At 70.8% G+C, this 114301-nt stretch carries 99 protein-coding genes (2 of these 99 running past the window's edge); 37 read left to right on the top strand and 62 right to left on the bottom strand.

The genetic code is table 11. The features are described from left to right. Positions 1-1615: the 5' portion of a TerD family protein gene (locus STRCI_RS26875; RefSeq protein WP_269661538.1), read on the bottom strand. 74 nt of this gene lie to the left of the window's left edge; the window shows 1615 of its 1689 coding nt (coding positions 1-1615); its start codon is at positions 1613-1615; its stop codon lies beyond the left edge, outside the window. Between the two features lie 131 nt (positions 1616-1746). Next, positions 1747-2343, bottom strand: coding sequence for a M48 metallopeptidase family protein (locus STRCI_RS26870; protein WP_269661537.1), 597 nt, complete (start codon positions 2341-2343; stop codon positions 1747-1749). Between the two features lie 256 nt (positions 2344-2599). Here STRCI_RS26870 and STRCI_RS26865 point away from each other — a divergent pair, with 256 nt between their 5' ends. Then, a complete protein-coding gene (locus STRCI_RS26865; RefSeq protein ID WP_269664654.1) occupies positions 2600-3841 on the top strand; it encodes a TOMM precursor leader peptide-binding protein in 1242 nt (413 codons plus the stop codon). Continuing rightward, positions 3834-5201 (top strand): ABC1 kinase family protein, encoded by a 1368-nt coding sequence (locus tag STRCI_RS26860; RefSeq protein WP_269661536.1) that lies wholly within the window; start codon positions 3834-3836, stop codon positions 5199-5201. The genes STRCI_RS26865 and STRCI_RS26860 overlap by 8 nt, the downstream gene beginning before the upstream one ends. Positions 5202-5225: 24 nt before the next feature. Here STRCI_RS26860 and STRCI_RS26855 read toward each other — a convergent pair whose 3' ends face one another. The 5 genes from STRCI_RS26855 to STRCI_RS26835 form a co-directional block, all read right to left on the bottom strand. Further along, complete coding sequence (locus tag STRCI_RS26855; RefSeq protein ID WP_269661535.1) at positions 5226-5435, bottom strand: hypothetical protein; 210 nt, start codon at positions 5433-5435, stop codon at positions 5226-5228. A gap of 138 nt (positions 5436-5573) precedes the next feature. Then, positions 5574-5897 carry a hypothetical protein gene (locus STRCI_RS26850; RefSeq protein ID WP_269661534.1) on the bottom strand — a complete coding sequence of 108 codons (324 nt, stop codon included), beginning with the start codon at positions 5895-5897 and terminating at the stop codon, positions 5574-5576. After that, positions 5894-6262: a WhiB family transcriptional regulator gene (locus STRCI_RS26845; protein ID WP_005480495.1), complete on the bottom strand. Its 369-nt coding sequence runs from the start codon at positions 6260-6262 to the stop codon at positions 5894-5896. Before STRCI_RS26845 ends, STRCI_RS26850 begins: the two co-directional genes overlap by 4 nt. Positions 6263-6435: 173 nt before the next feature. Beyond that, positions 6436-6765: a hypothetical protein gene (locus STRCI_RS26840; RefSeq protein WP_269661533.1), complete on the bottom strand. Its 330-nt coding sequence runs from the start codon at positions 6763-6765 to the stop codon at positions 6436-6438. Between the two features lie 164 nt (positions 6766-6929). Further along, complete coding sequence (locus STRCI_RS26835; protein WP_269661532.1) at positions 6930-9128, bottom strand: ATP-dependent DNA helicase UvrD2; 2199 nt, start codon at positions 9126-9128, stop codon at positions 6930-6932. 185 nt (positions 9129-9313) lie between these two features. On the opposite strand from STRCI_RS26835, the gene STRCI_RS26830 reads away from it, so the two are divergent. After that, positions 9314-9556 carry a mycoredoxin gene (locus tag STRCI_RS26830; RefSeq protein WP_269661531.1) on the top strand — a complete coding sequence of 81 codons (243 nt, stop codon included), beginning with the start codon at positions 9314-9316 and terminating at the stop codon, positions 9554-9556. A 92-nt stretch (positions 9557-9648) separates the two neighbouring features. Here the strand turns inward: STRCI_RS26830 and nudC are convergent, their stop codons facing one another. The 5 genes from nudC to STRCI_RS26805 all read right to left on the bottom strand — a co-directional run bounded on the left by nudC (position 9649) and on the right by STRCI_RS26805 (position 19762). Then, positions 9649-10593 (bottom strand): NAD(+) diphosphatase, encoded by a 945-nt coding sequence (gene nudC, locus STRCI_RS26825; protein ID WP_269661530.1) that lies wholly within the window; start codon positions 10591-10593, stop codon positions 9649-9651. A gap of 156 nt (positions 10594-10749) precedes the next feature. After that, positions 10750-12162, bottom strand: coding sequence for a dipeptidase (locus tag STRCI_RS26820; protein WP_269661529.1), 1413 nt, complete (start codon positions 12160-12162; stop codon positions 10750-10752). Positions 12163-12214: 52 nt separating this feature from the next. Next, positions 12215-15640, bottom strand: coding sequence for an ATP-dependent DNA helicase (locus STRCI_RS26815; protein WP_269661528.1), 3426 nt, complete (start codon positions 15638-15640; stop codon positions 12215-12217). Between the two features lie 91 nt (positions 15641-15731). Further along, a complete protein-coding gene (locus STRCI_RS26810) occupies positions 15732-19118 on the bottom strand; it encodes an ATP-dependent helicase (RefSeq protein WP_269661527.1) in 3387 nt (1128 codons plus the stop codon). Positions 19119-19375: 257 nt separating this feature from the next. Next, a complete protein-coding gene (locus STRCI_RS26805; RefSeq protein ID WP_015657964.1) occupies positions 19376-19762 on the bottom strand; it encodes an MGMT family protein in 387 nt (128 codons plus the stop codon). A 186-nt stretch (positions 19763-19948) separates the two neighbouring features. On the opposite strand from STRCI_RS26805, the gene STRCI_RS26800 reads away from it, so the two are divergent. The 3 genes from STRCI_RS26800 to STRCI_RS26790 all read left to right on the top strand — a co-directional run bounded on the left by STRCI_RS26800 (position 19949) and on the right by STRCI_RS26790 (position 25997). Then, positions 19949-22675 (top strand): lysylphosphatidylglycerol synthase transmembrane domain-containing protein, encoded by a 2727-nt coding sequence (locus tag STRCI_RS26800; protein WP_269661526.1) that lies wholly within the window; start codon positions 19949-19951, stop codon positions 22673-22675. 86 nt (positions 22676-22761) lie between these two features. Beyond that, the gene (locus tag STRCI_RS26795; RefSeq protein ID WP_269661525.1) at positions 22762-24303 is read left to right on the top strand and encodes an alpha/beta hydrolase; all 1542 of its coding nucleotides are present in this window, start codon (positions 22762-22764) and stop codon (positions 24301-24303) included. Positions 24304-24440: 137 nt separating this feature from the next. After that, complete coding sequence (locus STRCI_RS26790) at positions 24441-25997, top strand: alpha/beta hydrolase (protein WP_269661524.1); 1557 nt, start codon at positions 24441-24443, stop codon at positions 25995-25997. 65 nt (positions 25998-26062) lie between these two features. On the opposite strand, the gene moeZ is transcribed toward STRCI_RS26790, so the two are convergent. The 12 genes from moeZ to STRCI_RS26735 form a co-directional block, all read right to left on the bottom strand. Then, positions 26063-27241, bottom strand: a complete 1179-nt coding sequence (gene moeZ, locus STRCI_RS26785; protein ID WP_269661523.1) for an adenylyltransferase/sulfurtransferase MoeZ — start codon at positions 27239-27241, stop codon at positions 26063-26065. Between the two features lie 63 nt (positions 27242-27304). Further along, positions 27305-28054, bottom strand: coding sequence for a spherulation-specific family 4 protein (locus tag STRCI_RS26780; RefSeq protein WP_269661522.1), 750 nt, complete (start codon positions 28052-28054; stop codon positions 27305-27307). Then, positions 28042-29001: an NAD-dependent epimerase/dehydratase family protein gene (locus STRCI_RS26775; RefSeq protein WP_269661521.1), complete on the bottom strand. Its 960-nt coding sequence runs from the start codon at positions 28999-29001 to the stop codon at positions 28042-28044. Before STRCI_RS26775 ends, STRCI_RS26780 begins: the two co-directional genes overlap by 13 nt. 93 nt (positions 29002-29094) lie before the next feature. Then, the gene (locus STRCI_RS26770) at positions 29095-30366 is read right to left on the bottom strand and encodes a hypothetical protein (RefSeq protein WP_269661520.1); all 1272 of its coding nucleotides are present in this window, start codon (positions 30364-30366) and stop codon (positions 29095-29097) included. After that, complete coding sequence (locus STRCI_RS26765) at positions 30363-32114, bottom strand: DUF3492 domain-containing protein (RefSeq protein ID WP_269661519.1); 1752 nt, start codon at positions 32112-32114, stop codon at positions 30363-30365. Before STRCI_RS26765 ends, STRCI_RS26770 begins: the two co-directional genes overlap by 4 nt. Positions 32115-32304: 190 nt before the next feature. Then, on the bottom strand, positions 32305-33987 hold the full coding sequence (locus STRCI_RS26760; RefSeq protein WP_269661518.1) for a dipeptide ABC transporter ATP-binding protein: 1683 nt from the start codon (positions 33985-33987) through the stop codon (positions 32305-32307). Then, the gene (locus tag STRCI_RS26755; RefSeq protein ID WP_269661517.1) at positions 33984-34970 is read right to left on the bottom strand and encodes an ABC transporter permease; all 987 of its coding nucleotides are present in this window, start codon (positions 34968-34970) and stop codon (positions 33984-33986) included. Before STRCI_RS26755 ends, STRCI_RS26760 begins: the two co-directional genes overlap by 4 nt. Next, positions 34967-35959, bottom strand: a complete 993-nt coding sequence (locus STRCI_RS26750) for an ABC transporter permease (RefSeq protein ID WP_269661516.1) — start codon at positions 35957-35959, stop codon at positions 34967-34969. The genes STRCI_RS26755 and STRCI_RS26750 overlap by 4 nt, the downstream gene beginning before the upstream one ends. A gap of 4 nt (positions 35960-35963) precedes the next feature. Next, a complete protein-coding gene (locus tag STRCI_RS26745; protein ID WP_269661515.1) occupies positions 35964-37676 on the bottom strand; it encodes an ABC transporter substrate-binding protein in 1713 nt (570 codons plus the stop codon). A gap of 171 nt (positions 37677-37847) precedes the next feature. Then, positions 37848-37940: an Ms4533A family Cys-rich leader peptide gene (locus STRCI_RS43390; RefSeq protein ID WP_336298821.1), complete on the bottom strand. Its 93-nt coding sequence runs from the start codon at positions 37938-37940 to the stop codon at positions 37848-37850. 56 nt (positions 37941-37996) lie between these two features. Then, a complete protein-coding gene (locus tag STRCI_RS26740) occupies positions 37997-39610 on the bottom strand; it encodes a DUF3152 domain-containing protein (RefSeq protein ID WP_269661514.1) in 1614 nt (537 codons plus the stop codon). Positions 39611-39617: 7 nt separating this feature from the next. Beyond that, positions 39618-40676, bottom strand: coding sequence for an alpha/beta fold hydrolase (locus STRCI_RS26735; protein WP_269661513.1), 1059 nt, complete (start codon positions 40674-40676; stop codon positions 39618-39620). Between the two features lie 257 nt (positions 40677-40933). On the opposite strand from STRCI_RS26735, the gene STRCI_RS26730 reads away from it, so the two are divergent. The 4 genes from STRCI_RS26730 to STRCI_RS26715 all read left to right on the top strand — a co-directional run bounded on the left by STRCI_RS26730 (position 40934) and on the right by STRCI_RS26715 (position 42871). Further along, positions 40934-41158, top strand: a complete 225-nt coding sequence (locus tag STRCI_RS26730) for a hypothetical protein (protein WP_269661512.1) — start codon at positions 40934-40936, stop codon at positions 41156-41158. Positions 41159-41365: 207 nt separating this feature from the next. Continuing rightward, the gene (locus STRCI_RS26725) at positions 41366-42010 is read left to right on the top strand and encodes a TetR/AcrR family transcriptional regulator (RefSeq protein WP_269661511.1); all 645 of its coding nucleotides are present in this window, start codon (positions 41366-41368) and stop codon (positions 42008-42010) included. 146 nt (positions 42011-42156) lie between these two features. Further along, positions 42157-42384, top strand: a complete 228-nt coding sequence (locus tag STRCI_RS26720) for a DUF3107 domain-containing protein (protein ID WP_269661510.1) — start codon at positions 42157-42159, stop codon at positions 42382-42384. A gap of 217 nt (positions 42385-42601) precedes the next feature. Beyond that, positions 42602-42871: a hypothetical protein gene (locus STRCI_RS26715; RefSeq protein WP_269661509.1), complete on the top strand. Its 270-nt coding sequence runs from the start codon at positions 42602-42604 to the stop codon at positions 42869-42871. A 131-nt stretch (positions 42872-43002) separates the two neighbouring features. Here the strand turns inward: STRCI_RS26715 and STRCI_RS26710 are convergent, their stop codons facing one another. Continuing rightward, positions 43003-43767 (bottom strand): ferritin-like fold-containing protein, encoded by a 765-nt coding sequence (locus STRCI_RS26710; protein WP_269661508.1) that lies wholly within the window; start codon positions 43765-43767, stop codon positions 43003-43005. 309 nt (positions 43768-44076) lie between these two features. On the opposite strand from STRCI_RS26710, the gene STRCI_RS26705 reads away from it, so the two are divergent. Then, positions 44077-46779, top strand: a complete 2703-nt coding sequence (locus STRCI_RS26705; RefSeq protein ID WP_269661506.1) for a DEAD/DEAH box helicase — start codon at positions 44077-44079, stop codon at positions 46777-46779. Between the two features lie 134 nt (positions 46780-46913). Next, positions 46914-47789 (top strand): alpha/beta fold hydrolase, encoded by an 876-nt coding sequence (locus STRCI_RS26700; RefSeq protein ID WP_269661505.1) that lies wholly within the window; start codon positions 46914-46916, stop codon positions 47787-47789. On the opposite strand, the gene STRCI_RS26695 is transcribed toward STRCI_RS26700, so the two are convergent. Further along, a complete protein-coding gene (locus STRCI_RS26695) occupies positions 47786-48679 on the bottom strand; it encodes an NYN domain-containing protein (protein ID WP_269661504.1) in 894 nt (297 codons plus the stop codon). The genes STRCI_RS26700 and STRCI_RS26695 overlap by 4 nt on opposite strands. Positions 48680-48854: 175 nt before the next feature. Here STRCI_RS26695 and STRCI_RS26690 point away from each other — a divergent pair, with 175 nt between their 5' ends. Further along, on the top strand, positions 48855-49007 hold the full coding sequence (locus STRCI_RS26690; RefSeq protein WP_015658004.1) for a hypothetical protein: 153 nt from the start codon (positions 48855-48857) through the stop codon (positions 49005-49007). Between the two features lie 93 nt (positions 49008-49100). Here STRCI_RS26690 and STRCI_RS26685 read toward each other — a convergent pair whose 3' ends face one another. From STRCI_RS26685 to STRCI_RS26675, 3 genes are all read right to left on the bottom strand, one after another. Continuing rightward, the gene (locus STRCI_RS26685; protein ID WP_269661503.1) at positions 49101-49706 is read right to left on the bottom strand and encodes a MarC family protein; all 606 of its coding nucleotides are present in this window, start codon (positions 49704-49706) and stop codon (positions 49101-49103) included. Positions 49707-49758: 52 nt separating this feature from the next. Beyond that, positions 49759-50616: a PHP domain-containing protein gene (locus tag STRCI_RS26680; RefSeq protein WP_269661502.1), complete on the bottom strand. Its 858-nt coding sequence runs from the start codon at positions 50614-50616 to the stop codon at positions 49759-49761. 131 nt (positions 50617-50747) lie between these two features. Next, positions 50748-51389, bottom strand: a complete 642-nt coding sequence (locus STRCI_RS26675; RefSeq protein ID WP_269661501.1) for a DUF6758 family protein — start codon at positions 51387-51389, stop codon at positions 50748-50750. Between the two features lie 176 nt (positions 51390-51565). Here STRCI_RS26675 and STRCI_RS26670 point away from each other — a divergent pair, with 176 nt between their 5' ends. Further along, on the top strand, positions 51566-52789 hold the full coding sequence (locus STRCI_RS26670; protein ID WP_269661500.1) for an MFS transporter: 1224 nt from the start codon (positions 51566-51568) through the stop codon (positions 52787-52789). 56 nt (positions 52790-52845) lie between these two features. Here the strand turns inward: STRCI_RS26670 and STRCI_RS26665 are convergent, their stop codons facing one another. Then, complete coding sequence (locus tag STRCI_RS26665) at positions 52846-53430, bottom strand: suppressor of fused domain protein (RefSeq protein WP_269661499.1); 585 nt, start codon at positions 53428-53430, stop codon at positions 52846-52848. A 465-nt stretch (positions 53431-53895) separates the two neighbouring features. Here STRCI_RS26665 and STRCI_RS26660 point away from each other — a divergent pair, with 465 nt between their 5' ends. Together STRCI_RS26660 and STRCI_RS26655 are read left to right on the top strand one after the other, a co-directional pair. After that, positions 53896-55023: a magnesium and cobalt transport protein CorA gene (locus STRCI_RS26660; protein ID WP_269661498.1), complete on the top strand. Its 1128-nt coding sequence runs from the start codon at positions 53896-53898 to the stop codon at positions 55021-55023. Between the two features lie 33 nt (positions 55024-55056). Next, a complete protein-coding gene (locus STRCI_RS26655; protein ID WP_269661497.1) occupies positions 55057-55569 on the top strand; it encodes a hypothetical protein in 513 nt (170 codons plus the stop codon). 6 nt (positions 55570-55575) lie between these two features. On the opposite strand, the gene STRCI_RS26650 is transcribed toward STRCI_RS26655, so the two are convergent. Continuing rightward, positions 55576-56307, bottom strand: coding sequence for a hypothetical protein (locus STRCI_RS26650; protein ID WP_269661496.1), 732 nt, complete (start codon positions 56305-56307; stop codon positions 55576-55578). A gap of 178 nt (positions 56308-56485) precedes the next feature. Between STRCI_RS26650 and STRCI_RS26645 the strand changes: the two genes are divergently transcribed. The 3 genes from STRCI_RS26645 to STRCI_RS26635 are packed head-to-tail and all read left to right on the top strand — an operon-like array spanning position 56486 to position 59544. Next, the gene (locus STRCI_RS26645) at positions 56486-57790 is read left to right on the top strand and encodes a magnesium transporter MgtE N-terminal domain-containing protein (protein WP_269661495.1); all 1305 of its coding nucleotides are present in this window, start codon (positions 56486-56488) and stop codon (positions 57788-57790) included. Continuing rightward, positions 57783-58367, top strand: a complete 585-nt coding sequence (locus STRCI_RS26640) for a DUF1003 domain-containing protein (protein ID WP_269661494.1) — start codon at positions 57783-57785, stop codon at positions 58365-58367. The genes STRCI_RS26645 and STRCI_RS26640 overlap by 8 nt, the downstream gene beginning before the upstream one ends. Before the next feature lie 43 nt (positions 58368-58410). Beyond that, complete coding sequence (locus tag STRCI_RS26635; protein ID WP_269661493.1) at positions 58411-59544, top strand: Mrp/NBP35 family ATP-binding protein; 1134 nt, start codon at positions 58411-58413, stop codon at positions 59542-59544. Between the two features lie 45 nt (positions 59545-59589). Here STRCI_RS26635 and STRCI_RS26630 read toward each other — a convergent pair whose 3' ends face one another. The 5 genes from STRCI_RS26630 to sigE all read right to left on the bottom strand — a co-directional run bounded on the left by STRCI_RS26630 (position 59590) and on the right by sigE (position 64747). Then, positions 59590-60246 (bottom strand): hypothetical protein, encoded by a 657-nt coding sequence (locus STRCI_RS26630; protein WP_269661492.1) that lies wholly within the window; start codon positions 60244-60246, stop codon positions 59590-59592. 255 nt (positions 60247-60501) lie between these two features. Beyond that, positions 60502-60936, bottom strand: a complete 435-nt coding sequence (locus tag STRCI_RS26625; protein WP_269661491.1) for a sec-independent translocase — start codon at positions 60934-60936, stop codon at positions 60502-60504. Positions 60937-61090: 154 nt separating this feature from the next. Further along, positions 61091-62941, bottom strand: a complete 1851-nt coding sequence (locus STRCI_RS26620) for a S1C family serine protease (protein WP_269661490.1) — start codon at positions 62939-62941, stop codon at positions 61091-61093. A gap of 142 nt (positions 62942-63083) precedes the next feature. Continuing rightward, on the bottom strand, positions 63084-64055 hold the full coding sequence (locus tag STRCI_RS26615) for an anti-sigma factor family protein (RefSeq protein ID WP_269661489.1): 972 nt from the start codon (positions 64053-64055) through the stop codon (positions 63084-63086). Further along, positions 64052-64747, bottom strand: a complete 696-nt coding sequence (sigE, locus tag STRCI_RS26610; protein WP_269664653.1) for an RNA polymerase sigma factor SigE — start codon at positions 64745-64747, stop codon at positions 64052-64054. Before sigE ends, STRCI_RS26615 begins: the two co-directional genes overlap by 4 nt. 234 nt (positions 64748-64981) lie before the next feature. Between sigE and STRCI_RS26605 the strand changes: the two genes are divergently transcribed. After that, a complete protein-coding gene (locus tag STRCI_RS26605; RefSeq protein WP_269664652.1) occupies positions 64982-65680 on the top strand; it encodes an O-methyltransferase in 699 nt (232 codons plus the stop codon). Positions 65681-65802: 122 nt separating this feature from the next. On the opposite strand, the gene STRCI_RS26600 is transcribed toward STRCI_RS26605, so the two are convergent. Continuing rightward, positions 65803-65970 (bottom strand): DUF3117 domain-containing protein, encoded by a 168-nt coding sequence (locus STRCI_RS26600; RefSeq protein ID WP_003966491.1) that lies wholly within the window; start codon positions 65968-65970, stop codon positions 65803-65805. 354 nt (positions 65971-66324) lie between these two features. Between STRCI_RS26600 and chcB the strand changes: the two genes are divergently transcribed. Continuing rightward, positions 66325-67116, top strand: a complete 792-nt coding sequence (chcB, locus tag STRCI_RS26595) for a 2-cyclohexenylcarbonyl CoA isomerase (RefSeq protein WP_269664651.1) — start codon at positions 66325-66327, stop codon at positions 67114-67116. Positions 67117-67158: 42 nt separating this feature from the next. On the opposite strand, the gene STRCI_RS26590 is transcribed toward chcB, so the two are convergent. Both STRCI_RS26590 and STRCI_RS26585 read right to left on the bottom strand, forming a co-directional pair. Further along, positions 67159-67740 carry a DNA-3-methyladenine glycosylase I gene (locus STRCI_RS26590; protein ID WP_269661488.1) on the bottom strand — a complete coding sequence of 194 codons (582 nt, stop codon included), beginning with the start codon at positions 67738-67740 and terminating at the stop codon, positions 67159-67161. Further along, a complete protein-coding gene (locus STRCI_RS26585; protein ID WP_269664650.1) occupies positions 67737-68081 on the bottom strand; it encodes a DivIVA domain-containing protein in 345 nt (114 codons plus the stop codon). Before STRCI_RS26585 ends, STRCI_RS26590 begins: the two co-directional genes overlap by 4 nt. A 133-nt stretch (positions 68082-68214) precedes the next feature. Here STRCI_RS26585 and folP point away from each other — a divergent pair, with 133 nt between their 5' ends. Continuing rightward, complete coding sequence (folP, locus tag STRCI_RS26580; RefSeq protein ID WP_269661487.1) at positions 68215-69075, top strand: dihydropteroate synthase; 861 nt, start codon at positions 68215-68217, stop codon at positions 69073-69075. A gap of 86 nt (positions 69076-69161) precedes the next feature. Here folP and STRCI_RS26575 read toward each other — a convergent pair whose 3' ends face one another. Continuing rightward, complete coding sequence (locus STRCI_RS26575) at positions 69162-69920, bottom strand: LOG family protein (protein ID WP_269661486.1); 759 nt, start codon at positions 69918-69920, stop codon at positions 69162-69164. A gap of 106 nt (positions 69921-70026) precedes the next feature. Next, positions 70027-71106, bottom strand: a complete 1080-nt coding sequence (dapE, locus tag STRCI_RS26570; RefSeq protein ID WP_269661485.1) for a succinyl-diaminopimelate desuccinylase — start codon at positions 71104-71106, stop codon at positions 70027-70029. 83 nt (positions 71107-71189) lie between these two features. Between dapE and STRCI_RS26565 the strand changes: the two genes are divergently transcribed. Further along, positions 71190-72134: a VldE C-terminal domain-containing protein gene (locus STRCI_RS26565; RefSeq protein WP_269661484.1), complete on the top strand. Its 945-nt coding sequence runs from the start codon at positions 71190-71192 to the stop codon at positions 72132-72134. A gap of 313 nt (positions 72135-72447) precedes the next feature. After that, the gene (locus STRCI_RS26560; protein WP_269661483.1) at positions 72448-72903 is read left to right on the top strand and encodes an ATP-binding protein; all 456 of its coding nucleotides are present in this window, start codon (positions 72448-72450) and stop codon (positions 72901-72903) included. 74 nt (positions 72904-72977) lie between these two features. On the opposite strand, the gene STRCI_RS26555 is transcribed toward STRCI_RS26560, so the two are convergent. Beyond that, on the bottom strand, positions 72978-74096 hold the full coding sequence (locus tag STRCI_RS26555; protein WP_269664649.1) for a bifunctional succinyldiaminopimelate transaminase/glutamate-prephenate aminotransferase: 1119 nt from the start codon (positions 74094-74096) through the stop codon (positions 72978-72980). A gap of 116 nt (positions 74097-74212) precedes the next feature. After that, the gene (gene fdxA / locus STRCI_RS26550; RefSeq protein WP_003998156.1) at positions 74213-74533 is read right to left on the bottom strand and encodes a ferredoxin; all 321 of its coding nucleotides are present in this window, start codon (positions 74531-74533) and stop codon (positions 74213-74215) included. A gap of 140 nt (positions 74534-74673) precedes the next feature. Between fdxA and STRCI_RS26545 the strand changes: the two genes are divergently transcribed. Together STRCI_RS26545 and STRCI_RS26540 are read left to right on the top strand one after the other, a co-directional pair. After that, entirely contained in the window at positions 74674-75696 is a 1023-nt protein-coding gene (locus STRCI_RS26545; protein ID WP_269661482.1) for a GNAT family N-acetyltransferase, read from the top strand. Positions 75697-75726: 30 nt separating this feature from the next. Continuing rightward, a complete protein-coding gene (locus tag STRCI_RS26540) occupies positions 75727-76578 on the top strand; it encodes a transglutaminase-like domain-containing protein (RefSeq protein ID WP_269661481.1) in 852 nt (283 codons plus the stop codon). Between the two features lie 51 nt (positions 76579-76629). Here the strand turns inward: STRCI_RS26540 and STRCI_RS26535 are convergent, their stop codons facing one another. The 5 genes from STRCI_RS26535 to STRCI_RS26515 form a co-directional block, all read right to left on the bottom strand. Beyond that, positions 76630-78786, bottom strand: a complete 2157-nt coding sequence (locus STRCI_RS26535; RefSeq protein ID WP_269661480.1) for a hypothetical protein — start codon at positions 78784-78786, stop codon at positions 76630-76632. Positions 78787-78946: 160 nt separating this feature from the next. Next, positions 78947-79360, bottom strand: coding sequence for a DUF6113 family protein (locus STRCI_RS26530; protein WP_269661479.1), 414 nt, complete (start codon positions 79358-79360; stop codon positions 78947-78949). Then, entirely contained in the window at positions 79360-80232 is an 873-nt protein-coding gene (gene mshB / locus STRCI_RS26525) for an N-acetyl-1-D-myo-inositol-2-amino-2-deoxy-alpha-D-glucopyranoside deacetylase (RefSeq protein ID WP_269661478.1), read from the bottom strand. The genes STRCI_RS26530 and mshB overlap by 1 nt, the downstream gene beginning before the upstream one ends. 32 nt (positions 80233-80264) lie before the next feature. After that, positions 80265-80480: a hypothetical protein gene (locus STRCI_RS26520; protein ID WP_269661477.1), complete on the bottom strand. Its 216-nt coding sequence runs from the start codon at positions 80478-80480 to the stop codon at positions 80265-80267. Between the two features lie 118 nt (positions 80481-80598). Further along, positions 80599-80793 (bottom strand): hypothetical protein, encoded by a 195-nt coding sequence (locus STRCI_RS26515; RefSeq protein ID WP_015658037.1) that lies wholly within the window; start codon positions 80791-80793, stop codon positions 80599-80601. Between the two features lie 195 nt (positions 80794-80988). On the opposite strand from STRCI_RS26515, the gene STRCI_RS26510 reads away from it, so the two are divergent. Next, positions 80989-83103 carry a S9 family peptidase gene (locus STRCI_RS26510; protein ID WP_269661476.1) on the top strand — a complete coding sequence of 705 codons (2115 nt, stop codon included), beginning with the start codon at positions 80989-80991 and terminating at the stop codon, positions 83101-83103. A 122-nt stretch (positions 83104-83225) separates the two neighbouring features. Here the strand turns inward: STRCI_RS26510 and STRCI_RS26505 are convergent, their stop codons facing one another. From STRCI_RS26505 to STRCI_RS26485, 5 genes are read right to left on the bottom strand one after another with little or no spacing between them, the layout of a single operon-like run. Continuing rightward, positions 83226-84263 (bottom strand): ABC transporter ATP-binding protein, encoded by a 1038-nt coding sequence (locus STRCI_RS26505; RefSeq protein WP_269661475.1) that lies wholly within the window; start codon positions 84261-84263, stop codon positions 83226-83228. Next, positions 84256-85230, bottom strand: coding sequence for an ABC transporter ATP-binding protein (locus STRCI_RS26500; RefSeq protein WP_269661474.1), 975 nt, complete (start codon positions 85228-85230; stop codon positions 84256-84258). Before STRCI_RS26500 ends, STRCI_RS26505 begins: the two co-directional genes overlap by 8 nt. A 3-nt stretch (positions 85231-85233) precedes the next feature. Next, positions 85234-86211: an ABC transporter permease gene (locus tag STRCI_RS26495; protein ID WP_269661473.1), complete on the bottom strand. Its 978-nt coding sequence runs from the start codon at positions 86209-86211 to the stop codon at positions 85234-85236. After that, a complete protein-coding gene (locus STRCI_RS26490) occupies positions 86204-87127 on the bottom strand; it encodes an ABC transporter permease (RefSeq protein WP_269661472.1) in 924 nt (307 codons plus the stop codon). The genes STRCI_RS26495 and STRCI_RS26490 overlap by 8 nt, the downstream gene beginning before the upstream one ends. Positions 87128-87133: 6 nt before the next feature. Then, a complete protein-coding gene (locus tag STRCI_RS26485; protein ID WP_269661471.1) occupies positions 87134-88762 on the bottom strand; it encodes a peptide ABC transporter substrate-binding protein in 1629 nt (542 codons plus the stop codon). A 474-nt stretch (positions 88763-89236) separates the two neighbouring features. Here STRCI_RS26485 and STRCI_RS26480 point away from each other — a divergent pair, with 474 nt between their 5' ends. From STRCI_RS26480 to STRCI_RS26460, 5 genes are all read left to right on the top strand, one after another. Continuing rightward, positions 89237-90265, top strand: coding sequence for an ABC transporter permease (locus STRCI_RS26480; protein ID WP_269661470.1), 1029 nt, complete (start codon positions 89237-89239; stop codon positions 90263-90265). An 85-nt stretch (positions 90266-90350) separates the two neighbouring features. Next, the gene (locus STRCI_RS26475) at positions 90351-92114 is read left to right on the top strand and encodes an ABC transporter substrate-binding protein (RefSeq protein WP_269661469.1); all 1764 of its coding nucleotides are present in this window, start codon (positions 90351-90353) and stop codon (positions 92112-92114) included. Positions 92115-92240: 126 nt separating this feature from the next. After that, on the top strand, positions 92241-93221 hold the full coding sequence (locus tag STRCI_RS26470) for an ABC transporter permease (RefSeq protein WP_269661468.1): 981 nt from the start codon (positions 92241-92243) through the stop codon (positions 93219-93221). A gap of 50 nt (positions 93222-93271) precedes the next feature. After that, positions 93272-94309 (top strand): ABC transporter ATP-binding protein, encoded by a 1038-nt coding sequence (locus STRCI_RS26465; RefSeq protein ID WP_269661467.1) that lies wholly within the window; start codon positions 93272-93274, stop codon positions 94307-94309. Positions 94310-94335: 26 nt separating this feature from the next. Then, complete coding sequence (locus tag STRCI_RS26460; RefSeq protein ID WP_269661466.1) at positions 94336-95391, top strand: ABC transporter ATP-binding protein; 1056 nt, start codon at positions 94336-94338, stop codon at positions 95389-95391. A gap of 135 nt (positions 95392-95526) precedes the next feature. On the opposite strand, the gene STRCI_RS26455 is transcribed toward STRCI_RS26460, so the two are convergent. From STRCI_RS26455 to STRCI_RS26425, 7 genes are all read right to left on the bottom strand, one after another. Continuing rightward, positions 95527-96645, bottom strand: coding sequence for an ABC transporter ATP-binding protein (locus tag STRCI_RS26455; protein ID WP_269661465.1), 1119 nt, complete (start codon positions 96643-96645; stop codon positions 95527-95529). Between the two features lie 17 nt (positions 96646-96662). Beyond that, positions 96663-97724 carry an ABC transporter ATP-binding protein gene (locus STRCI_RS26450; RefSeq protein WP_269661464.1) on the bottom strand — a complete coding sequence of 354 codons (1062 nt, stop codon included), beginning with the start codon at positions 97722-97724 and terminating at the stop codon, positions 96663-96665. Between the two features lie 22 nt (positions 97725-97746). Continuing rightward, positions 97747-98727 (bottom strand): ABC transporter permease, encoded by a 981-nt coding sequence (locus STRCI_RS26445; protein ID WP_269661463.1) that lies wholly within the window; start codon positions 98725-98727, stop codon positions 97747-97749. A gap of 90 nt (positions 98728-98817) precedes the next feature. Continuing rightward, positions 98818-100626 carry an ABC transporter substrate-binding protein gene (locus STRCI_RS26440; protein WP_269661462.1) on the bottom strand — a complete coding sequence of 603 codons (1809 nt, stop codon included), beginning with the start codon at positions 100624-100626 and terminating at the stop codon, positions 98818-98820. 108 nt (positions 100627-100734) lie between these two features. Continuing rightward, positions 100735-101769: an ABC transporter permease gene (locus tag STRCI_RS26435; RefSeq protein ID WP_269661461.1), complete on the bottom strand. Its 1035-nt coding sequence runs from the start codon at positions 101767-101769 to the stop codon at positions 100735-100737. A 663-nt stretch (positions 101770-102432) separates the two neighbouring features. Then, complete coding sequence (typA, locus tag STRCI_RS26430; protein WP_269661460.1) at positions 102433-104340, bottom strand: translational GTPase TypA; 1908 nt, start codon at positions 104338-104340, stop codon at positions 102433-102435. Between the two features lie 160 nt (positions 104341-104500). Then, entirely contained in the window at positions 104501-106525 is a 2025-nt protein-coding gene (locus tag STRCI_RS26425) for an ABC transporter family substrate-binding protein (RefSeq protein ID WP_269664648.1), read from the bottom strand. 449 nt (positions 106526-106974) lie between these two features. On the opposite strand from STRCI_RS26425, the gene STRCI_RS26420 reads away from it, so the two are divergent. Genes STRCI_RS26420 through STRCI_RS26405 form a run of 4 tightly spaced genes read left to right on the top strand, consistent with a single transcriptional unit; the run spans position 106975 to position 110842 of the window. Further along, a complete protein-coding gene (locus STRCI_RS26420; protein WP_269661459.1) occupies positions 106975-107265 on the top strand; it encodes a hypothetical protein in 291 nt (96 codons plus the stop codon). 24 nt (positions 107266-107289) lie between these two features. Further along, on the top strand, positions 107290-108123 hold the full coding sequence (locus tag STRCI_RS26415; protein WP_015658058.1) for a hypothetical protein: 834 nt from the start codon (positions 107290-107292) through the stop codon (positions 108121-108123). After that, positions 108123-110051: a fumarate reductase/succinate dehydrogenase flavoprotein subunit gene (locus STRCI_RS26410; RefSeq protein ID WP_269661458.1), complete on the top strand. Its 1929-nt coding sequence runs from the start codon at positions 108123-108125 to the stop codon at positions 110049-110051. The genes STRCI_RS26415 and STRCI_RS26410 overlap by 1 nt, the downstream gene beginning before the upstream one ends. After that, entirely contained in the window at positions 110048-110842 is a 795-nt protein-coding gene (locus STRCI_RS26405; protein ID WP_269661457.1) for a succinate dehydrogenase/fumarate reductase iron-sulfur subunit, read from the top strand. The genes STRCI_RS26410 and STRCI_RS26405 overlap by 4 nt, the downstream gene beginning before the upstream one ends. Here STRCI_RS26405 and STRCI_RS26400 read toward each other — a convergent pair. Together STRCI_RS26400 and STRCI_RS26395 are read right to left on the bottom strand one after the other, a co-directional pair. Continuing rightward, complete coding sequence (locus STRCI_RS26400) at positions 110834-111757, bottom strand: class I SAM-dependent methyltransferase (protein ID WP_269661456.1); 924 nt, start codon at positions 111755-111757, stop codon at positions 110834-110836. The genes STRCI_RS26405 and STRCI_RS26400 overlap by 9 nt on opposite strands. A gap of 90 nt (positions 111758-111847) precedes the next feature. Continuing rightward, entirely contained in the window at positions 111848-112948 is a 1101-nt protein-coding gene (locus tag STRCI_RS26395; RefSeq protein ID WP_269661455.1) for a glycoside hydrolase family 18 protein, read from the bottom strand. Positions 112949-113010: 62 nt separating this feature from the next. Here STRCI_RS26395 and STRCI_RS26390 point away from each other — a divergent pair, with 62 nt between their 5' ends. Then, on the top strand, positions 113011-114301 hold the 5' portion of the coding sequence (locus STRCI_RS26390) for a hypothetical protein (protein WP_418953475.1). Its footprint extends 131 nt past the window's final position; 1291 of the gene's 1422 nt are visible here — the first part of the coding sequence; it begins with the start codon at positions 113011-113013; the stop codon falls past the right edge of the window.

Here is a 114301-nt window from a genome sequence, read left to right as displayed (position 1 = left end):
TGTCGCCCGGGTAGGCGTTGCGGCGCATCCGCACCTGGCTGGAGACGACCACCTGGGCGGCGGACGACCAGGCGATCACGGCGTTGGCGTCGGCGAACGTCGTGGGCGTGACCGGGAGGACCACGGGCGTGCCGTGCGTCTTCACGACGATCGTGCCGGTGCCGGTGAACTGCATCGTGAACAGCGCGCCACCGGGGATGCCGTGTCCCTCGATGCGACGGACCTCGTACTGGAGGCCTTCGTCGAAGGCGAGGACGTTCTCGGCGGAGACGCAGATGCCGTCGCCCTGGAGCTCGATGGGGTGCACCATCGTGTTGTTCTCGGCGAGGAACACCTGGCCCTGGCCGGTGCAGCGCATCAGCTGCATCTCCTGGCCGGTGGCGTTGCCGACGACCCGGCCGGCGAAGCCGGCGCCCTTGTAGCTGAAATCGACCTTGCCCTGGTAGAGCACCATGCTGCCCTGGCGGGCCAGCACCGGCTGGCCGCCGATGCCGAGGTCGACGCGGACCATCTTCTTGTTCTGCTGCGTCCAGCGCTGCCCGGTGGGCGTCTCGCGGAACTGCTCCAGCGCGGCGGCCACACCCGGGCCCTGGGCAGCGCCCTGCGGCGCGCCGTACGGGGCGGCGGGCTGCCCCGGGACCTGGCCGTACGCCGGCTGCTGGCCGTAACCGGGGGGCGGGGTCGGCTGCCCGTAGCCCGGAGGCGGGGTGGGGGCGTGCGGTGCCTGCGGCTGGCCGTAGCCCGGGGGCAGCGGCGCGCCGGGGGCCGCCGGGGGCTGGCCGTACGGCTGCTGCGGCTGGGGCGGCTGCCCGTAGGGCGCGGGCGCGGGGGCCGGCGGGGGAACCTGGGTTCCGGCCGGCGGCGTCATGGGCGCGATGATGGTCGGCTGCGCGTGCACCGACGGCGCGGGTGCCGGGGGCGGCGCGAAGCCCTGGGGGGCGGGCGCCGGAGCCGGGGCGGGCGCGGGGGCGGCCGGAGCGGGCGCCGGGGCGCCGAACGCGGGCGGCGCGGCGGCCTGGGGCGGGGGCGCGAAACCGGGTGCAGCGCCGGTCTGCGGCTGCTGCGGAGCCGCGGCGGGCGCCTCCTCCTCCATGACCTCGCCGCCGAAGTTCTTCAGCAGCGCGTCGAGTCCGCCGTCGAAGCCCTGTCCGACCGCGGCGAACCGCCAGACGTCCTTCAGGTAGAAGTCGCCCAGCATGACGGCACGCTCGGTGGTGAACTCCGAGCCGTTGAACGCGTACCGCGCGACTTCCTCGCCGCCGGCCACGATACGGATGTATCCGGGGCCGACCTGCGACATCTGCCCGGCGCCGTCGATCGTCGCGGTGAACGACAGCTTCTGGATCTGCTGCGGGATCCGGTCCAGCGTGACCCGGAAGGACTCCGTGTCACCGGCCTGGGTGCCCAGGAGCTGGATGGACTCCTCGGGGGACTTCGGCTGGTTGAAGAAGACGAAGTAACGGTCGTCCGAGAGCCGTTCGTCGGCGTCGAGACCGAAGCAGCTGATGTCGAAGGTCAGTCCGGGGCCGGCGATCTGCACACCTACGTACAGATCCGTACCCGCGGTGAGGTCACTGATCTTGGCCTTGTGGCCGCGTTGGAATTCCCTGGCCATGCGTAACGACCGTCCCCCATCCCGAATTGAGTGCGTCGCGCCAGGCTAACGGCAAACTCGGACACCGGACGATGTCGGTACAGAGCCGGTACAGAACCGGCGCCCCGCGGTACCTGATGGTCGGGGAGCGGTCACTCTCCGCGTGCGCCGGGCAGGTGCGGCAACCGGTCGGCGGCCACCACTCCTTCGAGGTAGCCCCGGGCCCGCTCGGTGCGCGGATACGCCTCCAGCAGCCGCCAGAAGCCCGGTCCGTGGCCGGGCACGAGCAGATGCGCCAGCTCGTGCAGCAGCACGTAGTCGACGACGTACTCCGGCATGCCCTGGAGCCGGTGGGACAGGCGGATGCTGCTCTCGGAGGGGGTGCAGGAGCCCCAGCGGGTGTTCTGGTTGGTGACCCAGCGGACCGAGCTGGGCCGGGCGCGGCCGTCGAAGTACTGGGCCGAGAGGCGTTCCGCGCGCTCCGCCAGCTCGGTGTCGCCGAGCACCCGCTTGCTCTCCTGGGCGGCCAGCTTGTCCAGCATGACGCTCACCCAGCGTTGCTCCTCCGCCTCGGACATCCGGGCGGGGATGAGCACGACGGTGCGGTCGCCCTCGCGGTACGCGGAGACCGTCCTGCGGCGACGGGAGCTTCTGCGCACCTCGATCGCGCTCGCCCCCGAACCGTTCGGAGGCGGGCTCGTCGTACTGCGGTGTGGCATTCCGGCGCGGTGCAGTGGGTCGACGGACACGCCCCGACGTTACCCGCTGCACATGGGGGAAGTCCCGACTCCGGTACGGTTCGGCGCCCAGACCCCACCATGCGTTTGATTTGTACGACGAATTGCCGGACCTGTGGACAACTGTCGGCGGCGGACCGGGCGTCCGGGCATGCTGGATCTCGCCGGGGCAGCCGCGACCGGCTCCCGCGAGGGAGTGATCGGCGGTTCCGGCATACAGGGACGAACCATGACTTACGGGGGTTCTGTCATGCATCCGCAGCATCCGATGGTTCCGATGGTGAAACCCGCGCTCCGGCGCGGCTGGCGCGACCTCAACACCGTGCAGTTCGGGATGACTCCCGCGCAGGCGATGACGCTCGGCCCGATGGACACGGCGACGGGCAGCTTCCTGGATCTGCTCAACGGCACCCGGGGACTGGAGCTGCTGCGCGCGGAGGGACGCCGGATGGGGCTGCCGGACGGCCATGTCGACGGGCTGGTGACCCGGCTGAGCCGGGCGGGACTGCTCGACGACGCCCGCGGGGGCGGCCCGCGCGGTGCCGAACTGCGCGGCAGAAAGGAAGTCCTGGACCGGCTCCGCCCGGACCTCGCCGCGCTCTCCCTGACCGCGTCCGAACCGGGCGAGGCCATGGACCGGCTGGCCGCCCGGCGCTCCCTGCGCGTGCAGGTGCGCGGCGCGGGCCGGGTGGGCGCAGTGCTGGCCTCACTGCTGGCGGGGGCGGGCGTCGGCGAGGTCGAGGTGCGGGACGGCGGCCGGGTCGAACCGTGGGACGTGGCCCCGGGCGGACTGCCCGCCGAGGCGGTCGGCGAGCGCCGGGACGAGGCCGCCCGCCGGGCCGTACGCAGGGCGGCCCCGGCCCGTCCGCCGCGCCGTGGCCCCCAGGCACCGCCCGAGGACGCCGACCCCGGTCACTCCCTGGTGATCCTCGCCCCACGGGACGATGTCTCGGTGCATGCTCCCGTCCCCTCGGCCGTCGACGACCTCATCGCCTCCGGCACTCCGCACCTCTATGCCGGGGTCGTCGAGGGAACCGGTGTCGTGGGCCCGCTCGTCCTGCCGGGCGAGACGAGTTGCGCCGGCTGTCTCCAGGAGGGCCGTGCCGACCGGGACCCGGTCTACCCCCGGCTGCTCGCCCAGTGGCGTTCGGGCGGAGGGAAGACGCGTGCCGTACCGGCCTGCGATCTGGCGCTGGCGACGACGGTCGCGGGACTGGCGGCGGCACACGCGCTGGCGTTCCTCGGTGGCCGGACACCGTCCAGCGTCGGCGCCCGCTGGGAGGTCTCGCTGCCCGGTCTGACCTGGCACGCGCGCCCGGTGTGGGCGCATCCCGCATGCCCGTGCGGGGCCGCGCAGAAGGGCGCGGAGAAGGGTGCGGAGAAAGGTAAGGAAGGACACACCTCCAAGGACGGGGCGGCGCACGAGACAATGGCTGAGCAACGGCCGTCGAGAACGTCACACCGTCAGGTGGACGCTCGGCCCGTTGGGACCAGGAGGGCGCATGTCTGATCTTCCCCGGAAGGCGGTCACCCGGACCGCCAAGCTCGCCGCGCTCCCGCTCGGCTTCGCCGGACGGGCGACCTGGGGACTGGGCAAGCGAATCGTGGGCGAGTCAGCGGAACTCGTCGGCAGAGAGCTGCAGCAGCGCACCGCCGAGCAGATGTTCAAGGTGCTCGGTGAGCTCAAGGGCGGCGCGATGAAGTTCGGGCAGGCCCTGTCCGTCTTCGAGTCCGCGCTGCCCGAGGAGGTGGCCGGCCCCTACCGGGCCGCGCTGACCAAGCTCCAGGAGGCGGCGCCGCCGATGCCGACCCGCACGGTGCACGCGGTGCTCGCCGAGCGGCTCGGCGAGGACTGGCGCGAGCTGTTCGTGGAGTTCGACGACAAGCCCGCCGCCGCGGCCTCGATCGGCCAGGTCCACCGGGCGGTGTGGCAGGACGGCCGCGCGGTCGCGGTGAAGGTCCAGTACCCGGGCGCCGGTGAGGCCCTGCTCTCCGACCTCACCCAACTGAGCCGCTTCGCCCGGCTGCTGGGCCCGCTGGTCCCCGGCATGGACATCAAGCCGCTGATCACCGAGCTCAAGGACCGGGTCTCGGAGGAGCTGGACTACGCCCTCGAAGCCCAGGCCCAGCAGGTGCACGCGGAGGAGTTCGCGGACGACCCGGACGTCGTGGTGCCCGGTGTGGTCCATCAGTGCGACCAGGTCCTGGTCACCGAGTGGATCGACGGCATCCCGCTGTCGGAGATCATCAACGACGGGACCGAGGAGCAGCGCGACCGCGCCGGCCAGCTGCTGGCCCGCTTCCTCTTCTCCGGCCCGGCCCGCACCGGACTGCTCCACGCCGATCCGCACCCGGGCAACTTCCGTCTGCTGCCCGGCGGCCCGCACGACGAGGAGGAGTGGAAGCTGGGCGTCCTGGACTTCGGCACGGTCGACCGGCTCCCGGGCGGACTGCCCACTCCGATCGGCGAGTCACTGCGCATGACCCTCGACGGCGACGCGGAGTCGGTCTACGAACTGCTGTGCCGGGAGGGCTTCGTCAAGGAGTCCATAGAGCTGGACCCGGACGCCGTGCTGGACTACCTGCTGCCGATCATCGAACCGGCCCAGCTCGACGAGTTCACCTTCACCCGGGGCTGGATGCGCAGCCAGGCGGCCCGCGTCGCCGACCCTCGTTCCCCCGCCTACCAGCTCGGCAAGCAGCTCAATCTGCCGCCCGCCTATCTGCTGATACACCGGGTGACGCTGAGCACCATCGGTGTCCTGTGCCAGCTGGGGGCGACGGTCCGGCTGCGCGAGGAGCTGGAGGAGTGGCTGCCCGGCTTCGTGCTGGAGGAGGAGACCGAGGAGGAGTCGGTCGCGGAGGCGTGAGCCCGACTGGGGTGGACTCCCGGCCTACCACCAGGCCGAGTCCAGCCGTCCCTCGATCGCTCTGAGGTTCTTCCGGGAGCAGGCGTCGCAGAAGTAGCGGCGCTCGCCGTTCTCCACGGAACAGGTCCAGGTGGGCTCCGGGCCCTCCGAGGTGGCGCCGCAGCCGGCGCACACCAGGGGCTGCCGTTCCGGGACGGAGCCGGCGTTGTCACTGCCTCCGGGAAGACTCGTCACCCCGTGACGATAACTCCGCCGTCGTGGCCCTCGCGCGCGCAACGCACGGCGGGGGCCGGTCCGTTCGAACGGACCGGCCCCCGCGGTGGGAGCTGATTTCCTCCCGGATCGGGAGGCCGGTGCCACTGGCCGGGTCGATTACTGCATGACCGCCATGGCGATCGCGCGGCGGGCGCGCAGCGAGGCGCGCTCGGCGCGGCGCTGCATACGCCGCGCGGTCACCAGGCGCAGCGCCCGGCGTTCCCGCTCGGCCTCATGCAGGCGCTCGTGCATATGCGCACGGGCCAGGGCTTCTGGGATGAGTTGCATTTCGCGGGTCCTGTTCTGGCGCGAGTCGATCACGCCGGTGGTGGTGAAGTCTTCAGGCGTCGTGCCTGCGAGCTCGTGGGTGGACGGCTTCATCGGGGCCTGCTTCTTGGGGTCGTGCGTGACGGGGCGGTCGATCGTTCCTGCGGTGTTCATGCCGTGACCGGGTTCTTGCGCGGGCGACCACGCGGCCGCTTCCGGGCGACGACGACACCCTGGACGAACAGCTCGCCACCCCAGACGCCCCAGGGCTCACGCCGCTCCTTGGCGCCGGCGAGGCAGGCCTCCATCAGCGGGCAGGTGCGGCAGAGGGACTTGGCGTACTCGACGTCCGCGGGCGACTCGGCGAAGAAGACCTCCGGGTCGTAGGAGCGGCAGGGAACGGGTACGCCGAGGTTCTCGATGGCGTCGTCGAGCGCGGTGAGCGCCGTGAGCGGGGTCAAGGTGGAGTCCTCCGTGAGGCCGGGCGGGGGGATCGTTTCGGAAGGCGGTACGGACGGGGCGTGCGCTTCGAGTTGCACGGTTCGTCTTCCTCGTCTGGTCGTTCCGGTCGGGTTGGACCGGGTGGCGGCTGGTACCGGGTTCTTTTCTTGTCCCGAGGCCCCTTCGCTCCGTCGTCCCCGTTCGGGGAAAACAGAAGGGCCGCGGATCCCGGATGGGGTTCCGCGGCCCTGAAGGCGCCGGCCTGAATGAATCAGGCTGGATCACTCCAGGGTTCTGGCCCACGGAAGGCCCACATCTGGTGGTGCTGCGTCGTCTGCTTCCGGAATCCGGCACCGGTCGCCGTAAAGGCATAGGCCTTGGCCTGTGCCACTACTGCCGCTTCCAGTGCCTTGGTCGGTCGCTCATCGCGCTCACTGACGGGAAGACCCGCCAGAGACACGGAGGACGCCGGACGGGCGGCACGGATGCCGGACAGACCGGTGCCCTGGTTCGAGGCGCCGAGCATGCACAGGGAGGCGATGACCGAGGGATCGGTCATTTTCACGGTGCTGACAATCGAGCTGGTGTTGATGCTGATCACTGGACTCGCCTCCTCTCGGCGTCTAGGGGGACTGGGGTGAACCAGTCCGACGGGTATGCAAGTACAACACGGAATCGGGGCCTCAGGAAGGCCCGCGTTTCCGTGCTTAAGAACCTATGGGGATCGCTGGGGCATGCGCAAACTATTTTTTCGACGAGTTCGTATCAGTCCCCGTCTTCCTCTCCCCCGGGCTGCCGACCTGCGCAGATGGCCAGGACATCGGCTCCGTAGCGGTTGAGCTTGCGTACGCCGACGCCGGGGATCCGCGCGAGATCGCCCTCCTCGTCGGGGCTCGACTCGGCGATCGCCATCAATGTCTTGTCGGTGAAGACGCAGAAGGCGGGCTGCCCGCTGCGCTGCGCCTGTTCCGCACGCCACTCCCGGAGCCGCTCGTACAGTCCCTCGTCCATGTCGGAGGGACAGTCGTCGCAGCGCATCAGCTTCATCTCGCCGGCGTCGGTGAGGGTGCGGCCGCAGACCCGGCAGCGGGCGACGGTGCGCTGGGTGCGGCGCGGGGCGGCGGCGCCCGGTCTGCTGGTCCAGCCGCGCTCGACACCTCCGGAGCGGCCCGCGACGGTGCGCCCGGCGGTGGCGGCGGAGCCGGGGCGCAGCCCGTCGAGGAAGCGGCTCGGGCGGCGGTTGGCGCGGCCGCCGGGTGAGCGGGAGAGGGACCAGGAGACATGGAGGTGCTCCCGGGCGCGGGTGACGCCGACATAGAGGAGTCGGCGTTCCTCCTCGACCTGCTCGTCGGTCTTTGCGTAGGTGATCGGCATCATGCCCTCGGCGACCCCGACGAGGAAGACGACGTCCCACTCCAGGCCCTTGGCCGAGTGCAGGGAGGCGAGAGTGACGCCCTGGACGGTCGGGGCGTGCTGGGCGTTGGCCCGCTCGTCGAGTTCGGTGACGAGGTCACCGAGAGTGGCGCCGGGTCGGGCGGCGGCGAAGTCATGGGCGAGGTTGACCAGGGCGGCCAGTGACTCCCAGCGCTCTCTGACCGCGCCGGAGCCAGCGGGGGGCTCGGACGTCCAGCCCTCGCCGGAGAGCACGGCGCGGACCTGGGAGGGCAGGTCGACGGCGTCGTCGAGGAGGGAGTCGTTGCCGCCGAAGCGGGCCGCTCCGCGCAGGGCGATCCCGGCCTTGCGCACTTCGGGGCGGTCGAAGAAGCGCTCCGCTCCGCGCAGCTGGTAGGGGATCCCGGCGTCGGCGAGGGCCTGCTCGTAGGTCTCGGACTGGGAGTTGGTGCGGAACAGGATGGCGATCTCGCCGGCCGGGATCCCGGAGTCGAGCAGCTCGCGGATGCGCCGGGCGGCGCCCTCGGCCTCGGCGGGCTCGTCGGTGTACTCGGTGTAGCCGGGCTCGGGGCCCGTCTCGCGCTGGGAGATCAGTTCCAGGCGGTGGTCGGCGGCGCGGCCGCGGGCCTGGGCGAGCAGGCCGTTGGCGAGGTGGACGACCTGAGGAGTGGAGCGGTAGTCGCGGACCAGCTTGACGACGGTGGCGCCGGGGTGGCGGGTGCGGAAGTCCAGCAGATGGTCGGGAGTTGCTCCCGTGAACGAGTAGATCGTCTGGCTGGCGTCGCCGACCACGCACAGGTTGTCGCGGTCGCCGAGCCACAGCTCCAGCAGGCGCTGCTGGAGGGGGCTGACGTCCTGGTACTCGTCGACCACGAAGTGCTGGTACTGGGAGCGGACCTGTTCGGCGATGTCATGGCGGTCCTGGAGGATCGCCACGGTCAGCAGCAGCACGTCCTCGAAGTCGATGACGCCGCGCTCCCGCTTGAGGTCCTCGTACGCGGAGTAGAGCTGGGCGATCTCGGCCGGGTCGCGGGGGGCCTCGCGGCCGGCCTTGGCGGCGGCGAGCGTGTAGTCGGCGGGGACGGTCTGAGTGACCTTGGCCCATTCGATCTCGCCGGTGGTGTCGCGCAGCTCACCCCGGTCCAGACGGATACGGCAGGCGGCGGCCGCGTCCGCGACGAGCTGGATCTTGCGGTCCACGAGCCGGGGCATGGAGCCACCGACGGCTTTCGGCCAGAAGTACTGGAGCTGGCGCAGGGCCGCCGAGTGGAAGGTCCGGGCCTGGACCCCGGCGGCACCGAGCTGGCGCAGCCGGCCCCGCATCTCTCCGGCGGCCCGGTTGGTGAAGGTGACGGCCAGCACGCTGGAGGGCTGGAGGATCCCGGCGCGTACTCCGTAGGCGATGCGGTGGGTGATCGCCCGGGTCTTGCCCGTACCGGCTCCGGCCAGCACGCACACCGGGCCGTGCAGGGCGGTGGCCACCTCGCGCTGCTCGGGGTCGAGCCCGTCGAGCACCGCGTCGGCCGAGTCCGGTACCTGCGGGAAGAGCGGGGAGTGCGTTGCTGCTGTCACACCGCCATGCTGCCAGGTCGCCGGAGACGGGTGAGCCGGTTGTCCACAGGCAGGGCCTCGCAGTCGTACTAATGCGGCAGGCGTCACGTCTGAGGGGATACCCCGGGCGGGAATGGCGGGCCGGGTCGCGTACGTTCCCTCATCGGACGACCCGGTCCCCGAGCCATCGAAGGAGCGCGCGAGACATGCAGGGCACTGTGACGATGTACAGCACCACCTGGTGCGGCTACTGCCAGCGGCTGAAGAAGCAGCTGGAGCGCGAGGGCATCGCGTACACCGAGATCAACATCGAGCAGGACCCGGATTCCGCGGCGTTCGTCGAGAAGGCCAATGGCGGAAACCAGACGGTCCCGACCGTGCTCTTCGCGGACGGCTCGACGCTGACCAACCCCTCGCTGGCTCAGGTCAAGCAGAAGATCACGGTCTGACCGGCAGGGTCCGACCGGCGCACTGTCCGGCGCGTTCGGAAGGCGGTTCCCCAGATGTGGGGAACCGCCTTCCGCCGTTTCAGGCGCGTGTGTCAGATGAAGTGCCGGGTCGGCAGCGGCTTGCCGTACCAGAGCTCGATCAGACGGGCCGCGATCGAGATGCCGTAGGGCGGGAGCACCTCGCCGGATTCGAAGGCGGCGCCCAGTTCGTCGCGGGAGAACCAGCGCGCCTCGTGGATCTCGTCGCCGTCGACGTCGACCTCGGTGGAGGTGGCGCGGGCCATGAAGCCCAGCATCAGGCTGGACGGGAAGGGCCACGGCTGGCTGGCGACGTACTCGACCCGGCCGACGGTGATGCCGGCCTCCTCGAAGACCTCTCGGCGAACCGTCTGCTCGATGGACTCGCCGGGCTCGACGAAGCCGGCGAGCGTGGAGAAGCGGCCCTCGGGCCAGTGGACCTGGCGGCCCAGCAGGATGCGGTCGTCCTCGTCGGTGACCGCCATGATCACGGCCGGGTCGGTGCGCGGGTAGTGCTCGCCGCCGCAGGCCTGGCAGCGGCGGATGTGACCGGCCGCCGCGATGACGGTGCGCTCGCCGCAGCGGGAGCAGAAGCGGTGGGTGCGCTGCCAGTTCTCCAGGCCGACCGCGTGCACCATCAGGCCGACGTCGCGCGGGGACAGCAGCAGGCCCGCCTCGCGCAGTCCGGCCGGGCGCGCGGACTGGTCGATGCGGCCGGGCAGGGCGTCCTTCTGGAGCGCAAAGTAGCTGACGCCGTCCTCGTCGATACCGAGGAAGTAGCGGTGCGCCTCGGTGAGCGGGGCCTCGAAGGAGGGGGTCATGACGAGTTCGGTGCGGCCGTCCGCCGCCTCGTCGATCAGGACCTGGCCGCCGGAGACCACGAAGCAGCGGGTCGTGGGGTGGCTCCATGCCGCCGCCAGCCAGGCCTCGTCGAGGCGGTGGTGGGCGGCGCGGTCGATGCCGCTCGGGGCGGTGAGCGAGATGGGGCGTTCGGCGGTGTGGTCGGTCCAGGTGGTCACGGGTGCTTCCAACTCCCCCGGTGGAACGGTTGGTTTCGGCGGGCGGTTCAGCGGGACGTAGGACGGGAGGGGACCGGGTCCGGCGCGGTGGGACGGTGCGGGGCGGCCCTACCAGTGTGCCCCGCGCGTGGTACCGCTCCGGACCGAACGGCGTGCTCAGGGCGCATGGCGCCAGTTCTCGGCGAGGTCGCCCCAGAGGTACGCGGTGGTCTCGACGCCCTTGAGCAGAAGGTCCAGCTCGACCTTCTCGTTCGGTGCGTGCCACCCGTCGGAGGGGACCGAGATGCCCAGGAAGAGCACGGGGGCGCCGAGGACCTCCTGGAGGACTGCGGCCGGCCCGGAACCGCCCTCACGGGTGTAGCCGACGGGCTTCTCGAAGGCGCGGCCCATGGCGCGGGCCACGGACTGCAGGGCGGGGTGGTCCAGCGGCGTCAGGCACGGGCGCGTGGCCGAGCCGAAGACGACCTCGCAGCGGATTCCGGCGGGCACCTGCTCGGCGGCCCAGGCGCGGACGACCTTCTCGATGTGCTCGGGTTCCTGGCCCGCGACCATACGGAAGGAGAGCTTCATCATGGCGTCGGCCGGGATGATCGTCTTACTGCCGGGGCCCTGGTAGCCGCCGCCGATGCCGTTGACCTCGGCGGTGGGGCGGGCCCAGATGCGCTCCAGGGTGGTGTGCCCGGCCTCGCCGTGGGTGGCGTAGGACTTGGCGGTGCGCAGCCAGCGCTGCTCGTCGAAGGGCAGCTCGGCGAAGAGCTGCCGCTCGCTGTCGGTGAGCTCGACGATGCCGTCGTAGAAGCCGGGGATCGCTACGCGCCCGTGGTCGTCGTGCAGGGCGGCGACCAGGCGGGCGGCCGCGGTGGCCGGGTTGGGCACGGCGCCACCGAAGGAGCCGGAGTGGATGTCCTGGTCGGGGCCGTGCAGCCGGATCTCGCACTCGGTGAGGCCACGCATGCCCGTGCACACGGTGGGGGTGTCCTCGGACCACATGCCGGTGTCGGAGACGATCACCGCGTCGGCGTCGAGCCGGTCCACGCGCTCCTCGACGAGGGCCTGGAAGTGCGGCGAACCGGACTCCTCCTCACCCTCGATGAGCAGCTTCAGGTTGACGGCCGGGGCGGTGCGGCCGGTCGCGGCGAGGTGGGCGCGGACGCCGAGTGTGTGGAAGAACACCTGGCCCTTGTCGTCGGCCGCCCCCCGCGCGTAGAGGCGGTGTCCGCGGACGACGGGGTCGAAGGGGTCGCTGTCCCAGCCGTCCTCGCGGGCGGCGGGCTGTACGTCGTGATGGCCGTAGACCAGGACCGTGGGTGCCTCGGGGTCGCCGGAGGGCCACTCGGCGAAGACGGCCGGGGCGCCCCGCGTCGGCCAGACCTCGACGGTCGGGAAGCCGGTCTCGGTGAGTTTGGCGGCGAGCCAGTCGGCGCTGCGCCGTACGTCGGGCGCGTGGTCGGGCTGGGCCGACACGGAGGGGATGCGCAGCCATGCGGCGAGGTCGTCGAGGAAGACAGCGCGGTGCCGCTCGATGTACGTACGGACGTCGCTGACGACGCTGTCAACGGGATGACTCATGGTCACGAGCCTATCGGCCCGCACCGACATCCTTGTTGGGCGGTTCGTCACACTACGGTTCCCCGGTCAGCAGCCGTTCCAGTGCCGCGCGGTCCGGGAGGTCCTCCGGACGGACGATCTCGCCGCCGCGCACGTACAGGAACGCGGCGCTGACGGACTCCAGCGGCACCCCCTGCTGCTCGGCCCAGGCGACCCGGTAGACGGCCAGCTGGAGCGGGTCGGCGCTGCGGGTGCGGTGGGTCTTCCAGTCGACGATCTCGTACGTCGCCCGCTCGCCGTCGCCCTCTTTGTAGACGGCATCGATGCGGCCGCGGACGACGCGGCCCGCGAGGGCGAGCTGGAACGGGGCCTCGACGCGGTAGGGCGTGCGGTGGGCGTACTCGGTGCGCTCGAAGGCCTCCTTGAGCACCTCCAGGTCCTGTTCGTCGGCGATCTCGGCCTCGCTGCCGGGCAGTTCGTCCGGTTCCAGCATGGGCAGGGTCAGTGGCTCGAACCGGGCCTCGACCCAGGCGTGGAAACGGGTGCCGCGTCGGGCCGCGGGCTGCGGCGGGCGGGGCATGGGGCGGGCCAGCTCCTGGGCCAGGCCGTCGGGGTCGGCGGCCAGGCGCAGCACCTGGGAAGCGGTCAGGGAGGCGGGCAGGGGTACCTCGGTGACGCTGTCCCGCGCGCGGAGCAGCTCGCCGGTGAGGGCGTCGAGGTCGCGGTCCCAGGAGGCGATGGTGCGGGCCTCCTCCGGCGTGAGACTCGCGCGGTCGGGGGCCTGCGCCTGGTGCGGGACGGTGGGGCGTTCCGCGGTCCAGGAGTCCCAGTCGTCGTCGAGGGGCTCGTCGTCAAAGGGGCCGTCGTCGAAAGGGTCGTCCTCGACGGGGCCTTCTTCGAGAGGTTCCTCTTCAGGGATGCCGTAGACGCCCTCGTCGTCCGGGGGCGGTGGCCACTCCGGGTCGTGCGTGGCCGCCGGGTCGGCGTCCGCGGGGGAGCCGAGATTCTCCAGGTACGTCAGGACCGTCTCGGCGGCCGCCCTGCGCCGGGCCAGTGCCGCGTCGTCCAGAGGGAGCGGCCAGACCTGGTCGGCGTCGGTGGCGTGGAGCGCCGGGTTCTCCTCGTCCTCGGCGGGCTCGTCCGCCCAGGCCTCGATCTCGCCGTACCCGGCGGCGCAGTGGTCGTACAGGGCCTGGAGGAAGTCGGAGGGGCCGCGGGGCTTCTTCTGGCTGGGGCCCCACCAGTGGCCGGAGCCGAGGAGCAGGGAGCGGGGGCGGGTGAAGGTGACGTAGCCGAGGCGCAGTTCCTCGGTGTGCTGGTGCTCCTTCATGGCCTCGTGGAAGGCCTTCAGGCCGCGCGAGTCCCAGGCCGCGACGTCGGGCAGGGTGTCGGCGTCGCCGCGCAGGGCGTGCGGCAGCACCTTGCCCTGGGAGGTCCACTTCTCGCGGCCCTGGCCGCTCGGGAAGGTCCCGGTGACCAGGCCGGGGACGGCGACGACGTCCCATTCGAGGCCCTTGGACTTGTGCGCGGTGAGCACCTTGACGGTGTTCTCGCCGCCCGGGAGGGCGTTGTCGAGGCCCTTCTCGTACTGGGCGGCGGTGCGCAGGAAGCCGAGGAAGGCCAGCAGGCTCGCCTCGCCGTCACCGGCGGCGAAGGAGGCGGCGATGTCCAGGAAGTTCGACAGGGTCTCGCGGCGGCGGGCGGCCAGGGCGTGCGGGGACGCCGACAGCTCGACCTCCAGGCCGGTGACGGCGAGGACGCGGTGCAGGACGTCCATCAGCGGGTCGGACAGCGAGCGGCGCAGGTCGCGCAGTTCGGTGGCCAGGCGGGCGAAGCGCACGCGCGCGTCCGGCGAGAACGGCAGCCCGTCGTCGTCCCCCGGCCCGTCGAAGGGCGTCTCCAGGAACGTGTCCAGGGCGTCCGCGAGCGATATCACCTCCGCGGGGTCGACCCCCTCGACGGCCTCGGCGAGCCGGCGGTCCGGGTCGTCGTCGCCGTCCACGCGCGCGTGGGACACCAGACGGCGGGCCCGGCGCCCCAGGAGGGCGAGGTCGCGCGGGCCGATGCGCCAGCGCGGGCCGGTCAGCAGCCGGACCAGGGAGGCGTTGGCGCCGGGGTCCTGGAGGACCTCGCAGACGGCGACCAGGTCGGCGATCTCGGGCAGATGCAGCAGCCCGGACAGGCCGACCACCTCGACGGGGACGTCCCGGGCCACCAGCGCGCCCTGGATCTCGGCGAAGTCGGTGGCCGTACGGCACAGGACGGCGATCTCTCCGGGGGCCTTGCCGGTGTTCACCAGGTGGGCGATGGAGTCGGCGATCCAGGCCATCTCCTCGGAGTGGGTGGGCAGCAGGGCGCAGCGCACCAGGCCGTCGCGTTCGGCGCCGGGGGCCGGGCGGAGGGCCTCCACGCCCGCGTGCATGGCGCGCAGCGGCCCGGCGAGGCCGTTGGCGAGGTCGAGGAGGCGGCCGCCGCTGCGCCGGTTCTCACTGAGGGCCTGGCGGGTGGCGGAACGGCCGTCCGCGCGGGCGAAGTGTTCGGGGAAGTCGTCCAGGTTGGCGACGGAGGCGCCGCGCCAGCCGTAGATGGCCTGGCAGGGGTCGCCCACGGCGGTGACCGGATGTCCGGTGCCGCCGCCGAACAGGCCCGCCAGCAGGACGCGCTGGGCGACGGAGGTGTCCTGGTACTCGTCGAGGAGGACCACGCGGAACTCGTCGCGCAGGACGCGGCCCACCTCGGGGATTCCGGCGAGCTGTGCGGACAGGGCGATCTGGTCGCCGAAGTCGAGCAGATCGCGTTCGCGCTTGGCGGACCGGTAACGGCCCACCAGCTCGGCCAGTTCGCGGCGCGCGGCGAGGGTCTCGGGGACCTTGCGCAGATCGGCGTTGGTGAGCTTGACGCCGTGCAGGGTGAGCAGCAGCTCGGCGTCGTGGGCGCGCAGCGCCGCGGGGCGTACGAGGTGCTCGGCGAGTTCGGCATCGAGGGCGAGCAGGTCGCTGACCAGGTCGGCGAAGGAACGGGTGAGCGCCGGGTAGGGGCCCGGAGCCTCGCGCAGCACGCGCGCGGCGAGCTGGTAGCGCGTGGCGTCGGCGAGCAGGCGGGAGGTCGGTTCGAGGCCGATGCGCAGGCCGTGGTCGGTCAGCAGACGGCCCGCGAAGGCGTGGTAGGTGGAGATCACCGGCTCGCCTGGCGGGTTGTCGGGGTCGATGACGTCCGGGTCGGTAACGCCCGCCTTGATCAGTGCCTTGCGGACGCGCTCGGCGAGTTCACCGGCGGCCTTGTTGGTGAAGGTCAGGCCGAGGACCTGTTCGGGGGCGACCTGCCCGGTGCCGACCAGCCACACCACGCGCGCGGCCATCACCGTGGTCTTGCCCGACCCGGCTCCGGCCACGATCACCTGCGGGGCGGGCGGCGCGGTGATGCACTCCGTCTGCTCCGGGGTGAACGGGATGCCGAGGAGCTCCTTGAGCTGATCGGGATCGGTGATACGTGGCGGCACCTCAGAGAGGCTAGCGGCGGCCACTGACAACGGATGCCGAATCGGCCGTCGTGAAGGGAGAAGGGCAGGTCAGCACGTGTGGTGCTGTCCGTCACTCGACCACGTGCCGCCCCTCCGGGCGCGCGCTGCACGACGCCCGGAACGCGCAGTGCGCGCAGTGCTGGCCGGCCGTGGGCGAGAACCGTTCGTCGAGGACCTTTCCGGCGGCGTTGGCCAGCAGCTCGCCGACCCATTCGCCCTCCAGCGGCTCCTGGGCCTGCACCTTGGGCAGGCTCTCGCCGCCGTCCCGCTTGGCCGCGCCCTGCCGCAGCTGGACGAGTTCGGCGCCGCCCGGCTCGGGACGCTCCCCGTCGAAGGCCTCGTCCACGACGCCCTCACGGACGGCGAGCTGATAGACCGCGAGCTGCGGATGCCGGGCCACCTCGGCCGAGCTGGGGGCCTGCTTGCCGGTCTTGAAGTCGACGACATAGGCGCGGCCCTCGCCGTCGGCCTCGACGCGGTCCATCTGGCCACGGATACGGACCTCGTAGTCGCCCGCTTCGAGGGTGACGTCGAAGTCGTGCTCACTGGCGACCGGCGTACGGCCCGCGCGGTCCGTGACATGCCACTGGAGGAAGCGTTCGAGCGCCACGCGCGCGTGCTCCTTCTCCTGTGCGGACTTCCACGGCGCGTCGAAGGCGAGCGCGTTCCACACGGAGTCCAGGCGCTCCATGAGGACGGCGAGATCGGCCGGGGTGTGCCCGGAGGCGACCTCGTCGGCGAGGACGTGCACGACGTTGCCGAAGCCTTGGGCGACGGTCGCGGGCGCGTCGGCCTTCACCTCGCGGCCCAGGAACCATTGCAGGGCGCAGGTGTCGGCGAGCTGGGCGAGGGCGCTGCCGGAGAGCACGACGGGCTGGTCGCGGTCGCGCAGCGGCACCTTGCTCTCGGTCGGCTCGAACATGCCCCACCAGCGGTAGGGGTGGGCCGAGGGGACCAGCGGGCGGCTGTCCTCGTCGGTGAGCGCGGCGAGCCTGGCCAGGCGGCGGGCGGCGGCCTCCCTGAGCCCGTCGGACACGCGCGGGTCGACGGTCGTGGCGCGCAGCTCGGCGACGAGTGCCGCGACGGACAGGGGGCGCCGGGGGCGTCCCGTGACGTCCTTGGGTTCGACGCCGAGCTCGGTCAGGAAGCGGGAGGGCTGGTCACCGTCGTCCGCGGGAGCCTTCACCGCGGTGACGACGAGGCGCTCACGCGCGCGCGTGGCGGCCACGTAGAACAGGCGGCGCTCCTCGGCGAGCAGCGCGCCCGGGGTCAGCGGTTCGGCGAGTCCGTCGCGGCCGATCCGGTCGGCCTCCAGCAGGGAGCCACGGCGGCGCAGGTCCGGCCACAGTCCCTCCTGGGCGCCCGCGACGACGACCAGGCGCCATTCGAGGCCCTTGGAGCGGTGCGCGGTCATCAGGCGTACGGCGTCGGGGCGCAGGGCGCGGCGGGTGAGGGTGTCGGCGGCGATGTCCTCGGCCTCGATCTCCGCCAGGAAGTTGAGGGCGCCGCGGCCGCCGGTGCGCTCCTCGGAGCGGGCCGCGGTCGCGAACAGCGCGCATACGGCGTCCAGGTCACGGTCGGCGTTGCGCCCGGCCGCGCCGCCGCGCCGGGCGGCCCGCTCCAGGCGCCCGGGCCACGGGGTGCCCTCCCACAGATCCCAGAGCGCCTCCTCGGCCGTACCGCCGTCCGCGAGGCGTTCACGGGCCTTGCGCAGCAGCGCGCCGAGCCGCTGCGCGCCCCGCGCGTACACCGGATCGTGCGCGACCAGCCGCTCCGGCTCGGCCAGCGCCCGCGCGAGCAGCTCGTCCGACGGCGGGGGCAGGGCGACTCCGGCGGCCCGCTCCTCGTCCCGCAGAGCACGGCCGAGGCGGCGCAGATCGGCGGCGTCCATACCCGCCAGGGGGGAGGCGAGGAGGGTCAGGGCGGTCTCGGTGTCGAGCCAGCAGGGGGTCGTGTCGGGGGCATCATCGTCGGCTTCGACTTCGGCTTCGGTGGCGGCCTCATCCGGCTCCGCTTCATCCGCCGTCGCATCCGCAGCCGCGCCCCCGTCACCGCTCCCCCGCGCCTCCGCCTCCGCCACCGCGCGCAGGGCCGTCAGCAGGGGCGCCACCGCCGGTTCGTGGCGCAGGGCCAGGTCGTCGCCGTCGATGTCCAGGGGGACGCCGGCGGCCGTGAGGGCGCGGCGGACCGTCGGGATCGTGCGGGAGCCCGCGCGGACCAGGACGGCCATCTCGCGCCAGGGCACGCCGTCCTCCAGGTGCGCCCTGCGCAGGATGTCGGCGATGTTGTCGAGTTCCGTGCCGGGCGTCGGGTACGTGTACACCTCGACGCGGCCCCCGTCCCGGACGGGCGCGAGTTCGCGGTGGGCGCGGACCTTGTCGGCCGGGAGGCGGGTCAGCGGCATCCGCTGGGTGAGCAGCCGGGTCGCCGCGAGCAGTGTGCCGCCGGAGCGGCGGGAGGTGCGCAGCACCGCCACGGGGGCCGGACGGCCGTCCCCGCGCGGGAAGGCCCGCGGGAACTCCAGGATGCCGTTCACGTCGGCGCCCCGGAAGGCGAAGATCGACTGGTCCGGGTCGCCGAAGGCAACCAGGGTGCGGCCGCCGCCCGCCAGCGCGTGCAGCAGCCGTACCTGGGCGGGGTCGGTGTCCTGGTACTCGTCGACGAACACGGCGTCGTACTGGTCGGCGAGCTGCCTGGCGACCTCGGGGCGGTGGGCGAGGAGCACCGCGCGGTGGACGAGTTCGGCGTAGTCGAGCACGCCCTGGAGGTCGAGGACATCGAGGTACTCGGCGAGGAAGGCGGCCGCGGCCCGCCAGTCGGGGCGGCCGATCCGGCGGGCGAAGGCGTCCAGGGCGCCGGGTGCGAGGCCCAGTTCGCGGCTGCGGGCGAGGACCGCGCGGACCTCGTCGGCGAAGCCCCGGGTGGTCAGGCAGGCGCGCAGTTCGTCGGGCCAGCGCACATGGGCGAGGCCAAGCCGCTCCAGGTCCGGCTGGCCCGCGAGCAGTTCGCGTACGGCCACGTCCTGCTCGGGGCCGGACAGCAGTCGCAGCGGCTCCACGAACAGCTCGCTGTCCTGGTGGGCGCGGACCAGGGCGTAGCAGAAGGAGTGGAACGTGGTCGCCCTCGGGGCCCGCGCGGCGCCGGTGCGCAGCGCCATGCGGTCGCGCAGTTCGACGGCCGCCTTGCGGCTGAACGTCAGCACCAGGATGCGCGCGGGGTCGCCGCCGCGGGCGATCCGCTGCGCCACCGACTCCACCAGCGTGGTGGTCTTTCCGGTGCCCGGACCTGCGAGAACGAGCAGCGGGCCGGCGGTGTGGTCAACCACGGAGCGCTGCGCGGCGTCCAGACGAGGGGGGTCCACCCTGGCCGGCGGGGTACGGACCAGTCGGTAAGCGCCACGACTCCCCTGCCGCACCTGGGGGTGCGGCAGGCGTCCGGTGGAGAAAGAGGAGCTCACGTGGTTCGCCGGTCCTGGTGGGTGTGCTGGTTGGCTGGCCACCGCGCGTGGAGGGCGGTGGCGGCGGGATGAGGGGGACGCGTGCAGCCGACGCTACGCCGACGGATCCGGCGGAAGCAGGGCTTCCGATTCATCCCTCGGGGCGCTCGCGCCACATGCGTCCCTCGACTCACGAACGTACGTCATGCCACGGATGTGCCCTTCTTCCCCCGTACGGATCACAGGTCACACCGCGGCCTGGCGGATGGCGGAAGCTGTCAGGTGTGACCTTCCGCGCGTTCACCGCCGTCCCATCGCGCCCGTTTCATGTCGAGGCGCGGCAGGTGTCCCTCGGTGGTCCGGCCGGCCTCCTTCAGCGGGGTGCCCTCGTCGCGGTAGTGGCCGAGGGCCCGCAGTTCGTGCCCCGGGAGCAGCGCCCCGTCCGAGCGGACGACACGCCACCACGGCACCGCGCCGCCGTACAGGGCCATCACCCGGCCGACCTGTCTCGGGCCGCCCTCCTGAAGCCACTCGGCGACATCCCCGTAGGTCATGACGCGCCCGGGCGGAATCAGTTCGGCGACTTCGAGGACCCGCTCGGCGTACTCGGGCAGCGCGTCCGCGTACTCCGGGCGGGCGTCCTCCGGAAGGCTCTCCTCGCTCATCCGCCCCATCCTGCACCACCCCACCGACAATGTGACGGGCCCGCGACGGTGCGTGGCCCTCGCCCCCGGACGGCGCTTCCGGCAGACTGTGCGCCCCCGCATCTGCACCCTGACGCCCCCGCGTGTCGGTGGGGCATGCCACCATCGTGCGGGCGGTGACCGTTGATACGAGATCAAGAAGAGACGATGAAGCAGCAGGGTGTGCACCCCGAGGATGCGGAGAGCACCTCTGAGGCTTCGTCGCGCCCGGACGCCGCCGACGACAGGAAGGGCGCGGCCACGAACGACGCCGACAAGCCCACGGGGTACGACGAGCCGCACACCGACGAGGTGGAGGGCGACGAACCGCTGCTCCCCGCGCGCGTGCACCGTCCCTCCGACCTCATGCGGTTCCTGGTGGGCGTCCTGGCGGTGGCCGTACTGATCGCCATCGCCGCGTTCGCGCACGGCACCACCTCGGGTCTCGAACAGGACATCAACAAGGGCACCGGCCAGGCGCCCGACCTGCTCATCAAGATCGCGGGACTCGCCTCCAGCATCGCCATCCTGCTGGTTCCGGTCGCGTTCGCGATCGAACGGCTGATCAAGCGCGACGGGCTGCGCATCGCCGACGGTGTGCTCGCCGCCGTCCTCGCGCACGGTGTGACACTCGCCACCGACCTCTGGGTCGCCAAGGCCGCCCCCGACTCGATCCAGGAGGCGCTCACACAGCCCTCCCCCGGCGACATCAACGCCCTGACCGACCCGGTGCACGGCTATCTGGCCCCGGTCATCGCGTACATGACGGCGGTCGGCATGTCCCGTCGGCCGCGCTGGCGCGCGGTGCTGTGGATCGTGCTGATGCTCGACGCCTTCTCGATGCTCGTCACCGGGTACACCACACCGTTCTCGATCATCCTCACGGTGCTGATCGGCTGGTCCGTGGCCTACGGCACGCTGTACGCGGTCGGCTCCCCCAACGTCCGCCCCACCGGCCGGACCCTGATGGCGGGCCTGCGGACCGTCGGCTTCCGCCCGGTGAGCGCGGCCCGCGACGAGACCCCGGACCACGGCGACAGCGGAGACCGCGGCCGGCGCTACTTCGTCACCCTGGAGGACGGCCCACCGCTGGACGTCACCGTGGTCGACCGGGAACAGCAGGCGCAGGGCTTCTTCTACCGCGTCTGGCGCAATCTGACGCTGCGCGGCATCGCCACGCGCCGCAGCCTCCAGTCGCTGCGCCAGGCACTGGAGCAGGAGGCGCTGCTCGCCTACGCGGCCATCGCGGCCGGCGCCAACGCCCCCAAGCTGATCGCGACCTCCGAGCTGGGCCCCGACGCGGTGATGCTGGTCTACGAGCACAGCGGCGGCCGCACGCTGGACTCGCTCGCGGACGAGGAGATCACCGACGAGCTGCTGCGCAACACCTGGCATCAGGTACGGGCCTTGCAGTCCCGCCGTATCGCGCACCGCAGGCTCGCGGGTGACGCGATTCTGGTGGATCGTTCCGGCACGGTGATCCTCACCGATCTGCGCGGCGGTGAGATCGCGGCCGGTGAGCTCCTGCTGCGCATGGACATCGCGCAGCTCGTGACGACGCTCGGACTGCGGGTGGGCGCCGAACGCGCCGTTGCCTCGGCGGTCGGCGTCCTCGGCCCCGACGCCGTGGCGGACTGTCTGCCGATGCTCCAGCCCATCGCGCTGACGCGCTCCACGCGCGCGACGCTGCGCCGACTGGCCCGGGAGCGGGCGGAACGCGAGCGCGAGGCGGTCCTGGATGCCTCCCGGCTGGCCAAGCAGGCGCGCGCGGAGGCCGCCGCCGAAGAGGCCGTGCCCGTCCTGGAGAAGGCCGACAAGAAGGCCGTACGCGCCCAGGCCCGCGCCGAGAAGCGGGCCATCGACGAGGCCATCGACGAAGCGCGCGAGGAGGATCTGCTCACCCAGATCCGGCATCAGGTACTGCTGATCAGGCCGCAGGCTCCGGTCGAACCGGCCCGCCTGGAGCGCGTCCGGCCGCGCACGCTGATCAGCTTCATCGCCGGAGCCATCGGCGCGTACTTCCTGCTGACGCAGCTCACCCACATCGAGTTCGGCCCGCTGGTCGCCAACGCCGAATGGGGCTGGGTGGCCGCGGCCGTGCTGTTCTCGGCGGCCAGCTACTTCGCGGCGGCGATGGCGCTGCTCGGCTTCGTGCCGGAGCGGGTGCCGTTCATGCGGACCGTGGCGGCGCAGGTCGCCGGGTCCTTCGTGAAGATCGTCGCGCCCGCCGCGGTCGGCGGCGTGGCCCTCAACACGCGCTTCCTGCAACGCTCGGGCGTGCGCCCCGGGCTCGCGGTGGCGAGTGTGGGCGCGTCGCAGTTGTTCGGGCTCGGCTGCCACATCCTGATGCTGCTGTCCTTCGGCTATCTGACCGGTACCGAGAAGACGCCCTCGCTGTCGCCGTCCCGGACGGTCATCGCGGGTCTGCTGACGGTCGCGGTGCTCGTGCTCGTGGTGACCTCGGTGCCGTTCCTGCGCAAATTCGTCGTCACGCGCGTGCGGTCGCTTTTCGCGGGCGTGGTGCCGCGCATGCTCGATGTGCTCCAGCGGCCCCAGAAGCTGATCACCGGCATCGGCGGCATGCTGCTGCTGACGGCGTGCTTCGTGATGTGCCTGGACGCCTCCATCCGAGCCTTCGGCGACGAGCAGACCTCGATCAGCCTCGCCAGCGTCGCGGTCGTCTTCCTCGCGGGCAACGCGCTCGGCTCCGCCGCCCCGACCCCGGGCGGTGTGGGCGCGGTGGAGGCGACCCTGACGGTCGGTCTGATCGCGGTGGGCCTGCCCAGCGAGGTCGCCGCCCCGTCCGTCCTGCTGTTCCGGCTGCTGACCCTGTGGCTGCCGGTCCTGCCGGGCTGGCTGGCGTTCAACCACCTCACACGCAAGGGCGCGCTCTAGCAGGGCGGCCCCGCACCTCCTACGGCCCGTACCTCTTACGGCCCGCGCCCCGAGCGTCCGGTCGTGCGCGACCGCAGGATGGGATCATGCCGAACCCCTCCCGCCTGCGCGCCGCAGTCCTGACCGCCACCCTGTTGATTTCCCCGCTGCTGACGGGGTGCGGCGAGGACTCCGAGGACGAGGATCTGACGGCCCAGCAGCTGAACTGGGAGGACTGCCCGGCCCCTTCCCAGGCCGAGGGCGGCGGCAGCGCCCCCTCCCCGCTGCCGAACGGCGACGAGTGGCAGTGCGCCACCATGAAGGCGCCCCTGGACTGGTCCGAGCCCAAAGGGGACACGATCGGCCTCGCGCTGATCCGCGCGGAGGCGAGCGGCGACAAGAGCGAGCGCATCGGCTCGCTCCTGTTCAACTTCGGCGGCCCCGGCGGCTCGGGCGTCACCACGCTGCCCGCCTTCGGTGAGGACTACGCGGCCCTGCGCACCCGGTACGACCTGGTCAGCTTCGACCCGCGCGGGGTCGGCCGCAGCGCGCCGGTGAAATGCGAGAACGACCAGCAGCTCGACGCCTTCTTCCAGCAGGACGCGACCCCGGACGACGCCGCCGAGCGCACCGAGCTGCTGGACAGCACCAAGGAGTTCAACGCGGCCTGCGAGAAGAACTCCGAGAAGATGCTGCCGCGTGTGCGCACCACCGACGCGGCCCGCGACATGGATCTGATGCGCCAGGTCCTCGGCGACGACAAGCTCCACTACTTCGGCATCTCCTACGGCACCGAACTCGGCGGTGTGTACGCGCATCTGTTCCCCGAGCGCGTCGGGCGTGCCGTCTTCGACGCGGTCGTCGACCCGACGCAGAACCCCGAGCAGGGCTCGCTCGGCCAGGCCAGGGGATTCCAGCGGGCGCTCGACAACTTCGCCGAGGACTGCACCTCGAAGATCGAGGACTGCCCGATCGGCGACAGCGCGCAGGACGTGAAGGACCGTATCGCCGCACTGCTGGCGGAACTCGACCGCAAGCCGCTGCCGGGCATCTTCCCGCGCGACCTGACCCAGACCGCCGCGACCAACGGCATCGCGCAGGCACTGTACTCGCAGGACTTCTGGGAGTACCTCACCGAGGGCCTCCAGCAGGCGTACGACGGTGACGGCAGGATCCTGATGCTGCTCTCCGACTCGATGAACGGCCGCAGCGAGAACGGCGAGTACAGCAACATCACCGCGGCCAACGTGTCCATCAACTGCGCCGACGACAAGCCGCGTTACACCGCCGAGTTCGTGGAGTCGAGGCTGCCGGAGTTCCGCGCGGCCTCGGAGCTGTTCGGCGACTTCCTGGCCTGGGGCATGGTCAGCTGCACCGACTGGGCCGTGGACGGCGCCGCCGACCACCCCGATGTGAGCGCGCCCGGATCGGCCCCGATCCTCGTCGTGGGCAACACCGGCGACCCGGCCACGCCCTACGAAGGCGCCCGGAGGATGGTGCAGGCGCTGGGCGAGGGCGTGGGTGTCGAGCTGACGTACCGGGGCCAGGGACACGGGGCCTACGACAGCAAGAACAAGTGTGTACAGAACGCGGTGAACGGCTATCTGCTGACCGGGAAAGTGCCCACGGCCGGCACGGTCTGCACCTGACAACCCCGGGAGGGCAAGATAAACCCGCAGGTCAGAAGATTATCCACAGGCTGGGGCAGGTCTCGGGGACTATGCCTACTATGGCCTGACCGCCATCCGCTGCACGGTGCGGACGGCCTGCGAGGGGGGTAGTGCACATGGCGCGTTTCCTACGGTGGGCGGCTGCGACGGCCGCCGCCGGGCTCCTGGTGACCGGGTGCAGCTCGGGGAGCGACGAGGGCGGTGACGGCAAGGCCGGCGAGGAGACCAGCAGAACCCCGTCGGCCTCCTCCGGAACCTCGGGGACCAAGGTGCCGTTGCCTGCCTCCCTGACGTCCCAGAAGCTCGACTGGGGCGAATGCGAGGCCACCGAGGGCTCCGCCCCTCCGGGCGGCGACTGGCAGTGCGCGACGCTCAAGGTGCCGCTGGACTGGACGAAGCCGAAGAGCAGGACCATCGGGATCGCCCTGATCCGCTCCGAGGCTACCGGCGACGACCGCATCGGCTCGTTGCTGTTCAACTTCGGTGGCCCCGGCGGCTCGGGCGTCTCGATGATGCCGTACTACGCCTCCACCGCGTCCGAACTGCACAAGCGCTACGACCTGGTGAGCTTCGACCCGCGCGGGGTCGCCTCCAGCGAGGGCGTGCGCTGCCGCAGCGACCAGGAGATCCAAGCCGCCGAGTCGGTGGACGCCACGCCCGACACCCCGGCCGAGGAGACCGCGTACCTCAAGGACGCCGCCGCCTTCGGCCAGGGCTGCGAGAAGTCGGCCGGCAAGCTGATGGCCCATGTGTCGACCACCGACACCGCCCGCGACATGGACCTGCTGCGCCAGGTCCTCGGCGACGACAAGATGCACTACTTCGGCATCTCCTACGGCACCGAACTGGGCGGTGTGTACGCCCACTTGTTCCCGCAGAACGTGGGGCGGCTGGTCCTCGACGCGGTCGTCGACCCGAGCGCCGACACCGTGGACCACGCCAAGAACCAGGCCAGGGGCTTCCAGCGGGCGCTGAACAACTACCTGAAGTCCACCGGGCAGGATCCTCAGGAGGGCTCACGGAAGATCGCGGACATGCTGGACCGCATCGACGCGAACCCCCTGCCGACGTCCTCCGACCGGAAGCTGACGCAGTCCCTGGCGGTCACCGGCATCGTGCTGCCGCTGTACAGCGAGTCCAGCTGGCCGACCCTGACCAGCGCCCTGGAGGCGGCGGAATCGGGGGACGGCTCGGAGCTGCTGACGCTCGCCGACGGCTACAACGAGCGTGACGCGTCGGGCAGCTACGGCACGACGACCCACTCACAGCGCGTCATATCGTGCTTGGACGCCAAGCAGCGGCCGACCGCCGAGGAGACGAAGAAGCTGCTGCCCGAGTTCGAGAAGATCTCGCCGGTGTTCGGCACGTTCCTGGGCTGGGACACGGCCGGCTGGTGCCACGACTGGCCGGTACCCGGCCAGCACGACACCCCCGAGGTCAGCGCAGCGGGAGCGGCGCCGGTCCTGGTCGTGGGCAACACCGGCGACCCGGCCACGCCGTACGAGGGCGCCCGCAAGATGGCGGACGAGCTGGGCAAGGACGTCGGTGTGGTCCTCACCTGGAAGGGCGAGGGACACGGCGCCTACGGCAGTGGCAGCGGCTGCGTCGACTCCACGATCGACGACTACCTGCTCTCCGGCACGGTCCCGAAGGACGGCAAGGTCTGCTCCTGACGCGAACGGGGGCCCCAGACGCCCAAGGCATCTGGAGCCCCCGCCGCGCCGGCCGGGAGACCGGCTCAGTAGACCGGCTTGCTCGGTTCGATCTGGTGGACCCAGCCGATGACGCCGCCGCCGACGTGGACCGCGTCGGAGAAGCCCGCGGACTTCAGGACCGCGAGCACCTCCGCGCTGCGGACGCCCGTCTTGCAGTGCAGGACGATCTTCTTGTCCTGGGGGAGGCCCTCGAGGGCGGTGCCCATGAGGAACTCGTTCTTCGGAATCAGCTTGGCGCCGGGGATCGAGACGATCTCGTACTCGTTGATCTCACGGACGTCGATGATCTCGATGTTCTCGCCGTCGTCGATCCACTCCTTGAGCTGCTTGGGAGTGATCGTGGAGCCGGCCGCCGCCTCCTGGGCCTCCTCGGAGACGACGCCGCAGAAGGCCTCGTAGTCGATGAGCTCGGTGACGGTGGGGTTCTCGCCGCAGACCGCGCAGTTCGGATCCTTGCGGACCTTGACCTGGCGGTACTGCATCTCCAGGGCGTCGTAGATCATCAGGCGGCCGACCAGCGGCTCGCCGATGCCCGCGAGAAGCTTGATGGCCTCGTTGACCTGGATGGAGCCGATGGACGCGCACAGCACACCCAGCACGCCGCCCTCGGCGCAGGAGGGGACCATGCCCGGCGGCGGGGGCTCCGGGTAGAGGCAGCGGTAGCAGGGACCGTGCTCGGACCAGAAGACCGAGGCCTGGCCGTCGAAGCGGTAGATCGAGCCCCAGACGTACGGCTTGTTCAGCAGCACACAGGCGTCGTTCACCAGGTAGCGCGTGGCGAAGTTGTCGGTGCCGTCGACGATCAGGTCGTACTGGCTGAAGATGTCCATCACGTTGTCGGCTTCGAGCCGCTCCTCGTGAAGGATCACGTTCACGTACGGGTTGATGCCGAGGACGGAGTCGCGCGCGGACTCGGCCTTGGAGCGGCCGATGTCGGCCTGGCTGTGGATGATCTGGCGCTGCAGGTTCGACTCGTCGACCTCGTCGAACTCCACGATGCCGAGGGTGCCGACGCCCGCGGCGGCCAGGTACATCAGCGCCGGCGAGCCCAGGCCGCCGGCGCCCACACAGAGCACCTTGGCGTTCTTGAGCCGCTTCTGCCCGTCCATCCCCACATCGGGAATGATCAGGTGGCGGGAGTACCTGCGGACCTCGTCTACGGTGAGCTCAGGAGCTGGCTCGACCAGGGGTGGCAGCGACACGGGGGCTCCGTTGGTCGGTTCATCACTACGGTTGTTCTCTCCGTAACAGTGCCATGGCCTTTTTCATTCCGAGACACCCGTTCCGATCCGCGAGACGATTTCGTCCCAGTAGCCGGGCATGGTCTCCCAGGGATCGGTGCGGCCGCAGCCGTCCGTGCGGTCGGTGAACCAGATCGTGGCGGCCCCCTGCCAGCGGGCGACGCGCAGCGCTTCCTCCAGATGGCCGAGGGGCACTCCGTGGACGAAGTGGCAGAAACGGTCGGGGGGATAGTCCGCGGTCCACTCCGCCACCTGCGACCAGCGGTAGTCGCTCCACGGGCCGGAGAAGGTGACCAGCTGGTCGGCGTGCTCGGCGTAGCCGGGGTAGGGATGCGTGCCGTGGCCGAGGACGATGTGGGCGTCGTCACGCAGCGCCCGGAGTGTGGTGACCGTGCGCCGGATCTCGGGGAGCGCGGTCCGCTCTGTGGGACAGCGGTCCAGCAGGAAGCCGTCGACCTGGTACCAGTCGAGATAGCGGTGGGCCTCGGAGATCACCTCCCCGAAAGGGCTGGCGCCGTAGGTGGTGTCCAGCCGGCCGAGGACCCGGACACCGGCGGTGCGCAGCCGGGCGGCCGCCTGCAGGCAGTGCGGGTCGGGGCGGCTGCCGGGGCCGTCGGAGACATTGAGCGCGGCCCAGTGCACGGGGGTGCCGGGGCGGGTGAGTTCGGCCCACTCGGCCGGGGCGACGAGGGGGTGGGCGAAGCCGGGCACGCCGAGGCCGGTGCACAGGCCGGTGCCGGTGCTGCCGGGTTTGGTGCTGGTCAGATGCGGCATGCCGCCTCCATCCAGATGTCTGCGAGGGACTCTTCGAGGTTGATCCGGGGCCGCCAGCCGAGCCGGTCGCGCGCGGTGCGCACATCGGCCTGCTGCCAGCTGCCGCAGCCATCCGGGTACGGGTACGCGACGGGGGCCGCGTGGTCGGACTCGGAGCGCGGGTGGCCGATGGACGCGCGCAGCGGGCCGGGCGGGCCGTCGAGTTCGTGGAGGGCGCCGCCGTATCCCGCCACCCGGGCGAGGACCGCGGCGGCGTCGCGCAGCCGGACGGCGCGGCCGGAGCCGATGTTGATGACCCCCTGCGCGGCGGAGAGGGAGGCCGCGTGCACGGCGCGGGCGACGTCGCGCACGTCGACGAAGTCGCGCTGGGCGCCGAGTCCGGCGAGTTTGAGCTCGCCGTCGCCGGACTGCATCGCGCGGCGCATGGCCTCGGCGAGGCGGCCGAGCGGGGAGCCGGCGGGGGTGCCGGGGCCCGCCGGGGAGAAGACCCGCAGCACCACCGCGTCCAGGCCGGAGCCGAGGACGAGTTCGGTGGCGGCGAGCTTGCTCACGCCGTACGGGCCGCCGGGCCGCGGGACGGCGTCCTCGGCCGTGGAGGAGCCGGGCTGACTGGGTCCGTACTCGGCGCCGCAGCCGATCTGCACCAGACGGGCGCCGCAGCCGCTGCGGCGCAGCGCCTCGCAGACGGTGGCGACGGCGACGGTGTTGTGGCGGGTGAGTTCGCGGGCGCCGCCGCGGGTGGCGCCCGCGCAGTTGACGACGACGCCCGGGTGGACCGCGTCGAGGAAGCGGGTGAGGGCGCCGGGGCTGCCGGACGCGAGGTCGAAGCGCACGTCGGCGTCGTCGCCGCGGCCCAGCGCGGTGAGCTGGACGGCGGGGTCGGCGAGCAGACGGTCGGCGACATAGCGGCCGAGGTAGCCGTTGGCTCCGATCAGCAGGACTCTCATCGCGCGGCTCCCGGGGCCGAGAGCTCGGGTCGGGAGGTGATCATGTGGGGTTCTCCTTCGAAAGGACGGTGCGGGACCTGCGCGTGCGGCGCGTCAGCACGGGACGTCCGGCGTGGCGTGGGCCGAGGCTCGGGTCAGGGTGCGGGAGGAGTGGATGAGCAGGGTCAGGGCGCCCGCGCCGCAGACGAGCGTGGGCACGGCGCCCGGGCCCCAGGTGGTGACGAGGAACTCCACAGGCGTGGCCAGGAAGGCGCAGCCGGGGAGCCGGGCGGCGAACGCCGAGGCGAGCGCCAGGGCCTCGGCGGCCGTCGCGACGGTGAGGACCAGGGCGGGCGCGTGGGTGAAGCCGTGGGCGGCGAGAAGGCGGGCGAGCAGGAGCAGGGCGCCCAGGGTGAGGATCTGGGGGTAGGCGGCGGGCTCGTCGAGGGCGATTCCGGACAGGGCCAGCAGTGCGGTGAGGGCGGCGAGGTACAGGGCGAACGTGCCGAGCAGCAGCGGTCGTACGGCGGTGGCGTACTCCTCCAGGCCCCGGCTGGCCGCGAGTCTGCGACGGGCGCGGGCCGCGAAGAGGTGGGCGCACCAGACCGCGGGGGCGCAGGACAGGGAGAGGGCGAGGACGCCGGCGGCGGCCGAGGGCCAGGCGCCGCCCGGGGAACCTGTGGGCGGGGCGTCGGGGCCACCGGTGAGGGCGGCGCTCAGGAGCGCGTCACCCAGGGCCGCGTAGGCGATCAGCCAGCAGGTCCAGGCCGCGGTGGGGCGTTGGACGCGGTCCGCTAGGCGCAGCGGGCCACGGGACAGGGACGCGCGCAGGGCGAGGGCCACGGCCGGCGCGCCCACGACGGCCACGATCAGCCGGGGCTGTCCTTCGGTGAGCCGCAGGCCGGTCACGGTCGCCGCGCACAACACCCCGGGGAGCAGGGCGAGTACGGCCCCGTCGGCCCGCGCCCTGGGGGCGTCCGGGGTCGTGGTGCGTGCCGGGGCGTCGCCGTCGCGGGGCACGCGCGCGTACATCTCCTCCGCGAGCGAGAACACGTCCCGGTGCCGGAAGCGCCCGGCGGTGCGATCGGTGACGCCGTGCGCCTCCAGTCCCGCGGCGATCTCCAGGGGGTCCACGGCCCGCTCGCACAGCTCACGGTGCCGGTGCATCAGCGCCTTCACCGGGTCGACGGTCGTGCGCCGCCCGGCGGTCTGCGGACGCTCGCCGGCGGGCGCGGACCGCGGCTCGCCGGACTCCACTACGACGGACTCCGGTACGGCGGACTCCGGCATGTCCGTCTCATCCCCCGCCCACTCCTTGGACCGCACGTCCCAGCCCCCGGGGCTGCTCGGTCTCCCGGGGCGGTCCAGTTCGCCCAGTCCGCTCATCGCGCGCCCTCCACGGCCACGTGGGGAGTTGCCCGTACCGGCGGTCCCGCCGCCGCCCAGCCGGGGCCCGCCGCCCAGCCGGGGCCGCCGCGGGCCACCAGCCGTGCCGCCGGACCGGTCCAGCGGCCGGGGACATGGGCCTCGGCGGGTACGGCGAACGGCAGCGGCTCGCCCGTCTCGTCCAGAACAACCCGGCGCACCGGGCAGCGCGCGACGATCTCCAGGTAAATGCCGTGAAATGCCGCGACGTTCTGCTCGACGGTGAACAGTTCGAGGGCACGCGCTCGTGCGGCCGCGCCCAGGCGCGCACGGCGCTCGGGGTCGCGCAGCAGTGCCACGCACGCCTCCGCGAGCGCACGCGGATTGCGCGGCGGCACGACGAGCCCGGTGCCGCCGATGACCTCCACCACCGCGCCGACGTCCGTCGACACCGTCGCGCGGGCGCAGAGCATCGCCTCGACCAGGCTGATCGGGAAGCCCTCGACGACGCTGGACAGCACGGTCACGGCACCGGCGGCGTACGCGTCGGCAGCCGTCGGCAGCTCCGGTCCACCGATCTCCTCGAAGGAGACGGGGTTGTCGCCGACGGCGTGCAGACCGACCGCCTCGTCGGGAAAGAGCTGCGCGGCCAGCGCCTTGCAGTGGCCGAGATAGGCCTCGCCCTCGGCACCCGCGGCGGCACCGACGATGCGCAGCCGCGCCTTCGGCTCCTCCTTGCGGATCTCGGCGAAGGCGTGCAGCAGCGACACCAGGTCCTTGGCGGGCTCCACCCGGCCGACCCAGACCAGCGTGTCCGGGTCGGCGGCCTCCGGGGCCTCGCCGACCTCCGAGAAGCGGGCGGCGTCCATGCCGGGATAGACGGTGCGCAGCTTGGCGCGGTCGGCACCGCAGTGCTCCTGCCAGCGGCGGGCGTGCGCGTTGCCGGGGGTGATGACCTCGGCCCGCCGGTAGATCTCGGCGGCCAGCCGGCCGTGGAAGGCGGCGAGCAGCGCCCGTACGGCGGGCGGCGCGTCGGTGGCCGCGAGGTAGTGCGTGCGCAGCCGCACGCCGTACTCCGTCACCAGCAGAGGTACGCCGGAGAAGTGGCGGGCGAGCAGTCCGGGCAGGGCGGCCGGCCCACCGGAGGCGGCGTGGCAGAGGTCGACCGAGCCCAGGCCGTCGTCCTCGTACCAGTCGAGCGAGAGGGGGCGCAGCGCGCGTTCCAGGTGCGCGGCGACAGTGAGGAGCTCGGGTACGCGCACCTCGCGCGCCGTGCGGAGGGCGCGCGGCGCACGACACGCGCCCTCCAGAGCGCGCACGGCGGTCTCGGAGCGCAGCGCGCCGGCCAGGCCGCCCTCGTCACGCGCGAGTTCGGCCAGCCCGTACAGCGCGTTGCCGAAACGGTCCGCCACGTCATCCGACGCGCCTTCGGAACACACGCCCCCGTTGTGCGCACCCCCGCCGCGAGCCTCGTCCGCACCGGCGCACAACACCGCCGCCAACGCGCCGTAGTGCTCGCTGAAGCGCCGGCGCGCACGCCTGCCGTACGCCACCCCGTCTTCCTCCGCGCTCCACAGCGGCGCCGTCCGCACCCGTCGGACCTGCGAGGGCAGCGGGACCCAGCCCTCGTCCTCCTGGCGCTCGCTGCGGCTGAGCGCGTAGACGTCGAACTCGTGCTGCCCGAGCCCGCGCACGAGCCGGTCGCACCAGAGCCTGGCGTCACCGCTCACATACGGATAGCCACCCTCCGTAAGCAGTCCGATGCGCACGAGCGCACCCCCGATCTCCCGTAAGGGGAGCCGCCGTTGACCCGACGGCTCGCAGCGGGACGAACGTATGCGGACAAGGCGGTGGCGCGACGGACGGTTGTCCATCGCGCCACCAAAAGGGGTGAACGGTCGTAACTTTCCCGTGCGGGTCGCGTTTCGTCGCGCTAAGAGATCATGCAGTTACGTTTCGTTAGGTCACGGCCAATTCCCGCCGCTCGACCCGCCGTCGGGCGGCGAGAGCCGGGTCGAGGGCCGGTACGGCGGCCAGCAGCCGACGGGTGTACGCCTCGCGCGGGCGGTCGTACACAGCATCGGCCGGGCCCTCTTCGACGATCCTCCCGTCGCGCATCACCGCGACCCGGTCGCTCACCTGGCGGACGACGGCGAGGTCGTGCGCGACGAAGACGAGCGCGAGTCCGAGTTCGCGCTGCAACTCGCCGAGAAGGGCGACCACCTGGGCCTGTGTGGTGACGTCGAGCGCGGAGACGGGCTCGTCGCAGACGATGACGCGCGGGTCGGCGGCGAGCGCCCGCGCGATGCCCACGCGCTGTCGCTGTCCCCCGCTGAACTCGTGCGGGTAGCGGTCGTAGTGCGCCGCTTCGAGCCCCACGCGCTCCAGCAGTTCCCTCACGCGCCCCCTGATGAGCCCCTCGTCCCGCTCTCCCCGCGCACGGAGCGGGGCCGCGACCGACTCGCCCACGGTGCGCCGGGGATTGAGGGAGGAGACGGGGTCCTGGAAGACCATCTGCACCGCCGGATCGACGCCCACGCGCGCGTGCCCCGCGTGCCGGACCTCGCCCGCCGTGGGCCGGAGCAGCCCGACGAGCATCCGCCCGAGGGTGGTCTTCCCGCTGCCGCTCTCCCCCACGATGCCGAGCGTCTCGCCCCGGCGGACGGTGAGCGACACCCCGTCCACGGCCGTGACCGCCCGCCTCCCCCGCCCGAACACCCGGCTGAGCCCACTCGCCTCCAGCACGACCTCCTCCGAGACCGCCGACTTCTCCGAGACCGCCTCCTCCGAAGCCGCTACGTCCCCCGATGCCGCTACGTCCCCCGATGCCGCTACGTCCTCCGAGACCGCTGAAGACGACGCCCGCGGCGCGTCCACGCGCGGGACGGCACCGAGCAGCTCACGCGTGTACGGCTGGGCCGGCGATCCCAGGACGGCGTCGACCGGCCCGTGCTCGACGACCCGCCCGTGCCGCATCACCAGCACCTCCTCGGCGCTCTCGGCGGCGACTCCGACGTCGTGCGTGACGAGCAGCAGCCCCATGCCGGTCTCCGCGCGCAGGGCGTGCAGCAGGTCGAGGATCTGGGCCTGCACGGTCACGTCCAGCGCGGTGGTCGGCTCGTCGGCGATCAGCAGCCCGGGCTCGCAGGCCAGCGCCATGGCGATCAGGGCGCGCTGGCGCATGCCGCCGCTGAACTCGTGCGGGCGCGCGCGGGAGCGCCGTACCGGGTCCGGGATGCCCACCCGGTCCAGTACCTCCACCGCACGCGCGCGTGCCGCGCGCCGGGACGCGCGGGTGTGCACGCGGTACACCTCGGCGATCTGGTCGCCGATCGCGTAGTACGGGTCCAGGGACGACAGCGGGTCCTGGAAGACCATCGCGGCCCTGGCGCCCCGCAGCCGCCGTATCTCCTCCTCCGACGCCTCCTCCACGTCGACCCCGGCGACCCGCACCGCGCCGCTCACCCGCGCCCCCGTACCCCGGTGCAGCCCCAACAGGGCGGCCGCGGCGGTGGACTTGCCCGAGCCGGACTCCCCGACCAGGGCGAGCGAGCCGCCCCGCGCCAGCCGGAAGGACAGGTCGTCGACGGCTCTCAGGTCGCCGAACTCCACGGAGAGGCCGGTGACTTCGACCAGGCTCATGCCAGCACCACCCTTCGGTCCGCCACCGCGTACAGCACATCCGCCACGGCGTTCGAGACGACGACGAAGAACCCGATGACGAGGACCATGCCGACCACGACGGGCAGGTCGACCACCTGGACCGCATGGACCAGTTCCCGACCGATTCCGGGCAGTCCGAACAGCGTCTCGGTGAGCACCGCGCCGCCCACCGCCGAGCCCACGTTGTTGGCGTTGAGCGCGATGACCGGCGCGAACGCCCCGCGCAGCGCGTGCCGCCCGACCACCGACCGCTCCCCCACGCCATACGCGCGGAAGGTGCGGATGTGGTCCTCGGCCAGTGTCTCCAGCATCGACGCCCTGGTGAGCCGGGCGAACGCGGCGGCCTCGATGAGGGCGAGCGAGAGCCAGGGCAGCAGCAGGTTCCAGGCCCACTGCTCGGGGTCCTCGGTGAGGTTCACGTACTGCGGGAAGGGCAGCAGCCGCAGCTCACCGCAGACGACGATCATCAGGATCAGGCCGATGACGAAGACCGGCGTGGCGGTCCCGGCGAGGGTGACGCCGGTGAGGATCCGCTCGGAGAGCCGGCCGCGCCGCCATGCCGAGAGCACCCCGGTGCCGACCCCGAGGACCAGCCACAGCACCATAGCGCCGAGCACCAGCGAGAGGCTGACCGGGAGCTTGGCCAGGATCAGCCGGGTGACCTGCTGGTCGCTCTGGTACGACAGCCCGAGGCAGGGCGCCGGGCAGTGCTGCACGGCGGTGCCGGTGGAGTAGTCCCGGCCCGCGACGATGCCCTCCAGGAAGTGCCAGTAGCGCGCATACAGCGGGTCGTCGAGGTGCAGTTGGTCCGCGACCTGCTGGACCTGGACGGGCGAGCAGCGCGGACCGCAGGTGATCTGGGCGACGTTGCCGGGGGTGACGTAGAAGACGACGTAGATGATCACCGAGATCGCGAGCAGGGTGACCAGGGCGCCGAGCGTGCGGCGCACGACGAAGTTCATGCCCCGGACTCCCTCTTGAGGCCCGTTCCGACGCGCAGGCGGGAGGCCGCGCGGGGGTCGAGGGCGGTGCGGACGCCGTCGCCGAGGACGGTCAGGGCGAGGACGGTGACGAACAGGGCGCCCGCGGGCAGCAGCAGGTACTGCGGGGCGGCCTGGTACCAGACATCGGCGGAGGTGAGCATCTGTCCCCACGACGGGGTCGGCGGCTTCACCCCGACGCCGAGGAAGGACAGGGCGGCCTCGACGCTGATGTTGGACGGGACGAGGAGCGCGGCGTAGGTGATGACGGGCGCGGCGACTCCGGGCAGCAGTTCGCGGCGGGCGATCCGGAGGGTGCCCCAGCCGCTGAGCCGGGCCGCGGCGACATAGTCGAGCTCCTTGAGGGTGAGTGTGCGGGCGCGCACGATCTTCGCGATGTTGCCCCAGCCGATCAGACCGATGACGAGGGCGACCAGCACGGGCCGCGGGAAGCTCGACGGGACGATCGCCAGCAGCGCCAACGCCATGATCATCAGCGGCATGGCGATGATGATGTCCGTGCACCGGCTCAACAGTTGATCAACCCATTGACCACCGAGCGCGGCCCCGAGCCCCATCGAGACACCGATCAACATCTGGACGACGGTCGCGGCCAGCGCGACCCCCAGCGACACCCGCGCGCCGTACACCAGCCGCGCGAACAGGTCCCGCCCGGTCTGCGGCTCGACGCCCAGCCAGTGCTCGCCGCTGACGCCTCCGAAGGACCCGATCGGCACCCCTCCGCGCGCGGAGTCCACCAGGGCGGGGTGATAGGTGGTCGGGTCCTGGCCCTCCAGGGCCGTGAGCAGGGGTGCCGCGAGCGCGACGAGGATCAGCAGCGCGACCGCGCCTGCCGCGACCAGGGCGGCGCGCTGCGTCCGCAGCCGCCGCCGGAACCGACGTGCCCCCGAGGCGCCCGGGGCGGCGCTGACCGCCCCGGGCGCGTCGACGGCGACAAGTGCCTCACTCATCGCGCTACTTGACCGCGACCTGCGAGATGTCCAGCACACCGGTCCAGTCGCTGATCACGACGTTCTTGATGTCCTCGCCGTAGAGCCGCTTGTAGACCGGGTGGAACAGCGGCACGGTCAGTGCCCGCTCGCCGATCTCCTTGTCCAGGGCACCCCACCTCTGGGCGGCCGCGTCAAGGTCGGTCAACTTGTTGATCGCGTCAATCTCCGCATTGACCGAATCATCATTGAGGAAGCTGGTGTTGAAGTTGGCGCCGTTCTTCACGATCTGCCGGCCGTCGAAGATCGGAGCGAGGAAGGGGCCGCCGGAAGGCCAGTCGGCACCCCAGTGGGCGAGGAAGAACCCGGGCTCGGTCCCGGCGTTGTGGATCTTGTCCGAGTAGTCGTTCTCCTCCAGGCCCTCCAGCTCGACCGTGATACCCGCCTTCTTCAGCGCGTCCTGGATGGCCGTCGCCAACTCCGGGCTGGTCTCGAAGTCCTTGGCGTTGGAGTGGGTCAGCGTGACGGTGAGCCCGTCCGCGTGACCCGCCTCCTTCAGCAGCTCCTCGGCCTTGGCCGGGTCGCCGGAGCCACCGGCCGGGAAGTGGTCGTAGGGCGTGTAGCCGAAGGACTTCTGGCTCGGCAGGAAGGTCGTGGCGGCCTCGGCCAGCGCCGATCCGCCCGCCGCGTTGACGACGGACGAGCGGTCGATCGCGTACGCGATCGCCTGCCGCACCTTGGCGTTGTCGAACGGCTTCACCTTCGGGTTGAACGCGATGTAGTTGGTGTAGCCGAAGTGCCCCGTCCCCACGCGGGACGCGAGCTCCTGGTCACCGGTCACCTTGGCCAGCTCGGCGGGGCCCAGGTTGGTGTCCGTCGTGACGGCCGCCGCGTCCGCCCCCTGGGACGCCGACAGCCGCTGGTTGATCACGGCCGGGTCGAGCCCGGAGCGTACGTCGATCCGGTCCGGGTAGGCCTTGCGCTCGGCGTCGGTCGAGGCGGACCAGTGGGTGTTCCGCTCCAGGATCAGCCGCTCACCGTCGTTCTCGTTCTTCACGACCTTGTACGGCCCCGAGGAGACCGGGTGCTCCTCGTACTTCGTCCCCGTGTCCCTGGCCTCGGGCACCGGCGCGAACTGCGTCTGAGTGGCCAGGTACGGGAACTCGCCCTCGGGCTTGTTCAGCCGGAAGACGATGGTCCGCGCGTCCGGCGTCTCGATCGAGCCCAGACCGCCCTTGTCCTTGTACGGCCCCTCGTAGTCGGCACCGCCGATCAGCCAGTCCCGCAAGTAGGGGGCGCCACCGGAGAGTTCGGCGGCGAAGGACCGCTCGATGCCGTACTTCACATCGGCCGAGGTGATCGGCGTACCGTCCTCGTACTTCAGGCCCTCCTTCAGGGTGTACGTCCACACCGTCGCGTCCTTGTTGGGCCGCCCGGTGTCGGTGGCGAGGTCGGGGACGACCTCGGCGCCCGCCGCGCCGTCCTCCCTGTTACGGGTGGTGAGGGTGCGGAAGACCAGCGACGGGACGTTTCCGCCGCCGGAGGTGTACAGCCGGGCGGGATCGAAGTCCTGCTGTGGATTGGAGTTCAGGACGGTGAGTGTGCCGCCCTGGTGCGGGGTGGAGTCTCCGGCCGACCCCTTGGCATCGTTGTCCTCGGGGCCGCAGGCGGCGGCGCCTGTGGCAAGGACCACCAGGACGGCGGCCACGCGGGCGCTGAGCAGGGACGATGGACGCATCGAAGAACGACCTCTCGCATACAGAGACAGGCTGACGGAATGTGAGACAGAGATGCACAGACGTCTGCCCGGACGCATGAGTCGCCGGAGCCCCGAACCAGCCCGAACGGGGGCCTGGTCAGGGAGGGAACCGAAGGAAGGAACGCGCGACGCACACGCCAGGGGCGGGCGTCAGCGACAGTGAACGTCGGCCACGCAGAGAGCGGTCACGCCGATCAGCGCCAGCTCGATGGCTGCGCGGGCGGACACGCGGTGGGACGACATGCGCAGAAATATGTATGAACTTTCCACGCATGTCAACGTGACGACTGAGCCGCCCGTCAACTCCCGGGATACGCCCAGGGGTTGGGGCGGCAGCTGATCCCGTCATGGTCGAGGAACTTGGTCTGCTGCTGCATGACGGGGGCGAGTTCGCCGTCCTTGTCGCAGGTCACGTGGTGGAAGCCGAGCCGGTGACCGACCTCGTGGTTGATCAGCATCTGCCGGTAGGCGTGAATGCGGTCCCCGAAGGTCTCCGACCCCTGCGCCCACCGATAGGCATTGATCATCACGCGCTCGGTGGCGGCCGAATCGCAGGACACATTGTCCACGGTCGTGTCCAGGCTCGACTTGGCACACCATTCGGCGGTCGTCCCCGGGCTGGCCAGGGTGATCACGAAGTCGGGTTCGCCGGAGTGGATCCGCTCGAAGGTACGGGCCCCGTCATGGGCCCAACTCCGGTCGTCGTTCAGGGTCTTCTGCACGGCCTGCGCGAACAGCTCACCGTCCAGCCCGAGCCCTTGCTCGACATCGACGCGGTAGGTGAACTTCTGCCCCGCGCCGGGCGCCTTGTCGACACCCTTCACGGCGTCGAACTTCCCCGACCCGTCGAGCGTGGCGCTGAGCGCGTACGTCTTGCCCATCTTCTGCTCGTACGTCAGCGGCGCCGCGGCGGGCTCGGAGGGCGTCGGCCGCTCGTCCCCGCGCGACGCGGGGTCCCGGGCGTCCCGCGCCTGGTCGGTGGCCGGCTGAGACCGTACGCCGGAGTCCGCGCCCCGGTCCGTGACCTGGCCGGCGACCACGACCGCGAGCACGGTGGTGACGGCGGCGGCCGCGATACCGGTGAAGGCACGCCCCTTGGGGCTCCTGCCGGACGCGGGTTTGCCGGTGGGCGGCGGGTAGCCGGAGCCGGTGTCGCTGGGCACGCCGACATCGGCGGCGGACCAGTCGGTGACGGTGGAGTAGGGATCGGCGGAGGTGCGGGGCGTGAGGACGTCGACGTCCTGGTCGAAGGCGTCGACATACTCCTGCTTCGGCCCGCCGTGGAACCCCGGAGGCCGCTGCCGCGGTATCGAGACGCCACCCGCGACCCCACCGGCGGCCGCCCCCTGACCGGGCCTCAACTCGCCCCAGCCACCACCCTGTTCACGCTGCTCGGGGTGCCCACCCCGGACCCGTGGAAAGCCGTGCGCGGGAGTGCCATCCGGGAACCGAGGGCTGCCATGCGCGGGAGTGCCATCAGGCAGCCGGGGGAACCCGTGCGCCGGAGTCCCGTCAGGGAGATGCGGAAACCCGTACGCCGGGGTCCCGTCGGGAAGCCGCGGAAACCCATGCGCGGGCGTGCCGTCAGGAAGCCGGGGCACCCCACGCGCGGGAGTGCCGTCGGCGTAGCGCGGCACACCATGAGCCGGCGTTCCATCGGCATACCTGGGCACACCATGAGCCGGCGTGCCGTCAGGAAATCTAGGGACTCCGCGAGTCGGCGCCCCGTCAGAAACCCCCGGACCCCCCGGACCCCCCGGACCCCCCGGACCCCCCGGACCCCCTTGAGGAGCCTGAGGCGCCCGAGGCGCTTGAGGAGCCCGAGAACCCCCCTGCGCCCCCCTGCGCCGCCCGGCCGAGTCCGCGGCTGCCTCGCTCTTCGGCGCAGGCCCTCGCCGACTGTGGCGTCCCACTCGCGCCTCAGCTCCCCGCGGTCTCGGTCATGGCCCCACCGTCATTCGCGGCCCCAGCGTCCTTCAGGACCGCACCGCCGTCGACGGCGCCCGCACGCGGGGCCGTCCCATCATCCCCCTCGGCCAGCAGTTCCCGGAACGCCCGTGCCACCACGTCCGGGTACTCCATCATCGCCACATGCCCCGCCTCCGGCAGGCTCAGCAGGCGGGAGTCACGGAAGGCGTGAACCGCGCGCTGGGCCATGCGGTAGCCGACCAGCTGGTCCCGGCCGCCGTAGACGAGGAGCGTCGGGGCGAGGACGCGCTCGGCCTGGCGCCAGAGCGCGTGCTGCCCGCCGAGCGTGTACGCGTTGACGATACCCCGCGCGGAGCGCGCCATCGCGTCCCAGAAGTACGGCAGTTGAAGCCGCCGCTCCATCTCCTCCACGGCGTTGCGGAACCCCTCCGCGCTCACCCGTGCGGGATCGCCGTAACAGAGACCGAGGACCCCGCGCACCCGCTGCTCCGCCGACCACTCCCTGGTGATCCGGTTGAACAGCGTGACCACGCCGGGCAGCGCGAGCAGCGCCGTCGGCACGGCGGTGCGCTGGACGCGGATCTCCGGAAGCGCGGGGGACACGAGCGTGAGCGTACGGACGAGATCGGGCCGTACGGCGGCGACGCGCGTGGCGACCGCGCCGCCGAGCGAGTTGCCGAAGAGGTGTACGGGACCGCGACCGGAGGCGTCGAGATGGCGGATCACCGCCCGCGCGTGGGCGGTGACCGAGTAGTCGCCGTCATCCGGCGGCGGCGAGTCGCCGAAGCCCGGCAGGTCGACGGCCTCGCCGTCGACGACGCCCTCCAGCTGCCGCATCAGGTCCGACCAGTTCTGCGAGGAGCCGCCGAGACCGTGGACGTACAGGGCGGGCGGCAGCCCCGCGCGGGCCGGTGGCCTGGACCGTACCGTCAGGGTGATCCCCGGCAGCCCGACCGACCTGAGCCGCTCACCCTCCGCGACCCTGACGGTCGCCACCTTCGGCAGTACGTTGGCCGCCGGTGCGGCGGACGGCAGCTCGGTCGAAGACATGCGGCAATGTTACGAGACGATCACGCAGTGGTTCATGTGTTCGCCGTCACAAGAGGTTTGTGTGTCCCGCGCGCGCACCACGCCCCATGAACCCCTTTCGCACCCCTGCACACCCCCGACCACTCCGATGCGCGAGGAGTGACCCTCCGGACGCGGATCGCATAGCGTCGGAATCGGGTGTCTCCTAGGCTCGTACAGAGGGCACCCGCGTGTGGCCCCTGCTTCCCCCAGGGACGTTCGTAGGAAGGGAGCCCACCATGGCCGTAGACCCCAGCGATCCCGAGACGTTCGCCGACGAGGAAAGGCAGGAGGCCGAGGAGTTCGACGTCGAGGCCCCCGCGGCCGACGCCGCCGAGCAGCACGCCGCCCTCTCGCCGGACCGTGACGATCCGCTGACCGGTGCCGACCAGGATCGCGCCAACGTCGCCGACCTGGCGGAACAGGCCCGGGTCGTCTCGCAGGACGAGGACGACTATCGGTGACCTGCGATGCCCAGGGGCATCACCAGCACCGCCGAGCAGGAAGGGAGGCAGCCTTTTGCCCCGGACATCCCGCTCTGAAACCTTCCGCACGGCTTTCGCCACCGTCCGGTCCGTGAAATTCTGCGCTCGCACCGCGCACACCAGGGTTACCGAAAAGTACGATGGCGACGCGGCGCACACCGCATGTGGACGACTTTGGGAGGCGGCGTGACAGCCATCGAGCAGACAGAGGCGGCGCGCCCGCGAGGGACGCGCCTGCCGCGCCGTGCCCGACGGAACCAGCTGCTGGGCGCCGCGCAGGAGGTCTTCGTGGCGCAGGGCTACCACGCGGCCGCGATGGACGACATCGCCGAGCGCGCGGGCGTCAGCAAGCCCGTGCTCTACCAGCACTTCCCGGGCAAGCTGGACCTGTACCTCGCGCTGCTGGACCAGCACTGCGAAGCCCTGATCCAGTCCGTACGGCATGCGCTCGCGTCGACGACCGACAACAAGCAGCGCGTCCGCGCGACCATGGACGCCTACTTCGCCTACGTCGAGGACGACGGCGGCGCCTTCCGGCTGGTCTTCGAGTCGGACCTGACCAACGAGCCCGCCGTGCGCGAGCGCGTGGACAAGGTCACGAACGAATGCGCCGAGGCGATCTGCGACGTCATCGCCGAGGACACCGGCCTCTCCCGCGAGGAGTCGATGCTGCTGGCCTCCGGCCTCGGCGGCCTCGCGCAGGTCGTGGCGCGCTCCTGGCTGCACAGCGACCGCAGCGTGCCGCGCGACCAGGCGGTGCAGCTGCTGACCTCGCTCGCCTGGCGCGGTATCGCGGGCTTCCCGCTGCACGGCATCGACCAGCACCACTGACGGCACCACCGACGACACTTTGTTCCCACGCACTGTTCGCTCCTGGCGTTCTTGCGCGGAGCGTGTACGTCCCCTCACCGGGCTAATGTGTGCTGGGTACGGCGCGGTAGGCCGCGCACTTCACTGACCGTCGGAGGGACATAGCCGTGGAGGTCAAGATCGGCGTGCAGCACGCGCCGCGCGAGATCGTTCTGGAGAGCGGTCAGAGTGCCGAGGACGTCGAGCGGGCGGTGTCCGAGGCCCTGTCCGGCAAGTCGGCACTGCTGAGCCTCGTCGACGAGCACGGCCGCAAGGTCCTCGTCCCGGCCGACCGTCTCGCGTACGTCGAGCTCGGCGAGCCGGCCCCGCGCAAGGTGGGCTTCGGCGCGCTGTAGACAGCAGCTGCACATGGAGGGCCCGGCGGTTTCCGAACCGCCGGGCCCTCCGTCGTTCCTCCGTCATTCCTCCGCCGTCCGTCCATCGCCGCCCCACCCGTTCTCCTTCACGGATGGACCACAGTTCGAACACAGGGGAGGATTGGATTCCGCAGGTCAGGGGTAAGACGGGCTACGACCGTATCGAGCAGGCCGGCCATGTGGGAGGGACCCCAACATGCTCTTGGAAGCGCTGAGCTCCGCGATCCTCGGCCTGGCCCTGGCATGGGCGGCGACCCGCCGCCTCCCGCACCGTCTGCCCACGCCCGCACTGGTCCTGCCGACCGGCGTGGCAGGCGCCCTCTTCGGCGCCTTCATCACCCACACGGCACTGGACCTGGGCAACCTGTTCCTGATCCTCACCGGCGCGGCAGCGGTCTCGGCGGCGTCCCTCTCCCTGCTCCTCCGCCCGTCCGGGGGAAGACTGGGCCGCCGGGCAACGGCGTGAAGAAGCGCTAGGGGCGCAGACAGACAACCGGCGCCCGATCCCACCTGAAGGGGCGCGGGGAACTGCGCGACCAGCCCCCACCGGGCAGCAGCCGGCCGCGCAACAACGGAAACCGCCCCCTGCAAGAGGCGCTACGCGGCCAGCCCCAGCGCGGCCATCCGCTTGGTGTGCGCCTCAGTGATCCGGGAGAACATCCGCCCGACCTCAGCCAGATCGAACCCGTCGGCCACGCCACCCACGAGCATCGTCGAGAGCGCGTCCCGGTCAGCGACCACCCGCTGCGACTGCGACAACGCCTCCCCCATCAGCCGCCGCGCCCACAGCGCGAGCCGCCCGCCCACCCGCGGATCCGCGTCGATCGCCGCGCGCACCTTCTCCACCGCGAACCCGGCATGCCCCGTGTCGTCGAGCACGGCCAGGACCAGCTCCCGCGTGTCCGAGTCGAGCCGCGCCGCGACCTCCCGGTAGAAGTCACTGGCGATCGAGTCACCGACGTACGCCTTGACGAGCCCCTCCAGCCAGTCCGACGGCGCCGTCTGCTTGTGGAACCCGTCCAGCGCGGCGACGAACGGCTCCATCGCCCGCGTCGGCTCCTCACCGATCGACGTCAGCCGGTCACGCAGCTGCTCGAAGTGGTGGAACTCGGCCGACGCCATCTTCGCCAGCTCCGCCTTGTCCGCCAGCGTCGGCGCCAGCTTGGCGTCCTCCGCGAGCCGCTCGAACGCGGCAAGCTCCCCGTACGCCAGCGCGCCCAGCAGGTCGACGACCGCGGCGCGGTACTGCGGATCTGCGGAGGCGGTCGCCCAGTCCTGGGCGGCGACCCCCGTGTGCTCGACGGGTGCGTCCGTGCTGTCCGCGGCCGGGTCAGGCTTGTCAGAGGTGGTCATGAAGCGCACAATAGCCCGCTCGTCGCACGGGGGAAGTCCCTGGTCAATCAGTGTGACAACGACTACGTGACCAAATCGGCCATCGCGTGTGCGCGATTCCGGGGTATGGTGGTAATGCGCCTGCTGAGTACGTCGACGTAATTCGACGGTGTCTCGACGGGCCGCACGTATGAGGATGCCCGGTCGGTGGCCCGATCGGCTCCGACCCGACAGCCCCTCGTCCGTACGGCACTGTGCGTACGGATTCCCGGGGGGACACCCTCAGCGGTACGAGCGCTAGAGCGTCGGCAGTGGTCCCGTGCCTTACGGCCCGACCGTATGGCAGCCGACGTCCCCCGGCACGGTCCGTCACAGACCCCCGCGCTCGCCTCGCACCGCGCACACAGAAGAGGCAGCACCCTGACTACGACTTTCCGAGAGCTCGGGATCCTTCCCGAGACCGCCGAGGCCCTCGAAGCCGTCGGTATCGTGAATCCCTTCCCCATCCAGGAGATGACGCTCCCCGTCGCCCTCTCGGGCACCGACGTCATCGGCCAGGCCAAGACCGGCACCGGCAAGACGCTGGGCTTCGGCCTCCCGCTCCTGGAGCGCGTCACCGTCCCCGCCGATGTCGAGGCCGGGCGCGCCAAGCCCGAGGACCTGACGGACGCCCCGCAGGCGCTCGTCGTCGTCCCCACCCGCGAGCTGTGCACCCAGGTCACCAACGACCTGCTGACCGCCGGCAAGGTGCGGAACGTCCGCGTTCTCGCGATCTACGGCGGCCGCGCCTACGAGCCGCAGGTCGAGGCCCTGAAGAAGGGCGTCGACGTCATCGTCGGCACCCCGGGCCGACTGCTGGACCTCGCGGGCCAGAAGAAGCTCGACCTCAAGCACATCAAGGCGCTCGTCCTCGACGAGGCCGACGAGATGCTCGACCTGGGCTTCCTGCCCGACGTCGAGAAGATCATCAACATGCTTCCGGCCCGCCGCCAGACCATGCTGTTCTCGGCGACCATGCCGGGCGCGGTGATCGGTCTCGCGCGCCGCTACATGTCGCAGCCCACGCACATCCGCGCCACCGCGCCGGACGACGAGGGCGTGACGGTCGCGAACATCTCGCAGCACGTGTACCGCGCGCACAACATGGACAAGCCCGAGATGGTCGCGCGCATACTTCAGGCCGACGGCCGGGGACTGGCCATGGTCTTCTGCCGCACGAAGCGCACCGCGGCCGATCTCGCCGACCAGCTCAAGCAGCGTGGCTTCGCGTCCGGCGCGGTCCACGGCGACCTGGGCCAGGGCGCCCGTGAGCAGGCGCTGCGCGCCTTCCGCAACGGCAAGGTGGACGTCCTCGTCTGCACCGACGTCGCCGCTCGCGGTATCGACGTCGAGGGCGTGACGCACGTCATCAACTACCAGTCGCCCGAGGAGGAGAAGACGTACCTGCACCGCATCGGCCGTACGGGCCGCGCGGGGGCCTCGGGTACGGCGATCACGCTCGTCGACTGGGACGACATCCCGCGCTGGCAGCTGATCAACAAGGCGCTGGAGCTCAACTTCAACGACCCGGTGGAGACGTACTCCACCTCCCCGCACCTCTTCGAGGAGCTCAGCATCCCCGCGGGCACCAAGGGTGTCCTGCCGCGCTCGGAGCGTACGCGCGCCGGGCTCGACGCGGAGGAGCTCGAGGACCTCGGCGAGACCGGTGGTCGCGGTGCGCGTGGCCGGGGTGGTCGTGGTGAGGGCCGGGACGAGTCCCGTTCCGCCGACCGCGAGCGCTCCGCGCGTACGCCGCGCCGCCGTCGCCGTACACGTGGCGGGGCCGTGCTGGACCCGAACGCCGCTCCGGCCGGTACGGACGCCACCGAGGCGACCCCGTCGGCCCCGTCGGCAGAGGAGTCCGCGACCCGCACCCCGCGCCGCCGTCGCCGTACCCGTGGCGGAGCGGCACCGGAGGCGGTGCAGACCGCGTCCACCGCGACCGAGTCGGCGGAAGCCGCGCTCGACACGGCGGAGGGCACGACCGCCATGGCCGAGGGCACGGTTGCCACGGCGGAGGCGGGCACCGAGGCCGCGGACAAGCCGCGCCGCCGCCGGACCCGCAAGTCCGCGGAGCCGACGGTGACTTCGGCGGAGGAGACCGTCGTAGCGGAGCCGGCGCCGGTCGTGGAGTCGCAGGAATCCGTGACCGCGGAGTCCGAGCCGGCCGCCACCAAGCCGCGTCGCCGTACCCGCAAGGCGGCCGAGCCCGTCGCCGAGGCCGTGCTCGACACCGCGGAGGCGACCGAGGCGAAGCCCCGGCGCACCCGCAAGGCCACGACGGAGGCTGCGGCCGAGGTCGCGGTGGACACCGCGGAGGCCGTCGAGGCGAAGCCGAAGACGCGCCGCACCCGCAAGACGGCGGAGGCCGCCCCGGAGCCGGAGACGGTTACGGAGACCAAGCCCCGCCGCACCCGCAAGGTGACGGCGGAGGTCGCGGTGGACACCGCGGAGGCCGTCGAGGCGAAGCCGAAGACGCGCCGCACCCGCAAGACCGCCGAGGTCGCCCCGGAGCCGGAGACGGCCGCCGAGACCAAGCCCCGCCGGACCCGCAAGGCCGTCGAGCCCGCGGACATCCCGGCGCAGGCCGCGGAGGAGCCGGCTGCCCCGCGCCGCCGGACCCGTAAGGCGGCGGAGGTCGCGGTGGACACCGCGGAGGCCGTCGAGGCGAAGCCGAAGACGCGCCGTACCCGCAAGACGGCGGAGGCCGCCCCGGAGCCGGAGACGGTTACGGAGACCAAGCCCCGCCGCACCCGCAAGGCGGCGGAAGCGGCCGTCGACACCGCCGAGGCCAAGCCGACGACGCGCCGCACCCGCAAGACCGCGGTCGCCGCCGAGCCCGCCGAGATCCCGGCCCAGGCCGCGGACGAGCCGACTGCCCCGCGCCGCCGGACCCGCAAGGCTACGACGGCAGCGGTCGAGACCGCGGAGGTCCCCGAGGCGAAGCCCCGGACCCGCCGCACCCGAAAGGCGACGGTAGCCGCAGAGCCCACGGAGAGCTGATCTCCCAACCGAACGGCCCGGCCCCACCCCGAGTGGAGCCGGGCCGTTCGCGTACCCGGCCCCGCCCCGAGCCAAGCCGACGGGCCCGCCCACCCGCCGAACACCCCCACCCCACCCCCCGCTACCCTCGCCCCGTGACCACCCCCACCCCCCTCACCCCGCCCCCGGGCGCCCGCGCCTACCCCCTCCGCACGGCGCGCGGGGACTTCGCTGTCGTCGACTGTCCGGTGCCGGACGGGGTGGAGCGGCGTGGTGTCGTCGTGCTGTTGCCCGGGTTCACCGGGAGCAAGGAGGATTTCACGCTGCTGCATGAGCCGCTCACGGCGCGGGGGTACCGTACGGTCGCCGTGGACGGGCGGGGACAGTACGAGTCGGACGGGCCCGCGGACGACGAGTCGGCTTACGCGCAGGGCGAGTTGGCGCGAGACGTGCTGGCGCAGGCGGCCGCGCTCGACGCCCCCGTCCATCTCGTCGGGCACTCCTTCGGCGGCCAGGTCGCGCGTGCCGCCGCCCTGCTGGACCACTCCTCGTTCCGGTCGCTGACGCTTGTCGCGTCCGGTCCCGCCCGGATCTCCGTGTCCCAGGAGCAGCGCGTCAAGCTGCTGCGGGACGCGCTCGCCGGGATGACGATGCCGGAGGTGTGGGAGGCGATCCTGGCCATGGGTCCGCCGGAGGAAGTCGGCGGCCCGGCTCGCGGTCTCGGCGGCCTGGAGCAGCTGCGCCGCCGCTGGCTCGGCAACAAGCCCGCCCAACTCGCCGCAGCGGGGCGTCAGTTGTGCGCCGAGCCGGACCGGGTCGCCGAACTGGCCGCCGTACCGCTGCCGTTCCATGTCCTGTCGGGCGAGAAGGACGTCACCTGGCCGGTGCCCGTCCTCGACGAGATGGCCCAACGGCTGCGCGCCCGCCGCACCGTCGTCCCGGGCGCCGAGCACTCCCCCAACATCGAACGGCCCCTGCCCACCGCCGAGGCCCTCGCCGACTTCTGGGACGGCCTCGCGAAGCGCGACTAGTACTGCGCCTGAAGGTGCTCCCAGAAGCCGTCGCGCAGCGCCCGCCGCAGGTCCGCCTGTCCGCGCAGGGAGTACTGCAGCAGCCCCTCCGCCTCGACCAGCAGATCCTGGTCGACGGAGCCCGGCAGATAGGGATGTCCGGGGAGCAGCTCCACCAGCGACTCCCGGCCCCGCGCCGCCAGCCACTTCGCGGCGATCTGCGCACCGACGAAGCGGACGTCCTCGCGGGTGGGCCGGGCCGCCGTCGCCTCGTAGGCGGTGGCCGTGCGCCGGGAGACGTACGGCTTGAAGAAGTCGAGGTCGAAGGTGCGCTGGCTGTCGACCTCCCAGAGCAGCGGCTCGGCCTGGTTGCGTCCCTCGGGCGCCTCGATGCCCCACAGGTGGACCCGGGCGCCGTACCCCTGCGCCGCCTCCACCGCGGAGACCAGGTCCTCGTCACCGCCGAGCAGGGCCGCGTCGCTGATGGCGCGGTGCCGGGCGAGTGACTCCAGGTCGGTGCGGATCAGCGAGTCGACGCCCTTCTGCTGGTTGTTGGCGTTGAGGTTGCCGAGCCGCACCTTCACGTCCGGCAGCTCGGCGATGGACTGCTGCTCGGCGGTGTGGATCCGGCGCCGGGCGCCGTCGTACCAGTACACGCGCAGCAGCCTGCTGTCGGCGAAGATCGTCCGGGCGCGGTCGATGAGCGCCTCGATCAGTCCCTCGGCGTCCAGGTCGAAGGCGCGCCGGTCCTCGGTCCCGGCGACGAGCCGGCCGGCGGCCGCGTAGAGATAGCCCGCGTCGACGAAGATCGCATGGGTCGAGGGTGTCTTCGCCACCTCGGCGAGCATGCGCTGGAGCAACTCGTTGGTGCGGTCGATACGGGCGCCGAGCGCCGAGAGGTCGTCGTTCATCGCGTCCATTGTCCCGGCGGTCACGCTGCGAATACAACCGGTCCCGCTCGGTCTTGCTGGCACCGCTTACCGGTCAGTAATTAGCCGTTCGAAAAATTTCCTTAGCGTAGGGAATGTTTGTAACACGCATGCCGTTGACTAGTGCGTACCAAGGAACCAGACGAAGGGAGAAGCGATGCGCTTCGAGATCATGCGACTCGATGAGGTCAACGGCACGACCGTGGACAGCACCGTCGTGGACGCCGCCTCCGTCAACCGGATCGTTCAGCAGGCCGCAGCGATCGGACAGCGGCTGTGGATCCGCCCGGCAGAGGTTTCCGCCTCGTAACCCGGATCCACTCACCAAAGCTTCAGGGCCCCGTACGGAAACGCCGTACGGGGCCCTGCGCGTGCCGGTGGTCAGCGGACGACGGTCATCGGATCAGCTCGACTGGATGACCTGGGTGACGCCGTTGATGATCTGCTGCACGGCGATCGCGGAGAGCATCATGCCGGCGAGCCGGGTCACCAGCACCACACCGCCGTCCTTGATGACTCGGATGATCAGCAGCGAGTACCGCATCACCAGCCACAGCACGACATGGATGGCGAGGATCGCCGCCCACACCGAGACCTGCGTGGCCACGCTGTCGGCCTTCTGCACCGCCAGGATCACGGAGACGATCGCGCCGGGCCCGGCCAGCAGCGGCATGCCCAGCGGTACGAGCGCCACATTGACGTCCTTCGTCTGCTTCGGCTCGTCCGTCTTGCCGGTGAGCAGATCGAGCGCGATGAGCAGGAGCAGCAGACCGCCCGCGATCATCAGCGCGGGGACGGAGACATGCAGGTAGTTCAGGATCTGGTGGCCGAGGAGCCCGAAGACGGCGATCACACCGCCCGCCACACAGACGGCCTGGAAGGCCATCCGCTTCTGCACCTTCGCCGGGCGTCCCGAGGTCAGCGCCAGGAAGATCGGGGTGATCCCAGGGGGATCCATGATGACAAAAAGGGTCAAAAAGAGAGAGCCGAAGACGGCAACGTCGAACATCAGTGAAGAGGCCTTGCGAAGAAGTGAAAGGGGGTCGGCGTGAGGGACTGCCTCAGGCTCCGCCGGTCCCGGGCACCGGGAACGCCCCGGTCGCTCGCCGGGTGATCTCGCCGTAGACCTCTGGGTCGGTCGTGTACTCGCCGAGCACACAGGTCTTGCGGCTGCCGTGGTAGTCGCTGGAGCCGGTCATCAGCAGGCCCAGGTCCGCGCCGAGGCCGCGCAGCCGCGCCCGGGTGTCCGGGTCGTGGTCCATGTGGTCGACCTCGATGCCGTCGAGTCCGGCCGCTGCCAGCTCCGCGATGGCCGACTCGGGCACGGTACGGCCCCGCTTGGCGGCCGCGGGATGGGCGAACACGGTGACTCCGCCCGCGCCCTTGACCAGCCGGATCGCCTCGAAGGGATCCGTCTCGTGCTTCTCCACGAAGGCCCGCCCGCCGTCGGCCAGCCAGTCCTGCGTGAAGGCGTCGCCCACGGTCGGCACGACGCCCAGCTCGACCAGCGCGGAGGCGACATGCGGCCGTCCGACCGAGCCCTCACCGGCGATCCGCGAGACCTGCTCCCAGGTCACCGGCACACCCAGCGCGTTCAGCTTGGCGATCATGCCCTGGGCCCGCGGCACCCGGTCGTCCCGGACCAGCTCCCGCTCGGCGAGCAGCGCCGGCTCCTCGGGATCGAAGAGATAGGCCAGCATGTGCATGCTGATCCCGTCGATACGACAGGACAGCTCGGCCCCGGTCACCAGAGTCAGCCCCGCGGGCAGCGCGGCGATGGCCTCGGCGTACCCACGGGTGGTGTCGTGATCGGTGAGCGCGACCACCTCAAGACCCGCGGCGGCGGCGTTGCGCACCAGTTCGGCGGGGCTGTCCGTACCGTCGGACGCGGTGGAGTGGGTGTGCAGGTCGATACGCACGCGCGAGCTCCAACAGGGCGAGACGGAACAGGGACCAGCCCAGGATAGCTGCTATTCGAACGGGCTCATGTCACACCTGAACCCGGGGTTCACTTCTTACGAACGAGCGGTGAACCGCCCCGACAGGCGCCCTACGGCTCAAGCAACCGAGGTGACAGCGCCCCGCAGGGCACCAGGTCGACCTCCGCCCCCGCGTCCCGCAGATCCGTCAGCACCAGCTCGTCGTACATCAGCAGCCCGGACTGCTCGGGCCACACCACGGCCCACAGCCACAGCCCCAGGGCCTCCCCCGCGAAGACCGCCCGGTCGTCCGGCGCGCTCGTGACATGCCACAGCGGCGTCGGCCGCCCCGCGGCCAGCACCTTCGCCTGCGCGGGTTTCTCCACGTTCATGTACGGCCCCGGATCCGGCCCGTCGATCCCCGCGTACCGCGCACCGAGTCCGACCCCCAGCTCCTCGGCCACCAGGATCAGCTCACCCATGCCGCCGAGCGGCCCGGGGCCGGTGCAGGCCACTGCCGTCGCACGGCCACCGCTGCGGTCGTCCCCCGCGCACGCCACACCCGTGAACAGCCATCCGACCGGCAGCGGCCACGGCATCCACACCGGTACCTGCGTGCGATGCACGACGACGCTGAGGGCCTCGACGCTGGGCGGGATCACGGGCTGGAGTGGATGCACGGTCCCGTGCACATCGCACTGCCAGGAATCGGCGAAGAGTCCGGGAGCCCTGACCCGGCCACCACACTTCGGGCAACTGGGTTCGCCCCTCATAGGGCTCCACGGTCCTACCCCTTCCGCGCCACGTCAAGGACGATCACCCGTCCGGGCGGAACAGGCCGACCGGCCAATTTTAGATGTATCTTGCATTAATTAGCCGAGCTAACTTATTGTATGTAAACACCAACCATCTCCATCGAGATCATCGGGATTTCGGGATCGGAGTCACCATGGACCCCTTCGACGCGGGAGCCGGCGGCCTCCTTCGCCAGCCCAAGGCCGTGTGGGCGACCGCCGGCGCGTCCGTCGTCGCCTTCATGGGCATCGGCCTGGTCGACCCGATCCTGCCGTCGATCGCCCAGGGCCTGGACGCCACGGCCGGCCAGGTCTCCCTGCTCTTCACCTCGTACTTCCTGATCACGGCCGTGGCGATGCTGGTCACCGGCGTCGTCTCCAGCCGGATCGGCGGCCGGCGGACCCTGCTGCTCGGCCTCGCCCTGGTGGTCGTCTTCGCGGGCCTCGCCGGCACCTCGGACTCGGTCGCCGGACTGGTCGGCTTCCGGGCGGGCTGGGGCCTCGGCAACGCCCTCTTCGTCTCCACCGCCCTCGCGGTGATCGTCGGCGCGGCGGCGGGCGGGAGCGCCGCGGCGATCCTGCTGTACGAGTCCGCGCTCGGTCTCGGCATGGCCTGCGGACCGCTGCTGGGCGCCCTGCTCGGCGACGCGAGCTGGCGCTACCCGTTCTTCGGCACGGCGTTCCTGATGGCCGTCGGCTTCCTGTGCATCGCGGCGTTCCTGAAGGAGCAGCCGAAGCCGGCCCGGAAGACCTCGCTGCTCGACCCGCTCAAGGCGCTCGGCCACGGCGGTCTGGCCTCCGCCGCGGCCTCGTCGTTCTTCTACAACTACACGTTCTTCACCGTGCTGGCCTTCACCCCGTTCGTGCTGGACATGACCCCGTACAAGTCCGGGGCGGTGTTCTTCGCCTGGGGTGTGCTGCTCGCCGTGTTCTCGGTGCTCGTGGCACCGCGGCTCCAGCGGCGGTTCGGTTCGCTGAAGGTGCTGGGCGGCTCACTGCTGCTGCTCGCGGCCGACGTACTGGTCCTCGGCTACGGCGACCACACCACAGCCGTCGTCTGCACGATCCTGTCCGGCGCCTTCATCGGCGTGAACAACACCGTCTACACGGAGCTGGCGCTCGGCGTCTCGGACGCCCCGCGGCCCGTGGCGAGCGCCGGCTACAACTTCGTGCGCTGGTTCGCGGCCGCCGCGGCGCCCTACTTCGCGCCGAAGATCGAGGAGTGGACCGACGTCCGCATGCCGTTCGTGGTGGCGGCGGTCACCGCGGTGCTGGGTGCCGTCGTGGTCGTCGTACGGCGGAAGGCGCTCACGCACGAGGCCGAGGAGCTGGAGGAGCGGCACGCGGCCGAGGGCGGGGTCGCCGTCTTTGCCAACTGACGGATGCCAACTGACGCATTCCTACGGCCGGTTGGTGACCTTGCTCACGTCAGTGCTCACGTCAGCGAGACCGAGGCGCGGGACGGATCCCTGAGGTCCGTCCCGCTCGTCAGCCAGCGCTCCTGAAGGGCCTGGGCGCCGTGCACCCGCTTCCAGGCGGCCTCGTTCGGGGTCATGGGCAGCAACGGCAGGAAGTGGACGGGATCCATCGGCTCGTCCAGCTCCAGATCCTCGACCAGCCCGCCCGGCTCGGCGACCAGCACCGAGGTGAACGGGGCGCCGGGCCACAGCGGTTCACCCACGTCGAGCGAGGCACCGGGCGCCACGACCACACCCTCGACCTGCGGGGACGCGGCCAGCACGGCGAGCGCCCGAAGCGCCTTGTCGGTGTCGGCGAGGCCCGTGCGGACGGAGAGGACCAGCTCGGCGCGCGGCCCCTTGACCGGGTCGGCGAGCACCGCGGTGGGGTCGGACATGGGGTGCGCGGACATGCCGAGGGTGGCGTAGCGGACGATGTCGCCCTCGTGGAAACGGAGGACTTCGACGCGGTCCGTGCCGAGGAAGGTGACCGCGGCGCGGGCGTCCGGTTCGCCCAGCGCGGAGCGCAACCGGGCCTCGACCAGAGGAAGAACATCAACCATGCGGCGAGCATAGAACTCGTCAGTACCGGGCAAAGCAGCGCCTTGACACTTCAGTCGGCTGATACTCTTGCGCGGTGGTTCGGGGCAGCACGTTGACACGTCGCAGTCAGGCCCCGACGCCGAGGACACTCCCTTACGAGGGACCGGCCGGAGGAGGTGGGGCTGCAATGGATCGAAGTCGACCGTGCAGTAGCACCCGCTCTTCCCGCCACTGACGTAGCTGCTCTGCTTCTAGCCGGCTGCCACCTCTCGTCTGCCTTTCACCGCGGAAGAGCCTTCGTTTCGTTTTGCCTGATCTGTCAGTCAGCAGCAGTAGCTGAACCAGCAGCGAAGCTCGCCACCGCGACGGTGCGGTGCTCCCCGCTTTGTGGACGTGCCAAACATCCAAGAGCCAGGACGTCCCCATTCCGGGTAGTTCCACCCGCCGCAGCGGCCTTTCGTTGCCTGCTCGCGAAGGAGCCTGCCATGTCGATGATCCGTGACCTCCGTGCCGCGGTCCGTCCGTCCCGTCCCGCGCTGCGCAAGGGCATGCGCATGGACGGCGGCGCGTACGACACCACCCGTGACCCAGCGACGCCCTCCGCCGTCGTCGACTGCGCCGTCTACCGCGACGGCGCGCGCGTCGAGAGCGGACGGCAGCTGAGCCCGCACGAGGCGATGCGTCAGGTGCGGCGCGACGGTGGGTTCGTGTGGATCGGGCTGCACGAGCCGACCGAGGCCGAATTCGCCGGTATCGCCACGGAGTTCGGGCTGCACCCGCTGGCCGTGGAGGACGCGGTGCAGGCGCACCAGCGGCCCAAGCTGGAGCGGTACGACGACTCGCTGTTCACGGTGTTCAAGACGGTGCACTACGTCGAGCACGACGAACTCACCGCCACCAGCGAGGTGGTGGAGACCGGCGAGGTGATGTGCTTCACCGGACGGGACTTCTTCATCACCGTCCGGCACGGCGGACAGGGCTCGTTGCGGGCGCTCAGGCACCGGCTCCAGGACGACCCGGAGCTGCTCGCCAAGGGGCCCTCGGCGGTGCTGCACGCCATCGCCGACCATGTCGTGGACGGCTACATCGCGGTGGCCGACGCGCTCCAGGACGACATCGACGACGTGGAGACGGACGTCTTCTCGCCGGGCCGCAAGGGCACCCCGCGCGGCACCGACGCCGGACGGATCTACCAACTCAAGCGCGAGATCCTGGAGTTCAAGCGCGCGGTGTCGCCGCTGCTGCGGCCGATGCAGCTGCTCAGCGAGCGGCCGATGCGGCTGATCGACCCGGACATCCAGAAGTACTTCCGGGACGTCGCCGACCACCTCGTCCGGGTCCAGGAGCAGGTCGTCGGCTTCGACGAGCTCCTCAACTCCATCCTCCAGGCCAACCTCGCCCAGGCGTCCGTGGCCCAGAACGAGGACATGCGGAAGATCACCTCATGGGCGGCCATCATCGCCGTACCGACGATGGTGTGCGGTGTGTACGGCATGAACTTCGACTACATGCCCGAGACGCACTGGAAGTACGGCTACCCGCTCGTGCTCGGCGTGACCGTCGCCCTCTGCCTGGGCATCCACCGCACGCTCAAGCGCAACGGCTGGCTCTAGGGACTGTCCGGTGGGGCTGGCTAGGCTGGGCTCATGACAAGTGAGCTGCTCGATCAGGCCCTCGTCGAGGAGGCCACGAAGAAGTCCGGGCTGATCTGGGTCCAGGGACCCGGTGTCCCGGCTCGCGCGCTGTGGCATGTGTGGCACGAGGGCGCGGCGTGCGTCGTCGGCGACGGGCCCGGCGAGCAGCCGCTGACCGGGCTCTCCGACGGGGGCGCGGCCGAGGTGACGGTCCGCAGCAAGGACAAGGGGGGCCGGCTGGTCTCCTGGTCGGCGAAGGTCGTGGAGCTGACCTCGGGGTCCGAGCAGTGGGAGGTGACGGTCGCCGAACTGAAGGGCAAGCGGCTGAACGCGCCGGACGGCGAGGCGATGCCGGAGCGCTGGGGCCGGGAGTGCCGGGTGCTGCGCCTGGAGCCGACCGGGGCGACCGCGCAGCTGCCGGACGCCGACCTGTCCGCGGCGCCCCTGCCCTCCCCGGCCACCACGCGCCGCCCGATCCCCGCGGGCCTGCCGAAGCTCCTGCTGAAGGGCCGCAAGCGGAAGTAGCGCGGCCTACGAGGTCGGCAGCTGCTTGCCGTAGTCGACCGTCTCGCCCTTCTTGGGCTCCTCCAGGGTGAAGTTCTTGCCCCAGGCGGAGAAGGTCAGGGTGCCCGCGCCGCCGCCGCGGACCATGCGCAGCGGGTACGGGGTGCCCTCCAGGGAGACGTCGAGCGAGCCGCCCGAGCCCTGGTCGCCGGTGATGCGGACGGTGCGGGTGCCGGACTGCTCGTGGCGGCCGTCGGTCTCGACCTTGCCGTGCAGGGTCAGCAGCCCGTCGAGCAGCACATCCATGTCCGTGAAGCCGATGAACTTCTTGTACGAGGGGTCCGTCCGCGGCACCTTCACGTACTTGCCGTTCAGCTTGGCGGCCGCCGACGCGTCCGCGTCCCCGCCGCTCCAGAAGTCCGCGTCCGCCATCAGGAACAGCTGCTCGTCGACCCGCAGCAGCCGGAAGGTCGCCCCTTCGGCGGTGACCGAGCCCATGCCGCCCTCGTCCTTCAGGCTCATGTCGAGTTTGTAGGTGCGCCCACTGGTCACCACGTTCCCGGAGAGGCGAACCGCGTCGGCGGACTCGGCGGCGGCCAGCGTCTTGCGCTGGATCTGGTCGGCGGACAGCTTGCCGACGCCGTTCGTGCCCGCGTCCGGGTCCTCACTGCTGCACCCCGTCAGACCCGTCACGACCAGGGCGCACAGCGCGCTCAGCAGCGCGGCCCGGAGGGTTCGGCCCTGGGGAATCGCAGTCACAGGTGAGCTGCCTCTCTGACGGGGTCCTGGTCGGCGTACGGCAGCGTACCGGGGTCGGGAACGCGCGGCGGAGCCAGTCCGTCCGGACCGCTCACCAGGGCGTATCGGATCCGGACGGGCTAGCCTGAAGCCCATCCGAGCGGGCATAACGGACACCCCGGTGCGAGGAGGTGCGGTCATGGCAGGGGGCACACCCCGGGTCTTCGTCTCCCATCTGTCCGGCATCGCCGCCTTCGACCCGAACGGCGACCAGGTGGGGCGGGTCCGCGATCTGGTCGCCATGCTGCGCGTCGGACGGCGGCCGCCACGGCTGCTCGGACTGGTCGTCGAACTGTCCACCCGGCGCCGCATCTTCCTGCCCATGACCAGGGTCACCAGCATCGAGTCCGGGCAGGTCATCACCACCGGCGTGCTCAACGTCCGCCGCTTCGAGCAGCGGCCCACCGAGCGGCTGGTCTTCGGCGAGCTGCTGGACCGCCGGGTCATCCTCACCGAGACCGGCGAGGAGGTCACGGTGCTGGATCTGTCGGTGCAGCAGCTGCCCGCCCGGCGGGACTGGGAGGTCGACCGGGTGTTCGTGCGCCGGGGCGGCAAGAGCGGGCCGCTCAGGCGGGCCAAGGGCGAGTCGCTGACCGTGGAGTGGTCCGCCGTCACCGGGTTCTCGCTGGAGGAGAAGGGCCAGGGCGCGGAGAACCTGCTCGCCACCTTCGAGCAACTGCGCCCCGCCGACCTCGCCAACGTGCTGCACCATCTCTCCCCCAAGCGGCGCGCCGAGGTGGCCGCCGCCCTCGACGACGACCGGTTGGCCGACGTGCTGGAAGAGCTGCCCGAGGACGACCAGATCGAGATCCTCGGCAAGCTGAAGGAGGAGCGGGCCGCGGACGTCCTGGAGGCCATGGACCCGGACGACGCGGCCGACCTGCTCTCCGAGCTGCCCGAGCACGACAAGGAACGGCTGCTGAGCCTGATGCAGCCCGACGACGCGGCCGACATGCGGCGGCTGATGGCGTACGAGGAGCACACGGCCGGCGGTCTGATGACGACCGAGCCGATCGTGCTGCGGCCCGACGCGACCGTCGCCGACGCGCTGGCCCGGGTCCGCAACCCCGACCTCTCCCCCGCGCTCGCCGCCCAGGTCTACATCTGCCGCCCGCCCGACGAGACCCCGACCGGCAAGTACCTCGGCACGGTGCATTTCCAGCGACTGCTGCGCGATCCGCCGTACACCCTGGTCAGCGCGCTGCTCGACGACGATCTCCAGGCGCTGGACCCGGACGCGGCGCTGCCGGTGGTGGCCGGGTTCTTCGCCACGTACGACATGGTCGCGGCGCCCGTCGTCGACGAGTCGGGGTCGCTGCTGGGCGCGGTCACCGTGGACGACGTACTGGATCACATGCTGCCCGAGGACTGGCGGGAGACGGAGTTCCACCTCGACGAGGGCGAGGCCGGGAACGAGGCCGAAGAGGCGGGGGCGCATGGCTGAGCGCGAGGGCGGCCGGGAGCGGACCGCGTCGGGGGCGACCGCGGCCACCCGGCCACGGGCCCGGCTGGACCAGCCGCGGCCGCCACGCCGCCGGATCCTGCCCGAGTGGGACCCGGAGGCCTTCGGGCGGCTCTCGGAGCGCATCGCACGCTTCCTCGGCACCGGGCGGTTCATCGTCTGGATGACGGTCATCGTCATCGTCTGGGTGCTGTGGAACGTCTTCGCGCCCGGGGACCTGAAGTTCGACGAGTACCCCTTCATCTTCCTGACCCTGATGCTCTCGCTCCAGGCCTCCTACGCGGCCCCGCTGATCCTGCTCGCGCAGAACCGGCAGGACGACCGGGACCGGGTCAACCTCGAACAGGACCGCAAGCAGAACGAGCGGTCGATCGCGGACACCGAGTACCTGACCCGGGAGATCGCCGCCCTGCGGATCGGCCTGGGCGAGGTGGCCACCCGGGACTGGATCCGCTCCGAACTCCAGGACGTGCTGAAGGACCTGGACGGCCACCGTGGGGACGGCCATGTCGTATTCCCGGCAGAACGGTCCGCCGGACGTGACGCAGAAGACCGCTGAGGGGCATCCCGAAGGCCCCCTCGGTCGCCGTACCATCGTCCTTATGGCTACGGAAGACGCGGTGCGCGAAGCACTGTCGACGGTGAACGACCCCGAGATCAACCGCCCCATCACCGAACTCGGGATGGTCAAGTCGGTGGAGATCGGCGCGGACGGAGCGGTCGCGGTCACCGTGTACCTGACGGTCTCCGGCTGCCCGATGCGGGACACGATCACGCAGCGCGTCACGGAGGCGGTCTCCCGGGTCGAGGGAGTCACCCGCGTCGACGTGACGCTCGACGTCATGAGCGACGAGCAGCGCAAGGAGCTGGCGACCGCGCTGCGCGGCGGCCAGACCGAGCGCGAGGTGCCCTTCGCCAAGCCGGGCTCGCTGACCCGGGTGTACGCGGTCGCCTCCGGCAAGGGCGGCGTCGGCAAGTCCTCGGTGACGGTGAACCTGGCGGCCGCGATGGCGGCGGACGGTCTGAAGGTCGGGGTCGTCGACGCCGACATCTACGGCCACTCCGTGCCGCGCATGCTGGGCGCCGACGGCCGTCCCACCCAGGTCGAGAACATGATCATGCCGCCGTCCGCGAACGGCGTGAAGGTGATCTCCATCGGCATGTTCACGCCGGGCAACGCGCCCGTGGTGTGGCGCGGCCCGATGCTGCACCGCGCGCTCCAGCAGTTCCTGGCGGACGTCTACTGGGGCGACCTGGACGTCCTGCTGCTCGACCTGCCGCCCGGCACCGGTGACATCGCGATCTCCGTCGCCCAGCTGGTCCCGAACGCCGAGATCCTGGTCGTGACGACCCCGCAGCAGGCGGCCGCCGAGGTGGCCGAGCGGGCCGGTTCCATCGCCGTGCAGACCCACCAGAAGATCGTCGGCGTGGTCGAGAACATGTCCGGCATGCCGTGCCCGCACTGCGACGAGATGGTCGACGTCTTCGGCACCGGCGGAGGCCAGACCGTGGCGGACGGCCTGACCCGTACGACCGGCGCGACGGTCCCGGTCCTCGGCGCCATCCCGATCGACGTGCGCCTCCGGGAAGGCGGCGACGAGGGCCGGCCCGTGGTCCTCACCGACCCCGACAGCCCGGCGGGCAGCGCGCTGCGCGCGATCGCGGGGAAGCTCGGGGGCCGGCAGCGGGGCCTTTCGGGACTGTCGCTGGGGATCACCCCGAGGAACAAGTTCTGATCCGACGTACCGCGAAGGGGCGCCTCATCCGCAGGCGCCCCTTTGTCATGCGTACTCGCCGATGTCCTTGATCTCGGCGAAGCCGAGCCCGTACGCGCTCATCCCCCGCCCGTACGCCCCCACATGCACGCCCTGCCGCGTGGTCCCGGCGAGCACCCAGCCGAACTCGGACTCCCGGTAGTGGAAGGGCGTGGGGACGCCGTCCACCGGCAGGGAGAGCGTCGACCACTCGGATCCGGCCAGGTCGTCGGCGAGTGCCCAGGCGGTCTCGGTCTGCTGCTCCAGCCAGTCGTCCCGCAGCGAGTGGTCCATCTGTCCGGGCCAGGTGAAGGACAGCAGGCCCACCCCCGCCAGCCAGGCGGCCGAGGAGACGGACGTCGCCTCCAGCAGCCCCGTGCCGTCGGCGCTCCTGCGGGACGGGCTCGCCGCGACGGTCACCACGACCGCGAACTTCTCCCGGTCCTCCGTCGCCTCATGGCGTACCGACGGCTCGTCACCGTGGCCGATCGAACCGTGCTCGACGGCCCCGTCGGCGGCCGTACCCACCTGCATCAGCCAGCGCGGGCCCGTGAACGCCTCGTCGAGGCCGTACCACGGGAAGGGCGCCAGCAGGTAGCCGTCGACCGTGCGGCGGGCGGAGGGGACCTGTTGTCCACCCTCCGCGGCCGGCGCCTGCGCGACTGCCTGACTCGTCGTCTCCATGTGCCCGGACGCCTCCTCGCTCTCGGCGGACCGGGCGGCCCGCCCCCCTTCGGGCGGCCTCGCTTGTCGGCGACGGTCCGCACAACAACTCGGCAGCATATCCACACTGCTGAGAGCAGCCGGGAAACCGCCCGGCGCGCGAGGCGCCAGGACGTCGTGTTCAGGCCGCGCGGGCGCCTTGGGGAGGTATGAAACGCATCACGTACGCGCGCGTACTGTGCGCGGTTCGCGCAGGTCGTGCCCCGCGCGTACGGCTCAGGTGGCGTCCGCGTCGTAGGGCGGGCGCTCTTCGGGCTTCTTCTTCATGTCGACTCGGTCGCCGGACGACGAGGAGGACGAAGAGGAGGAGCCGGTGGACGAGTCGGCGTCGCGGCCGTGCACCGCGTCCGTGACCTCGGCCATCTCCTTCTTCATGTCGAAGCCGTTGCGGATCTCCTTGAGCCCCAGCTCGTCATTGTCCAGCTGCTTGCGGATGAACGCCTTGGGGTTGAGGTCCTCGAACTCGAAGTCCTTGAACTCCGGGCCGAGTTCCTGCCGGATGTCCTGCTTGGCGCTCTCCGAGAACTCGCGGATCTTACGAACCGTCCGCATCACGTCCTGGATGACCTTCGGGAGCTTGTCCGGACCGAAGACGAGCACGGCAAGGACGATGAGCGTCACCAGCTCTAGCGGTCCTATGTCATTGAACACCTGAAGCTCCTTGCGATCCGGGCCGGGTCCACGGTACCTGCCGTTCCTGTACGACCGGTACTGTCCCGGCGGCTCCGGGTCCGTCCGGACCGAGGGTTTTCCGGGTTGTTTGCCTTGTGGGCACCGGTACGCGCCCACACCTGTGAGGTTTCTGTCAGTCGCCGTCCGAGGAGCCGAGCGTCAGCGCGAGGGTGATCTCCTTGCCGTCCCGCTCCAGGGTCAGCTCCAGCCGGTCGCCGGGGCGGTGCGAGCGGGTCTTGACGATCAGTTCCTCGCCGGAGTGCACGCGCTGCCCGTCGACCTCGGTGATCACATCGCCGGGCTCGATCCCGGCCCGGTCTCCGGGACCACCCGTGGTGACCGGCGGGCCGCCGTCGCTCGCCTTGGTGCCGACCCGCGCGCCGTCGCCCGAGTAGTCCATATCGAGGGTGACGCCGATGACGGGGTGGGTGGCCCGGCCGGTGTTGATCAGCTCCTCGGCCACGCGCTTGCCCTGGTTGATCGGGATGGCGAACCCGAGCCCTATGGACCCCGCCTGCCCGCCGTCCGGCTCGGAGCCGCTGTCGGCGGAGCGGATCGCGGAGTTGATGCCGATGACGCGGGCCTTGGCGTCCAGCAGGGGCCCGCCGGAGTTGCCGGGGTTGATCGGGGCGTCGGTCTGGAGGGCGTCGACGTAGGAGACATCACTGGCGTCGCCGCTCTCGCCGCCGGCCGTGATGGGGCGCTCCTTGGCGCTGATGATGCCGGAGGTGACGGTGCCCGCCAGGTCGAAGGGGGCGCCGATAGCGACGACGGGGTCGCCGACCTGGACGTTGTCGGAGTTGCCGAGGGTCATCGGGCTCAGCCCGCTGACGCCGGTCACCTTCACCACGGCCAGGTCGTAGCCGCTGTCCCGGCCGACGACGGTGGCCTTGGCGGTGTCACCGCTGTGGAAGGTCACGGTGATCTCGCCGTCGGATCCGGCGGGCTGTACGACGTGGTTGTTGGTGAGGATGTGGCCCCGGTCGTCGAGCACGAACCCGGTGCCGGTGCCCGCTTCCTCGGCCCCGGACACATGCAGGGTCACCACGCTCGGCAACGCCCGCGCGGCGATCCCGGCGACACTGTCCGCCGCCCGCCCGGTGGGCTCCGCACCGACCTGCGGCAGCTCTACGTCCCCCACCCCGCCGTTCCGCTCCAGATACGTCCCTACGGCCCCGCCGATGCCCCCGGAGACGAGCGCGACCAACAACGCGCCGATCAGCAGCACCCGCTTGGCCCGCCTGCGCTTCTGCCCCTCGCTGCGCACCGCGGCCCCGTTCTGCTGAAGGGGACCGGTGAGGGGGGCCGGGGCCCAGGGGTCGTAGTTCTGCCAGGGGGCGGGCGCGGCGCCCTGAAGGGAGGACGGGGGCGGGAGGGGGGTGCCGTGCCCTTGGCCGGGCGGGGGGATCGGCATCGGGGACGGTGCGGGGGCCGAGGCGGGTACGGAGGTGCCGTGCGACGGGGTCGGTATCGCTGCTCCGTGCGCCGGGGCCGTCGCCGGTACGGCTGTGCCGTGGGCCGGGGTCGTCGCCGGGTGCTGCACCGGAGGGGCGGGGGCCCAGGGGCCCGGCTCGCCGTAGGGCGGGGTGCTGTAGGGGTCGGGGTCGTGCAGGGGACGGGGGCGTTCGTCGGCGGGCGGGACCGCGGATTCGGCGAGCGGGGCGGACTCCGTGAGCGGGGCCGCTTCCTCGGGCAGGGCGGCTGTCGCGAGCGGAGTGGCTTCGGCGGAGGCGGCGGAGGATTCGGCCGAGGCCGCGGTCCCGCTCCGCGTCGACGGGACCGTCTCCACGGCCGGACCGCTCAGCTCGTAGTCGCCCTCGGCCGAGGTGTCCGCGATGGGCCGCTCCAGCTCGAAGTCACCGTCGGCGTTCGGCACCGGGGCCGGTCCGGGCGACGGCTCGGCCGTCCCGTCCGTCCGGCCCGAAGGCCCCTGGAGCCGAGGACGGCTCCACCATTTCGCCTTCGTGGGCTTCCCCTCGTTCATGCTCTCCCCACAGCCGGCCGCGGCACGGCTCGTCGGCGATGGCCGCGGCTCCTCGAACTCCGCCGCCGCGCCCGGCTGCTCTCCGGGAACACGGCCCACCCTGGATTCAACCAGGTTCGCGGGCCGCCGCGCAGAGGCCGGGTCAGCGGCTGCTGGTGGAAGGGGCGGCGGAGGCGGACGGGGACGCGGTCGCGTCGGGGACGGGTGCGGCGAGCAGGCCCGGGGTGGTGACCTCCGGGTCGGTGTGCCAGGTGGTGAGGGTGAGCGGCGGGGTGGCGCTGAGCGGGCGTATGAGCGGGGACAGGGCGGCAGCGCCCGCGACCACCGGGGTGGCCGATGCCTCGGCCTGCACGGCGCCCGGGGTGGGCGCTCCGGGCAGCAGCGGCGCGGACACCGAGGTCGCGGTGGCCGGGGTGTCACCGAGGGCCCGCTGCCCCTGGCCCTGCACGAGCAGGGGCCCGACGCCACGGCGGCGCTGGTTGTCGGGTGCCGTCGCGGCGCCCGTGCCCTGACTGCGGGCCGGGGTCACATTGCTGCCGGAACCGGAACCGCGGGCGTCCGTCTCGGCCGGGACGCCGGTGGTGACGCCGCCCAGCGCGATGGCCGCGAGGGACACCGCTCCGGCGGCGACGAAGGCGAACCGCAGCCCGCGCGAGGAGGACCGGTCGGCGTCGGGGCGGCCGACGGGGTGCACGCGGAAGCCGCCGGCCGGGGAGCCGGTGAGCGCCGTGGCGTGCGGCCGCGCGGGGACGTAGCCGAACTCGAAGCGCTCGCCCCGCCGTATGCCGAAGGCGCCGGGCGTGGGCTGCTCGGCGAGTCCGCCGAACGCTCCCGCGCCCAGCGGTGAGCCTCCGCCGAGATCATCCCCGGGCAGACCCTGGAGCCGGGCCAGGAAGCTCTCGGAGGGCGGCGGCGGGGCCGCCTCCGCGAAGACGTTCTTCAGCCGGCGCTGGGCGTCGGCCTCCGCCTTGCACTTGGCGCAGGTCGCCAGGTGCGCGAGGACCCGCTCGCGCGAGTCATGACCGAGTTCTCCGTCCACCAGGGCGGAAAGCCGGTCTCCCAGGTGCTGTTCGGCGAGACGGCGCTCGCCCGGTTCGGGTCGGGTCGCACTCACGCGGTCGCGCCCCCTCCCCCCAGTGCGGCCACGCGCGGCACGAAGGACCGGCGCTCGGCCCGGGCTTCCGGGGAACGGTGCGCGAGGGCCTTGCGCAGCTGCGAGCGGCCGCGGTGGATCCGGGACCGGACGGTGCCGAGCTTGACGCCGAGGGTGGCGGCGATCTCCTCGTAGGACAGTCCCTCGATGTCGCACAGGACGACCGCGGCGCGGAACTCGGGCGCGAGGGTGTCGAGGGCCTGCTGGACGTCGGCGTCGAAGTGCGCGTCGTTGAAGACCTGCTGCGGGGACGGCTCGCGGCTGGGCAGGCGCTCGGCCGCGTCCTCGCCGAGGGCGTCGAAGCGGATGCGCTGCTTGCGGCGGACCATGTCCAGGAACAGGTTGGTGGTGATGCGGTGCAGCCAGCCCTCGAAGGTCCCCGGGGTGTAGGTGGACAGCGAGCGGAAGACGCGGACGAAGACCTCCTGGGTGAGATCCTCGGCGTCGTGCTGGTTGCCGGTGAGCCGGTACGCGAGGCGGTAGACGCGGCCGCTGTGCGTGCTGACGATCTCCTCCCACGTGGGCGGAGTCCACGCCTGCCCGTCCGCGTCGGTGGAGAAGGTCGCGGTCTGGGCGTAGTCGTCGGCGTGGTCAGCAGCGGTGTCGTTCACGGATTTCGGCCTGCCCGCCGATCCGAGAAAGCGCCGCAGCACTCCTCCCCGATCCACAGGCGCAGCCGCACCTCCCCTGTCGGCTCTGGTGGTGTCCAGTGGAGCCCCTACCATAGCCACCTCGCCCGTTAGCTCCGGATAAGCGGTTTTACGAGACATTGATCTGGGCTGATACGGCTCATGCAGCTGCGTCAGCATGTGCTCGACCTCTGGCCCGGTGTCGTGATCCAACCGTGTCCCCCCTAGCGTCTCCCACCCCTCTAAACGCCTGGTCCCATCTGCGGGTTCCCGGCCGCAACGGATACAGTCACGCCCAGGCAACCACGGGGACAGGAGAGGGTCATTACCGGCAACCGGCAGACGAGCTGGGCGTTCGCCGACGCCTATGTCGCCGAGGACGACACGCTGCGCTGGGCCCGGGACCGGGCCCGCGAGGCAGGGCTGCGCTCCGTGTCGCCCGGCACGGGCGCGGCGCTGCGGTTGCTCGCCGCCACCGTGGACGCGAAAGCGGTCGCGGAGATCGGCACCGGGACCGGCGTCTCTGGAATCCATCTGCTGCACGGAATGCGTCCGGACGGCGTGCTGACCACCGTCGACCCCGAGCCGGAGCACCAGCAGTTCGCCCGCCAGGCCTTCCGCGCCTCGGGCTTCGCCAGCAACCGGGCGCGGTTCATCCCCGGCCGCGCCCTCGACGTACTGCCCCGGCTCGCGGACGCGGGCTACGACCTCGTCTTCTGCGACGGTGACCGGCTCGAGTTCCTGGACTACCTCGCTGAATCGTTGCGCCTGCTGCGTCCGGGTGGCCTGGTGGCCTTCGAGGGCGTCTTCGCGAACGGCCGTACGGTCGACTCGGGTCCGCAGCCGACCGAGGTGGTGCGGCTGCGGGAGCTGCTGCGCGCGGTGCGCGAGAGCCAGGACCTGGTGCCGTCGCTGCTGCCGGTGGGCGACGGGCTGCTCTGCGCGGTCAAGCGCTGACGGCCAGGCCGACGAAGCGGCCGACGGATCGGCTCACGGCACAGCGGGCCCGGCCGGGAAAACAGCCGCCCCGGCATCTCATACGATGCCGGGGCAGCCGAACGGGTATGGTCGCTTCCGCGTCAGCCGACGACCTTCTTGAGGGCGTCGCCGAGCGCGTCGGCCTCGTCAGGGGTCAGCTCGACGACGAGCCGACCGCCGCCTTCGAGCGGAACGCGCATGACGATGCCCCGCCCCTCCTTGGTCACCTCGAGCGGGCCATCGCCCGTCCGCGGCTTCATGGCCGCCATGCTCGTTCCCCTTCCTGAAACCAGCTCATCGTCAAAGCCGACGGCCCATGGAGGGCATGCGCGGTCCTTCAGGGACACGCGACACCGGCATCGAACACATTGCTTCCCAGCCATTATCCCGCATGGCAGGACCCGATGACCAACATCAGTCGGCATCGCTTGGGCAACGCGCCCGAGCAAAACCACTCAATTCGGCGATGTGACTGCGATACTGCGCGGCCGCACGCATGTCCGCCGAACGGAAACCGGCCCGATTTCTTTGACGCAGGTCACACGTCCGCTCCCGACGATCTCCGCCATGCTGTCCTCAGACAGGAGCCAGACATGAGCCGCGAACACCGGAGGGGATACGCCATGGCCGACACCGTGCTCTACGAGGTGAGCGACGGACTCGCGACGATCACGCTGAACCGCCCCGAGGCGATGAACGCGCTGAACATCGAGACGAAGGTCGCGCTGCGGGAGGCCGTGACGGCGGCGGGGGCCGACTCCGCGGTGCGGGCCGTGCTGCTGACCGCCGCCGGGGACCGGGCGTTCTGTGTGGGCCAGGACCTCAAGGAGCACATCGGGCTGCTGGCCGAGGGGTCCGGTCAGGTGATGAGCACGGTGCGGGAGCACTACAACCCGATCGCGCGGGCGCTGACGGAGATGCCGAAGCCGGTGGTGGCCGGGGTGAACGGCGTCGCCGCGGGGGCGGGCTTCGGGTTCGCCCTCGCCGCGGACTACCGAGTCGTTGCCGACTCGGCTGCCTTCAATACGTCGTTCGCCGGTGTCGCGCTGACCGCGGACTCGGGGATCTCGTGGACGCTGCCTCGGGTGGTCGGGCCAGGGCGCGCCGCTGACCTGCTGCTCTTCCCTCGGAGCATCAAGGCTCAGGAGGCGTACGAGCTGGGGATCGCGAGCCGGGTGGTGCCGGCGTCCTCGCTCCGCGAGGAGGCGGAGAAGGTTGCTCGGGCGTTGGCCGAGGGGCCGACGGTGGCGTATGCGGCGATCAAGGAGTCTTTGGCGTACGGGGCCTCGCATTCCTTCGCCGAATTGCTGGAGAAGGAGGACGAGCTCCAGACCAAGGCCGGGGCTTCGGAGGACCACACCATCGCCGTACAGGCGTTCGTGAACAAGGAGAAGCCGAAGTACTTGGGGCGGTAGGGGGCTTTACTCCGTCGCAGGGCGCGACCAGCCCCGCGCCTCTCAAGGTCGGTTTCTGGCGGCGCAGGTTTCCAAGTGGTCGTTCACCAGGCCGCACGCCTGGATCAGGGCGTATGCCGTCGTGGGCCCTACGAACCTCAAGCCCCGCTTCTTCAGGGCCTTGGACAGGGCCGTTGACTCCGGCGTGACCGCTGGGACGTCTGCGAGGGTCTTGGGGGCCGGGCCCGGTTCCGGGGCGTGGGACCAGATGAGTTCGTCCAGGTCGCCCGGGGTCCAGTCGGCCAGCACCCTCGCATTGGCCAGGGTGGCGTCGATCTTGGCTCTGTTGCGGATGATGCCCTCGTCCGCCAGCAGGCGGTCGCGGTCCTCGTCCGTGAAGGCGGCGACCTTCGCGATCTTGAATTCGGCGAAGGCCGCGCGGAAGCCGGGGCGGCGGCGCAGGATCGTGATCCAGGACAGGCCCGACTGGAAGGCCTCCAGGGAGACGCGTTCGAACAGGGCGTCGTCGCCGTGGACCGGGCGGCCCCACTCCTCGTCGTGGTACGTCACGTAGTCCGGGGTGGACAGGGCCCAGGGGCAGCGCAGGGCGCCGTCGGAGCCGGCCAGGGCCGTGCCGTCGGTCACTGGTCCTCCTGGGCGGGCTTCTCCATGGAGACATGGCCGCCGGACCGGGCCCCGGACAGGGCCGACTCCAGGTCGGCGATACGGGAGTCCCGCTCGGCGAGCTCGGCGCCGAGGCGGCTGAGGGCGTCGTCCACGTCGGACATGCGGTAACCGCGGGCGGCCAGGGGGAAGCGGAGGTTCTCGACGTCGACGCGGCCCACCGGGCGGTCGAGCGGGAGGGGGTCCTGGAGGCGCTCCGGGGCGGCCTCCGGCAGCGGGCCGCCGCCCTCGCCGCCGCCCACCACCGCGAGGGTCACCGCGGCGACCACGACGGCGAGCGCGACGACCAGGAACAAGAACATAACCATCGCTGAGGTCCCCATGGTCGGTGAAGTGTGCGGTCGAGTGTGTCAGGGTCCGATCGTGCCATGCGAGTGTGACAGTTAGGGTCGCAGGCGGCCGAAGATCGGGACGTACGGGAGAGGTTCACAGGGGATGCTCAGGCTGGGCAGACGGGAATTCGACCCGCACGAGCCGGTGATCATGGCGATCGTGAACCGGACCCCGGACTCCTTCTACGACCAGGGGGCGACGTTCCGTGACGAGCCCGCCCTCGCGCGCGTGGAGCAGGCCGTGGCCGAGGGGGCCGCGATCATCGACATCGGCGGCGTGAAGGCCGGGCCCGGGGAAGAGGTGTCCGCGGCGGAGGAAGCGCGGCGGACGGTGGGGTTCGTGGCGGAGGTGCGGCGGCGGTTCCCGGATGTGGTGATCTCCGTGGACACCTGGCGGGCGGAGGTCGGGGAGGCCGTCTGCGAGGCCGGGGCGGATGTGCTGAACGATGCGTGGGGTGGGGTGGATCCTCGCCTCGCCGAGGTGGCGGCTCGGTATCGGGTGGGGCTGGTGTGTACGCACGCGGGGGGTGCGGAGCCTCGTACGCGGCCGCATCGGGTGTCGTACGACGACGTCATGGCGGACATTCTGCGGGTGACCGTGGGCCTGGCCGAGCGGGCGGTGTCCCTCGGGGTGCCCCGGGAGTCGGTGATGATCGATCCCGGGCATGACTTCGGTAAGAACACGCGGCACAGTCTGGAGGCGACGCGGCGGCTGTCGGAGATGGTCGCGACGGGGTGGCCTGTGCTGGTGTCGCTGTCCAACAAGGACTTCGTGGGCGAGACGTTGGACCGGCCGGTGAAGGAGCGGGTGATCGGGACGCTCGCGACGACGGCGGTATCGGCCTGGCTCGGGGCGCAGGTGTACCGGGTCCATGAGGTCGCCGAGACCCGTCAGGTGGTCGACATGGTGGCCTCCATCGCAGGCCACCGTCCGCCGGCTGTCGCCCGGCGGGGCCTGGCATGAACCGGGCGCTGCCCCCTGGAGCCCCGCTCCTCGAACGCCGGAGAGGCCGGCTGTTCGGCCCGTCCGGCGTTTGAGGAGTCGTTGGGTCAGCGGCCCGCTTCCTTGGAGACCAGGGCCACCGCTTCCTCCACCTCGTCCGTCACGTGGAAGAGGAGGAGGTCCTTCGCCGAGGCCTTGCCCTGGGAGATCACCGTGTCGCGGAGCCAGTCGACCAGGCCGCCCCAGTACTCCGTGCCGAAGAGGACGATGGGGAAGCGGGTCACCTTCTGGGTCTGGACCAGCGTCAGGGCCTCGAAGAGTTCGTCGAGGGTGCCGAGGCCGCCCGGGAGGACCACGAAACCCTGGGCGTACTTGACGAACATCATCTTGCGGACGAAGAAGTAGCGGAAGTTCAGGCCGATGTCGACGTAGGGGTTCAGCCCCTGCTCGAAGGGGAGCTCGATGCCGAGGCCGACCGACGTGCCCTTCGCCTCGCACGCGCCCTTGTTGGCCGCCTCCATGGCACCCGGGCCGCCGCCGGTGATCACCGCGAAGCCCGCCTCCACCAGGCCCCGGCCCAGCCGCACGCCCGCGTCGTACTCCGGTGAGTCCGCCGGCGTCCGCGCCGAGCCGAACACACTGATCGCGGGCGGGAGTTCGGCCAGCGTGCCGAAGCCCTCGATGAACTCCGACTGGATGCGCAGGACCCGCCAGGGGTCGGTGTGGACCCAGTCCGAGGGGCCACCCGCGTCCAGGAGGCGCTGGTCGGTCGTACTCGCCGTGACCTGACCTCGCCGTCGGAGGACCGGTCCCAGGCGCTGCTCCTCCGGCGGCTGCTTCTTGCCCGCGGGGTTCCCGGTAGCCATGTGCGCTCCCTCCGTCTTGCGTTCGTTCCACCTCAGCGTAGATCTACGCGGGTTACGGAGGGGGGACATCGGTATGTCCGGTGTCCCCCCACCGCAGCGAGTCGTGCTACGCCGTCAGCCAGGCCCGCAGACGCTCCTCGCCCGCCAGGATCTTCGCCGTCTCCACCCGCTCGTCCCGCTTGTGCGCCAGGTGCGGGTTGCCGGGGCCGTAGTTGACCGCGGGGACGCCGAGGGCGGAGAAGCGGGACACGTCCGTCCAGCCGTACTTCGGCATCGGGGTCCCGCCCACCGCCTCGATGAAGGCCGCGGCCGCCGGGTGGGAGAGGCCGGGCAGCGCCCCGGGGCTGTGGTCGTCGACCACGAACTCCTCGACCCCGCAGTCCGCGAACACCTCGTGGACATGGGCCAGCGCCTCCTCCTCCGTACGGTCGGGGGCGTAGCGGAAGTTGACCGTCACGACGCACTCGTCGGGGATGACGTTGCCCGCCACACCGCCCGAGATGCCCACCGCGTTCAGGCCCTCCCGGTACTCCAGGCCGTCGATCACCGGCCGGCGGGGTTCGTACGAGGCGAGGCGGGCCAGGATCGGGGCGGCCGCGTGGATCGCGTTGGAGCCCATCCAGCCGCGCGCCGAGTGCGCCCGCTCGCCCTTGGTCCTCAGCAGGACCCGCAGGGTGCCCTGGCAGCCGCCCTCGACCTGGCCGTCGGAGGGCTCCAGCAGCACCGCGAAGTCCCCGGCCAGCCACTCGGGGTGTGCCTCGGCCACATGACGCAGACCGTTGAGGTGTGCGGCGACCTCTTCGTTGTCGTAGAAGACGAAGGTCAGGTCGCGGTTGGGGGCGGGGACGGTCGCGGCGATGCGCAGCTGTACCGCGACGCCGGACTTCATGTCGCAGGTGCCGCAGCCCCACAGGACGCCGTCCTCGTCCAGCCGGGAGGGGACGTTCTCCGCGATGGGGACGGTGTCGATGTGGCCGGCGAGGATCACGCGCTCGGCGCGGCCGAGGTCGGTGCGCGCCACGATGTTGTTGCCGTACCGGTCGACGGTGAGGTGCGGCAGGGCCCGCAGGGCGGTCTCGATCGCGTCCGCGAGGGGCTTCTCGGCACCGCTCTCGGAGGGGAAGTCGACGAGCCGCGCGGTCAGCAGCGCGGCGTCCAGCGTGAGGTCAAGCGGCGTGTCGGGCATGGCTCCGACCCTAGCGTCCCGGTCGTCGGATCAGTTTTCGCACCGATCTCGATGGCCGCCTTACTCTCCAGTACCTTGGACGCGTGCCAGAGCTGTCCCCCACTCCCAGACGCCGTGGCCGCCTCTTCCGTTTCGGGGCGGCCTTCGTGGTCCTGCTCGCGGTGGCGGGCTATCTCGTGGTGCAGTACGTCACCGGAGGCGCGGGAGCGCCGGGCTGCAAGGTCGTCTCGGGCGACGACGACGCGGCGGTGTACGAGTTCTCGCCGGAGCAGGCCGTGAACGCGGCGACGATCGCCGCCGTCGGCACCGGGCGGGACCTGCCCGAGCGGGCGGTGACCATAGCCCTGGCGACCGCGCTCCAGGAGTCCGCGCTGCGCAACATCGAGCATGGCGACCGGGACTCGCTGGGCCTGTTCCAGCAGCGGCCCTCGCAGGGCTGGGGCACCGAGAAGGAGATCATGGACCCGACCTACTCGGCGGGGATCTTCTACGACCACCTGGTCAAGGTGGAGGACTACACGAAGCTGCCGCTCACGGTCGCCGCGCAGCGCGTGCAGCGCAGCGGCTACCCGGACGCGTACGCCAAGCACGAGCCGGACGCCACGTTGCTCGCCGATGCCCTGACCGGTCGTTCGGCGGCCACGCTGACCTGCGAGGGGCGTCCGGGCACCACCCCGGTCACGGGGACCGACCCGGTGCGGACCGCGCTCGCGCGGGACTTCGGACGGGACGCCCTGGAGCCCGCCGGCGCCGTGGTCGACGGCGCGGCCACGCCCTCCGCCGCCCCGCGCGCCGGGAGCGACGGGCGCACGCTGACCCTGCCGGTCGCCGAGGGGGCTCAGCGCGGCTGGCAGCTCGCGCACTGGGCCGTGGCCAACGCCTCCGCCCTGCGCCTTGAGCGGGTGTCGTACGCGGGCCGGGAGTGGACGGCCGGGAACACGGACAGCCAGTGGCGTCCGATCGGCACCGAGGGCGCCGCGGGTGCGGAGAAGGGCACGGGGTCCGTCCGTATCGTGACCGCCCACTAGTGCGGGAAGTCATTCGCACGGGTTACCGCGGATGACGGAGGTCCACGCTGCCCCGGACTTTCGATGCGGGGGAGCTCGAATCCCGCGGAACCCTTGAGAACAAAGGGCTGTAAGGATTCGGCAGACTTTCCGTTCTCGGATTCTTTGCCCGTTTTTATCCACAACAGATAATGCGACGCATTACCAACTCTTTACGTTACTCCGCCGCAACCTTCGCGGACTTCGAGCGGTAGTCACTGCGTCCGAGGCCGGAGATCAAGTCCGGTCGGGACAGTTCACCGTCCTCACCACACACCCCCGTCGAAGGAGCATCATGACCCTCCCCCTGACCCGCCGGATCGCCCGTGCCGCGCTGCTCGTCGCTGCGGGAGCGGCCGCCGGGGTCGGTGCGGCCGGCTCCGCCAGCGCGGCCCCGGAACTGCCCGCCACCCCGAACCTCGGCGGTCTGACCGCCCTGGACGGTGCGAGCGTGGGCAACACGGTCGACGGTGCGGCGCAGAACGTCACCGGGCTCGCGGGCGAAACCGGCAGCAAGGCGGTCAAGAAGTCGGTGCCGGCCGCGGGCAAGACCAGTGGCAAGGCGGTCAAGAAGGCCGCGCCCGCCGCGCAGAAGACCGCCGGTGACGCCGCCGGTTCGGCCGGGGACATCCTGGGCGACACCACGTCCACCGCGGCCAAGGGCGGTCTGCCGACCGAGTCCCTGACCAAGGGCGGGCTGCCCGCGGCGGACTCCCTGCCGGTCGGGGGGAGCCTGCCCCTCGGAGGCTGATCACCCGGCTCGCACGCCGAAGGGGCCCAGGATTTCCTTCCTGGGCCCCTTCGGCGTTTCTGCACGTCCCTGGCTCAGGCCAGCCGCCGTACGGCCTCCTGGACGCGTTCGTCGGTCGCCGTGAACGCCACCCGCACGTACCGCTCGCCCGCCTCGCCGTAGAAGTCGCCCGGGGCCACCAGGACGCCCAGGTCGGCCAGGTGGGCCACGGTGTCCCAGCAGGACTCGGACCGGGTGGCCCACAGGTAGAGGCTGGCCTCGCTGTGCTCGATGCGGAAGCCGTGATTCACCAGGGCGGTGCGCAGGGCGTCGCGACGGGCCGCGTAGCGCTCGCGCTGGACACGGACGTGCTCGTCGTCGCCGAGGGCCGCGATCACGGCCGCCTGGGTCGGCGCCGAGGTCATCATGCCGCCGTGCTTGCGGATCTCCAGCAGCGGGGCGAGGACCTCCGGGTCGCCCGCGAGGAAGGCCGCGCGGTAGCCCGCGAGGTTGGAGCGCTTGGAGAGGGAGTGGACGGCCACGATCCCCTCGTAGGAGCCGCCGTTGACGTCCGGGTGCAGCACCGAGACCGGGTCGGCGTCCCAGCCCAGCTCCAGGTAGCACTCGTCCGAGAAGAGCAGGACGCCGTGCGCGCGGGCCCAGGCGACGATCCTCGTCAGCTCCTCCTTGGACAGCACCTTGCCCGTGGGGTTGGACGGGGAGTTGAGCCAGAGGAGCTTCAGGCCCTCGGGGTCCAGCTCGGTCCCCGCGGCGGTAGCCGCAAATGTCTCAGTGTCGTAGACCTCGTACTCGGCGCGGGCCAGGCGGGCGCCGACCTCGTAGGTCGGGTAGGCCAGGCGGGGGTAGGCGACGCGGTCGCCGGGGCCGAGGCCCAGCTGGGTGGGGAGCCAGGCGACGAGTTCCTTGGAGCCGACGATCGGCAGGACGTGCCGGTGGGTCACCCCGCGGGCGCCCAGGCGGCGCTCCACCCAGCCCGTGATCGCGTCACGCAGCTCCGGCGTGCCCCAGACCGTCGGATAGCCCGGCGAGTCGGCCGCCGCGATCAGCGCTTTCTGGATCAGCTCGGGGACCGGGTCGACCGGGGTGCCGACCGAGAGGTCGACGATGCCGCCGGGATGCGCGGCCGCCGTCGCTTTGTACGGCGCCAGCTTGTCCCAGGGAAAGGTGGGGAGACGGTCGGAGACTGCGGACACGGGGATCTCGCTCACTTTCTCGTCCGTACGGCAAACGCCTCGGCCCCGCACGGCGATCGAGGGCGATCAGGCCGTGCGGGACCGAGGCGGCACAGCTGTGCGGGCCGCTTACGTGATTACTCGGCCTGCGGCGGGAGCGCGGCGACGAAGGGGTGGTCGCGCTCGATCAGGCCCAGCTTGCTGGCGCCGCCGGGAGAGCCGAGCTCATCGAAGAACTCGACATTGGCCTTGTAGTAGTCCTTCCACTCCTCCGGCACGTCGTCCTCGTAGAAGATCGCCTCGACCGGGCAGACCGGCTCACAGGCACCACAGTCGACGCATTCGTCCGGGTGGATGTACAAGGACCGGGAGCCCTCGTAGATGCAATCGACCGGGCACTCCTCGATGCACGCCTTGTCCTTGACGTCGACACAAGGCTGCGCGATGACGTAGGTCACGCTGTCGTTCCTCCTCGATAGGGCGCTGGCGGGCCTCCACAGGCTCCGCCGCCTGGCGCGCGGGAGCGCGGCGTCGTCGATGCCCGCCCCTAGTATCTCCGTTCCTGGGCATGATCCGAACAGGAGGGGTGAACTGACCTGTGGAAATCTCTGCGACGGGGCGCCTTGAGGTCCGTATCACCGCTGCTGACGTGGGTAAACGGGTCTCCGTACGACGCCTGAACGATCCCCCGCGCGAGGGTGAGAAGTTCACCGACACGGTGGGTGTTCTCGCATCATGGGACGCCGGTGTGCTGCTGATCACACGGAAGACCGGCGAAACCGTCCGTATCGCGGAATCGTCGCTGGTCGCGGGCAAGGTCGTGCCGAGCGCCCCGGCCCGCCGCAGGGGACCCGCCGCCTCGTACGCGGAACTGGCGCACATCACCACGCGCGCGTGGCGGCCGGTGGAGAGCGAGCGGCTCGGCGAGTGGGAGCTGCGCGCCGCCGCCGGATTCACCCGCCGCGCGAACTCGGTGCTCCCGCTGGGCGAACCCGGGATGCCCCTCGACGAGGCCCTGGCCGCCGTACGGAGCTGGTACGGCGAGCGCGGGCTGCCCGCCTACGTCCAGACCGCGACCGGCGCGGAGGGCACCCAGGAGCTGCTCTGCGCCGAGCTGGAGCGGCGGGGCTGGACACGTGAGGTCTCCGCCGAGCTGTGGATCGGGGCGCTGGCCCCGCTCGCCGACCGCGAGGAGCCCGCCGGTGTGGTGCTGTCCCGGGCGGCGGACGAGGCGTGGCTGGCCCGCTACCAGCGCAAGGGGCTCGGCGAGGTGGCCCTGAAGGTGCTGGGCAGCGGCCCTTCGGTGTGGTTCGCGACGGTTCCCGGGGACGGCGAGGTGCCCGCGGCCATCGGGCGGTGCGTGGTCGACGGCCGCTGGGCCGGCTTCGCCGCCGTCGAGGTCGATCCGGCGCTGCGGCGCCGGGGGCTGGCCTCCGCCGTCATGGCCGCGCTGGCCGCACGCGCCCTGGACGAGGGGGCGTCGGCGGCCTGGCTCCAGGTCGAGACGGACAACGCGGCGGCGCGGGCGCTGTACGCGGGGAACGGTTTCTCCGCGCATCACGCGTACCACCACTACCGCGAGCCCGACAGCGAGCCGGGGAACTCCGGCTCGGACCGGTAACCGATCGCCGTGAGAGGGCACGAGCCTGCTATGCGTCCCCCCTACCCCCCGCCGCCCGAACGTTCGCTCGAACTGCGCCGCCGGTTCGCCGAGGAGGCCCGCTGCGAGCGGCCCGATCTGTCGACGCTCTGTCTGCTGCTGTGCGCCGAGGCGGACGGCACGCTGGACGAGGCGGGCATGGACGCGGCCCAGATGGAGCTGGACCGGCTGGCGGGGCTGCTGCCGTTCCGGCCCGGCGGGCCGCGGGCCTGGGCCGTTGCCCTGCGCGAACTCCTCGGCGACCGGATCGGTTTCCGGGGCGCGCCGGGTGACTACCAGCGGCTGGAGTCCTCGCTGCTGCACGAGGTGCTGCGGCGCGGGCGCGGGCTGCCGATCCTGCTGTCGGTGGTGTGGATGGAGGTGGCCCGCAGGGCGGGGGCGCCGGTGTACGGGGTGGCTCTGCCGGGGCACTTCGTGGTCGGGTTCGGGGAGCCGGGCGAGCAGGTGCTGGCCGATCCGTTCAACGGCGGCCGGGCGCTCACGGGGGCCGACGCCGAGCTGCTGGTGGCGGGCGCCACGGGGGCCGCGCTGGATCCGTCGATGCTGGTGCCGGCGACGCCGCTGGAGGTCGTCTCGCGGATCCTCAACAACATCCGGGCCTGGGCCGCGGCCCGGCCGGAGCGCTCGGACGTGGCGCTGTGGGCGGTCGAGCTGGCGCTGCTGCTGCCCTCGCATCCGGCCAGGCTGCGCTACGAGCGGGCGCAGCTGCTGGTGCAGCGCGGCGACTTCCTGACCGGCGCGGCGGAGCTGGAGGCGTACGCGGAGGTGGTGGAGACGGTCGACGCCCCCGCCGCGGGCCGGGTACGGCAGCAGGCGCGGGCGGCGCGGGCGATGCTGAACTGAGGCGGTGACCGGAGTGCCGGACGGCCGAGGCCGTACGGCACTCCGGGCGGCTCAGTTCGGGGTGGTGTCGATGACCGCGGTGCGGTCGCCGGTGCTCTTGCCGCGCAGCGCCTGACGCAGCGCGGAGACGACGTCCTCGGGGGTGACGGCGGTCTTCTTGCCGGTGCCCCGGGTGATCAGGACGCCGTCGAAGGTGGTGCCGTAGGCCTCCTTGAGCGCGTCGAGGTCGTAGGTGTCGACGAGCTTTCCGTCGACGGCCTTGACGCCGAGGATGTTCGGCAGGGACACGGGGCCGAAGTTGATGCTGTGCGCCGCGTCCGTCTGCACGGTGGCCAGGGCGGACATCGCGGGCTCCGCGAACTCCTTCATCATCCGGTCGACCTCGTCGTCGGAGATCGTCGGCTGCTTGGTGGTGGTCGCCACCGCCACGGCCGGGGCGGTGCCGGTCTCCACCTGGGTGCGGTAGGCCTCCTCGACCGCGCCGGTCGACCCGGCGGCGTCGATGCCCTTGCCGGCCTTGCCGTAGACGGCGACCGCCTTGCCCGACTCGAACTTGATGGTGCCGTCGGTCACCGATCCCGAGCCGCCCGCGGCGTTCTCCAGGGCGGCCGCCAGCTTCTCCTCGTCGACCGGCATGACCGGCTCGACCACACGCTCCTGCCCGAAGAGCGAGCCGACCACGGAGACCGGGTTGTAGTCGCTCTGCGCCGCCTCGCTGGCCGTGGCCGCGGCGTCGAGCTGGAGCCCCGCCTGGTCCGGCTTGAGGGTGACGGTCTTGCCGGCCACCGTCAGCTTCAGTTCCTTGTTGACGCGGTCCCCGAAGGCGTCGTCGAGCTTCTGCACGGCGTCGTCACGGGTGCCGCCGCCGATGTCGACGCCGAGCACGGTGGTGCCCTTGGGCACGTCGGAGTGGTTCAGCAGCAGGCCCGCGCCGTAGACGCCGCCGGCCAGGACGACCGCACCGCCGATGAGCAGGCCCCCCTTGCCGCGGCCCTTCCTTTTCTTCGGCGCGGGGGCCGCGGGCGCGGGCTGGGCGACGGGCTCGGGCAGCCTCGGAGGCGTGTGCGGCAGCGGGCCGTCGGTGTGCGTGCCCGGAGCGAACCGGGCGTTCTGGGCGGCGGGCGGGACGACGGGGATACCGCTGGTGACGGTGTGCCCGGAGACGTTGTCCGCGGGGTTGCCGTAGCCGGGGGTGCCCGGTTCGGGGGCCGGCTTCTGCGGGGTGAGGATCGCGGTGTCGTCGCTCAGGCCGCCGCCGGGGGCGTGCATGCCGGGGGCGCCCATGGCCGGCCCGGGGCCGCCGCTGACCGGGGGCACCACGGGGCCGTCGCCGGTGACGGGGCCGGTGGTGGGGCCCGCGGGGCCGTGCGGTCCGCCGATCGGGCCGGTGCCGCCGGGTCCGCCGGGGCCGTTGAAGCCGCCCGGCACCGCGGGGCCGCCGTTCGGGCCGCCGGGGGCGCCCTGGCCGGCGTAGCCGTGCTGGCCGTTGTCGGAGAAGTACGGCAGCTCGTCGCGGCGCGGTTCGTCGCCGGGGCGGGGGCCGCCGCCGCGCGGGCCCGCGGCCAGCGCCTCGGTCACGTCGAAGGAGCCGGTGCCGCCGCCGTGTCCGGGCGCCACGGGTCCGCCGGTCGCGCCCGGCAGACCGGAGCCGTTGGTGCCGCCGGGACGGGGGCCGCCCTGCGCGTTCATGGCACCGGTGACCCCGCCGGGACGGGGAGCGGAGGGCGTCGCACCGACGGCGGGACGCGGAGCGGAGGGCGCCGCGCCCGAACCTCCGGACGTACCGGCCGCGTTGCTCTGGCCGCCGCCCTGACCGGCCTTGGGGGCCGAGGACTTGCGCGGGGCGAACCACTCGCTCGCCGGCTTGTCCCCGGCAACCGGGGCCGCGGGCTCGGCGGGCGGCTCGGGGGCACGCGCCGCGGGGGCGGCGGGGGCCTCCGGCTCGGTGCCGCGCTCGGAGCTGCCGGAGTCCCCGACGGGCTTGCGCACGACGACCGGCGGAATGGGCCGGGATCCGGGGATGTTGATCCGGATCCGGGTGGTCAGCGTGGTCTCGGTCTTGCGTTCCTCCGGCCGCGCGGCCGAACCGCCCGCATCCGGACCGGCGTCGGGAACCGCGGGGGTCCCGTACGGCGGCGTGCCCGAAGGGTATGCGGCTCCGCCGCGCCCGTTGGGCCCGGAGGACGGACTGTCAGTTTCACGACTCAAGGCAGGTTCTCCCGGTTGGCTCCACCGCCCGATTCGACCTCACTGCTCCGGGCGGCTCGGCGGCGCGCACCACCATACTGGCCACTTCTGGCCCGTATCCCACGACCGCCAGGGAAAATCACACGGGACTCGCACGTGCACGGCGGGGTGAAGTGGTACGTCACTTGCGAAGTCGGACCCCGGCGCCGTCCGGTTGCCGCGTGGGCGCGAGGGTGGCGCACATCACAGCCGCGGCCATACCGCCGAGGAGGAAAACGTAGGAGCCGCCGTCCGAGGCGAAGACGAAGTCTCCCTCCGGGCGGCTGGCGGTGAGCAGGATGACGGCGAGCATCCAGCCGCCTGCGGGCGCCACCGCGCCGGACCGGCCGCGGACGGCGAGGGCGCCGCCGACACAGAGCCCGATCTCGCCCGCGAGCGCGAGCAGCAGCCCGAGCGGGAACCAGGCCGCCTGGATCAGCGCACCCGCGGCGCCGACGACCGCGCCGAGCAGGAACAGGCCGAACAGCGCGATGCCGCGGGCGAGCGAGGGAAGTCTGAGGGGCTGGGCGAGCAGCGGGGTCTGTTCGGTCTTCATCACACTTCCTCGATCCCGGTGTTTCCGGCGATTCCCGCGAACAGGTCGGTCTCGGGCGTCCCGGACCGCTCGCCGCGTACCAACTCGTAGTACTCGGTGGTGAAGACGGGCTGGGCGAGTTCGTTGGAGAGGACGAAGTACTCTCCGGACACCTCGATCTGGGTGGCGTGGGCGGCCATCGCCGCGGTCTTGGCGGCGGTGTGCGCGGTGCCGTCGACGACGGTGGTGATCCGCTCGTCCGCCACCACTCCGGGGACGTCGTCGAGGACGGCCGTCTTGGTGAAGGGCAGCTCCGGCAGGGCGTCCTGGAGGCGGGCGAAAGCCTGCTCGCCAACGGTGCGCGGGACGCGGTTCCAGTAGACCTTGGCGATCGGCAGGCCAGCCTCGGCCGCCAGCTCGGCGGCGCGCATGGCGACGCGGTGGGCCTGGATGTGGTCCGGGTGGCCGTAGCCGCCGTTCTCGTCGTAGGTGACCAGGACCTGGGGGCGGACCTCGCGGATCACCTTCAGGAGGTGTCCGGCGGCCTCGTCGACGTCGGCCTGCCAGAAGCAGTCGGGGTCGTCGTTGTCGGGCAGGCCCATCATCCCGGAGTCGCAGTAGCGGCCGGGCCCGCCGAGCAGACGGAAGTCGTCGACGCCGAGCGCGCGCATGGCCGCGGTCAGCTCCCGCAGGCGGTACTCGCCGAGGGCGGCACCGGACAGGTGCGCGAGGCCGGGCGGGATGACCTCGCCGCGTTCGCCGAGCGTGCAGGTGACCAGGGTCACCCGGGCGCCGTCGGCGGCGTAGGCGGCCATGGTCGCGCCGTTGTTGATCGACTCGTCGTCGGGGTGCGCGTGCACCAGCAGCAGACGCCGGTCGGGCAGGTCCGTCATGGGCCCCACCCTACGAGGACCCCGCCCCACCGTCAGAACTTGCCCATGTGCTCCACCGTGCGGTGCCCCAGCCGCTGTCCGAACCTCGCGCGGAAGTCGTCGGAGAACGGTGGCCGGCCCCAGAAGCCGAAGGCGAGGGCGCCGACCGCGAAACTGTTCTCCGTCTCCTGCCAGGCGGCGATGGCCTCCTGGAAGGGCCGCCGGACCTCGGGGTCGGCCTCGAACTGCTCGGGGTAGTCGATGATCACGGCCCTGGTCGAGCACCCCGGGCAGACGGCATACTCCGTCTCGTCCGCGCCGCGAGGGTCGCCGCCTCCTCGGCGGTGACCTCCACATCGACGATCCGTTCGAAGTGGTCGCCCATGGTCAGAACTTGATGCTGCCGATCATGTCCGCCACGCTCGTGGTCAGGTCGTTGATGGTCGGCGACAGGGTCGACGAGGCCAGGTAGAAGCCGAGCAGCATGCAGACGACCGCGTGGCCGCCCTTCAGGCCCGACTTCTTGATCAGCAAGAAGACGATGATCGCCAGCAGCACCACCGCCGAAATCGAGAGTGCCACGGCGGCTCACCTCCAAAGAACCCAGGGACGTGGGGGTGGGACAGGACAGGACCAACTGACCTACCAGGCAGATAAATCCACACAGTGGAACAGCAGGTTCATACCCACTATGCGCTAACGATCATAACTATCCGTACGTGCGCATCGATCGGCGCACGGCCGCACAAGGGGGCGCATGGCCAATATGGTCGGTCCATGACGACGAGGTCTGACTCCTTCCCCCGACGGCACGCCCGTACCCAGCGGTTCACGCTCGGCGCGCCGCGTGCCTTCACCGTGGCGCCGGACGGTGCGCGAGTCGCGTTCCTGCGCTCCTCCTCCGGCACGGACCGGGCCAACGCGCTGTGGGTGCTCGACCCCGAGGACGGCCGGGAGCGCGTGGCGGCGGACCCGCGCGCCCTCCTCGGCGGTACGACGGAACGCCTCTCCGCGCAGGAGCGCGCGCGGCGGGAACGCAGCCGCGAGGGCGGTGCCGGCATCGTCGGCTACGCCACCGACACCGCCCTGGAGTTGGCGTCTTTCGCCTTGTCAGGGCGGCTCTTCGTGGCGGAGCTACGGGCCGGGACGGCGCGTGAACTCCCCGTCCGGGGACCGGTGATCGACCCGCGCCCCTCCCCCGACGGCCGCCATGTCGCCTACGTCGCCCAGGGCGCCCTGCGGGTCGTCGGCGCCGAGGGTGAGGGTGAACGGACGCTCGCCGAGGAGGAGTCGGAGCAGGTCTCCTACGGTCTGGCCGAGTTCATCGCGGCCGAGGAGATGGGGCGGGCGCGGGGCTTCTGGTGGGGCCCGGAGTCGGACCGGCTGCTCGTGGCGCGGGTGGACGACACGCCGGTGAGCCGGTGGTGGATCTCCGATCCGGCCCATCCGGAGCGCGCGCCGCAGCAAGTGGCGTACCCGGTGGCGGGCAGCGCCAACGCGGAGGTACGGCTGTTCGTGCTCGGCCTCGACGGGGAGCGCACGGAGGTGCTGTGGGACCGGGCGCGCTATCCGTATCTGGCGCATGTGCACTGGTCAGCGGCGGGTGCGCCGCTGCTCCTCGTCCAAGCGCGCGACCAGCGCAGCCAGTTGTTCCTGGCGGTGGACCCGGACTCGGGGTCGACCCGGATGGTGCACGCGGATGAAGATCCAGTTTGGCTGGATCTTTTCCCCGGGGTGCCGTGCTGGTCCCCCTCCGGGAACCTGGTGCGGATCGCCGACGAGGGGGGCGCGCGGGTCCTGGCGGTGGGTGAACGACCGCTGACGGGAGCGCAGTTGCACGTCCGTGCGGTGCTCGACGTCTCGGACGACGACGTGCTGGTCTCGGCGTCCGCGGGGGAGGCGGCGGCCGCGCCGGAGATCGGCGAAGTGCATGTGTACCGGGTCAATGAGCTGGGCTGGGAGCGCGTTTCGCAGGAGCCCGGCGTGCACTCGGCGGTGCGCGCCGGGGGCGTGACCGTTCTGGTGTCCGCCGCACTGGACCGGCCGGGGGCGCGGGTGCGGGTAGTGCGGGACGGGAAGCAGACGGCGACGGTCACCTCGTATGCCGAAGATCCCGGTTTGACCCCGCGCGTGGCACTGGTCGAGGGGGGCGCACGCCGTGTCCCGTGCGCCGTGTTTATGCCGACGGACTACCGCGGTGACACCTCCCTGCCGGTTCTGTTGGACCCCTATGGCGGTCCGCACGGGCCGCGCGTGGTCGCCGCGCACAACGCGCTGCTGACCTCGCAGTGGTTCGCCGACCAGGGGTTCGCGGTGATCGTCGCGGACGGCCGGGGCACGCCGGGGCGCTCGCCCGGGTGGGAGAAGGCGATCCACCACGATCTGACCGTCACGCTCGACGACCAGATCGACGCGCTCCAGGACCTCGCCAAGACCTACCCGCTCGATCTGTCCCGGGTCGCCGTCCGCGGCTGGTCCTTCGGGGGCTGGCTGGCGGGGCTCGCCGTGCTGCGCCGCCCTGATGTCTTCCACGCGGGGATCGCGGGCGCACCGGTCACGGACTGGCGGCTGTACGACACCCACTACACCGAGCGGTACCTGGGCGATCCGGCGGCGCGGCCGGACTCGTACGCGAGGAGTTCGCTCGTCACCGACGACGGTCTGTCCGAACCGGCCGAGCCGCACCGCCCGTTGATGATCGTGCACGGGCTGGCCGACGACAACGTGGTGGTCGCACATGCTCTGCGGCTGTCGTCGGCGCTGCTGTCGGCGGGCCGTCCGCACGAGGTCCTGCCGCTGTCCGGGGTGACCCACATGACCCCGCAGGAACAGGTCGCGGAGAACCTGCTGCTGCTCCAAGTGGACTTCCTGAAGCGTTCGCTGGGGATGTAGGTACGGCAACGGACCGGGGTCACATGGCGGACCCCGGTCCGTTTACGGCACCCGCACGGCCGTACGTTGTCCAGACTGACGCGTCCGTATATCGGAACCGGGTCAGGGGAGTTGCCTGTGTGTTACTCCGGCGCCTCCGTGGGGACGACGTGTTTCTCCTCCGCGAAGTGGCAGGCCGAGTCATGGGCCGTGGGACCCGGGAGCAGGCTGAGGTGCGGTGGGACCGCGAGTGCGGGCACCTCCTCGGCACAGCGGTCCTGGGCCTTCCAGCAGCGGGTGCGGAATCGGCAGCCGGAGGGGATGTTCGTCGGGGACGGGACGTCACCCGCGAGGATGATCCGCTCCCGGTGCTCGCGGGCCTCGGGGTCGGGGACCGGGACCGCGGAGAGCAGCGCCTGGGTGTAGGGGTGCGTGGGGTGGTCGTAGATCTCGGCGTCCTTGCCGATCTCCACGATGCGGCCCAGGTACATCACGCCGACCCGGTCGGAGATGTGCCGGACGATCGACAGGTCGTGGGCGATGAAGATGTAGGAGAGCTCGAAGTCGTTCTGGAGGCGGTCCAGCAGGTTGATGACCTGGGCCTGCACCGAGACGTCCAGCGCCGAGACCGGCTCGTCGGCGACGATCACCTCGGGGCGCAGCGCCAGCCCCCGGGCGATGCCGATGCGCTGGCGCTGGCCGCCGGAGAACTGGTGCGGATAGCGGTTGATGTACTCGGGGTTGAGGCCGACCACGTCCAGCAGGTCCTGGACCCGGCGGCGCCGGTCGCCCTTCGGGGCCACCTCGGGGTGGATGTCATAGGGCTCCCCGATGATGTCGCCCACCGTCATCCGGGGGTTGAGCGAGGTGTAAGGGTCCTGGAAGACCATCTGGATGTTGCGGCGGACCGACCTGAGGGCCTTGCCGGACAGGGTGGTGATGTCCTCGCCCTTGTACCTGATCGAACCGGCCGTCGGCCGCTCCAGGTTGACCAGCATCTTGGCGACCGTCGACTTCCCGCAGCCGGACTCGCCGACGATGCCGAGGGTCTCGCCCTGGTCCAGGTGGAAGTCCACGCCGTCGACGGCCTTGACCGCGCCGACCTGCTTCTTGAAGAGGATGCCCGAGGTCAGCGGGTAGTGCTTGACCAGCCCGCTGACCTGAAGGATCGGCTCAGCCATGCAGGCACTCCCTCCAGAAGTGGCAGGCGCTGCCCCGCTCCTCGGACACGGCGTACAGCGGCGGCTCGTCGGTACGGCACACGTCCTGGGCCATGGGACAGCGCGGGTGGAAGGCGCAGCCCGAGGGGATGTGCATCAGGTTCGGCGGCAGGCCCTTGATGGCGTACAGCTCCTGGCCCTTCTGGTCCAGGCGCGGGATGGAGTCGAGCAGGCCGCGGGTGTAGGGGTGGGCCGGTGCCTTGTAGATGTCGTGCACGGGCGCCGACTCCACGATCCGGCCCGCGTACATCACGGCGATCCGGTCGGCGACGTCCGCGACCACGCCGAGGTCGTGGGTGATGAGGATCAGGCCCATGTTGTACTCGCGCTGGAGTTCCGCGAGCAGATCCATCACCTGGGCCTGGACGGTGACGTCGAGGGCGGTGGTCGGCTCGTCGGCGATGATCAGGGCGGGTTCCAGGGCCAGCGCCATGGCGATCATGATGCGCTGGCGCATACCGCCGGAGAACTGGTGCGGGTACTGCTTGACCCGCTCCTTGGCGGCGGGGATGCGGACCCGGTCCATCAGCTCCACGGCCTTGGCGCGCGCGTCCTTGCGGGACATCCCGCGGTGCACGGTGAACATCTCGCCGAGCTGGTCGCCGACGCTGAGCACCGGGTTCAGGGAGGACAGCGCGTCCTGGAAGATCATCGCCATCTCGGCGCCGCGGGTCTTGCGGCGCTCCTCCTCCTTCAGCTTCAGCAGGTCCTTGCCCTGGAAGAGGACCTCGCCCGAGGTGATCCGGCCCGGCGGCATGTCGAGGATGCCCATGACCGCCTGCGCGGTGACCGACTTGCCGGAGCCGGACTCGCCGAGCACGGCCAGGGTCTCGCCGGCGTCCACGGAGTAGTTGACGCCGTTGACCGCCTTGGCGACGCCGTCCCTGGTCCGGAACTCCACATGCAGATCACGCACTTCGAGGAGCACGTCTCACCTCAGCTTCGGGTCGAGGGCGTCGCGCACCGCGTCGCCGAGCATGATGAAGGCCAGGACGGTGATCGCCAGCGCGCCCGAGGGCCAGAGCAGGGCGTGCGGCGCGTTGCGGATGTAGGGGGAGGCGGACGAGATGTCGATGCCCCAGGAGACGCTGGGCGGCTTCAGGCCGACGCCCAGATAGGACAGGGTCGCCTCCAGCGCGATGTAGGTGCCGAGCGCGATGGTCGCCACGACGATCACCGGGGCGACCGCGTTGGGCGTGATGTGCCGCAGCAGCATGCGGGAGTTGGAGGCGCCGAGGGCGCGGGCGGCCTGCACGTAGTCGTTCTGCTTGACGGTGATGACCGAGCCGCGGGCGATCCGGGAGATCTGCGGCCAGCCCAGCAGCACCATGAACCCGATGACCGGCCAGATGCTGTTGTTGGTGACGACCGACAGCAGCACCAGGCCGCCGAGGACGACGGGGATCGCGAAGAAAATGTCGGTGATCCGGGACAGCACCGAGTCCCAGCCCCCGCCGAAGAACCCGGCGAACCCCCCGAGCACGCTGCCGAGGATCGCGACCCCGAGCGTGGCGCAGACCCCGACGGAGACGGACGTCCGGGCGCCGTAGACCGTACGGGTGTAGACGTCGCAGCCCTGGCCGTTGAAGCCGAACGGGTGGCCCGGCTGGGAGCCCTGCTGAGCCTTGGCCAGGTCGCACTTGAGGGGGCTCATCCAGGTGATGGAGCCGGGCCACAGGGAGATGAAGACCAGGAAGAGGATGACCAGGCCGGCGATGATGAAGACCGGGTTGCGACGCAGGTCGCGCCAGGCGTCGGACCACAGGGAGCGCGGTTTCTCCTGGGGGCCGGTGCCTTCGGGTCCGCCCGGGGTCTTCTCGAGGGACTCCCCCTCCGAGGTGGCCAGGTCCATCGCACCGCCCATCCCGGTCGCGGCGATCGCTCCGTCGTCGTGAGGCTGCTCAGGCATAGCGGATCCTGGGGTCGAGGACGGCGTAGAGGAGATCGACGAGCAGGTTGGCGATCAGGAAGACCAGCACGAGGACGGTCACGAAGCCGACCACCGTCTGGGTGTTCTGCCGCAGGATGCCCTGGTAGAGCTGGTAGCCCACGCCGTGGATGTTGAAGATCCGCTCGGTGACGATGGCGCCGCCCATCAGGGCGCCGATGTCGGTGCCGATGAAGGTGACCACGGGGATCAGCGAGTTGCGCAGCAGATGCCTGGTGATCACCCGGTGCCGGGGCAGGCCCTTGGCGACGGCCGTACGGACGTAGTCGGACCGCTTGTTCTCCGCGATCGAGGTCCGGGTCAGCCGGGTGACATAGGCGAGCGAGACCGAGGCGAGGACCAGGCCGGGGACGATCAGCTCGCCGAAGGTGGCGTCGGTGGAGACCGAGGGTTTGATCCAGCCCCACTCGACGCCGAGCAGGAGCTGGAGGAGGAGGCCGGTGACGAAGGTCGGCACCGAGATCACCACGAGCGTGATCAGCAGCACCCCGGTGTCGACGGGCCTGCCGCGCTTCAGGCCCGTGATCACGCCCAGGGTGATGCCGATGACGATCTCGAAGAGGATCGCCACGATGGTCAGCCGGATGGTCACCGGGAACGCCGAGGCCATCAGCTCGGTGACCTCCTGCCCGTTGAACGCGGTGCCGAAGTCGCCGGTGAAGACGTTCCCCATGTACGTCAGGTATTGCTGCCACACCGGCTTGTCGAGGCCGAACTCCTTCTCCAGCTGGGCGGCCGTCGCCGGGTCGCACTGCCGGTCCCCGCACAGGCCCGCGATGGGGTCGCCCATCACGTTCACCATGAGGAAGATCAGCAGCGTCGCCCCGATGAAGACCGGGATCATCTGGAGCAGGCGCCGGACGACGTACCGTCCCATGGGCGCTCAGCCGACCTTGATCTCGTTGTAGACGGGGACGCTGAACGGGTTGAGCTTGACGTTGGACAGGCGCTCGGAGAATCCGGCGCTGCCGTTCTGGTACCAGAGCGGGATGGCGGCCATGTTGTCCCGGACGACGGCCTCGGCCTGCTTGAAGAGGTCGACGGCCTTGGCGGTGTCGGTCTCGGCGTTGGCCTGGTCGACGAGGTCGTCGAAGTCCTGGTTGGACCACTTGCCGTCGTTGGAGGAGGCGTTGGTGTAGTAGAGCGGCTGGAGGAAGTTCTGGATGAGCGGGTAGTCCATCTGCCAGCCCGCGCGGAACGGGCCGCTCATCTTCAGGTCGGTGATCTGGCTGCGGAAGTCGGCGAAGGTGCCGACCGGGTTGCCGACGCAGGCCTTCTCGTTGTCGAGGGCGTTGTTGATGGAGTTGCAGACGGCGTCCACCCACTCCTTGTGCGAGCCGGTGTCCGCGTTGTACGTGATCTTGACCTGGCCGCCGGGGAGCCCGCCGCCCTCCTCGATCAGCTGCTTGGCCGCGGCGGCGTCGTACTCGCAGGCGTCGCCGCAGAAGCCCTCCTGGAAGCCGCCCTCCTCGCCGAGCACCGGGGAGGTCCAGTCGGTCGCCGGGGTGCGGGTCTTCTGGAAGATGGTCTCGGTGATCTGGTCGCGGTCGATGGCCCGGGACAGTCCGGTGCGGACCTTGTCCATCCCGGCCTTGTCCCAGGCGTCGTCGTAGAAGGGGAACGCGAGCGTCTGGATGATACCGGCCGGGGTGTTCAGATAGCGGTCGCCGAGGTCGGCCTCGACGTTCTTGAGCTGGGCGGCGGGCACGTCGTCGACCAGGTCGAGGTTGCCGGCCAGCAGGTCGGTGTAGGCGGTGTTGTTGTCGGTGTAGACCTTGAGGTCGACGCCGCCGTTCTCCGCCTTGTCGTCGCCGGGGTAGTCGTTCCAGGCGCGCAGGGACATCTGTGAGCCCTTGGCGTAGGAGTCGATGGTGTACGGGCCGTTGCCGACGGGCTTGCTGAGCCAGGCGTCGTGGTCGTCGAAGAACGCCTGCGGCAGCGGGGCGTAGGCGGGGTAGCCGAGGGTCTCGGGGAAGGTCGAGAACTTCTGGTTGAGCTTGACGGTGAAGGTCTTGTCGTCGACGACCTTCAGCCCGGAGAGGGTGTCGGCGGTCTGCTTGCTGCCGTCCTCGGGGTGGGTCTTGTCGTAGCCCTCGATGTAGCCGAAGAAGTACGCGTTCTTCTGGTTGTTCTTCAGGCTGGCGCCGTAGTTCCAGGCGTCCACGAAGGAGCCGGCGGTGACCTGCTCGCCGTTGCTGAACGTCCAGTCCTTGATCTTGATGGTGAAGTTCTGCGAGTCGGTCGTCTCGATGGACTCGGCGAGCATGTCCTGGGCCTCGCCCGTCTCCGGGTCGTACTTCTTGAGGCTGCGGAAGATCATGTCGAGGACCTTGCCGCCCTGCACCTCATTGGTGTTGGCCGGCTCCAGCGGGTTCTGCGGGTCGCCCCAGGAGGAACTCAGCACGGCGCTGGTGTCGCCCCCGCTGTCTCCGTCACCGCCTCCGCAGGCCGTCGCCGCGAGCGCTACCGCCGCCGCGCAAGCGGCCCATTTGGCGTGCGTGGCTCCACGCATGGAGTGCCTCCTCATGACTGCGCTGTGCCTCCAGCGCCGGAGCACTGGACCGTTACCGGCAAATATCAAGGCAAAAGCGGCAATCCGCACTCGCACCCGACCTTTCGGGGGGTCTCGGATACCCATTCGGACCCGTCCGAATGGATCTTCGATGCACCGCGCAATGGATCTTTGGCATCCGATGCCGAACCGTTGGATTAGGACCCGCCGATGTACGCATTTCGGCACTGCACCGTCCGCATAACGAACTCATTGACCGAATAGTCCAGTTAGTCCGAGTCAAGGCACAACTCGATCACATTGGGCTACCCGCGTAGCTACGGAACAGTCAAGACAGAGCAAAGAAGGTAAAGAGGCAACCAAGTCGACCGAGAATTTATTGACCTTGAATGAATTGCGTTGAAAAAGTCCGGCGTAGCCCGTAGGGGAGTGCCCTGCGGAGTCATTCAGACCCTCCCCTGGGCCAGGAGCACCATGACCCCCCCAACTCCATCAGCGGCTGCCCAGCTTGAGGCGACCGACGAGAGCGTCGAGAAGTCGATCACTTCTCCCGCACCCGCGGCCAACGAGAGCAGGTCCCCGGGACAGCTCGCCTGGCGTCGCTTCAAGCGGGACCGTACGGGCGTGATCGCGGCATTTGTCGTGATCGCCTTCTTCGTGATCGCCCTGTGCGCCCCGCTGATCGCCAAGCTGTACGGGAAGGATCCGTACACGACGTACGGCATCAACACGCCCGGCCTGCTGGGAGACAACGGCTTCCCCGTCGGTCCCAACGGCGGTATGAGCGGCGAGTTCTGGTTCGGTATCGACCCCCAGCTCGGCCGCGACGTCTTCACCTTCCTGCTCTACGCGATCCGCAACTCGCTGCTCATCGCCACCGCCATCACGCTCCTGGTGGTGCTCGTCGGTGTGGTGATCGGCGTGACCGCGGGCTACGTGGGCGGCAAGACGGACTGGTTCCTCGGCCGGGTCATCGACATCCTGCTGGCCTTCCCGTCGCAGCTGTTCTTCGTCGCCTTCACCCCCGTGGTGATCGCCCTGTTCGTCGCGGCGGACGAGAACACCCCGGTCTGGCTGACCGTCACCTGTCTGATCGGTCTGCTCACCCTCTTCGGCTGGGCCTCCATCGCGCGACTGCTGCGCGGCCAGGTACTGGCCCTGCGCGAGCGCGAGTTCGTCGAGGCCGCCAAGGTCACCGGCGCCTCTCCGGCACGCATCATCTTCAAGGAGCTGCTGCCGAACCTGTGGACGCCGATCCTCATCCAGGGCACCCTCACCCTCCCGGCGATGGTGACCACGGAGGCCGGTCTCGCCTTCCTCGGCGTGGGCCTTCAGGACCCGACCCCCGACTGGGGCGTCATGATCGGCTACGCCGCCAAGTTCTACCAGGACGACATCACCTTCCTGCTCTTCCCGGGCATGGCCATGGTGATCTTCGTACTGGCGTTCAACCTGCTCGGTGACTCGGTACGCGACGCGCTCGACCCGAAGACCAAGCGCTGACTCCGGCCCTTTTCAGGACCACGGCGAAGGTGCCGGGGTGCCGGATCCTCCCTCTCATCCACTCACTTACCAAGGCAGGATTGCGATGTCCTTCTCGCGCAGAAACTTCCTGATAGCCACCGGTGTGGCCGCCGCTTCGAGCTCCGTGCTGACCGCGTGCAGCAGCGGCGACTCCACCAGCAACTCCGGTGGTGGGAAGGCCGAGGCCGCCAAGGCCAACGCGACCACGGTCAAGATCGGCACCGCGGAGGACTCCAAGGGCCCGGCCCCCGAGGTCTCCGGCGCGAAGAAGGGCGGCAAGGTCTCCCTTCTCAACGACGACGACTTCTCGCACCTCGACCCGCAGCGCATCTACTACGCCTGGAACTCCCTCGCGGCGGTCGTGCTGTCCCGCACCCTGACCGGCTACAAGATCGCGGACGACGGCTCCCAGACCCTCGTCGGCGACCTCGCCACCGACACGGGCAAGATGGAGGACGGCGGCAAGAAGTGGACCTTCACGCTGAAGGACGGCGTGAAGTGGGAGGACGGCTCCGACGTCACCGTCGATGACGTCCGCCACGGCATCGAGCGTGCCTTCGCCGACTTCGTCACCGAGGGCGCCTTCTACGTCCAGACCTGGCTGACCGGCTCCACGGACTACCGCAAGTCGTACTCGGGTCCGTACAAGAACAAGCACCTGAAGTCGATCGAGACCAGCGGCAAGTCGATCACCTTCCACCTCTCCGAGGCCCGTCCGGACTTCAACTACGTCGTCGCGATGCACTCCTACGCGCCGACCCCGGTGAAGAAGGACACCAAGCAGGACTACGACAAGAAGCCGGTCTCCAACGGCCCTTACAAGATCAAGAGCCACACGACCGACAAGTCGATGGTCCTGGTCCGCAACGAGAACTGGGACCCGGCGACGGACCCGATCCGCAACGCCTACCCGGACGAGTTCAACTTCACCTTCGGCATCGAGCAGCTCACCGCCGCCGACCGCCTGCTCGCCGACGCGGGCGATGACCAGTACGCCGTCTCCTGGCGTACCGTGCCGGTCGAGCGGGTCGCCAAGGCGACCAGCGAGGCCAAGGACCGGGTCTTCTCGGGCCTGTCCAACGGCACCAGCGTCTACTGGATCAACACCACCCGCGTGGCGGACCTGCCGGTCCGTGAGGCGATCATCCGCGCCTGGCCGACGGCCGCGATCCGTCAGCTCCAGGGCGGCGCCAACCGCGGTGACTACGCGACCGGCATCATGAGCCCGCTCGTCGCCGGCTACAAGTCGCAGGACGTCTGGGGCAAGCTGAAGAACCCGGCGGGCGACCCGGCCGGGGCGAAGAAGGTCCTGGAGAAGGCCGGCAAGACCGGTTACAAGGTCGTCTACGCCTACCAGAACGACCCGACCAACGCGAAGGTCAAGGTCGTCGTCGAGCAGGCCCTGAAGAAGGCCGGCTTCGAGGTCGTCACCAAGGCGATCGACTCCACCACCTGGTACGACCAGGTCGGCAAGCTCGACAACGGCTTCGACATCTACTGGGGCGGCTGGAGCTCCGACTGGCCGACCGGTTACTCGGTCTTCCAGCCGCTGTTCGAGTCCACCCAGGTCAAGGACCAGGGCCAGAACTACTCCCACCTGAAGGACCCGGCCGTGGACGCCGCCATCAAGGCCGCCACCGCCGAGGTCGACCAGGACAAGGCCAACGAGATGTGGGCCGCCCTGGACAAGCAGGTCACGGAGACCGGCGCCTTCATCCCCGACGTCTACATGAAGCGCATCTACCTGCACGGTTCCAAGCTCGGCAACGTGAAGATGGACCCGAACTTCGACGGCTGCATGCTCTACAAGATGTACGTCAAGGCCTGATCCATCACCTGAGCGGTGGGGGCGGCCCATCGGCCGCCCCCACCCTCGGCTCTCGTCCTCCGGGCCACCGGTCACCCCCGGCCCGGCCCGATCCGCACGACGGCCCTCCCAGGAAAGCCACTCCCCATGCTTCGCTTCCTCACGCGCCGGCTCCTCGGCGCCGTGATCACGCTGTTGATCATCAGCGCGGTCACGTTCATGCTGTTCTACTCGGTGCCGCGCGATCCGGCCCGGATGGCCTGCGGCAAGCTGTGCACGCCGGAGACGCTTGAGCTGATCCGCCACAACATGGGGATCGCCGACCCGCTTCCGCAGCAGTACTGGGACTGGCTGGCCGGAATCTTCGTCGGCCGTGACTACGCGGGCTTCGGCAACTGCGAGGCGCCCTGCCTGGGTTACTCCTTCGTCAACCGCGAGCCGGTGCTCTCCACGGTCCTGGACCGCTTCCCCACGACGTTCTCCCTGGGCATGGGAGCCGCCGTGGTCTTCGTCGTGTTCGGTGTCGGTATGGGCATGCTGGCCGCGCGCCACCAGGGCAAGCCGATCGACAAGATCGCCTCCGGCGCCTCGCTGGTCGCCTCCTCGATGCAGATCTACTTCGTCGGCACCCTGGCCCTGTACTTCTTCGTGTACCAGTGGAACATCCTGGACCAGCCGGGCTACACGCCGTTCACCGAGAACCCGGGCGCCTGGTTCAGCGGGCTGCTGCTCCCCTGGCTGGTGCTCGCGCTGATCTTCACCGCGAACTACACCCGTATGACGCGTTCCCAGATGGTCGAGACGCTCAACGAGGACTACGTCCGCACCGCCCGCGCCAAGGGCCTGTCCCGGCGCACCGTCTTCTTCCGCTTCGCCTGGCGCGGCGCCATGGGCCCGATCGTCACCATCTTCGGCATCGACCTCGGTGTCCTGCTCGGCGGCGCGATGATCACCGAGCAGACCTTCAGCCTCCAGGGCATCGGCATGCTCGCGGTGAAGTCCGTGTTCACCAACGACCTTCCGATGCTGCTCGGTGTCATGGTCCTCACCGCGTCCTTCGTGGTGGTCGCCAACATCTTCGTGGACGCCTGCTACGCCCTCATCGACCCGCGCATCAGGCTCGCCTGACCCGCCGCCCCCACCAGCTACCCCGCATCACCCCTTACTGGAGCGTCCCCGTGACGAGCACCGAACAGCAGCCCTTCCTGTCCATCAAGGACCTGAAGGTGCACTTCTCGACCGAGGACGGCACCGTCAAGGCCGTCGACGGTCTCTCCTTCGACCTCGCACGCGGCAAGACGCTGGGCATCGTGGGTGAGTCCGGGTCCGGCAAGTCGGTCACCAACCTGACCATCCTGGGCCTGCACAACCCGGACGCCACCACCGTCGAGGGCTCGATCCTGCTCGACGGCGAGGAGCTGAACGGGGCGCCGGAGAAGACCCTGGAGAAGCTGCGCGGCAACAAGATGTCGATGATCTTCCAGGACGCGCTGACCTCGCTGTCGCCGTACCACACCATCGGCAGGCAGATCGGCGAGACGTACCGCAAGCACACCGGCTGCACCAAGCAGCAGGCGCGGGCGCGGGCGATCGAGATGCTGACCCGGGTCGGCATCCCGCAGCCCGATGTGCGGGTCGACGACTACCCGCACCAGTTCTCCGGCGGTATGCGCCAGCGCGCGATGATCGCCATGGCCCTGGTCTGCGACCCCGAGCTGCTGATCGCCGACGAGCCGACCACCGCGCTGGACGTGACCGTGCAGGCCCAGATCATGGACCTGCTCAAGGACCTCCAGAAGGAGTTCGGCACCGCGATCATCTTCATCACGCACGACCTGGGCGTGATCGCGGACATCGCCGACGACGTGCTGGTGATGTACGGCGGCCGCTGTGTGGAGCGCGGTACGAAGGAGGAGGTGCTGCGCGACCCGCAGCACCCCTACACCTGGGGCCTGCTGGGCTCGATGCCGAGCCTGGACGGTCCGGTGGACGTACCGCTCAACCCGATCCCGGGTTCGCCGCCCTCGCTGCTGAACCCGCCGTCGGGCTGCCGCTTCCACCCGCGGTGCGCCTTCCCGGAGAAGGTCGAGGGCGGGCTGTGCTCGTCCGAGCGGCCGGCGCTGGAGATCGTCGACGGACGCGGCTCCGCCTGCCACCTGACCGCCGAACAGCGCCGCGAGTTCTTCACCGACCTCGCCGGCAGCCGCTCCAACTGACGTACTCAAGACGGGATTTCACCACCATGAGCAGCACCACTCCCCTCCTGGACGTCTCCGGGCTGACCAAACACTTCCCGATCAAGGGCGGTTTCCCGATCCGCCGGACCGTCGGCCATGTGCAGGCCGTCGACGGCCTGGACTTCCAGGTCAACGAGGGCGAGAGCCTCGGTCTGGTCGGCGAGTCGGGCTGCGGCAAGTCGACGACCGGCCGGCTGATCACCCGCCTGCTGGAGCCGACGGCGGGCACGATCTCCTACCGCGGCAAGGACATCACCCACGCCGGCCGCAAGCAGCTGGCGCCGGTCCGCTCCGAGATCCAGATGATCTTCCAGGACCCGTACGCCTCGCTCAACCCGCGGCACACCGTCGGCAAGATCATCTCGGGTCCGATGGAGATCAACGACATCAACCCGGATGGCGGCCGCGAGAAGCGGGTCCGCGAACTCCTGGAGATCGTCGGCCTCAACCCCGAGCACTACAACCGCTTCCCGCACGAGTTCTCCGGCGGCCAGCGCCAGCGCATCGGCGTCGCCCGCGCACTCGCCCTGGAACCGAAGCTGATCGTCGCCGACGAGCCGGTCTCCGCGCTCGACGTCTCGATCCAGGCCCAGGTCGTGAACCTGCTCCAGAAGGTGCAGCGGGAACTCGGCATCGCGTTCGTCTTCATCGCCCACGACCTCGCGGTGGTACGGCACTTCTCGCAGCGCGTCGCGGTCATGTACCTGGGTAAGATCGTCGAGATCGCCGACCGCGATGATCTCTACGGCAATCCGCGTCACCCCTACACGCGGGCCCTGCTCTCCGCCGTACCGGAGGCGAACGCCGACGACCAGCCCGCCCGTGAGCGCATCCGCCTGACCGGTGACGTGCCCTCCCCGATCAACCCGCCCTCCGGCTGCCGCTTCCGCACCCGCTGCTGGAAGGCGACGGAGAAGTGCTCCACGGAGGCGCCGCCGCTGGTCCAGGTCGAGGGCAACAAGCCCGGCCATCTGACCGCTTGCCACTACCCCGAGACGGAGACCACCGCGGTCACCGTGCCCGCGCCCCGTCTCGCCAAGGACCCTGAGGTGTCGGCCTGACACACCCCTTTTCGTCAGCCGCCGCCGACGGAACGGACTTTCACCGGCCCATTGACCCGAGCCCATGAACGTCCGCTCCCAGGGAACGAGGGCCCGTGCCTTATGGCACGGGCCCTCTTCCTTCGCCGTGAGTCCTCAGTTCTCCTCCAGCGCCTCCTCCAACGCCGCCAGCGCCGGGTCCAGCACGATGTCCTCGTCCCGGGCCTCGATCGAGGGATCCTCCGGGAAGTGGCATGCCGTCAGGTGGCCCTCGTGATTGCCGGAGAGGCGGACCAGTGGCGGCTCCTGCGTCGCGCACTTGTCCTGCGCCTTCCAGCACCGGGTGCGGAAGCGGCAGCCGGAGGGCGGGGAGATCGGGGACGGTACGTCGCCCGCGAGGCGGATGCGCTCCCGCGGGGCCGCCTCCTCCTCGGCCAGGTTCACCTCGGGCACCGCGGAGAGCAGGGCGTGGGTGTAGGGGTGGCGGGGGCGGGTGTAGATGGACTCCCGGTCGCCGACCTCGATCACCTTGCCGAGGTACATGACCGCGACGCGCTGCGAGAAGTGCCGTACGACGGCGAGGTCATGGGCGATGAACAGGAACGCGATGCCGAGTTCCCGCTGCACCTTCTGGAGCAGGTTGACCACCTGCGCCTGGATGGAGACGTCCAGGGCCGACACCGGTTCGTCCGCCACGATGAGTTTCGGTTCCAGGGCCAGCGCGCGGGCCACGCCGATGCGCTGGCGCTGGCCGCCGGAGAACTCGTGCGGGAAGCGGTTGTAGTGCTCGGGGTTGAGGCCGACGATCTCCAGGAGTTCGCGCACGCGTTTCTCGCGGCCGCCCTCCGGGTTGATGCCGTTGATCTCCATCGGACTGGAGATGATCTTGCCGACCGTCTGCCGGGGATTGAGCGAGGAGTAGGGGTCCTGGAAGATCATCTGGATCTCGGACCTGATCGGGGCGAGCTGCTTGCGGCTGGCGTGGGTGATGTCCTTGCCGCGGTAGGAGATCGAGCCGCTGGTCGGTTCCAGCAGGCGGGTGATCAGCCGCCCGGTGGTGGACTTGCCGCAGCCCGACTCCCCCACCAGGCCGAAGCTCTCCCCGACGTTCACGGTCAGGTCGATGCCGTCGACGGCCTGCACATGGCCGACCGTGCGGCGGATCGGGAAACCGCCCTTGACCGGGAAGTGCTTGGTCAGCCCTTCCACCTTCAGCAGTGGCTCCCCGGCCGTCTCGGCCTGCCGGGGTGCGGGGAGGACGAGGTCCTCTGTCATGACGTGTCCTCCTGGCCCTAGCCCAGCCGGGGCTTGATCTCTTCGATGAAGATGGTCCGCTTCTGTTCCGCCGTCAGATGACAGGCGGAGGCCCGGTCGGGAGCCAGCAGCGGGCGTTCGGTGACGCAGCGGCCGCCGCCCACCCGGTCCTGGAAGGTGCAGCGCGGATGGAACCGGCAGCCCGGGGGCGGCTTCAGCAGCGAGGGCGGGGAGCCCGGGATGGGCGCCAGCGGGGCGCCGACGTCCGAGTTGATCCGCGGCATCGAGTTCAGCAGGCCCCAGGTGTACGGGTGTTGGGGCGCCCTGAGCACCTCGGCGGCCGAGCCCCGCTCGATCGCGCCGCCCGCGTACATCACCATGATGTCGTCGGCCATGTCGGCGATGACCCCGAGGTCGTGCGTGATGAAGATGATCGCCGAGCCGAACTCCTGCTGGAGGTCCTTGAGGAGGTCCAGGATCTGCGCCTGGACGGTCACGTCCAGGGCCGTGGTCGGCTCGTCGGCGATCAGCAGGTCCGGGTCGCAGACCAGGGCCATGGCGATCATCGCGCGCTGGCGCATACCGCCGGAGAACTGGTGCGGGTAATCCTTCGCCCGCTCCTTGGGGTTGGGGATGCCGACCTTGCCGAGCATCTCCACCGCCCGCGACCACGCCTCCTTCTTGGAGGCACCCCGGTGCTTCATGTACGGCTCGGCGATCTGCCGGCCCACCGTGTAATAGGGGGAGAGCGCGGTCAGCGGGTCCTGGAAGATCATCGCGACCTTGTTGCCGCGCAGCCGCTCCAGCTCCGACTCCCGGGCGGTGGTCAGCTCCTGCCCCTCCAGCAGGATCTCGCCCTCGACGGTGGTGAACATCGGGTTGTGCAGGCCGAGGACGGTCAGGTTGGTGACGGACTTGCCCGAGCCCGACTCCCCGACGATGCCGAGGGTGCTGCCGCGTTCGAGGTCGAAGGAGAGCCCGTCCACGGCCCGGACGACGCCGTCCTCGGTCCGGAAGCTGACGTGCAGATCCCGCACCGAGAGAAACGCGCCCGCGCCGGCCGGGACGGGCGCCCCGGCCTCCTTGGTCAAAGTGGTCACGAAGTGCTCCTAAGGGGCGCGGCTACGACAGCCGCACGCGCGGGTCGATCACGGCGTAGAAGGCATCGACGATGATGTTGCACATCAGGATCATGGTGGCGGCGAACAACATCACGCCCAGCAGCAGCGGAAGATCGCTGAACTGCACCGACTCCACCGCCAGATGCCCGAGCCCGGGCAGTCCGAAGGTGTACTCGGTGATGATCGCGCCGCCCAGCATCGAGGAGAGGTCGATGCCGAGGATGGTGACGATCGGGATGAGCGAGCCACGCCAGGCGTACCGGAAGAAGACATAGCGTCTGCTCATGCCCTTGGCGCGGGCCGTGCGGACGTGTTCCTCCTGGAGCTGTTCGATCATCGAGGAGCGCGCCATACGGGTGTACTGCGCGGCGAAGATGGTGGACAGCACGACCCACGGGATGATCAGCCCGGTGAACCAGGCGACCGGATCAGCGGTGAGTTCGGTGTAGCGGGGTTCGTCGAAGAGATGGGTCTGGTACACCAGCACGGCCATGGCCAGCGGGCCCAGGAAGTAGATCTGCATGGAACTGAGCACCATGGAGCCCGCGGTGAAGGACTTGTCCACCAGCGTGCCGCGCCGCCAGGCGGCGATCATTCCGGTGCCGAGGCCGACGAAGAGGAACACCACGGTGGCGCCGAGCGCGAGCGAGGCGGTCAGCGGCAGCCGGTCCATCAGGGTGGACCAGACCTGCTCGTTGGTGTGGTACGAGTAGCCGAAACAGGGGGCGGGGCAGGGCCCTTGGTTGAAGTCGTCGCGGCCCATGAAGACGCCCTGCAAGAAGATCCAGAACTGCTCGGGGATCGACTTGTCGATGCCGAGCGTGGCGTGGATGTTCTCCAGTGCCTCGGGTGTACACGTCTTGCCGCACATCAGCAGCGCCGGGTCACGGGGCATACCGAAGAAGAGCAGGAAGGCGACGACGGTCAGCAGGATCAGGATCACGATCGAGCCGAGGATCCGGCGGAAGAGGAAGCGCAGCATCTCAGTGGCAGCTTTCGGACTCGAAGGCCGTGCGGCGCGGTGCGCCCCGTCACGGGACGGGGCGCACCGGGCACCGCGGTCGGGAAGGGGTTACTTCACGAACAGCCGGCGCGGGTCGACGCCGCCGATGACGTCGTCGTAGACCAGGCCACCGATCTTGGAACCGGCGATCTGGGTCTGCTTGTAGTACGCCGTCGGGATGTTGGAGACGACGTCCTTGACGATGTACTCGTTGATGGCGTTCCACGCCTCGGCGGCCTTCACCGGGTCGGTGATGGTGGACGCCTTGTCGATGTCCGCGTTGACCTTCGGGTCGTTGATGTGCGAGTAGTTCGAGGCGCCGTCCTGGATCTGACGGCCGTCGTACAGCGGCGGGATGACGGTCGAGGCGCTCGGCCAGTCGGCACCCCACGCGGTGTGGTAGATGTCGAAGTTGTTGTCGACCTTGCTGACCTGGTCGTAGTACGTCTCGGCCGGGATCTCCTGGCGCTGCACGTCGAAGCCGGCCTTCTCCAGGCCCGCCGCCATGGCGGTGGAGTACTGCTGGCCCTCAGGGGTGTTGATGTAGCCGAAGGTCAGCTTCAGGCCCGACTTGCCGGCCTTCTCCAGCAGTTCCTTGGCCTTCGCCGGGTCACCCGCGGGCTTCTTCTTCTTGCCGAAGGGGTCGAAGCCCGGGTCGTAGCCGGTGACGGTCGGGCTGATCAGACCGCCGGCGACCTCCATCGCGTCGGTGCCGCCGTAGGCGCGCACGAACGGGGTGACGGGCAGGGCGTAGGCGATGGCCTCACGGACCGTCTTGTCCTGCATCTCCTTGTGGGTCAGGTTCACGTTGATCTGGCCCACGTACGGCTGGTAGCCGGAGATCCGGCGGGCGTCCATCGAGGTGTCCTTCAGGACCTTGGACAGGTTGCCCGCGTCGACCTGGTTGCTGAAGCTGACCGCGGTCGCGTTGGTGCCGGAGTCGTCGAGGATGGCCTTGGTGGAGTCCTCGTACTGCTTGTTGAACTGGAAGTTGAACTGGTCGACGTACTGGTGCCGGATCGGGTCCGTCTTCGCGTCCCAGTTGGTGTTCTTGACCAGCGTCATCGACTTGCCGGACTTGAACTCCTGGATCTTGTACGGACCGGCCGTCATCGGCTCCTTGTCGTACTTCTCCTTGGTGTCGTTCTTCTCGGAGACGATCGAGTAGCCCGCCATGGCCAGCGCGTACGGCAGGTCAGGCTTGGCCGTCTTGAACTTGAAGACGATCGTTTTGTCGTCCGGCGTCTCCAGGACGTCGTCCGGCAGGTGCTTGCCCTCGTACGGGCCGCCCTTGAGGAGGTTCCGGTACTCGGCACCCGGGGTGTCGGCGAGCCACTGCTGGATGAAGGTCGGGCCGTTGGAGACGAACGGCGCGAACAGCCGCTCGTAGGTGTGGCGCACGTCCGCGGAGGTGATCGCGGAGCCGTCGGCCCACTTCACCCCGTCCTTCAGCGTGAACTTCCAGGTCTTGCCGCCGTCGGTGGTGGTGCCGGAGTCGGTGGCCAGGTCACCGACGACCTCGTGCTCCTTGCCGTCGTCGCTGGTGGCCTTGTAACCGGTGAGCCCTCTGTGGATCAGCTGCGACAGGGCCATCTCGTCGGAGACGTAGATCTGGCCGGGGTCCAGGTGCGCGAAGCTGTCGCGCTGGAGCACGGTGATCGTGCCGCCCGGCTTGGCGCCGGGGACCTCGGCGGCGGGGCCGGTCGACGCCTTGGCGTCACCGAACTCGATGCCCGCCTGCTGCCGCTCGGCGTTCTCCTTGTCCTGCTTGTCGTTGCCCGTGCCCTCACTGCCGCCCTCGCTGCAGCCGGTGAGCACAAGAGCTCCCGCGGCGAGCAGTGAGACCGCGGCGTACGCGTGGCGTCCACCCTTACCCATCACTCAATTCCCACCCATCTGTGTGTTCATCAGTGCCGATGAAGTGCTGTCCGTCGACAGTCGTGCCGTCGGCCGGAGGTCGGGCGAGGACGCCCCTCAACGTCTCGGTCAGCGGGCCGTCTTGGGATCGAAGGCGTCCCGGACCGAGTCCCCGAGCAGGTTGAAGGCCACGATGAAGACGATCATCGAGATGCCCGGGAAGAACATGTAGGTGATGTCGTTCTGCATGACGAGCTCGGTGGCCGCCTTGGAGAACATCTGGCCCCAGTCCGGGGTCGGTTCGACCAGCCCCACTCCGAGGAAGGACAGGCCGGCTTCGGCGGTCACGAAGTTCGGCAGCATGTAGGTCGCCTGCACCAGGATCGGGGTGACCACGTTGGGCAGGATCTCCTTGCGGATGATCCGCCCCGGTGGCGCTCCGCTCACCTTGGCGGCCTCGATGAACTCCCGTTCTCGCAGGGCCAGTGCGGTGCCGCGCAGGATGCGCGCGAGGCTCATCCAGCCGAGCACCCACATCACCGAGATCAGCGCCACCACCCGGACGTAGACCGGGGTTTCGTCGCGCGGGCTGACGAACAGGGAGACCACGACCGGCATGCTCGCGATGAAGAACAGCTGGGAGGGGATGGCGAGCAGGAAGTCGATCACCCGGCTGATCACGTAGTCGGTCTTGCCGCCGAGGTAGCCGGCCGCGACTCCGAGGACGATGCCGGTCAGCACGGTGGCCAGGGTCACCGCGAGCGAGATGCCCAGGGAGTTGCGGATGCCGTAGATCAGCTTGGTGAAGACGTCGTAGCCGTTGCCCGGTTCGAGGCCGAACCAGAACTCGCCGCTGATGCCTCCGTTGGGCTGTACCGGCACACCCGCGCTGTCGAACAGCTCGGGGCGCTCGTCGGCGTAGACCGTGTACGGGGTCTTGCCGTACAGCTTGGAGATCAGCGGGGCGAGCAGTCCGATCAGGAAGAAGAAGATGACGACGTAGGCCGAGATCACTCCGGTGCGGTCGCGTTTGAAGCGGATCCACATCAGCTGGCCGGGTGACCGGCCGACGAGTGTCTCGTCCTCGGGCTTCGTCTTCGGCTCTGGTTCGCCGTCGACGACGACCGAACTCCCGCCGCCCTCGATGTCGATAGGACTTGTCACAGTTCGTCCGTTTCACAGGTGTGGGTGTGCCGAACCCACGACCGGCGCAGGGTGTGCGTGGTCGCGGATCGGATCATGGAGAAACGTCGGGGCACCCCGAGGCATGCGGGAAATCCGCAGCCGGACGCGCGTAGTTGAACGGCGGTCTCAATCCGCCGACAGCCGCCTCAGCGGCAACTGCCCCGCGCCTCGCGTGGATTGACGACAGCGGACGGCATGACCCACTTGGTGTGCATGACACCGCACATGGGTTCCTCCTAGTGACTCAACGCGTTCACCGACAGGAGGGGGTACATGCCTTTCCTCCGACACCCCTGACGGAGGGTCAGGCACCCCCTGGTGCTCGTGAGCCGGCGCTGTCCCCACAGCGCGAGACCCATTGACCCGAGCGCTACGCGGCTAACTATCTGCCATGTGCCAACTACCGACCACTGTCTTTAAATCTCAATTCAGTCACAGCTGCCGCGTAGACCTTCCAAAATCTGGACAAAGCGTTCGCCTCAAGAAGGGCGCGAAACGGACGTGTTACATGGCTATCGGGCGAGGATCTCCGCATTTCGGACACTCAGGGGTCGAAAAACCGGTTGCAAAAAGCCCGGATCCCCTCACCATGAGGGGACCCGGGCTCAAGTGCCGGTGTATCGGCCGCCGTCGGCCGGTGGATCAGCCGTGCTTGGCGCGGCTCGCGGTGCGGGCGCGGTCCCGCTGGTCGAGCACGACCTTGCGGATGCGAACGGCCTCCGGGGTCACCTCGACGCACTCGTCGTCACGGCAGAACTCCAGGGACTGCTCCAGCGAGAGCTTGCGCGGCGGGACGATCGCCTCGAACGAATCAGCCGACGACGACCGCATGTTCGTCAGCTTCTTCTCCTTGGTGATGTTCACGTCCATGTCGTCGGAGCGCGAGTTCTCGCCGACGATCATGCCCTCGTACACCTCGGTGCCGGGGTCGGTGAACAGCACGCCGCGCTCCTGGAGGTTCGTCATCGCGAACGCGGTGACGGCGCCGGAGCGGTCGGCGACGAGCGAGCCGTTGTTGCGGGTCTGCAGCGTGCCGAACCAGGGCTCGAAGCCCTCGTGGATGGAGTGGCCGATGCCGGTGCCGCGGGTCTGGGTCAGGAACTCCGTCCGGAATCCGATCAGACCACGCGAGGGCACGACGAACTCCATGCGGACCCAGCCGGAGCCGTGGTTGGACATGTTGTCCATCCGGCCCTTGCGGACGCCCATGAGCTGCGTGACCGCGCCCATGTGCTCCTCGGGCACGTCGATCGTCATGCGCTCGACGGGCTCGTAGGTCTTGCCGTCGACCTCCTTGGTGACGACCTGGGGCTTGCCGATGGTCAGCTCGAAGCCCTCACGGCGCATCTGCTCGACCAGGATGGCGAGCGCGAGCTCACCACGGCCCTGGACCTCCCAGGCGTCCGGGCGCTCGGTGTCGAGCACGCGCAGCGAGACGTTACCGATCAGCTCGCGGTCCAGGCGGTCCTTGACCTGACGGGCGGTGACCTTGCGGTCCTTGACCACGGCCTTGGCGTCCGCGCCCTTGCCGGTGGCACCGCGGCCGACCAGCGGCGAGGTGTTGGTACCGATGACCATGGAGATCGCGGGCTCGTCGACCGTGATCAGCGGGAGGGCGACCGGGTTCTCGGTGTCCGCGAGAGTCTCGCCGATCATGATGTCCGGGATACCCGCGACGGCGCAGATGTCACCGGGGCCGGCCACCTCGGCCGGCTTGCGGGTGAGCGCCTCGGTCATCATCAGCTCGGTGATGCGGACGTTGCCGATCGTTCCGTCACGCTTGATCCACGCGACGGTCTGGCCCTTGCGCAGCTCGCCCTGCTCGACGCGGAGCAGCGCGATACGGCCGAGGAAGTTGTCGGCGTCCAGGTTGGTGACGTGCGCCTGGAGCGGGGCGGCCTCGTCGAAGGTCGGGGCCGGGATGTGCTCCAGGATCGTGGAGAAGAACGGCTCCAGGCTGTTGGAGTCCGCGGGGACCGTGCCGTTCTCCGGCTTGGTCAGCGAGGCGACGCCGTCCCGGCCGCAGGCGTAGACGATCGGGAACTCGATCTGGTCCTCGTCGGCGTCCAGGTCGAGGAAGAGGTCGTAGGTCTCGTTGACGACCTCGTCGATCCGGGAGTCCGGGCGGTCCGTCTTGTTGATGCACAGGATGACGGGCAGACGCTGCTGGAGCGCCTTGCGCAGCACGAAGCGGGTCTGCGGGAGCGGGCCCTCGGAGGCGTCCACCAGGAGGACGACACCGTCGACCATCGACAGACCGCGCTCGACCTCGCCACCGAAGTCGGCGTGGCCGGGGGTGTCGATGATGTTGATCGTGATCGGGTCCCCGCCGTCCTTGGGGTGGTACTTCACCGCCGTGTTCTTGGCGAGGATCGTGATGCCCTTCTCACGCTCCAGGTCGTTCGAGTCCATCATGCGGTCGTCGACGGAGTCGAGCTGGTGCGCGGCGAAGGCGCCGGCCTGCTTCAGCATGCCGTCGACGATGGTGGTCTTGCCGTGGTCGACGTGGGCGACGATAGCGACGTTACGGATGTCGTGGCGCGTGGCCATATTGCGGCGTTCTCCCGGAGTGTGAGGACGGCCTGCGCGTACATCTGTGTTACGCGGGCCCTGCCGGGCTTGACATGCCACGGCCTCACCCCATGGTACGGGGCCTGGGCAGCTGGGGCGCGCCAGGCCCCTTCTGCCCAGGTAGGAGTGGGTATGGGGGCTACTTCTCGGCCGGTCCGGCGGCCGGGCGCGCGCCCTTCTTCAGGAAGCCCATGTCCTCGTAGACCGGGGTCCGGAAACCGAAGGCACCGGTGTTGGCCAGGGTCTTCCTGGCCGCGGTGAGCTGGGGGCGCTGGTAGAGGGGGATGGAACCGGCCGCCGCCCAGATCCGGGAGTCCGCCTTGCGGATCAGTCCCCTGCTCTCGGACTCGTTCAGGGTGGAGACCGCCTGCTCGAACAGTTGGTCGACCTGGTCGGTGCCGACCCGGGTGTAGTTCTGCTCCACGTTCAGCGAGCCGTCCGCCGCCGGGACCGGCTTGGCGTAGATCGGGCGGGCGTCGGTGGCGGGGAAGGCGGAGGCGGGCCAGGAGTAGAGGGCCAGGTCGTACTCGCCGGAGGCGATGTGGTCCTTGAAGTAGCTCTCGTCCGAGACCTTCGACAGCTCGGTGCGGATGCCGACCCGGTCGAGCATGCGGCGGATGCGCTCGGCGACCATGCGCAGGGTCTCCGAGCCCGGCCCCGAGGGCAGCACGAAGCGGAGCGTCAGCGGCTTGCCGTCCTTCGCCAGCGCCCCGGCCGCGCCGTCCTTCGGGGCCGCCGTGCCCTTGGGCGCGTAGGCGCCCTGCGCCCCGCCCTGCTGCTTCAGGCCGTGCCGCTTCTTCTCCCGGTCCGCCTCCGCGGGCGCCTTGTCGTCGTCCCCGACGACGTAGGTGCCCTCGTCCTTGCCCGAGGACTCGTCCTTGTCCCCCTTCTTCTTCTCCTTCTCCGCGCCCGCCGCCTTCTCGCCCTTCTTCTGCTTCACCGGGCCGCCGGGCACCCATCCGGCGTCCGCCAGGAGCGCCTGCGCCTCCGCGGTGTCCTGGTCGCCCAGGGCCCCGCTGTTATCGGCGTAGGCGGCCTGTCCGGCCAGCGCCAGATGGCTGCCGACGGGCTCGGCCGGCAGCCCCAGCGGCTTCAGCACGACCCGGGCGAGCTCCTCGCGGTCCAGCGCCCGTGCCACCGCCCGGCGGACCCGTTCGTCGGCGAGCGGGCCCTCGGCGCCGTTCAGGGCGAGCTGGGTGAAGGCGGGCTCCAGCGAGCGGCGCACCTCGAAGCGCTTCAGGGCCTGCTGCCGGCGGTCGTACTTCGTCATCGCCCTGGGCCGCTCGGCGGCCTTCCTGCCCTCGGGACCGGCCTGCGGGGTGCCGTCGGCGGACGGGCCGCTCGTGCCCTTGGCGCCGTGGCGGGCGGGCGGCAGCCCGATGCGGCGGACGGTCTCGGTGTCGATCTCGGCCAGGTCGAGCGTCCCGGCGGCCAGCGCCTGGGCCCGTTCGTCGCGCGGTACCGCGCGCAGCACGATCTCGTCCAGCCTGGGCGGACTGCCCCACCAGCGCGGGTTGCGGGCGAGGGTGATCTCGTCGTCCTTGCGGTCGATCTTCCGCACGGCGAAGGGCCCGGCGGTGACCTTGAGCTTGCGCCGGGCGCTGTCGTTGAAGGAGTCCGGGGTGCCCATGACGCCCTTGGGGTACAGCGGGGAGAACAGCGAGCGCCAGTCCGCGTAGGGGCGGGCGAAGGTGACCTTGACCTCCAGGTCGTTGGCGCCCCGCTCGATCCGCTGGATCCGCTCGTACCCGGCGTTGCGGGCGGTCCAGTACGCCGAGTCCTTGCCGGACAGCGCCCGCCACTGGGCGGCGAAGTCGGCGGCGCCGATCTCTCGCCCGTCGCTCCACACGGCCTGCTGGTTCAGCTTGTACAGCACGACCTGCTTGGGCTCGGTCTCGACGACCTTCGCGGACTCCAGGTAGTCGGGGTTGATCTCCGGCCGCCCGCTCTCGTCGAGGCGGTACAGCGAGGGCAGTACGGCCTGGGCGACCCGGGCGGTGGTGGCGTCGGCGTCCGCCTGGAAGGTGTTCAGGGTGTCCGGGACGGTGTCCACGGCCCAGCGCAGGGTGCCGCCGTCGGCGACCAGGGAACGGGCGGCGGGGGCGATGTCCTGCCCGGCGAGCGGCTGACCGGCGGGGTCCTTGGAGGAACAGCCGGAAAGCATCGGCACCGCGAGCACGCCCGCGGTCAGAAAGGCGACCGCGCGCTGCGCTCCGCGGGAAAGGCCGGGACTGGCCGTCGATCGTCTGCCGGCACGCCGTGGCTGGTCGCGCAGTTCCCCGCGCCCCTTCGGGGCGCTGCCGGATCCGACGCCGTCTCGAGACATCTCTGCTTACCTCCGGGAGCCGCGGGAGTTATGATCACGTTTGGCGGTATATGGAGCTGATCACATCTATGCGGCCACTGAAGAGGAAAGGGTTCGGCAACGGGCTGCGACACGGCGAGCGACGCCGGGAACCCCACCCGTGCGGCGCAACGCACCAGGGGATGCACCTACGCGCCTCGGCCAATCGGTGCACGTCCCTTCACAGCGACAGGTGTGACGCGCAACACTCGCAGGCGCATGAACGTTGCCACCCACGGCCGCACGGCCGACGGAAGTGAGGTCACGTCATGTCCGTGCACGACGACCTGATGTCAGTCCAGCGGTGCCTCGACGACCTGAACAGGTCGGTGAGCCGTCTGGAGCAGCAGCTCGGCAGCGGCGGTCTGGACATCCGCCGCGTCCGTACCGACTGCGATCACCTGCGCGAGAGCGTGGCCATGCTGCGTGCGGCGGCCAACACCCCCGCGCCGCAGAAGCGCCCCGATCTCGTCACGATCCCCGACACCCCGTATGACGACTCGCTGTGGATCGACACCGACGACGAGGGTCTCGGCGCCCGGGACCGACGAGCACCCTGAACCCGAAACCGACCGGAGTCAGACTTGGCCACTGGTACGGAACCCCCCGACACAGACCCCCATCCGTCCGGCGGCGTACACACCCGTACGCGCGCCGCGATCACCGCCCCGCATCTGCGGACCGACCGCTGGTGGCTGGCGCCCGCCGCCACCGCGGCCGGTCTGCTGGCGTTCATCGTGTACTCGACGTGGCGCGCCTTCGCCAACGCCGACTACTACGCGGCGCCGTACGTCTCGCCGTTCTACTCCCCCTGTCTCGCGGAGAACTGCGAGCCGATGAAGAACGGCCCCAACTGGGAGATCTTCGGCAGCTGGTGGGGCATCTCGCCCGCCATCCTGATCCTGATCTTCCCGCTCGGCTTCCGGCTCACCTGCTACTACTACCGCAAGGCCTACTACCGGGGCTTCTGGGCCTCGCCCCCGGCCTGCGCGGTCGCCGAGCCGCACCAGAAGTACACCGGTGAGACCCGCTTCCCGCTGATCCTGCAGAACATCCACCGGTACTTCTTCTACGCCGCCATCCCGGTCGCCGGAATCCTGACCTACGACACGGTGCTGACCTTCCGCGATGAGCACTACGAGTGGGGCCACATGGGCCTCGGCACCCTGGTGTTCCTCGTCAACATCGTGCTGATCTGGGCGTACACGATCTCCTGCCACTCCTGTCGGCACATCGTCGGCGGCAAGCTCAAGCACTTCTCCAAGCACCCAGTGCGGTACCGGATGTGGCAGTGGGTCGGGAAACTGAACGCCCGTCACATGCTGCTCGCCTGGTCGTCGTTGGTGAGCGTGGCGCTCGCCGACTTCTACGTCTTCCTTCTCGCGTCCGGTGCCTTCGACGATCCGAGGTTGTTCTGATGTCCGTGGTGGACCGGCAGGAGTGGGATGTCGTCGTGGTCGGCGCGGGCGGCGCGGGCCTGCGCGCCGCCATCGAGGCACGCGAGCGCGGCGCCCGTACGGCGGTGATCTGCAAGTCGCTGTTCGGCAAGGCGCACACGGTGATGGCCGAGGGCGGGATCGCGGCCGCGATGGCCAACGCCAACGAGCACGACAACTGGCAGGTCCACTTCCGCGACACCATGCGCGGCGGGAAGTTCCTCAACCAGTGGCGGATGGCCGAGCTGCACGCCCAGGAGGCCCCGGACCGGGTGTGGGAACTGGAGACCTGGGGCGCCCTGTTCGACCGTACGAAGGACGGCCGGATCTCGCAGCGCAACTTCGGCGGCCACGAGTACCCGAGGCTGGCCCATGTCGGCGACCGCACCGGCCTGGAACTGATCCGCACCCTCCAGCAGAAGATCGTCTCCTTGCAGCAGCAGGACTTCAAGGAGACCGGCGACTACGAGTCCCGCCTGAAGGTCTTCCAGGAGTGCACGGTCACCCGGGTGCTCAAGGACGGCCCTCACGTCTCGGGGGTCTTCGCCTACGACCGGGAGACCGGCCGCTTCTTCGTCCTCGAAGCGCCCGCCGTCGTCATCGCCACCGGTGGCATCGGCAAGTCCTTCAAGGTGACGTCGAACTCGTGGGAGTACACCGGCGACGGCCACGCGCTGGCGCTGCTCGCGGGCGCGCCGCTGCTCAACATGGAGTTCGTGCAGTTCCACCCGACCGGCATGGTCTGGCCGCCGTCGGTGAAGGGCATCCTGGTCACCGAGTCGGTGCGCGGCGACGGCGGGGTGCTCAGAAACTCCGAGGGCAAACGGTTCATGTTCGACTACGTCCCGGACGTCTTCAAGGAGAAGTACGCCGAGTCCGAGGAGGAGGGGGACCGCTGGTACGCGGACCCGGACAACAACCGGCGTCCCCCTGAGCTGCTCCCCCGCGACGAGGTGGCCCGCGCCATCAACTCCGAGGTGAAGGCGGGCCGGGGCTCGCCGCACGGCGGGGTCTTCCTGGACGTGTCGACGCGGATGCCCGCCGAGGTGATCAAGCGCCGACTGCCGTCGATGTACCACCAGTTCAAGGAGCTGGCGGACGTCGACATCACCGCGGAGGCGATGGAGGTCGGGCCGACCTGTCACTACGTGATGGGCGGGATCGCCGTCGATTCCGACACCGCCGCCGCGCGCGGGGTGCCGGGGCTGTTCGCGGCCGGTGAGGTCGCGGGCGGGATGCACGGCTCGAACCGGCTCGGCGGCAACTCCCTGTCCGATCTGCTGGTGTTCGGGCGCCGGGCGGGCCGGCACGCGGCCGAGTACACCGCCGCCCTCGCCTTCGAGCGGCCCGGGGTCGACGACGTCCAGATCGACACCGCCGCGGCCGAGGCGCTGCGCCCGTTCTCCGCGGAAAGCCCCGACGAGGCCGCGCCGGAGAACCCGTACAGCCTCCACCAGGAACTCCAGCAGACCATGAACGACCTGGTGGGCATCATCCGCCGCGAGGGCGAGATGGCGCACGCGCTGGAGAAACTGGGCGAGCTGCGGGTACGGGCCCGCCGGGCCGGGGTCGAGGGGCACCGGCAGTTCAACCCCGGCTGGCATCTGGCCCTGGACCTCAGGAACATGCTGCTGGTCAGCGAGTGCGTGGCACGGGCCGCCCTGGAGCGCACCGAGTCGCGCGGCGGCCACACCCGCGAGGACCATCCGACGATGGAGCGCGTCTGGCGCAACATCAATCTGCTGTGCCGGCTGGCCGACCCCACGGGCGGTCTCGCGGCGACCGATCCCGAGCGCGGCCAGATCGACCTCACCCGGGAGACCACCGACCCCATCCGCCCGGACCTGCTCGCCCTCTTCGACAAGGAGGAGCTGGTCAAGTACCTCGCCGAAGAGGAGCTGTACGAGTGAGCAGCTACGAGGCCCGCTTCAAGGTGTGGCGCGGGGACGTCGGGGGCGGCGGCCTGGAGGACTTCGCGGTCGAGGTGAACGACGGCGAGGTCGTCCTCGACATCATCCACCGCCTCCAGGCCACCCAGGCCCCCGACCTCGCCGTCCGCTGGAACTGCAAGGCGGGCAAGTGCGGTTCGTGCTCCGCGGAGATCAACGGCCGGCCGCGGCTGATGTGCATGACCCGGATGTCGGTGTTCGACCGCGCCGAGACGATCACCGTGACGCCCCTGCGCGCCTTCCCGGTCGTCCGGGATCTCGTCACCGACGTCGGCTTCAACTACACCAAGGCGCGCGAGGTCCCGGCCTTCGTGCCACCGGAGAAGCTCGGCCCCGGCGAGTACCGGATGATGCAGGAGGACGTGGACCGCTCGCAGGAGTTCCGCAAGTGCATCGAGTGCTTCCTGTGCCAGGACACCTGCCATGTGGTCCGCGACCACGAGGAGAACAAGCAGGCGTTCGCCGGTCCGCGCTTCCTGATGCGGGTGGCGGAGCTGGACATGCACCCGCTGGACGCCGCCGCCGAGTCCGGCCTGGACCGCAAGAGCACCGCCCAGGACGAACACGGTCTCGGCTACTGCAACATCACCAAGTGCTGTACGGAGGTCTGCCCGGAAGGCATCAAGATCACGGACAACGCGCTGATCCCGCTGAAGGAGCGGGCCGTGGACCGCAAGTACGACCCCCTGGTGTGGCTGGGATCGAAGATCCGCAGGCGCTCCGGGTCCTCCGGCTCCTCCGGGTCAGTCTGAGGCAGCCCGCAGATACCCGGAGTGGGCCACCTGCCCCAGGAACCTGAACCGGGTGTCCGTGGTCATGTGCTTCTCGAACGCCTCCTTGATCCCGGGCCACTTCGGATGCCCGAAGTCGTCGAGTACGACGATCCCGCCCGGGGCGACGATCTGTTCGGCCCACTCCAGGTCGGCGGCGACACCGGCCGCGGAGTGGTCGCCGTCGACGATGACGACGCCGTAGGAACGATCGGCGACCTTGGCCCGGACCTCGGGGTCCTCCGAGAAGCCCTGCTCGATCCGCGCGGCGGCACCCGCCTGGCCGGCCAGGCCCAGATTGGTGCGGACGGCGGCGAGGTTGACGGGCGTTCCGGAGGCGTCGTTGCCCATGGTGGCGCCGGGCTGGAGCTGGGTGCCGGCGAGCGGGTCGACGATGGTCAGGCTCGGCGCCCGTCCGGCGCGCTCCAGCATCCGGATGAGCGCCGCGCTGAACATCCCGTAGAGGGTGCCGATCTCCAGGACCTCGTCGGTCGGCGGGTCGAGCAGCGGTACGGCGGACAGCTTGCCGACGATGTTCATCGTGCCGCCGGCGATCCTGCCGACGCCGAGCGCCTCCATCGCGATCAGCAGCCGGAAGGCCTGGGCGACATTGCGCTCGGCGGCCTCCCGTCCGACGCCGGTGGTGTCCACCAACTCCGTGATGGTGCGGTTGAGATGGGGTGCCGAGGGCAGCCGGGAGGCACCACGGCCGGTGCCGTCGAAGAAGAGCTCCAGAGGGCGCTGGCGGTTGCGCAGGGTGCGCAACTCCTTCTGGAGGGTGTCCTTCGAGGTGATCTCGATGTGCCGGCGCACCTCACGTTCGATGCGCTGATCGATCAGTTGCACTACCGGCCGCAGGGCTCGCCTGGCGGCCTTGCTGGTGATTAACGCTCGCATCCGTGGACCGTAGGTTGCCCACAGCTCGTCCACAACTAACAACAGGGTGCGCGGAGTTAAAGCACGCATGACGGCTGCTTCACGCCGAGTTCACCGCACCCACCCCTCGCGGTAAGCCGTCCAGTCCCGCTCCTTCGCCGCGAAGTCGACGTACAGGGCGACGCCGAAGCGCTCCCGTCCGGGGTCGGTGCGGGACAGGCCGAGGCGGGTGCCGCGCACCGCTGCCGACACGGTCTCGGCGGACTCGTGGTGGCCGATGTCGCTCTCATGGAAGAAGGGCAGGCCCATCAGCAGGTCGGTGGTGGGCGGGGTGACCTCCAGGGCGAGCGAGGTCTGCTGGGCTACGTAGCCGCCGTACAGGTTCTCCAGCGGCATGGCGGTGTCGTAGGACATCACGGCGATCTGGTCGACGCGGCGGGCGACCTCGCCGAAGAACTTCTGCGACCACCACTTGGGGTGCCCGGTGAGGGTTCCGGCGACCGAGTGCAGGGCGGGGAGCGGGTCGATCTGGTGGGCGGCGACGGAGAGCGGAACGTCCCGGGCGCGGGTCTCCTCGCGGAGGGCGTCGAGGAGGGTGAGGTAGTCGCGGTCACCGGAGTGCAGGGGTTCGAGGTCGAAGTGGGCTCCGTCGAACCCGACGGCGAGGATCTGGCGGGTGGACCGGACGACAGCGGCACGGCTGCCCGCGTCGTCGAGGCGCAGCCCGTCCGGCCCCTCACTGGCCAGCTTGTCGCCGAGCCAGGCCTGGACCCGGACGCCGGGCGCCGCGCGATGCATCGCGTCGATGAACCAGCGGGCCCTCGGGTACCTGCTCCGCGGCAGCGTCCCGTCGTGTTCCAGGGGCCCGGCGTGGACGTAGAGGTCCCGGATGCCGGTGTCGGCCAGGCGCCGGCCCAGCGCCGTGACGTCCGCGTCCCTCTTCCGCCCGTCCACCCAGGCGTGGCCGAGCCAGATGGCGTCGCGGTCCCGCGTGTACGTGCCGTCCTTCGGGTCGCCGGTGTAGTTCAGGCGGAGGGCGAGGGCGGCGGTGAGGGTGGGGAGCAGCAGCGCGACGGCCAGGACGAGGCCGACCCGCCCGGCCCTACGGCGCCACAGCCGCCACCGCCCCGACCGCGCGGGTACGTCGCCCTCCGGGTCCACCCCGGTCGCGCCGATGGATTCCTGCTCATACGCTCCGAAATGTGACGTCATCCTTGATCCGGGGTCGGCCTCGGCGAGGCACCGCGCACATATCCGTGCGGGTGGTGCATGCCGTGGTGGGTGTGCTGGTCGCCGTGGCGTGGCTGGTGCTGCCGGGAATGACGTCGAGGGCCGAGGCTCCGGTTGCGGGCGGCACGGACGGACCCGTCGCGGGCGCGGCCGCCCAGGAGGCGCCGGAGGACTCCACGGCCGGTGATCTGGCCCTGCCGCTCGTCGCGGCCGCCGCGGCGGTGGCTGTCGCCGGATACGCGTACGTACGCCGCTCCCGCCGCGCCCGCACCCGGACCACCCCCGGCGGCGCCCCCGCCCCGGACACCGCCCCGGCGGGCAGCGAACTCGACACTCGGGCACAGTCCCTGCTGACCGAGGCCGACAACTGGGTACGGACCAGCCGGGAGGAGCTGTCCTTCGCCTTGGGACGGGCAGGGGTGGAGGGCGATGAGCGGGCCCTTCGGGAGGCGGCGGCCGAACTCGCCTCCGCGTTCCGGATGCGGCAGCGCTACGACGACGGGCTTCCGGAGGACGACGCCGGGCGGCAGCAGGTGCTCGCGGGGATCGTCGGGCGGTGCGAGGAGGCGGGGCGGCGGCTGGACGCGGAAGCCGCCGGGTTCGATCAACTGCGAGGGCTGGAAGGGGACCTGGGCGGGGCACTGGCCGTAGCGGAGGGGCGGTTCCGGGAACTGACCGCCCGTACCGGGGGTGCGGGGGCGACCCTCGTCGAGCTGGACAAGCGGTACGGGCCCGCGGCGACCGCGCCCGTGGCCGGGTACGTCGAACAGGCCAAGGACCGGCTGGTGTTCGCCACGACTCGGCTCAACGAGGCCCGGCAAGGTGCCGACCTCGACGCGACCGAGCAGGCCATCGGGCGGCTGCGCGCGGCGGAGGCCGCCATCGCCCAGGCCGAGCTCCTCGTCCACGGCGTCGAACGGCTCGCGGAGGACCTGGCCGCGGCCGCGGCGCTGGTACCGGCGGCCCTGACCGGCGGCGAGACGGAGATCGCCGGGGCACGCGAGCGGGCGGCACGGGCCGGGGGCGGGTCCGGGGGCCCCAAGGACGTCCGGATCGGGCACGCGGACGGGGTGCTCGCCGATGTACGGGAAGAGCTGACCGGAGGACCGTACGACCCGGTCGAGGCGCTGCGGCGGATCGTGCGGGGTGTCGTGCCGGTCGCCGACGGGCGGGCCGGGGTGGTGTCGGCGGCCGCGTGGCTCGTCGCCCGCAGCTCCACCGCCGCGGCGGACGATCACATCGCCACCCACCGGAGCGCCGTCGGCAGCGCCCCCCGCACCCGTCTCGCGGAGGCCCGGCGCCTGCTCGCCTCCACCCCCGGCCTCACCGACCTCC

The organism is Streptomyces cinnabarinus, assembly GCF_027270315.1.
Classification (GTDB): domain Bacteria; phylum Actinomycetota; class Actinomycetes; order Streptomycetales; family Streptomycetaceae; genus Streptomyces; species Streptomyces cinnabarinus.
Note: the sequence above shows the minus strand (reverse complement) of the source record. Positions and strands in the feature narration are given on the sequence as shown.

What these genes read in the sequence shown, in the direction of transcription:
- STRCI_RS26735 (WP_269661513.1), bottom strand. Translation starts at nt 40,676, where the DNA reads ATGTCTTCGACCGAGCTGCCGTCCGCCGCACCGGCGGCCAACGTACTG.
- STRCI_RS26410 (WP_269661458.1), top strand. Translation starts at nt 108,123, where the DNA reads ATGTCCGTGGTGGACCGGCAGGAGTGGGATGTCGTCGTGGTCGGCGCG.
- STRCI_RS26445 (WP_269661463.1), bottom strand. Translation starts at nt 98,727, where the DNA reads ATGCTGCGCTTCCTCTTCCGCCGGATCCTCGGCTCGATCGTGATCCTG.
- STRCI_RS26635 (WP_269661493.1), top strand. Translation starts at nt 58,411, where the DNA reads ATGGCTACGGAAGACGCGGTGCGCGAAGCACTGTCGACGGTGAACGAC.
- STRCI_RS26750 (WP_269661516.1), bottom strand. Translation starts at nt 35,959, where the DNA reads ATGAGTGAGGCACTTGTCGCCGTCGACGCGCCCGGGGCGGTCAGCGCC.
- STRCI_RS26420 (WP_269661459.1), top strand. Translation starts at nt 106,975, where the DNA reads ATGTCCGTGCACGACGACCTGATGTCAGTCCAGCGGTGCCTCGACGAC.
- STRCI_RS26770 (WP_269661520.1), bottom strand. Translation starts at nt 30,366, where the DNA reads ATGAGCGGACTGGGCGAACTGGACCGCCCCGGGAGACCGAGCAGCCCC.
- STRCI_RS26860 (WP_269661536.1), top strand. Translation starts at nt 3,834, where the DNA reads ATGTCTGATCTTCCCCGGAAGGCGGTCACCCGGACCGCCAAGCTCGCC.
- STRCI_RS26530 (WP_269661479.1), bottom strand. Translation starts at nt 79,360, where the DNA reads ATGAAGACCGAACAGACCCCGCTGCTCGCCCAGCCCCTCAGACTTCCC.
- STRCI_RS26755 (WP_269661517.1), bottom strand. Translation starts at nt 34,970, where the DNA reads ATGAACTTCGTCGTGCGCCGCACGCTCGGCGCCCTGGTCACCCTGCTC.
- folP (WP_269661487.1), top strand. Translation starts at nt 68,215, where the DNA reads ATGCTCAGGCTGGGCAGACGGGAATTCGACCCGCACGAGCCGGTGATC.
- STRCI_RS26455 (WP_269661465.1), bottom strand. Translation starts at nt 96,645, where the DNA reads ATGACAGAGGACCTCGTCCTCCCCGCACCCCGGCAGGCCGAGACGGCC.
- STRCI_RS26715 (WP_269661509.1), top strand. Translation starts at nt 42,602, where the DNA reads ATGCTCTTGGAAGCGCTGAGCTCCGCGATCCTCGGCCTGGCCCTGGCA.
- typA (WP_269661460.1), bottom strand. Translation starts at nt 104,340, where the DNA reads ATGGCCACGCGCCACGACATCCGTAACGTCGCTATCGTCGCCCACGTC.
- STRCI_RS26460 (WP_269661466.1), top strand. Translation starts at nt 94,336, where the DNA reads ATGAGCAGCACCACTCCCCTCCTGGACGTCTCCGGGCTGACCAAACAC.
- STRCI_RS26705 (WP_269661506.1), top strand. Translation starts at nt 44,077, where the DNA reads ATGGCAGCCGACGTCCCCCGGCACGGTCCGTCACAGACCCCCGCGCTC.
- STRCI_RS26560 (WP_269661483.1), top strand. Translation starts at nt 72,448, where the DNA reads ATGACCCTCCCCCTGACCCGCCGGATCGCCCGTGCCGCGCTGCTCGTC.
- STRCI_RS26485 (WP_269661471.1), bottom strand. Translation starts at nt 88,762, where the DNA reads ATGCGTGGAGCCACGCACGCCAAATGGGCCGCTTGCGCGGCGGCGGTA.
- STRCI_RS26745 (WP_269661515.1), bottom strand. Translation starts at nt 37,676, where the DNA reads ATGCGTCCATCGTCCCTGCTCAGCGCCCGCGTGGCCGCCGTCCTGGTG.
- STRCI_RS26775 (WP_269661521.1), bottom strand. Translation starts at nt 29,001, where the DNA reads ATGAGAGTCCTGCTGATCGGAGCCAACGGCTACCTCGGCCGCTATGTC.
- STRCI_RS26670 (WP_269661500.1), top strand. Translation starts at nt 51,566, where the DNA reads ATGGACCCCTTCGACGCGGGAGCCGGCGGCCTCCTTCGCCAGCCCAAG.
- STRCI_RS26620 (WP_269661490.1), bottom strand. Translation starts at nt 62,941, where the DNA reads ATGAACGAGGGGAAGCCCACGAAGGCGAAATGGTGGAGCCGTCCTCGG.
- STRCI_RS26800 (WP_269661526.1), top strand. Translation starts at nt 19,949, where the DNA reads ATGAAGCAGCAGGGTGTGCACCCCGAGGATGCGGAGAGCACCTCTGAG.
- STRCI_RS26660 (WP_269661498.1), top strand. Translation starts at nt 53,896, where the DNA reads ATGTCGATGATCCGTGACCTCCGTGCCGCGGTCCGTCCGTCCCGTCCC.
- STRCI_RS26645 (WP_269661495.1), top strand. Translation starts at nt 56,486, where the DNA reads ATGGCAGGGGGCACACCCCGGGTCTTCGTCTCCCATCTGTCCGGCATC.
- STRCI_RS26630 (WP_269661492.1), bottom strand. Translation starts at nt 60,246, where the DNA reads ATGGAGACGACGAGTCAGGCAGTCGCGCAGGCGCCGGCCGCGGAGGGT.
- STRCI_RS26805 (WP_015657964.1), bottom strand. Translation starts at nt 19,762, where the DNA reads ATGAGCGAGGAGAGCCTTCCGGAGGACGCCCGCCCGGAGTACGCGGAC.
- STRCI_RS26730 (WP_269661512.1), top strand. Translation starts at nt 40,934, where the DNA reads ATGGCCGTAGACCCCAGCGATCCCGAGACGTTCGCCGACGAGGAAAGG.
- dapE (WP_269661485.1), bottom strand. Translation starts at nt 71,106, where the DNA reads ATGCCCGACACGCCGCTTGACCTCACGCTGGACGCCGCGCTGCTGACC.
- STRCI_RS26505 (WP_269661475.1), bottom strand. Translation starts at nt 84,263, where the DNA reads ATGGCTGAGCCGATCCTTCAGGTCAGCGGGCTGGTCAAGCACTACCCG.
- STRCI_RS26675 (WP_269661501.1), bottom strand. Translation starts at nt 51,389, where the DNA reads ATGAGGGGCGAACCCAGTTGCCCGAAGTGTGGTGGCCGGGTCAGGGCT.
- STRCI_RS26685 (WP_269661503.1), bottom strand. Translation starts at nt 49,706, where the DNA reads ATGTTCGACGTTGCCGTCTTCGGCTCTCTCTTTTTGACCCTTTTTGTC.
- STRCI_RS26440 (WP_269661462.1), bottom strand. Translation starts at nt 100,626, where the DNA reads ATGGGTAAGGGTGGACGCCACGCGTACGCCGCGGTCTCACTGCTCGCC.
- STRCI_RS26830 (WP_269661531.1), top strand. Translation starts at nt 9,314, where the DNA reads ATGCAGGGCACTGTGACGATGTACAGCACCACCTGGTGCGGCTACTGC.
- STRCI_RS26820 (WP_269661529.1), bottom strand. Translation starts at nt 12,162, where the DNA reads ATGAGTCATCCCGTTGACAGCGTCGTCAGCGACGTCCGTACGTACATC.
- STRCI_RS26395 (WP_269661455.1), bottom strand. Translation starts at nt 112,948, where the DNA reads ATGACGTCACATTTCGGAGCGTATGAGCAGGAATCCATCGGCGCGACC.
- mshB (WP_269661478.1), bottom strand. Translation starts at nt 80,232, where the DNA reads ATGACGGACCTGCCCGACCGGCGTCTGCTGCTGGTGCACGCGCACCCC.
- STRCI_RS26490 (WP_269661472.1), bottom strand. Translation starts at nt 87,127, where the DNA reads ATGGGACGGTACGTCGTCCGGCGCCTGCTCCAGATGATCCCGGTCTTC.
- STRCI_RS26510 (WP_269661476.1), top strand. Translation starts at nt 80,989, where the DNA reads ATGACGACGAGGTCTGACTCCTTCCCCCGACGGCACGCCCGTACCCAG.
- STRCI_RS26540 (WP_269661481.1), top strand. Translation starts at nt 75,727, where the DNA reads ATGCGTCCCCCCTACCCCCCGCCGCCCGAACGTTCGCTCGAACTGCGC.
- STRCI_RS26470 (WP_269661468.1), top strand. Translation starts at nt 92,241, where the DNA reads ATGCTTCGCTTCCTCACGCGCCGGCTCCTCGGCGCCGTGATCACGCTG.
- STRCI_RS26480 (WP_269661470.1), top strand. Translation starts at nt 89,237, where the DNA reads ATGACCCCCCCAACTCCATCAGCGGCTGCCCAGCTTGAGGCGACCGAC.
- STRCI_RS26790 (WP_269661524.1), top strand. Translation starts at nt 24,441, where the DNA reads ATGGCGCGTTTCCTACGGTGGGCGGCTGCGACGGCCGCCGCCGGGCTC.
- STRCI_RS26655 (WP_269661497.1), top strand. Translation starts at nt 55,057, where the DNA reads ATGACAAGTGAGCTGCTCGATCAGGCCCTCGTCGAGGAGGCCACGAAG.
- STRCI_RS26760 (WP_269661518.1), bottom strand. Translation starts at nt 33,987, where the DNA reads ATGAGCCTGGTCGAAGTCACCGGCCTCTCCGTGGAGTTCGGCGACCTG.
- STRCI_RS26695 (WP_269661504.1), bottom strand. Translation starts at nt 48,679, where the DNA reads ATGAACGACGACCTCTCGGCGCTCGGCGCCCGTATCGACCGCACCAAC.
- STRCI_RS26575 (WP_269661486.1), bottom strand. Translation starts at nt 69,920, where the DNA reads ATGGCTACCGGGAACCCCGCGGGCAAGAAGCAGCCGCCGGAGGAGCAG.
- STRCI_RS26400 (WP_269661456.1), bottom strand. Translation starts at nt 111,757, where the DNA reads ATGCGAGCGTTAATCACCAGCAAGGCCGCCAGGCGAGCCCTGCGGCCG.
- STRCI_RS26640 (WP_269661494.1), top strand. Translation starts at nt 57,783, where the DNA reads ATGGCTGAGCGCGAGGGCGGCCGGGAGCGGACCGCGTCGGGGGCGACC.
- STRCI_RS26865 (WP_269664654.1), top strand. Translation starts at nt 2,600, where the DNA reads ATGGTTCCGATGGTGAAACCCGCGCTCCGGCGCGGCTGGCGCGACCTC.
- STRCI_RS26495 (WP_269661473.1), bottom strand. Translation starts at nt 86,211, where the DNA reads ATGCCTGAGCAGCCTCACGACGACGGAGCGATCGCCGCGACCGGGATG.
- chcB (WP_269664651.1), top strand. Translation starts at nt 66,325, where the DNA reads ATGGCCGACACCGTGCTCTACGAGGTGAGCGACGGACTCGCGACGATC.
- STRCI_RS26795 (WP_269661525.1), top strand. Translation starts at nt 22,762, where the DNA reads ATGCCGAACCCCTCCCGCCTGCGCGCCGCAGTCCTGACCGCCACCCTG.
- STRCI_RS26425 (WP_269664648.1), bottom strand. Translation starts at nt 106,525, where the DNA reads ATGCTTTCCGGCTGTTCCTCCAAGGACCCCGCCGGTCAGCCGCTCGCC.
- STRCI_RS26850 (WP_269661534.1), bottom strand. Translation starts at nt 5,897, where the DNA reads ATGAACACCGCAGGAACGATCGACCGCCCCGTCACGCACGACCCCAAG.
- STRCI_RS43390 (WP_336298821.1), bottom strand. Translation starts at nt 37,940, where the DNA reads ATGTCGTCCCACCGCGTGTCCGCCCGCGCAGCCATCGAGCTGGCGCTG.
- STRCI_RS26690 (WP_015658004.1), top strand. Translation starts at nt 48,855, where the DNA reads ATGCGCTTCGAGATCATGCGACTCGATGAGGTCAACGGCACGACCGTG.
- STRCI_RS26600 (WP_003966491.1), bottom strand. Translation starts at nt 65,970, where the DNA reads ATGGCGGCCATGAAGCCGCGGACGGGCGATGGCCCGCTCGAGGTGACC.
- STRCI_RS26475 (WP_269661469.1), top strand. Translation starts at nt 90,351, where the DNA reads ATGTCCTTCTCGCGCAGAAACTTCCTGATAGCCACCGGTGTGGCCGCC.
- STRCI_RS26780 (WP_269661522.1), bottom strand. Translation starts at nt 28,054, where the DNA reads ATGCCGCATCTGACCAGCACCAAACCCGGCAGCACCGGCACCGGCCTG.
- STRCI_RS26665 (WP_269661499.1), bottom strand. Translation starts at nt 53,430, where the DNA reads ATGGTTGATGTTCTTCCTCTGGTCGAGGCCCGGTTGCGCTCCGCGCTG.
- STRCI_RS26585 (WP_269664650.1), bottom strand. Translation starts at nt 68,081, where the DNA reads ATGTTCTTGTTCCTGGTCGTCGCGCTCGCCGTCGTGGTCGCCGCGGTG.